The 110,629-nt window shown below is 63.5% G+C and carries 116 protein-coding genes, 1 tRNA gene and 6 pseudogenes (2 of these 123 running past the window's edge); 53 read left to right on the top strand and 70 right to left on the bottom strand.

The features are described from left to right. Positions 1-552, bottom strand: the 5' portion of a protein-coding gene (locus NKL06_RS17080; protein WP_023692902.1) for a LacI family DNA-binding transcriptional regulator. The gene continues 450 nt to the left of window position 1, outside the view; 552 of the gene's 1,002 nt are visible here — the first part of the coding sequence; the start codon lies at positions 550-552; its stop codon lies off the left edge, out of view. 90 nt (positions 553-642) lie between these two features. Next, positions 643-828, bottom strand: a pseudogene (locus tag NKL06_RS32765) (ABC transporter permease); the annotation flags it as partial. A 59-nt stretch (positions 829-887) separates the two neighbouring features. Here NKL06_RS32765 and NKL06_RS17070 point away from each other — a divergent pair. Together NKL06_RS17070 and NKL06_RS17065 are read left to right on the top strand one after the other, a co-directional pair. Next, positions 888-1,643 (top strand): COG4280 domain-containing protein, encoded by a 756-nt coding sequence (locus NKL06_RS17070; protein WP_023692903.1) that lies wholly within the window; start codon positions 888-890, stop codon positions 1,641-1,643. Then, positions 1,640-1,855 carry a hypothetical protein gene (locus NKL06_RS17065; RefSeq protein WP_023672157.1) on the top strand — a complete coding sequence of 72 codons (216 nt, stop codon included), beginning with the start codon at positions 1,640-1,642 and terminating at the stop codon, positions 1,853-1,855. The genes NKL06_RS17070 and NKL06_RS17065 overlap by 4 nt, the downstream gene beginning before the upstream one ends. Here the strand turns inward: NKL06_RS17065 and NKL06_RS17060 are convergent. Beyond that, positions 1,849-2,481 carry a methyltransferase family protein gene (locus NKL06_RS17060; RefSeq protein ID WP_023687613.1) on the bottom strand — a complete coding sequence of 211 codons (633 nt, stop codon included), beginning with the start codon at positions 2,479-2,481 and terminating at the stop codon, positions 1,849-1,851. The two genes, NKL06_RS17065 and NKL06_RS17060, sit on opposite strands and share 7 nt — an antisense overlap. 58 nt (positions 2,482-2,539) lie before the next feature. Here NKL06_RS17060 and NKL06_RS17055 point away from each other — a divergent pair. The 3 genes and pseudogenes from NKL06_RS17055 to NKL06_RS17045 form a co-directional block, all read left to right on the top strand. Continuing rightward, a pseudogene (locus NKL06_RS17055) lies at positions 2,540-2,909 on the top strand (hypothetical protein); the annotation flags it as partial. Between the two features lie 120 nt (positions 2,910-3,029). Continuing rightward, positions 3,030-3,701 carry a winged helix-turn-helix domain-containing protein gene (locus tag NKL06_RS17050; RefSeq protein WP_023672160.1) on the top strand — a complete coding sequence of 224 codons (672 nt, stop codon included), beginning with the start codon at positions 3,030-3,032 and terminating at the stop codon, positions 3,699-3,701. A gap of 56 nt (positions 3,702-3,757) precedes the next feature. After that, entirely contained in the window at positions 3,758-5,146 is a 1,389-nt protein-coding gene (locus NKL06_RS17045; protein WP_023692904.1) for a HAMP domain-containing sensor histidine kinase, read from the top strand. Between the two features lie 192 nt (positions 5,147-5,338). Here the strand turns inward: NKL06_RS17045 and NKL06_RS17040 are convergent, their stop codons facing one another. Continuing rightward, positions 5,339-6,208, bottom strand: coding sequence for a helix-turn-helix domain-containing protein (locus NKL06_RS17040; RefSeq protein ID WP_023672161.1), 870 nt, complete (start codon positions 6,206-6,208; stop codon positions 5,339-5,341). A 106-nt stretch (positions 6,209-6,314) separates the two neighbouring features. On the opposite strand from NKL06_RS17040, the gene NKL06_RS17035 reads away from it, so the two are divergent. From NKL06_RS17035 to NKL06_RS17015, 5 genes are all read left to right on the top strand, one after another. Next, entirely contained in the window at positions 6,315-7,586 is a 1,272-nt protein-coding gene (locus NKL06_RS17035) for an ABC transporter substrate-binding protein (protein WP_023692905.1), read from the top strand. A gap of 180 nt (positions 7,587-7,766) precedes the next feature. Continuing rightward, a complete protein-coding gene (locus NKL06_RS17030) occupies positions 7,767-8,627 on the top strand; it encodes a carbohydrate ABC transporter permease (RefSeq protein ID WP_023692906.1) in 861 nt (286 codons plus the stop codon). Positions 8,628-8,640: 13 nt separating this feature from the next. Continuing rightward, positions 8,641-9,477 (top strand): carbohydrate ABC transporter permease, encoded by an 837-nt coding sequence (locus NKL06_RS17025; protein WP_023692907.1) that lies wholly within the window; start codon positions 8,641-8,643, stop codon positions 9,475-9,477. Positions 9,478-9,490: 13 nt separating this feature from the next. Further along, a complete protein-coding gene (locus NKL06_RS17020) occupies positions 9,491-10,570 on the top strand; it encodes an ABC transporter ATP-binding protein (protein ID WP_023685054.1) in 1,080 nt (359 codons plus the stop codon). Between the two features lie 27 nt (positions 10,571-10,597). Further along, on the top strand, positions 10,598-12,631 hold the full coding sequence (locus NKL06_RS17015; protein ID WP_023685053.1) for an aldo/keto reductase: 2,034 nt from the start codon (positions 10,598-10,600) through the stop codon (positions 12,629-12,631). A 178-nt stretch (positions 12,632-12,809) separates the two neighbouring features. Here the strand turns inward: NKL06_RS17015 and NKL06_RS17010 are convergent, their stop codons facing one another. Then, positions 12,810-13,238 (bottom strand): Lrp/AsnC family transcriptional regulator, encoded by a 429-nt coding sequence (locus NKL06_RS17010; protein ID WP_023685052.1) that lies wholly within the window; start codon positions 13,236-13,238, stop codon positions 12,810-12,812. A gap of 149 nt (positions 13,239-13,387) precedes the next feature. Between NKL06_RS17010 and NKL06_RS17005 the strand changes: the two genes are divergently transcribed. Continuing rightward, complete coding sequence (locus tag NKL06_RS17005; RefSeq protein WP_023685051.1) at positions 13,388-14,491, top strand: saccharopine dehydrogenase family protein; 1,104 nt, start codon at positions 13,388-13,390, stop codon at positions 14,489-14,491. 160 nt (positions 14,492-14,651) lie between these two features. Here NKL06_RS17005 and NKL06_RS17000 read toward each other — a convergent pair whose 3' ends face one another. From NKL06_RS17000 to NKL06_RS16980, 5 genes and pseudogenes are all read right to left on the bottom strand, one after another. Next, positions 14,652-15,518 (bottom strand): glycosyltransferase, encoded by an 867-nt coding sequence (locus NKL06_RS17000; RefSeq protein WP_023692908.1) that lies wholly within the window; start codon positions 15,516-15,518, stop codon positions 14,652-14,654. Between the two features lie 206 nt (positions 15,519-15,724). Beyond that, positions 15,725-17,113 carry a dihydrolipoyl dehydrogenase gene (gene lpdA, locus NKL06_RS16995; RefSeq protein ID WP_023692909.1) on the bottom strand — a complete coding sequence of 463 codons (1,389 nt, stop codon included), beginning with the start codon at positions 17,111-17,113 and terminating at the stop codon, positions 15,725-15,727. Between the two features lie 234 nt (positions 17,114-17,347). After that, positions 17,348-18,748, bottom strand: coding sequence for a dihydrolipoamide acetyltransferase family protein (locus tag NKL06_RS16990; RefSeq protein WP_352580630.1), 1,401 nt, complete (start codon positions 18,746-18,748; stop codon positions 17,348-17,350). Positions 18,749-18,750: 2 nt separating this feature from the next. Further along, positions 18,751-19,763 (bottom strand): annotated as a pseudogene (locus NKL06_RS16985) (alpha-ketoacid dehydrogenase subunit beta). A gap of 2 nt (positions 19,764-19,765) precedes the next feature. Then, complete coding sequence (locus NKL06_RS16980) at positions 19,766-20,998, bottom strand: 3-methyl-2-oxobutanoate dehydrogenase (2-methylpropanoyl-transferring) subunit alpha (RefSeq protein WP_023687602.1); 1,233 nt, start codon at positions 20,996-20,998, stop codon at positions 19,766-19,768. Between the two features lie 504 nt (positions 20,999-21,502). On the opposite strand from NKL06_RS16980, the gene holA reads away from it, so the two are divergent. Further along, entirely contained in the window at positions 21,503-22,546 is a 1,044-nt protein-coding gene (gene holA / locus NKL06_RS16975) for a DNA polymerase III subunit delta (RefSeq protein ID WP_023692911.1), read from the top strand. A 272-nt stretch (positions 22,547-22,818) separates the two neighbouring features. Here holA and NKL06_RS16970 read toward each other — a convergent pair whose 3' ends face one another. From NKL06_RS16970 to hemE, 10 genes and pseudogenes are all read right to left on the bottom strand, one after another. After that, positions 22,819-23,709 carry a ParB/RepB/Spo0J family partition protein gene (locus NKL06_RS16970; RefSeq protein ID WP_023692912.1) on the bottom strand — a complete coding sequence of 297 codons (891 nt, stop codon included), beginning with the start codon at positions 23,707-23,709 and terminating at the stop codon, positions 22,819-22,821. Positions 23,710-23,771: 62 nt separating this feature from the next. Further along, positions 23,772-24,569 carry a ParA family protein gene (locus NKL06_RS16965; RefSeq protein ID WP_023692913.1) on the bottom strand — a complete coding sequence of 266 codons (798 nt, stop codon included), beginning with the start codon at positions 24,567-24,569 and terminating at the stop codon, positions 23,772-23,774. Positions 24,570-24,634: 65 nt separating this feature from the next. Further along, on the bottom strand, positions 24,635-25,267 hold the full coding sequence (rsmG, locus tag NKL06_RS16960) for a 16S rRNA (guanine(527)-N(7))-methyltransferase RsmG (RefSeq protein ID WP_023692914.1): 633 nt from the start codon (positions 25,265-25,267) through the stop codon (positions 24,635-24,637). After that, entirely contained in the window at positions 25,264-27,138 is a 1,875-nt protein-coding gene (gene mnmG / locus NKL06_RS16955) for a tRNA uridine-5-carboxymethylaminomethyl(34) synthesis enzyme MnmG (RefSeq protein ID WP_023692915.1), read from the bottom strand. Before mnmG ends, rsmG begins: the two co-directional genes overlap by 4 nt. Positions 27,139-27,470: 332 nt before the next feature. Continuing rightward, positions 27,471-28,793 (bottom strand): tRNA uridine-5-carboxymethylaminomethyl(34) synthesis GTPase MnmE, encoded by a 1,323-nt coding sequence (gene mnmE / locus NKL06_RS16950; protein ID WP_023692916.1) that lies wholly within the window; start codon positions 28,791-28,793, stop codon positions 27,471-27,473. Between the two features lie 474 nt (positions 28,794-29,267). Further along, positions 29,268-29,792, bottom strand: a complete 525-nt coding sequence (locus tag NKL06_RS32760) for an EamA family transporter (RefSeq protein WP_502903755.1) — start codon at positions 29,790-29,792, stop codon at positions 29,268-29,270. Then, the gene (locus NKL06_RS32755) at positions 29,789-30,127 is read right to left on the bottom strand and encodes a hypothetical protein (RefSeq protein WP_502903754.1); all 339 of its coding nucleotides are present in this window, start codon (positions 30,125-30,127) and stop codon (positions 29,789-29,791) included. Before NKL06_RS32755 ends, NKL06_RS32760 begins: the two co-directional genes overlap by 4 nt. Positions 30,128-30,294: 167 nt before the next feature. Further along, positions 30,295-31,560 (bottom strand): transcription termination factor Rho, encoded by a 1,266-nt coding sequence (rho, locus tag NKL06_RS16940; RefSeq protein ID WP_023672113.1) that lies wholly within the window; start codon positions 31,558-31,560, stop codon positions 30,295-30,297. A gap of 163 nt (positions 31,561-31,723) precedes the next feature. Next, positions 31,724-32,266, bottom strand: a complete 543-nt coding sequence (gene hemJ, locus NKL06_RS16935) for a protoporphyrinogen oxidase HemJ (RefSeq protein ID WP_023692917.1) — start codon at positions 32,264-32,266, stop codon at positions 31,724-31,726. Then, positions 32,266-33,296: pseudogene (gene hemE / locus NKL06_RS16930) on the bottom strand (uroporphyrinogen decarboxylase). Before hemE ends, hemJ begins: the two are co-directional and overlap by 1 nt. A 283-nt stretch (positions 33,297-33,579) precedes the next feature. Between hemE and NKL06_RS16925 the strand changes: the two are divergent. The 5 genes from NKL06_RS16925 (at position 33,580) to dnaQ (ending at position 37,438) form a co-directional block, all read left to right on the top strand. Next, entirely contained in the window at positions 33,580-34,518 is a 939-nt protein-coding gene (locus NKL06_RS16925; protein ID WP_502896583.1) for a pyruvate, water dikinase regulatory protein, read from the top strand. A gap of 58 nt (positions 34,519-34,576) precedes the next feature. After that, the gene (locus NKL06_RS16920; RefSeq protein WP_023685039.1) at positions 34,577-35,176 is read left to right on the top strand and encodes a Maf-like protein; all 600 of its coding nucleotides are present in this window, start codon (positions 34,577-34,579) and stop codon (positions 35,174-35,176) included. Continuing rightward, positions 35,169-35,996 (top strand): shikimate dehydrogenase, encoded by an 828-nt coding sequence (locus NKL06_RS16915; protein ID WP_023692919.1) that lies wholly within the window; start codon positions 35,169-35,171, stop codon positions 35,994-35,996. The genes NKL06_RS16920 and NKL06_RS16915 overlap by 8 nt, the downstream gene beginning before the upstream one ends. Before the next feature lie 27 nt (positions 35,997-36,023). After that, on the top strand, positions 36,024-36,608 hold the full coding sequence (gene coaE / locus NKL06_RS16910) for a dephospho-CoA kinase (RefSeq protein WP_023692920.1): 585 nt from the start codon (positions 36,024-36,026) through the stop codon (positions 36,606-36,608). Positions 36,609-36,733: 125 nt separating this feature from the next. After that, positions 36,734-37,438: a DNA polymerase III subunit epsilon gene (gene dnaQ, locus NKL06_RS16905; protein WP_023672106.1), complete on the top strand. Its 705-nt coding sequence runs from the start codon at positions 36,734-36,736 to the stop codon at positions 37,436-37,438. Between the two features lie 261 nt (positions 37,439-37,699). On the opposite strand, the gene secB is transcribed toward dnaQ, so the two are convergent. Both secB and NKL06_RS16895 read right to left on the bottom strand, forming a co-directional pair. Continuing rightward, positions 37,700-38,200: a protein-export chaperone SecB gene (gene secB / locus NKL06_RS16900; RefSeq protein ID WP_023672105.1), complete on the bottom strand. Its 501-nt coding sequence runs from the start codon at positions 38,198-38,200 to the stop codon at positions 37,700-37,702. 142 nt (positions 38,201-38,342) lie between these two features. Then, positions 38,343-38,843 carry an FxsA family protein gene (locus tag NKL06_RS16895; protein ID WP_023692921.1) on the bottom strand — a complete coding sequence of 167 codons (501 nt, stop codon included), beginning with the start codon at positions 38,841-38,843 and terminating at the stop codon, positions 38,343-38,345. Positions 38,844-39,039: 196 nt separating this feature from the next. Between NKL06_RS16895 and NKL06_RS16890 the strand changes: the two genes are divergently transcribed. From NKL06_RS16890 to NKL06_RS16875, 4 genes are all read left to right on the top strand, one after another. Beyond that, positions 39,040-39,744 carry a Tim44/TimA family putative adaptor protein gene (locus NKL06_RS16890; RefSeq protein ID WP_023672103.1) on the top strand — a complete coding sequence of 235 codons (705 nt, stop codon included), beginning with the start codon at positions 39,040-39,042 and terminating at the stop codon, positions 39,742-39,744. A 79-nt stretch (positions 39,745-39,823) separates the two neighbouring features. Further along, on the top strand, positions 39,824-40,924 hold the full coding sequence (gene mltA / locus NKL06_RS16885) for a murein transglycosylase A (protein ID WP_023692922.1): 1,101 nt from the start codon (positions 39,824-39,826) through the stop codon (positions 40,922-40,924). Then, positions 40,921-41,439 carry a Smr/MutS family protein gene (locus NKL06_RS16880; protein ID WP_023692923.1) on the top strand — a complete coding sequence of 173 codons (519 nt, stop codon included), beginning with the start codon at positions 40,921-40,923 and terminating at the stop codon, positions 41,437-41,439. Before mltA ends, NKL06_RS16880 begins: the two co-directional genes overlap by 4 nt. After that, positions 41,439-41,807 carry a helix-turn-helix domain-containing protein gene (locus NKL06_RS16875; RefSeq protein ID WP_023672100.1) on the top strand — a complete coding sequence of 123 codons (369 nt, stop codon included), beginning with the start codon at positions 41,439-41,441 and terminating at the stop codon, positions 41,805-41,807. The genes NKL06_RS16880 and NKL06_RS16875 overlap by 1 nt, the downstream gene beginning before the upstream one ends. A gap of 95 nt (positions 41,808-41,902) precedes the next feature. On the opposite strand, the gene NKL06_RS16870 is transcribed toward NKL06_RS16875, so the two are convergent. The 4 genes from NKL06_RS16870 to NKL06_RS16855 all read right to left on the bottom strand — a co-directional run bounded on the left by NKL06_RS16870 (position 41,903) and on the right by NKL06_RS16855 (position 45,094). Further along, positions 41,903-42,109, bottom strand: a complete 207-nt coding sequence (locus NKL06_RS16870) for a hypothetical protein (RefSeq protein WP_023672099.1) — start codon at positions 42,107-42,109, stop codon at positions 41,903-41,905. A 284-nt stretch (positions 42,110-42,393) separates the two neighbouring features. Further along, entirely contained in the window at positions 42,394-43,011 is a 618-nt protein-coding gene (locus NKL06_RS16865; protein ID WP_023692924.1) for a transglutaminase-like cysteine peptidase, read from the bottom strand. A gap of 192 nt (positions 43,012-43,203) precedes the next feature. Then, positions 43,204-44,481, bottom strand: coding sequence for a polyhydroxyalkanoate depolymerase (locus NKL06_RS16860; RefSeq protein WP_023692925.1), 1,278 nt, complete (start codon positions 44,479-44,481; stop codon positions 43,204-43,206). Positions 44,482-44,734: 253 nt separating this feature from the next. Then, positions 44,735-45,094 carry a septal ring lytic transglycosylase RlpA family protein gene (locus NKL06_RS16855; RefSeq protein WP_023672096.1) on the bottom strand — a complete coding sequence of 120 codons (360 nt, stop codon included), beginning with the start codon at positions 45,092-45,094 and terminating at the stop codon, positions 44,735-44,737. A gap of 310 nt (positions 45,095-45,404) precedes the next feature. Between NKL06_RS16855 and NKL06_RS16850 the strand changes: the two genes are divergently transcribed. Continuing rightward, the gene (locus NKL06_RS16850) at positions 45,405-45,590 is read left to right on the top strand and encodes a hypothetical protein (RefSeq protein WP_023672095.1); all 186 of its coding nucleotides are present in this window, start codon (positions 45,405-45,407) and stop codon (positions 45,588-45,590) included. Between the two features lie 320 nt (positions 45,591-45,910). Here the strand turns inward: NKL06_RS16850 and NKL06_RS16845 are convergent, their stop codons facing one another. The 4 genes and pseudogenes from NKL06_RS16845 to NKL06_RS16830 form a co-directional block, all read right to left on the bottom strand. Next, positions 45,911-46,714, bottom strand: coding sequence for an ATP-binding cassette domain-containing protein (locus NKL06_RS16845; protein ID WP_023687585.1), 804 nt, complete (start codon positions 46,712-46,714; stop codon positions 45,911-45,913). A 7-nt stretch (positions 46,715-46,721) separates the two neighbouring features. Beyond that, positions 46,722-47,401, bottom strand: a pseudogene (locus NKL06_RS16840) (ABC transporter permease subunit). Between the two features lie 92 nt (positions 47,402-47,493). Continuing rightward, positions 47,494-48,663, bottom strand: coding sequence for an FMNH2-dependent alkanesulfonate monooxygenase (gene ssuD / locus NKL06_RS16835; RefSeq protein ID WP_023687583.1), 1,170 nt, complete (start codon positions 48,661-48,663; stop codon positions 47,494-47,496). Between the two features lie 69 nt (positions 48,664-48,732). Continuing rightward, a complete protein-coding gene (locus NKL06_RS16830; RefSeq protein WP_023692927.1) occupies positions 48,733-49,686 on the bottom strand; it encodes a sulfonate ABC transporter substrate-binding protein in 954 nt (317 codons plus the stop codon). 282 nt (positions 49,687-49,968) lie between these two features. On the opposite strand from NKL06_RS16830, the gene NKL06_RS16825 reads away from it, so the two are divergent. After that, positions 49,969-50,256, top strand: coding sequence for a GIY-YIG nuclease family protein (locus NKL06_RS16825; RefSeq protein ID WP_023692928.1), 288 nt, complete (start codon positions 49,969-49,971; stop codon positions 50,254-50,256). Between the two features lie 136 nt (positions 50,257-50,392). Here the strand turns inward: NKL06_RS16825 and NKL06_RS16820 are convergent, their stop codons facing one another. The 4 genes from NKL06_RS16820 to tauA all read right to left on the bottom strand — a co-directional run bounded on the left by NKL06_RS16820 (position 50,393) and on the right by tauA (position 53,471). Further along, positions 50,393-50,575 carry a hypothetical protein gene (locus NKL06_RS16820; RefSeq protein ID WP_023692929.1) on the bottom strand — a complete coding sequence of 61 codons (183 nt, stop codon included), beginning with the start codon at positions 50,573-50,575 and terminating at the stop codon, positions 50,393-50,395. Between the two features lie 80 nt (positions 50,576-50,655). After that, the gene (locus NKL06_RS16815; RefSeq protein ID WP_023692930.1) at positions 50,656-51,516 is read right to left on the bottom strand and encodes an ABC transporter permease subunit; all 861 of its coding nucleotides are present in this window, start codon (positions 51,514-51,516) and stop codon (positions 50,656-50,658) included. Beyond that, the gene (locus NKL06_RS16810; RefSeq protein WP_023692931.1) at positions 51,513-52,304 is read right to left on the bottom strand and encodes a taurine ABC transporter ATP-binding protein; all 792 of its coding nucleotides are present in this window, start codon (positions 52,302-52,304) and stop codon (positions 51,513-51,515) included. Before NKL06_RS16810 ends, NKL06_RS16815 begins: the two co-directional genes overlap by 4 nt. 153 nt (positions 52,305-52,457) lie before the next feature. Then, positions 52,458-53,471, bottom strand: a complete 1,014-nt coding sequence (tauA, locus tag NKL06_RS16805) for a taurine ABC transporter substrate-binding protein (RefSeq protein ID WP_023692932.1) — start codon at positions 53,469-53,471, stop codon at positions 52,458-52,460. 468 nt (positions 53,472-53,939) lie between these two features. Here tauA and NKL06_RS16800 point away from each other — a divergent pair, with 468 nt between their 5' ends. From NKL06_RS16800 to NKL06_RS16775, 6 genes are all read left to right on the top strand, one after another. Then, the gene (locus tag NKL06_RS16800; RefSeq protein WP_023692933.1) at positions 53,940-54,542 is read left to right on the top strand and encodes a histidine phosphatase family protein; all 603 of its coding nucleotides are present in this window, start codon (positions 53,940-53,942) and stop codon (positions 54,540-54,542) included. 415 nt (positions 54,543-54,957) lie between these two features. Next, a complete protein-coding gene (locus NKL06_RS16795) occupies positions 54,958-55,434 on the top strand; it encodes an RrF2 family transcriptional regulator (RefSeq protein ID WP_023692934.1) in 477 nt (158 codons plus the stop codon). Between the two features lie 16 nt (positions 55,435-55,450). Then, on the top strand, positions 55,451-56,818 hold the full coding sequence (locus NKL06_RS16790; protein WP_023692935.1) for an FAD/NAD(P)-binding protein: 1,368 nt from the start codon (positions 55,451-55,453) through the stop codon (positions 56,816-56,818). 223 nt (positions 56,819-57,041) lie between these two features. Continuing rightward, on the top strand, positions 57,042-58,475 hold the full coding sequence (locus NKL06_RS16785) for a pyridoxal-phosphate dependent enzyme (protein WP_023692936.1): 1,434 nt from the start codon (positions 57,042-57,044) through the stop codon (positions 58,473-58,475). After that, positions 58,472-59,653: a trans-sulfuration enzyme family protein gene (locus NKL06_RS16780; protein ID WP_023681210.1), complete on the top strand. Its 1,182-nt coding sequence runs from the start codon at positions 58,472-58,474 to the stop codon at positions 59,651-59,653. Before NKL06_RS16785 ends, NKL06_RS16780 begins: the two co-directional genes overlap by 4 nt. A 149-nt stretch (positions 59,654-59,802) precedes the next feature. Then, entirely contained in the window at positions 59,803-59,946 is a 144-nt protein-coding gene (locus NKL06_RS16775; protein WP_352580616.1) for a hypothetical protein, read from the top strand. A gap of 58 nt (positions 59,947-60,004) precedes the next feature. Here NKL06_RS16775 and NKL06_RS16770 read toward each other — a convergent pair whose 3' ends face one another. The 3 genes from NKL06_RS16770 to NKL06_RS16760 all read right to left on the bottom strand — a co-directional run bounded on the left by NKL06_RS16770 (position 60,005) and on the right by NKL06_RS16760 (position 65,355). Then, positions 60,005-60,310: a UBP-type zinc finger domain-containing protein gene (locus NKL06_RS16770; protein ID WP_023672079.1), complete on the bottom strand. Its 306-nt coding sequence runs from the start codon at positions 60,308-60,310 to the stop codon at positions 60,005-60,007. Beyond that, entirely contained in the window at positions 60,310-61,977 is a 1,668-nt protein-coding gene (locus tag NKL06_RS16765) for an FAD-dependent oxidoreductase (protein WP_023692937.1), read from the bottom strand. The genes NKL06_RS16770 and NKL06_RS16765 overlap by 1 nt, the downstream gene beginning before the upstream one ends. A 234-nt stretch (positions 61,978-62,211) precedes the next feature. Beyond that, positions 62,212-65,355: an amino acid permease gene (locus NKL06_RS16760; protein WP_352580613.1), complete on the bottom strand. Its 3,144-nt coding sequence runs from the start codon at positions 65,353-65,355 to the stop codon at positions 62,212-62,214. A gap of 495 nt (positions 65,356-65,850) precedes the next feature. Here NKL06_RS16760 and NKL06_RS16755 point away from each other — a divergent pair, with 495 nt between their 5' ends. Further along, the gene (locus tag NKL06_RS16755; protein WP_196814102.1) at positions 65,851-66,516 is read left to right on the top strand and encodes a hypothetical protein; all 666 of its coding nucleotides are present in this window, start codon (positions 65,851-65,853) and stop codon (positions 66,514-66,516) included. Between the two features lie 47 nt (positions 66,517-66,563). Here the strand turns inward: NKL06_RS16755 and NKL06_RS16750 are convergent, their stop codons facing one another. Further along, positions 66,564-66,863, bottom strand: coding sequence for a DUF1236 domain-containing protein (locus NKL06_RS16750; RefSeq protein WP_023687568.1), 300 nt, complete (start codon positions 66,861-66,863; stop codon positions 66,564-66,566). Between the two features lie 206 nt (positions 66,864-67,069). On the opposite strand from NKL06_RS16750, the gene NKL06_RS16745 reads away from it, so the two are divergent. The 3 genes from NKL06_RS16745 (at position 67,070) to NKL06_RS16735 (ending at position 68,202) form a co-directional block, all read left to right on the top strand. Further along, positions 67,070-67,300: a hypothetical protein gene (locus NKL06_RS16745; protein WP_084567711.1), complete on the top strand. Its 231-nt coding sequence runs from the start codon at positions 67,070-67,072 to the stop codon at positions 67,298-67,300. A 48-nt stretch (positions 67,301-67,348) separates the two neighbouring features. After that, positions 67,349-67,657, top strand: a complete 309-nt coding sequence (locus NKL06_RS16740; protein WP_023672071.1) for a DUF1236 domain-containing protein — start codon at positions 67,349-67,351, stop codon at positions 67,655-67,657. Between the two features lie 200 nt (positions 67,658-67,857). Further along, positions 67,858-68,202, top strand: a complete 345-nt coding sequence (locus tag NKL06_RS16735; protein WP_023672069.1) for a low affinity iron permease family protein — start codon at positions 67,858-67,860, stop codon at positions 68,200-68,202. A gap of 102 nt (positions 68,203-68,304) precedes the next feature. Here NKL06_RS16735 and NKL06_RS16730 read toward each other — a convergent pair. From NKL06_RS16730 to NKL06_RS16690, 9 genes are all read right to left on the bottom strand, one after another. Beyond that, positions 68,305-68,389, bottom strand: a tRNA-Leu gene (locus NKL06_RS16730). 299 nt (positions 68,390-68,688) lie between these two features. Beyond that, positions 68,689-69,309, bottom strand: coding sequence for a 2,3-bisphosphoglycerate-dependent phosphoglycerate mutase (locus tag NKL06_RS16725; protein ID WP_023692940.1), 621 nt, complete (start codon positions 69,307-69,309; stop codon positions 68,689-68,691). Positions 69,310-69,336: 27 nt separating this feature from the next. Further along, positions 69,337-70,158 carry a 4-hydroxy-tetrahydrodipicolinate reductase gene (dapB, locus tag NKL06_RS16720; RefSeq protein ID WP_023687567.1) on the bottom strand — a complete coding sequence of 274 codons (822 nt, stop codon included), beginning with the start codon at positions 70,156-70,158 and terminating at the stop codon, positions 69,337-69,339. Beyond that, positions 70,155-72,014, bottom strand: coding sequence for an ABC transporter ATP-binding protein (locus tag NKL06_RS16715; protein WP_023687566.1), 1,860 nt, complete (start codon positions 72,012-72,014; stop codon positions 70,155-70,157). Before NKL06_RS16715 ends, dapB begins: the two co-directional genes overlap by 4 nt. A 278-nt stretch (positions 72,015-72,292) precedes the next feature. Next, positions 72,293-73,312 (bottom strand): glucokinase, encoded by a 1,020-nt coding sequence (locus tag NKL06_RS16710; RefSeq protein ID WP_023687565.1) that lies wholly within the window; start codon positions 73,310-73,312, stop codon positions 72,293-72,295. Between the two features lie 137 nt (positions 73,313-73,449). Beyond that, the gene (gene mepA, locus NKL06_RS16705) at positions 73,450-74,532 is read right to left on the bottom strand and encodes a penicillin-insensitive murein endopeptidase (RefSeq protein ID WP_373420153.1); all 1,083 of its coding nucleotides are present in this window, start codon (positions 74,530-74,532) and stop codon (positions 73,450-73,452) included. Positions 74,533-74,578: 46 nt separating this feature from the next. Then, complete coding sequence (locus tag NKL06_RS16700) at positions 74,579-75,508, bottom strand: SDR family oxidoreductase (protein WP_023692941.1); 930 nt, start codon at positions 75,506-75,508, stop codon at positions 74,579-74,581. Continuing rightward, positions 75,505-76,659, bottom strand: coding sequence for a tRNA epoxyqueuosine(34) reductase QueG (queG, locus tag NKL06_RS16695; protein ID WP_023692942.1), 1,155 nt, complete (start codon positions 76,657-76,659; stop codon positions 75,505-75,507). The genes NKL06_RS16700 and queG overlap by 4 nt, the downstream gene beginning before the upstream one ends. Then, positions 76,640-77,332, bottom strand: coding sequence for a glutathione S-transferase family protein (locus NKL06_RS16690; RefSeq protein ID WP_023672063.1), 693 nt, complete (start codon positions 77,330-77,332; stop codon positions 76,640-76,642). The genes queG and NKL06_RS16690 overlap by 20 nt, the downstream gene beginning before the upstream one ends. A gap of 169 nt (positions 77,333-77,501) precedes the next feature. Here NKL06_RS16690 and NKL06_RS16685 point away from each other — a divergent pair, with 169 nt between their 5' ends. Then, positions 77,502-78,308 carry an undecaprenyl-diphosphate phosphatase gene (locus NKL06_RS16685; protein WP_023692943.1) on the top strand — a complete coding sequence of 269 codons (807 nt, stop codon included), beginning with the start codon at positions 77,502-77,504 and terminating at the stop codon, positions 78,306-78,308. A 143-nt stretch (positions 78,309-78,451) separates the two neighbouring features. On the opposite strand, the gene NKL06_RS16680 is transcribed toward NKL06_RS16685, so the two are convergent. After that, positions 78,452-78,829 (bottom strand): YraN family protein, encoded by a 378-nt coding sequence (locus tag NKL06_RS16680; RefSeq protein WP_023692944.1) that lies wholly within the window; start codon positions 78,827-78,829, stop codon positions 78,452-78,454. Further along, the gene (gene rsmI / locus NKL06_RS16675; protein WP_023692945.1) at positions 78,822-79,730 is read right to left on the bottom strand and encodes a 16S rRNA (cytidine(1402)-2'-O)-methyltransferase; all 909 of its coding nucleotides are present in this window, start codon (positions 79,728-79,730) and stop codon (positions 78,822-78,824) included. Before rsmI ends, NKL06_RS16680 begins: the two co-directional genes overlap by 8 nt. A gap of 173 nt (positions 79,731-79,903) precedes the next feature. On the opposite strand from rsmI, the gene NKL06_RS16670 reads away from it, so the two are divergent. Then, positions 79,904-80,089, top strand: coding sequence for a hypothetical protein (locus NKL06_RS16670; protein ID WP_023687558.1), 186 nt, complete (start codon positions 79,904-79,906; stop codon positions 80,087-80,089). Between the two features lie 7 nt (positions 80,090-80,096). After that, positions 80,097-80,285 carry a hypothetical protein gene (locus tag NKL06_RS16665; protein WP_023672058.1) on the top strand — a complete coding sequence of 63 codons (189 nt, stop codon included), beginning with the start codon at positions 80,097-80,099 and terminating at the stop codon, positions 80,283-80,285. A 113-nt stretch (positions 80,286-80,398) separates the two neighbouring features. Here the strand turns inward: NKL06_RS16665 and NKL06_RS16660 are convergent. The 6 genes and pseudogenes from NKL06_RS16660 to rph all read right to left on the bottom strand — a co-directional run bounded on the left by NKL06_RS16660 (position 80,399) and on the right by rph (position 84,286). Continuing rightward, positions 80,399-80,721: pseudogene (locus NKL06_RS16660) on the bottom strand (low molecular weight protein tyrosine phosphatase family protein). 3 nt (positions 80,722-80,724) lie between these two features. Further along, positions 80,725-81,093, bottom strand: coding sequence for a hypothetical protein (locus tag NKL06_RS16655; protein ID WP_155923877.1), 369 nt, complete (start codon positions 81,091-81,093; stop codon positions 80,725-80,727). Positions 81,094-81,164: 71 nt separating this feature from the next. Further along, a complete protein-coding gene (gene hemW / locus NKL06_RS16650; RefSeq protein WP_023681230.1) occupies positions 81,165-82,322 on the bottom strand; it encodes a radical SAM family heme chaperone HemW in 1,158 nt (385 codons plus the stop codon). Beyond that, positions 82,322-82,969: an RdgB/HAM1 family non-canonical purine NTP pyrophosphatase gene (gene rdgB, locus NKL06_RS16645; protein ID WP_023692946.1), complete on the bottom strand. Its 648-nt coding sequence runs from the start codon at positions 82,967-82,969 to the stop codon at positions 82,322-82,324. Before rdgB ends, hemW begins: the two co-directional genes overlap by 1 nt. Continuing rightward, positions 82,969-83,379 carry a VOC family protein gene (locus tag NKL06_RS16640; protein ID WP_023692947.1) on the bottom strand — a complete coding sequence of 137 codons (411 nt, stop codon included), beginning with the start codon at positions 83,377-83,379 and terminating at the stop codon, positions 82,969-82,971. Before NKL06_RS16640 ends, rdgB begins: the two co-directional genes overlap by 1 nt. Before the next feature lie 190 nt (positions 83,380-83,569). Continuing rightward, positions 83,570-84,286 (bottom strand): ribonuclease PH, encoded by a 717-nt coding sequence (rph, locus tag NKL06_RS16635; RefSeq protein WP_023672052.1) that lies wholly within the window; start codon positions 84,284-84,286, stop codon positions 83,570-83,572. A 148-nt stretch (positions 84,287-84,434) separates the two neighbouring features. Between rph and hrcA the strand changes: the two genes are divergently transcribed. The 3 genes from hrcA (at position 84,435) to NKL06_RS16620 (ending at position 87,212) form a co-directional block, all read left to right on the top strand. Next, complete coding sequence (hrcA, locus tag NKL06_RS16630; protein ID WP_023681233.1) at positions 84,435-85,520, top strand: heat-inducible transcriptional repressor HrcA; 1,086 nt, start codon at positions 84,435-84,437, stop codon at positions 85,518-85,520. Positions 85,521-85,556: 36 nt separating this feature from the next. Then, on the top strand, positions 85,557-85,757 hold the full coding sequence (locus NKL06_RS16625; protein ID WP_023692948.1) for a hypothetical protein: 201 nt from the start codon (positions 85,557-85,559) through the stop codon (positions 85,755-85,757). 105 nt (positions 85,758-85,862) lie between these two features. After that, positions 85,863-87,212: a PQQ-dependent sugar dehydrogenase gene (locus NKL06_RS16620; RefSeq protein WP_023692949.1), complete on the top strand. Its 1,350-nt coding sequence runs from the start codon at positions 85,863-85,865 to the stop codon at positions 87,210-87,212. 24 nt (positions 87,213-87,236) lie between these two features. On the opposite strand, the gene NKL06_RS16615 is transcribed toward NKL06_RS16620, so the two are convergent. After that, positions 87,237-88,142, bottom strand: coding sequence for a hypothetical protein (locus NKL06_RS16615; protein WP_155927230.1), 906 nt, complete (start codon positions 88,140-88,142; stop codon positions 87,237-87,239). Positions 88,143-88,321: 179 nt separating this feature from the next. Here NKL06_RS16615 and NKL06_RS16610 point away from each other — a divergent pair, with 179 nt between their 5' ends. From NKL06_RS16610 to NKL06_RS16600, 3 genes are all read left to right on the top strand, one after another. Beyond that, positions 88,322-88,939 carry a LysE family translocator gene (locus tag NKL06_RS16610; RefSeq protein WP_023692951.1) on the top strand — a complete coding sequence of 206 codons (618 nt, stop codon included), beginning with the start codon at positions 88,322-88,324 and terminating at the stop codon, positions 88,937-88,939. A gap of 177 nt (positions 88,940-89,116) precedes the next feature. Further along, the gene (gene cysK / locus NKL06_RS16605; protein WP_023692952.1) at positions 89,117-90,091 is read left to right on the top strand and encodes a cysteine synthase A; all 975 of its coding nucleotides are present in this window, start codon (positions 89,117-89,119) and stop codon (positions 90,089-90,091) included. Positions 90,092-90,274: 183 nt separating this feature from the next. After that, positions 90,275-90,901 carry a glutathione S-transferase family protein gene (locus NKL06_RS16600; protein WP_023692953.1) on the top strand — a complete coding sequence of 209 codons (627 nt, stop codon included), beginning with the start codon at positions 90,275-90,277 and terminating at the stop codon, positions 90,899-90,901. Between the two features lie 9 nt (positions 90,902-90,910). On the opposite strand, the gene NKL06_RS16595 is transcribed toward NKL06_RS16600, so the two are convergent. Together NKL06_RS16595 and NKL06_RS16590 are read right to left on the bottom strand one after the other, a co-directional pair. Continuing rightward, positions 90,911-92,155: an RNA polymerase sigma factor gene (locus NKL06_RS16595; RefSeq protein ID WP_023692954.1), complete on the bottom strand. Its 1,245-nt coding sequence runs from the start codon at positions 92,153-92,155 to the stop codon at positions 90,911-90,913. Between the two features lie 7 nt (positions 92,156-92,162). Then, complete coding sequence (locus NKL06_RS16590) at positions 92,163-92,531, bottom strand: YciI family protein (RefSeq protein ID WP_023681239.1); 369 nt, start codon at positions 92,529-92,531, stop codon at positions 92,163-92,165. Positions 92,532-92,580: 49 nt separating this feature from the next. Here NKL06_RS16590 and NKL06_RS16585 point away from each other — a divergent pair, with 49 nt between their 5' ends. Continuing rightward, positions 92,581-93,156: a hypothetical protein gene (locus NKL06_RS16585; protein ID WP_245267127.1), complete on the top strand. Its 576-nt coding sequence runs from the start codon at positions 92,581-92,583 to the stop codon at positions 93,154-93,156. 33 nt (positions 93,157-93,189) lie between these two features. On the opposite strand, the gene NKL06_RS16580 is transcribed toward NKL06_RS16585, so the two are convergent. The 4 genes from NKL06_RS16580 to NKL06_RS16570 form a co-directional block, all read right to left on the bottom strand. After that, positions 93,190-93,504, bottom strand: coding sequence for a hypothetical protein (locus tag NKL06_RS16580; protein ID WP_023692955.1), 315 nt, complete (start codon positions 93,502-93,504; stop codon positions 93,190-93,192). A gap of 4 nt (positions 93,505-93,508) precedes the next feature. Beyond that, positions 93,509-93,736: a thiol-disulfide oxidoreductase DCC family protein gene (locus NKL06_RS16575; protein ID WP_280940135.1), complete on the bottom strand. Its 228-nt coding sequence runs from the start codon at positions 93,734-93,736 to the stop codon at positions 93,509-93,511. Beyond that, positions 93,682-93,846 carry a hypothetical protein gene (locus NKL06_RS32750; protein ID WP_280790545.1) on the bottom strand — a complete coding sequence of 55 codons (165 nt, stop codon included), beginning with the start codon at positions 93,844-93,846 and terminating at the stop codon, positions 93,682-93,684. The genes NKL06_RS16575 and NKL06_RS32750 overlap by 55 nt, the downstream gene beginning before the upstream one ends. A gap of 269 nt (positions 93,847-94,115) precedes the next feature. Further along, positions 94,116-94,265 (bottom strand): hypothetical protein, encoded by a 150-nt coding sequence (locus NKL06_RS16570; RefSeq protein ID WP_196813601.1) that lies wholly within the window; start codon positions 94,263-94,265, stop codon positions 94,116-94,118. Positions 94,266-94,610: 345 nt separating this feature from the next. Here NKL06_RS16570 and ku point away from each other — a divergent pair, with 345 nt between their 5' ends. Together ku and ligD are read left to right on the top strand one after the other, a co-directional pair. Beyond that, entirely contained in the window at positions 94,611-95,477 is an 867-nt protein-coding gene (gene ku / locus NKL06_RS16565) for a non-homologous end joining protein Ku (protein WP_023672038.1), read from the top strand. Positions 95,478-95,488: 11 nt separating this feature from the next. Next, a complete protein-coding gene (gene ligD / locus NKL06_RS16560) occupies positions 95,489-97,999 on the top strand; it encodes a DNA ligase D (protein WP_023692956.1) in 2,511 nt (836 codons plus the stop codon). Between the two features lie 217 nt (positions 98,000-98,216). Here ligD and NKL06_RS16555 read toward each other — a convergent pair whose 3' ends face one another. Further along, on the bottom strand, positions 98,217-98,921 hold the full coding sequence (locus tag NKL06_RS16555) for an ArsR/SmtB family transcription factor (protein ID WP_023692957.1): 705 nt from the start codon (positions 98,919-98,921) through the stop codon (positions 98,217-98,219). Between the two features lie 69 nt (positions 98,922-98,990). Between NKL06_RS16555 and NKL06_RS16550 the strand changes: the two genes are divergently transcribed. The 3 genes from NKL06_RS16550 to NKL06_RS16540 all read left to right on the top strand — a co-directional run bounded on the left by NKL06_RS16550 (position 98,991) and on the right by NKL06_RS16540 (position 99,976). Next, positions 98,991-99,194: a DUF1127 domain-containing protein gene (locus NKL06_RS16550; RefSeq protein WP_023692958.1), complete on the top strand. Its 204-nt coding sequence runs from the start codon at positions 98,991-98,993 to the stop codon at positions 99,192-99,194. Positions 99,195-99,278: 84 nt separating this feature from the next. Beyond that, positions 99,279-99,635, top strand: coding sequence for an NIPSNAP family protein (locus tag NKL06_RS16545; protein ID WP_023692959.1), 357 nt, complete (start codon positions 99,279-99,281; stop codon positions 99,633-99,635). Further along, positions 99,632-99,976 carry an antibiotic biosynthesis monooxygenase family protein gene (locus NKL06_RS16540; protein ID WP_023692960.1) on the top strand — a complete coding sequence of 115 codons (345 nt, stop codon included), beginning with the start codon at positions 99,632-99,634 and terminating at the stop codon, positions 99,974-99,976. Before NKL06_RS16545 ends, NKL06_RS16540 begins: the two co-directional genes overlap by 4 nt. A gap of 160 nt (positions 99,977-100,136) precedes the next feature. On the opposite strand, the gene mbfA is transcribed toward NKL06_RS16540, so the two are convergent. After that, the gene (mbfA, locus tag NKL06_RS16535; protein ID WP_023681248.1) at positions 100,137-101,120 is read right to left on the bottom strand and encodes an iron exporter MbfA; all 984 of its coding nucleotides are present in this window, start codon (positions 101,118-101,120) and stop codon (positions 100,137-100,139) included. Between the two features lie 164 nt (positions 101,121-101,284). Here mbfA and NKL06_RS16530 point away from each other — a divergent pair, with 164 nt between their 5' ends. Continuing rightward, positions 101,285-101,605, top strand: a complete 321-nt coding sequence (locus NKL06_RS16530) for a hypothetical protein (protein ID WP_023692961.1) — start codon at positions 101,285-101,287, stop codon at positions 101,603-101,605. Between the two features lie 194 nt (positions 101,606-101,799). Here the strand turns inward: NKL06_RS16530 and NKL06_RS16525 are convergent, their stop codons facing one another. The 3 genes from NKL06_RS16525 to NKL06_RS16515 form a co-directional block, all read right to left on the bottom strand. Further along, positions 101,800-102,171, bottom strand: coding sequence for a hypothetical protein (locus NKL06_RS16525; RefSeq protein ID WP_023692962.1), 372 nt, complete (start codon positions 102,169-102,171; stop codon positions 101,800-101,802). A gap of 315 nt (positions 102,172-102,486) precedes the next feature. Further along, positions 102,487-102,834: a hypothetical protein gene (locus NKL06_RS16520; RefSeq protein WP_031208472.1), complete on the bottom strand. Its 348-nt coding sequence runs from the start codon at positions 102,832-102,834 to the stop codon at positions 102,487-102,489. Between the two features lie 247 nt (positions 102,835-103,081). Further along, entirely contained in the window at positions 103,082-103,633 is a 552-nt protein-coding gene (locus tag NKL06_RS16515) for a hypothetical protein (RefSeq protein WP_245267128.1), read from the bottom strand. A 221-nt stretch (positions 103,634-103,854) separates the two neighbouring features. Between NKL06_RS16515 and NKL06_RS16510 the strand changes: the two genes are divergently transcribed. Beyond that, entirely contained in the window at positions 103,855-105,417 is a 1,563-nt protein-coding gene (locus NKL06_RS16510; RefSeq protein ID WP_155927228.1) for a DUF8370 family protein, read from the top strand. 156 nt (positions 105,418-105,573) lie between these two features. Here the strand turns inward: NKL06_RS16510 and lepA are convergent, their stop codons facing one another. Together lepA and NKL06_RS16500 are read right to left on the bottom strand one after the other, a co-directional pair. Beyond that, positions 105,574-107,379, bottom strand: coding sequence for a translation elongation factor 4 (gene lepA / locus NKL06_RS16505; RefSeq protein WP_023687530.1), 1,806 nt, complete (start codon positions 107,377-107,379; stop codon positions 105,574-105,576). 141 nt (positions 107,380-107,520) lie between these two features. Beyond that, the gene (locus tag NKL06_RS16500) at positions 107,521-107,892 is read right to left on the bottom strand and encodes an endonuclease domain-containing protein (RefSeq protein ID WP_023681256.1); all 372 of its coding nucleotides are present in this window, start codon (positions 107,890-107,892) and stop codon (positions 107,521-107,523) included. Between the two features lie 193 nt (positions 107,893-108,085). Between NKL06_RS16500 and NKL06_RS16495 the strand changes: the two genes are divergently transcribed. From NKL06_RS16495 to msrA, 3 genes are all read left to right on the top strand, one after another. Beyond that, entirely contained in the window at positions 108,086-108,787 is a 702-nt protein-coding gene (locus NKL06_RS16495) for a DUF1223 domain-containing protein (RefSeq protein ID WP_023692966.1), read from the top strand. Positions 108,788-108,866: 79 nt separating this feature from the next. Beyond that, entirely contained in the window at positions 108,867-109,151 is a 285-nt protein-coding gene (locus NKL06_RS16490) for a hypothetical protein (protein WP_023692967.1), read from the top strand. Between the two features lie 111 nt (positions 109,152-109,262). Further along, the gene (gene msrA, locus NKL06_RS16485) at positions 109,263-109,988 is read left to right on the top strand and encodes a peptide-methionine (S)-S-oxide reductase MsrA (RefSeq protein ID WP_023692968.1); all 726 of its coding nucleotides are present in this window, start codon (positions 109,263-109,265) and stop codon (positions 109,986-109,988) included. Positions 109,989-110,154: 166 nt separating this feature from the next. On the opposite strand, the gene NKL06_RS16480 is transcribed toward msrA, so the two are convergent. Further along, positions 110,155-110,629, bottom strand: partial view of a cytochrome d ubiquinol oxidase subunit II gene (locus NKL06_RS16480; protein WP_023681260.1) — the 3' end only. It continues 530 nt past the right edge of the window; only the last 475 of its 1,005 coding nucleotides appear in the window; its start codon lies beyond the right edge, outside the window — the gene reads right to left on this strand; the stop codon is at positions 110,155-110,157.

Below are 110,629 nucleotides of genomic sequence, written 5' to 3'. Positions count from 1 at the left end.
CGGGCCGCCGATGACGCCGATCTTCTCGTGACCGAGCCCGGCCAGATAGCGGCCGGCGAGATAGCCGCCATAATCGTGATCGACCAGCACGGAATCGACATTGACCGAATGGATCTCGCGGTCGATCAGCACCGCCGGGACGCCGGGCAGAAGGCTGGAGAACACCCGCGCATGATCGGACGAGCCGGCAAAGATCAGCCCGTCGATCTGCTTGGCCATCAGCACCTGGAGGTAGCGCTCCTCCTTCTCGGCGCTGCCGTCGGAGTTGCACAGGATCACCGTATAGCCGGCAAGGAAGCCGGCATCCTCGATCTGGCGTGCCACGCCGGCGAAGAACGGATTGGAATTGTCCGGCAGCAGCAGGCCGATGGTCTTGGTCTCGCCGCGCCTCAGGCTGCGCGCCAGCGTGTTCGGACTGTAGCGCAAGGCGGCGATGGCCGAATGCACGCGCTCGGCCGTCTCCGGCTCGACATGGCGCGTGCGGTTCATCACATGCGAGACGGTTGCGACCGACACTCCGGCATGGCGCGCGACATCGGCAATCGTCGTCATTTCTTGTCCCCTAGTGCATGTCGCCCGGAGTGTCCGGCGGATCTGGGAAAATGACATCCATAAAACAAAAACCAAAAAGCGCGACGCGCTTTATCGGATCACCCTCAACAGCTTTTCCCGATAGGCATCCAGAATGACGGCGAGCACAATGACAAGGCCTAGCACGATCGGCTTGAAATTGTCGCCGACGCCGAGCAGCTCGTAGCGACGCCGGCGACCGGGCCACCGATGTTGACGCAACAGATAGACCATGGCGACGATGCCGGCGCGTTCTCCCTTCCGCCGGAGCGCTGTATCCTTCTCAGGCTAGTGATTCCCGCAGACAGGAAACCTTCATGAACGGCCTGACGCCCATACTTTCCACCGTGACCGCCTCGTTCCTTGCCTCCTTCGTCGAAGTGGTCGAGGCCTTCACCATCGTGCTGGCGGTAGGCGTCACCCGCAGCTGGCGGCCAGCGCTGACAGGCGCGGCGCTGGCGCTGGCGGTGCTGGCGGCTCTGGTGCTGGCCTTCGGACCGCTGCTGGCGCTGATTCCCATTGCGGTGCTGCAGTTCGTCGTCGGCGTGCTCCTAGTCCTGTTTGGCATGCGCTGGTTGAGAAAGGCCATTTTGCGCAGTGTCGGCGTCATCGCCCTGCATGACGAGGACGCGGCCTTTTCAAAGGAAACCGCCGCTTTGCAGCAGCAGGCCAATGACCGCCGCGCCGATTATCTGGCCGGGCTCGCGGCCTTCAAGGCGGTGCTGCTCGAAGGTGTCGAGGTGGTGTTCATCGTCATTGCCGTCGGCGCCGCGCATGCACAGACCTTCTATGCCAGCCTTGGCGCGTTGGCAGCCTTCGTCCTGGTAACGATCATCGGCCTTGCGGTGCACAGGCCGCTGGCGCGGGTGCCGGAAAACGCGCTCAAATTCGCCGTCGGCCTGATGTTGACAAGCTTCGGCATTTTCTGGACCGGCGAAGGCCTGGGCACCGACTGGCCGGGCGCCGATCTGGCGCTGCTGGCCATCTTCGCAATCATCGCCGTCGCGTGCTTCGCCATGGTGCGCTGGTTGCGCGCCAGCTACCCCAAGGCTGCACAAGGAGTTGCTCGATGAACGTCGTCCGCCTCATTCTAAAGGAGCTCGTCGGCATGTTCATCGACGACGGCAGCCTTGCGACGCTGGCGCTGCTGTTGATCGTAGCGATTGCCGCGGCAGTGAAGCTGCTGGCGTTGCCGCCGCTTGCCGGCGGCGTCCTGCTTCTGCCCGGCTGCCTCGTCATCCTGCTCTACAGCGTGCGCCGCGCGGCACGGCGCTCCGGTCAGTAGAGGGTGAAAAACACCGGCAGCATGCCGCTGATCCGCAACTGCTCAATCGTCTCGATGGCCGGGAACAGCGCCAGGAAATAGAGCCCGTCCGTGAATGTCCGCCGCAACGCCTTTGTCGAGAACCGGCGTTCGGCTTGATCGTGAAACAGCAGCGGGTTCGGCCAGAAAGGCGGCGTGCGTTCGGCATAGACGCTGTAGGCGGGGCCGAACTTTCCAAACAGGAACTCGGCTTCCTTGCGCACCGTCACCCGGAACACCAGGTAGCTCACCAGAGCCAGCGCCGCCGCCACCAGCACCGAGCCGTACATCAACCCGACGCCCGCCGCGCCGACCGTGGAAAAGAAGTAGAGCGGGTTCCGGCTCATCGAGAACGGGCCGATGGTGACCAGCTCGTCGTTCTTCCTTCCGCCGACATAGAGAATGCTCCACAGACGGCCAAGGAAGCAGACCAGCACGAAGCCGATGCCCAGCGCCTCAATGTATCCGTGCCCGTCCGAGCCTTCGACGAGAAAGGGCTTGGTGAACAGCAACAGCATGACGGCGAGGGCTGCCGCCACTTGTATGACGAGCAGGCGCTTGTGCTGGTCGAACGCCTTCGCTGCCGGCTTGGGGGGAGCGTAGCTCATCATAGTTCCTGCACCCCGGCAGGGCTCTCATAGCGCCGGTGTCTCGCCACCCACTAGCGAGACGGCGGCCGACTATCCGGCCGTCAATCTTGGCTTCGGACTGACCGTCACCTCGCTGATCATGACCGGCATCCTTGTCGTCGCGCTGGCGCTGCAATTCGCGCAGAAGCGTTATGTGCCATGCCTATTGGCTGGCGGTGGTGCTGATCAGCGTCGTCGGCACCTTGATCACCGACAATCTGGTCGACAATTTGGGCGTCCGTCTGCAAACCACCACGATTGCCTTGGGCGATGTCCATACTTGGGCAAAGCCGGTATTCATCGTTCTGATCTGCATTCATGCCGGTGCGGCACTCTTCCATCATTTTATTCTGAAAGACGCCGTGCTGCGCAGGATGCTTGTCCCTGCGCGCGATCCGGTCGGATGACACTTATGGACATGTGCAACGACCACGAGCGACCAGGCGCCGGCGGATATTCTAGGAACGGACCGCCGCCGGTGCTAGCATGCCGCTCTGGCAAAGCCTCGGCAACAGACCGGAACAGAGATGCGACTTCTCCTTGTTGAGGATGACCCCAGGACCGCAGACTATGTCGTCAAGGGCCTGAGCGAAGCCGGGCATGTCTGCGATCTGCTGCGTGACGGGCATGACGCGCTGTTTGCCGCGACACGCGACGCCTATGACGTGATCGTCGTCGACCGCATGCTGCCCGGCCTCGACGGCCTGTCGATGATCAAGGCGGTGCGGGCGGCGGGCGTGCGCACGCCGGCGATCTTTCTGACCTCGGTCGGCGGCGTCGACGACAGGGTTGAAGGGCTCGAGGCCGGCGGCGACGACTATCTCGTCAAGCCATTCGCCTTTTCCGAACTGCTCGCCCGCATCAACGCGCTCGGCCGTCGCCCTGCGGTGCAGGAGCTGAAGACGACGCTGCGCATCGCAGACCTCGAAATGGACCTGATCCAGCGCCGCGTCACCAGGCAGGGCCAGGCGATCGACCTGCAGCCGCGCGAATTCAGCCTGCTCGAAGTGCTGATGCGCGGCGAGGGCCGCGTCATCACCCGCACCATGCTTCTGGAACGGGTCTGGGATTTTCACTTCGACCCCAAGACCAGCGTCGTCGAAACCCATATCAGCCGGCTGCGCGCCAAGATCGACAGGCCGTTCGAAACCGCGTTGATCCACACCGTGCGCAACACTGGCTACAGTGTTCACGACTGAGGCGCGGCATGACAGAAACTTGCCATGACTGAAGCTTGCCATGACTGAAACGCACTATGACTGAGACAGGCTCTCGCCTGCTGCGCAGCACGCCGTTTCGGCTGGCCCTGACCTTCGCCTTGCTGTTCGTGCTCGCCTTCATCCTGTCAGGCGCCATCGTCTACCAGCTGATGAGCGCGGATCTTGCCGAGCAGCTCGACCAGTCGGTCAAGGAGACCTATTCGGTCGTGGCGGTGACCTATGCCGGAAACGACCGGGAGGATCTGGTTTCGGCAGTCGACAGCCACGCCGCGCTCAGCCCGAGCAAGGAACAGCTGTTCTCGCTCACCGATCCCGCCGGCAATCGCCTGGCCGGGAATTTCACCGCCGCCGACCTTCCCGATGGCTTTTCGGATTTTGCCGCTTCCCTGCCAGGCGTTGCGCCGGACACTATGTACCGCGCCTGGACCGGTTCGGTCGGGCCCAACAGCCTGACAATCGCCTTCTCGCTCTCCGAAACCGAGGAGCTGGAACGCATCGTTTTGATGAGCTTCGGCTGGGCCACCCTGATCATTTCAGGGCTGGCGGTGGCTGGCGGCGCCTTGCTGGCGTCGCGTGTGCAGCGTCGCCTCGACGGCATTGCCACCACCATGGACGATGTCTCCAACGGCCGGCTCGACGCCCGCATTCCACTGCTCGGCAATGGCGACGACATTGACGGCGTCTCGCGCCAGGTCAACGCCGCGCTGGAGCGGCTGGCGGCGCTGGTGGACGGCATGCGCCAGGTCAGCGCCGACATCGCGCATGATCTGAAGACGCCGCTCAACCGGCTGCAGATGATTTTGGAAGCTGCGGCCGACAGGACCGCGCGGGGTGAGGCCGTTGCCGATGAGCTGGCGGAGGCACGTGGGGAAAGCCTGCAGATCAACGATACTTTCGATGCGCTGTTGCGTATTGCCCAGATCGAGGCCGGCGCCCGCAAGTCGCGCTTTGTCGATCTCGACCTCACCGGCGTCATCGATGCCATTGCCGAAATCTACGCCGGTGTCGCCGAGGATGACGGCAAGTCGCTGTCGGCCACGATCGTCCACGGCACCCCATGCCTGGTCCACGGCGACCGCGACCTGCTGACGCAATTGTTTGCCAATCTGGTTGAGAACGCGCTGCGGCATTGCCCCGATGGCACGGCAATCCTTCTATCGGTGCGGCGGCAAGGCGACCGCATTCTGGCTGAGGTCGCCGACAATGGCCCCGGCATCCCGGCGCAGGAGCGCGAAAAAGTGTTCCAGCGGCTCTACCGGCTGGACTCCAGCCGCACCACGCCCGGCAGCGGCCTGGGCCTCAGCCTTGTGCGGGCCATCGCCGACCTGCATGGTGCAACGATTGCGCTGGAGGATCGCCGGCCTGGGCTGGCGGTAATTGTCGGGTTTCCTCGGGCGGAGGGCACCGGTCCCGGCTTGAAATGACAACGCCAGAGCCAGGTCGACCCCACTCCGTCGAGCGAAGCAGCGACGGAGTGGGGGAAGGCGCTCATGAAACGCCAAGTCGCTGACAACTTTCTCCAAGTTGATGATCGCATCCGACAAAGGCGGTCGCGATTAGCCTTGCACATGTTTCCACCCGGAACGGCTGCGGGTTGATCAAGATGATCGTTGAACCTATCGGCCCACCGCACCCCGGCGAAAATCCGAGGGCGACATCCCTGCCAGCTTGCGGAAGGATTTGTTGAAGGCGCTGAGCGAGCCGAAGCCTGAATCCATGGCGACGCGCAGCACATTGGCGTCTTCATGCATCAGCAGCGCCTGCGCGTAGCTCAGCCGCAGCAGATTCATATATTCGTTGAGCGTCATGCCGGTCGATTTCTTGAAAATGCTCATGGCGTATTTGGGATGGATGTCGGCCGCCGCCGCGATGTCGACGCAGTCTATGTCGTAGAGGAAATTCTCGGCGATGAAGTCGCACATGCGACCGACATTGCGCAGCGATTGCTGGTCGAACGGGCCGCCGGGTTCCTGGCCGATGGCGGTTTCCGGCACCAGCCGGTAGGGCTCGAAGCGCACCCGCTCCAACCGCAGCAGCAGCTCGTTCACGGCGTGCTCGGTTATCGCCGCATCGCCCGAGCGGAAATAGCGGTTCCAGCGCTCGAAATTGTGATGGTCGGCCTGGTCGGTCGCCGATGTCACCAGCGTGGCGCCGGTCATCAGCCTGTGGCGGACATCCGTCGGCAGATGCAGGCGGAAGAAATGCACCAGCGGCAGATGCGCGCCGGCATAGATGGCGTCGTCGGAGAGATCGTCCATCTGGTGCGGCAGCCCGCCCCAGAACAGGCACATGTCGCCGGCCGACAGCGAGATCTCGTGCTCGTTCATGCGGTAATGCACGCTGCCGCGGACGATGAAATTGACCTCGACCTGGGCATGCCAGTGCGGCTTCAGCATCACCAGCGGATGGTTGTGAAACATCTGCAAAGCCATCGGCAGGCCTTCGACGCTGCTGGCGCCAGGCTGGTAAAACGGCCGTTCCGGCATCTTACTTTCCGCCCATCTTTTATTCCCGTTGTCAGGGACAAGCCTTCCGCGCCGCCTAGTCTAGCCATGCTCGCGAAGAGAGAGCAAATGAAATGGGAGGATTTCAATGCGCACGACACTGATCTGTGCCGCGCTGGCGCTTGGCCTGGGCTCAGGCCCGGCTTTGGCGCAGTCCGGCGAAATCACGATCTGGAGCTGGAATATCGCCGCTTCGTCGCTGAAGGCGACGGTGGCCGGCTTCAACAAGCAGTATCCCGACGTCAAGGTCACCGTTCAGGATCTCGGCAACCAGCCGACCTATGACAAGTCGATCGCCGGCTGTGCGGCCGGCGGCGTCGGCCTGCCCGATATCGTCTCGATCGAAAACGGCGAGGCCGAGAACTACTGGAGCCAGTTCCCCGATTGCTTCGTCGATTTGCACACGCTGGGCTACACCGCCGACGACCAGAAGAAATTCCCGGATTTCAAGCGCACCGAATTGGAGGTCGGCGACAAGGCCTATGCCATGCCGTGGGATTCCGGCCCAGTCGCCGCCTTCTACCGCCGCGACTTCTACGAGAAGGCCGGGGTCGATCCGGCCTCGATCAAGACCTGGGACGATTTCATCGCCGCCGGCAAGAAGGTCCAGGCCGCCAATCCCGGCGTCACCATGACCAATGCCGATTTCAACGGCGACACCGAATTCTTCCGCATGATTTCCAACGAACAGGGCTGCGGCTATTTCGCCGCCGATGGGCAGTCGATCACCGTCAACCAGCCGAAATGCGTCGACACGCTGGCCAAGATCAAGGACATGAAGGACGCCGGCATCATCTCGTCGGCCGACTGGGGCACCAAGATCACCAACAACACCGCCGGCACCGTCGCCACCCAGGTCTATGGCGGCTGGTATGAGGGCACCATCCGCACCGAATCCGCCGGCGAAAACGGCAAATGGGGTGTCTATCTGATGCCGAGCCTGACCGCCGACGGCCCGCGCGCCGCCAATCTCGGAGGCTCGTCGCTCGCCATCACCTCAGCCTCGAAGAACAAGGAGGCCGCCTACGCCTATCTGAAATACACACTGGGAACCAACGAAGGCCAGATCACCATGCTGAAGGATTTCGGCCTGGTGCCGTCGCTGATCTCGGCGCTCGACGATCCCTATGTCTCGCAAGGCCTGCCCTATTGGGGCGGCCAGGCGGTGTGGAAGGACATCCTCGCCACGCTGCCCAAGGTGGTGCCGAGCCGCGGCACGCCGTTCCAGAGCGATGCCGAAATCATCATGCGCGCGGTGCAGACCAAATATCTCGGCGGCGGGTATCCCGATGCCAAGGCCGCACTCGACGACGCCGCCAGCCAGATCGCCTCGGCGACCGGATTGCCGGTGAAGGAGTAAGCTCCACTTCCCCTTCTCCCCTTGTGGGAGAAGGTGGATCGGCGCGATAGCGCCGAGACGGATGAGGGGTGTTCCAGCGGAGTGAGGCGTTGGTGTTCCCTGGAACACCCCTCATCCGTCGCCTGCGGCGACACCTTCTCCCACAAGGGGAGAAGGGAAAACAAAAAGAAAGGAGGAACCATGCGCCACCAGAACGCCACCGCGTATCGTTTCCTCACGCCCTATTTGCTGATCTTCGCCATCTTCTGGGTGTGGCCGATCATTTCCTCGTTCATGATCTCCTTCCAGGCGACGCGCACCGTGCCGTGGCGCTTTGCGCCCACCTTCAACTGGGGCCGCCTCATCGGCGACCCCGCTTTCTTCAATGCGCTGAAGAACACGCTGCTCATCCTCGTCATCCAGGTGCCGGTGATGATCTCGCTGGCGATCGTCATGGCGGTGCTGCTGAACTCGCCGCTGCTGAAAGCACGTGGCCTCTACCGCTTCGCCTTCTTCGCTCCGGTGGTGGTCGGCGAGGTCGCCTATTCCGCCGTGTTCCGGCTGATGTTCAATCTCGATTTCGGCATCATCAACAAGCTGCTCGCCGGCGTCGGCCTGTCCAAGATCGACTGGTTCTCCAACGTCACACCGGCCATGGCGCTGATCATGATCGCGGTAACCTGGCGCTGGGCCGGCTACAACGCCATCATCCTGCTCGCCGGCCTGCAGTCGATCCCCGAGGATGTCTATGAAGCAGCGACGCTCGACCGCGTCAGCAAGCTCAAGCAGTTCTTCTACATAACGCTGCCGCTGCTCAAGCCGGTCATCGTGTTTTGCGCCGTGCTGTCGATCATCGGCACCATGCAGCTGTTCACCGAGCCGTTCCTGATCACCGAGCGCGGCGGCCCCGGCGGCGGCACCGAGACGCTTGGCCTGCTGCTCTACCGCCAGGGTTTTCGCTCGCTCAATTTCGGCTACGCCTCGGCCGTCGCCTACACCATGGCGGGGCTGGCAATCGCCATCACGCTGGTGCAACTGTGGCTGACACGAGAGCCCAAATGAGAGGGGAGGCGAAATGAGTTCGCTCTCGCAACGACGGCTCGGCCGCAGCGTCCTGCTGCATCTGGTCCTGACGCCGCTGGCGGTGATCTGGCTGTTTCCGCTGTGGATGATGGTGGTGTTTTCGACCATGCCCGACAACGGCATTTTCAGCCCCGGCATCGAGCTTCTGCCGCACGGCAATTTCGTCGACAATTTCAACAACCTGCAGCGCGACACCAATTTCGTCGGCGCTATCGGTATTTCGGTGGCGGTGGCGGTGACCTACACCTTCTTCTCGGTGCTGCTGACCTCGATGGCCGGCTGGGCGCTCGCCCGCTATCAGTTCTTCGGCAAGGGCGCGGTGGTGGCGATCATCCTCGGCACCATCACGCTGCCCTATGCGGTGGTGCTGATCCCGCAATTCATCATGGTGGCGCGCGACCTCCAGCTCGCCAACACCTGGATTGCGCTGATCGTGCCACCCTTGTTCAATTCGCTGGGCGTGCTGTTCATGCGCCAGGCTTTCTCGATGATGCCGGCCGACCTTTTCGACGCGGCACGTGTCGAGGGCGTCAAGGAATGGCGTATCTTCCTGTTCGTCGCTTTGCCGCTGGCGCGGCCGATGCTGGCGGCGCTCGCCATCATCCTGTTCCTCGCCTCGTGGAACAATTATCTCTGGCCGCTTTTGATCAACAGCCAGCCCGGCGCGATGACGGCCCCTGTGGCGCTCGGCACGCTGATCGGCCTGACCAAGGTCTCATGGGGCGGCATCATGGCCGGCGCCGTCATGCTGACCGTACCGATGCTGGTCGTCTTCGTGCTGCTGCAGCGCCATTTCATCGCCGGCATCGCCGCCGGTGCCGTCAAGTAGGGACAACAGCGATATGGCGGCAGTCACCCTCACCAATGTCGTAAAACGCTTCGGCGTCTATGAGATCATCCATGGCGCCAACATCGATATCGCCGATGGCGAGTTCGTCGTCTTTGTCGGCCCGTCGGGTTGTGGAAAATCGACGCTGCTCAGGATGATCGCCGGGCTGGAGGATATCAGCGGCGGCGAGATCGCCATTGGCGGCAAGGTGATGAACGATGTCGAGCCGGCCGAGCGCGGCATCGCCATGGTATTCCAGTCCTACGCGCTCTACCCGCACATGAGCGTGGAGCAGAATCTGAGCTTTGGTCTCAGGATGACCGGCAACCCCAAGGAGGACACCGAGCGGCGGGTGAAGCGGGCCTCCGAAATCCTGCGCATCACAGAGTTGATGGCGCGGCGGCCGAGGCAATTGTCCGGCGGCCAGCGCCAACGCGTCGCCATTGGCCGCGCCATCGTGCGCGAACCGCAAGTCTTCCTGTTCGACGAGCCGTTGAGCAATCTCGACGCCGAGCTGCGCGTCCAGATGCGGGTCGAGATCTCGCGCCTGCACAAGGAACTCGGCACAACGATGATCTATGTCACCCACGACCAGACCGAGGCGATGACGCTGGCCGACCGGATCGTCGTGCTGCGCGGTGGCCATGTCGAGCAGATCGGCAGGCCGCTCGATCTCTACGACAATCCCGACAACCAGTTCGTCGCCGGCTTTGTAGGCTCGCCGAAGATGAATTTCATCAAGGGCCGCGTCGTCGGGCGCAACATGAGCAGCGTCACCGTCGAGCTGGTGGGCGAGGAAATGACCCGCATTATGCAACCGTTGACCGGCGCCGTGCCGCAAACAGGAGCCAAGGTCATTGTCGGCGTGCGGCCCGAACATTTCGGCAATGGCGGCGAAGGCGACGCCGACCTCACCGTCGGCATCGACGTGGTCGAGCATCTCGGCGGCACCAGCTTCATCTATGCCAGGACCGCCCATGGCGAAGACCTGGTGATCCAGCGCGACGCGGCAAAGGTCCCCGACACCCAGGCGATCACCGTGTCCATCCGCAAATCCTATCTGTTCGATGAAAACGGCCAGCGGCTGCGCTGACCTTCCAGCTATGCAAGGAGAATGACCATGACTGCAACCGCGCCCATCCGCTGGGGGGTACTCGGGCCCGGCGACATCGCCAAAGCGTTCGCCCGCGGCGTGGCAGGCTCGCGCACCGGCACGATCGTGGCGCTCGGCGCCCGCAATCCCGGCAAGGCAGGCCTGGCCGAGACGTTTCCCGGCGCCCGCATCCTCGACGGTTACGACGCGCTGCTCGCTGACCCCGAGGTCGACGCCGTCTATATCGCCATCCCGCATCCCGGCCACGCCGAATGGGCAATCAAGGCGGCGGAAGCCGGCAAGCATGTGCTGTGCGAAAAGCCGCTGGCGCTGACCGCCTTCGAGGCCGACGCCATGATCCATGCTGCGCGCAAGGCCGGCACCTTCCTCGGCGAAGCGTTCATGTACCGGCTGCACCCGCAGACGGCGAAGCTGGTGGAACTCATCAAGTCGGGCGTCATCGGCGATGTCAGGCTGATGAAGTCGAGCTTCGGCTTCGCCATGCCGGGCTTCATGCCCGAGCACCGGCTCTACGCCAACGATCTCGCCGGCGGCGGCATCCTCGATGTCGGCGGCTATCCCGTCTCGATGGTGCGGCTGATTGCCGGGGCTGCGACTGGAAAACCCTTCGCCGAGCCGGACAAGGTTGTCGGCACCGCCCATCTCGGCAAGTCCGGCGTCGACGAATGGGCCTCGGCGCTGCTGCATTTCCCCGGTGGCGTCGTCGCCGAGGTGTCCTGCAGCATCTCGCTGAAACAGGACAATGTCCTGCGCATCCTCGGCACCAAGGGCCGCATCGAGGTGCCGGATTTCTGGTTCGCCGGCGGCGGCAACCGCGATGGCGGCCCTGGCCGGATCGATGTAATTCTCGCCGACGACACGCGCGATACCATCAGCGTCAACGAAACCCGCCATCTCTATTCCTTCGAGGTCGACGCCGCCGGCGAGGCGATCCTGGCCGGCAAACAGGAGTTCGCCTGGCCGGGCATGAGCTGGGCCGACAGCCTCAGCACGCTGCGCGTCCTCGACAGATGGCGCGCCGCCGTCGGGCTCGAATATGAGATCGAAAAGCCGGCTAAGCGAACCAACACCATTTCGGGCCGGCCGCTGCGCACCGGCGGCACGGCCATTGGCAAGCGCAAGATTCCGGGCCTGTCGAAGCCGGCCTCCGTGGTGGCGCTCGGCTTCGAGGATTTCCGCACCTTCTCGTCGGGCGCAATCCTGCTCGACGCCTTCTTCGAGACCGGCGGCAATCTGTTCGATACCGGCTATGTCTACGGCGCCGGCTACACCGAAACGCTGCTTGGCCAGTGGCTCAGGAATCGCGGCGTGCGCGAGCAGTCGGTGATCATCGCCAAGGGCGCCCACTCGCCGCTCTGCTATCCCGATGTCATCGGCAAGCAGCTCGCCCAGTCGTTGGACCGGCTGCAGACCGACCATGTCGACCTCTATTTCATGCACCGCGACAACCCGGATGTGCCGGTCGGCGAATTCGTCGATGCGATGGACGCCGAGGTCAAGGCCGGCCGCATCCGTGGCCCGTTCGGCGGCTCGAACTGGACGATGGCGCGCATGGACGAGGCGATTGCCTATGCCGAGCGCACCGGCAAGCAGAAGCCCGGCGTGCTCTCCAACAATTTCTCGCTGGCCGAGATGCTGGAACCGATCTGGGCCGGCTGCATCACCTCGTCCACCGACGACTGGAAATCCTGGTTGACGAAAAGGCAGATGCCCAACTTCGCCTGGTCGAGCCAGGGCCGCGGCTTCTTCACCGACCGCGCCGGCCGCGACAAGCAGGACAATGAGGAGCTGGTGCGGGTCTGGTATTCCGAGAAAAATTTCGGCCGCCGCGACCGCGCCATCGAGCTGGCGCAGCGCCTGGGCAAAAGTCCGATCCACATCGCGCTCGCCTATGTGCTGGCGCAGCCTTTTCCGTCGGTGCCGTTGATCGGCCCGCGCACGCTGGACGAGTTGGAGGACAGCTTGAAGGCGCTGGATATCAAGCTGTCGGCGGAGGATGTGGCGTGGCTGGATAGCGGGCCGGAAAGGCGGCGGGCTTAGCAGCTAATCTCCCCCCTTGAGGGGGAGATGTCGCCGAAGGCGACAGAGGGGGTCGCCTCGCGTGGAGCGCTAACCTCCTTCTGCAGCGGCAGGTAGGCCGAGCCCAGTCGAACTGACCCCCTCTGGCCTGCCGGCCATCTCCCCCGCACGGGGGAGATTAGCGGCTCATGCGTTCCACCTACCGATCGATCCGTGTCGACAAAATAATCGACGACGACGTCCGCTCGACCCCGTCCATCGCCCCGATCTCGTCCAGCAACGCATCCAGATCCCTGATCGACGGCGCGTCGACGATGACGATCATGTCGAAATTGCCGCTCACCGAGTGCAGCGTCCGTACCGGCGGCAGCGCCTGCAGCGCCCGCACCACCTTGTCGGCGAGCTTGGGCGTGACGGTGAGCAGCACATGCGCCCGCACCAGCCCCTGCTCGTAGTCCGGCGCCATCCGCACGCCATAGCCGGTGATGATGCCGCGCTGTTCCAGCCGCTCGATCCGGCTCTGCACCGTCGTGCGCGAAACGCCGAGCTGGCGCGCCAGCTCAGTGGTCGATGCGCGGGCATTGGCGCGCAGCAAGGAAAGCAGTTTTTGTTCGGCGTCAGTGAGCATTTCGACGAACTTTATCGGCGTATTGATCAATTGTGGGGTTCGTTTCGAACAGTTTCACGCTTCCTTTCGGCAGGCAAGCTGCGATTCTTGAAGGCATCGCGTCCACCGCGCGCGGTCTGGGCCAAAGAGTTTTCACGAGGGGCAAGGTCATGAAGAAAATCATCGTCGTCGGCGCCGGCAAGATCGGCTCGACCATTGCAGGCATGCTCGCCGACAGCGGCGACTACCACGTCACCGTTGTCGACCGCGCGGCGGCGCAGCTTGCCGCGGCCGAACTTCCCGCCGGCGTCGAGGGGCTGGAGCTCGATATCGCAGCGCCGGGCGCACTCGAGGCCGCCCTTGCCGGCGCCTTCGCCGTGCTGAGCGCCGCGCCCTTCCATTTGACCACACGCATCGCCGAAGCGGCCGCCGCAACCGGCGTCCACTATCTCGATTTGACCGAGGACGTCATCTCCACCCGCCGCGTCAAGGAACTGGCGCGTTCGGGCAAGAGCGCGTTCATTCCGCAATGCGGCCTTGCGCCGGGCTTCATCTCGATCGTCGCCAATGATCTCGCCAGCCGCTTCGACACGCTGGAAAGCGTTCGCATGCGCGTCGGCGCGCTGCCGCAATACCCGTCCAATGCGCTGAACTACAATCTGACATGGAGCACCGACGGCGTCATCAACGAATATTGCGAACCCTGCGAGGCGATCGTCGAGGGCGAGCTGATCGAGGTGCCGCCGCTGGAGGAGCGCGAAGAGTTCTCGCTCGACGGCGTCACCTATGAGGCCTTCAACACCTCCGGCGGTCTCGGCACGCTGGCCGAGACGCTGAAGGGCAAGGTGCGCACGCTGAACTACCGCACCATCCGCTATCCCGGCCACGCGGCGATCATGAAGGCGCTGCTCAACGATCTCGGCCTGCGCCACCGCCGCGACGTGCTGAAGGATATCTTCGAGAGCGCCCTGCCGGCAACGCTGCAGGATGTGGTCATCGTCTTCGTCACCGTCTCGGGCCGCCGCAATGGCCGCCTGCTGCAGGAAACCTACGCCAACAAGATCTATTCGCAGCGCATCGGCAACCAGGTGCGCAGCGCAATCCAGATCACCACCGCCTCCGGCATCTGCGCCGTGCTCGACATGCTGGCCGACGGCACCTTGCCGGCGACCGGCTTCGTCAAGCAGGAAAACATCGCGCTGGATGCGTTTCTCGCCAATCGTTTTGGGCGCGCTTATGCGCAGCACGAGATGGTAAGCCGGCTGGCAAGCTGAGCTACTTCACCCTCCCCCTTGTGGGGAGGGTCGGCTCGCGGTCGGAGCGAAGCGGAGATGGCGAGACGGGGTGGGGGTGAGCGCCGACAGTTGGCGAGGACCCCCACCCCGCTCCGCTACGCGGATCGACCCTCCCCACAAGGGGGAGGGTAAGCGCCCGCTACTTCCGCAGAGCCATCGGTCGTCCGAGCAGAAACCGGATGAAGTTGCCCGCGGTCCGCGGCGCAATGCGGGGCTGCGTCGCCTGTCGTGGCGCGCTTTGCCTTCGCGCTGGCACCTTGGGTTCGACAGCCGGTCGGCCCACCGTGAAGGAGGGCCCCGAGACCGGCTTGCCCCTCAACACGTTGGCGACGTTGTTGTCATGGATGACGATGCACCATTGCGCGCCCTTCGATGCCGCCACGACGGTGTTGAAGCGCGTCGCCATTTTTGCGTGGTGCTCGCTGTAGACGCCGCTCATCGCCGGCGATCTCCTTTCGACCAGCGTGCCGAACGCCGACGTGACATAGTAGTGGTGCGTGTAGCGTCCGCTTGCCGTGTCGAAATTCTGGCCGTCCGGAAAGGCAATGTAGAGCGGCTGCAGGTCCACCACACGCTTTTCGATCTCCCGGCGCGCGTAGTGCTCGACGCGCTCCATGAAGGTCGGCGCCAGCGCGTCGTCGCTGTCGAGCCGCGTGAGCGAAACATAGTCGGCATCGGTATCGGCCTGGACGAAGGCATTGAAGCGATCATTGTAATCCTCGCCCGCCTCGACAAGGATCGGCCTGACGTCGACACCGGCCACGCAGCTGCACACGGTGCGAATATAGTTCTCGTGCGTATCGGCATCGAACGCCAGAAGGACGGAAAAATCCTTCAGCGACTGGCCTTCGAGCGACGACGCGCAATAGGTGTCGAACAACGCCAGGCGCTCGACCAGCCAGACCGGGTCGAGATTGGCGCGGCCCTTTCCGTCCCACTGGCTTGGCTTGAAGCCAGCGGCGATGTTGTAGCGTATGGCGATGTATTTCTTCAGGCCGGTGTCCATGGACCGACACTTAGTACATTCCGCTGATCTGCGACAACCAACGGCTGAGCGGCCACCCTCCCCCTTGTGGGGAGGGTCGGCTCGCGGTCGGAGCGAAGCGGAGATGGCGAGACGGGGTGGGGGTGAGCGCTGACGGTCGGCGAGGACCCCCACCCCGCTCCGCTACGCGGATCGACCCTCCCCACAAGGGGGAGGGTAAGCGCACTTCAAATATGCAGCGCGTGGCCCAGCGCCTTCAGCGCCGCTTCCTGGAAGCCTTCGCCTTGCGTCGGATGCGCATGGATGGTCCCGGCGATATCCTCCAGCCGCGCGCCCATTTCCAGCGCCAGGCCGAACGCCGCCGCCAGTTCCGACACGCCTTGCCCGACCGCCTGGATGCCCAGCACCAGATGGTTGTCCGCGCGGGCGGCAACACGAACAAACCCGTCCTCGCCGAGTTTCGTCATCGCCCGGCCGTTGGCGGCGAAGGGGAACTGGCCGATCTTGATTTCGCCTGAAGCCTTCGCCTCCTCCGGCGTTAGCCCTGCCGTCACCAGCTCCGGATCGGTGAAGCAGACGGCCGGGATCGAGCGCTTGTCCCAGCTGCGCTTGTGGCCGGCGACGATCTCGGCCACCATTTCGCCTTGCGCCATCGCCCGGTGCGCCAGCATCGGCTCGCCGGTGACGTCGCCAATGGCATAGATGCCGCGCATCGAGGTGCGGCACTGGTCGTCGATCTTGATGAACTTGCCGGCCATGTCGAGATCGATCTGATCGAGGCCCCAGCCCTCCGTCACCGGCTTGCGGCCGACCGTGACCAGGATCTTGTCTGCCGCGATTTTGGTGCTCTTGCCGTCCGCGGTCTCGACCAGCAGCGCGTCGCCCTTGACCCCCTTGGCCTTGGCGCCAAGCATCACCTCGACGCCGAGCTGGGCCAGCCGTTTCACCACCGGCCGGGTCAGTTCCGCATCATACTGCGCCAGCACGCGCGGCAGCGCCTCGACCACGGTCACCGCGGCGCCCATTTTGGCGAACGCCATGCCGAGTTCCAGCCCGATATAGCCGCCGCCGACCACGGCGAGCTTTTTCGGCACCTCGCCGAGAGCCAGCGCTTCTGTGGATGAAATCACCGGGCCGCCGAACGGCAGGAACGGCAGTTCCACCGTCGCCGAGCCGGTGGCGATCACAACCGTTTCGGCGCGGATGATCTGGGTGCCGGTCTCGGTCTCGACCGCGACGGTCTTGCCGTCGCGGAACGTCGCCCAGCCATAGACGGTCTTGACCTTGGCCTTCTTCAGTAGCCCGGCAACGCCCCCGGTCAGCCGGCTAACAATGCCGTCCTTCCACGCAACCGTCTTGCCGAGATCGAGCACGGGCGCTGCTACCGAGATGCCGAGCGGACTGCTGCCGCCGGCCATATGCGCGACCTTCTCGAACTCTTCCGCCGCATGGATCATCGCCTTGGACGGGATGCAGCCGACATTGAGACAGGTGCCGCCCGGTTTGCCGGCTTCAACGATCACCGTATCGATGCCGAGCTGGCCGGCACGGATAGCGCAGACGTAGCCGCCGGGCCCGGCGCCGATGACCAGCAGCTTGCAGGAGATTTCTTTCATGGCATGACCCTTTGATGCGAGGGAATGTTCCGTCGCGATCCTTCGCGCCCCCCTCTGTCCTGCCGGACATCTCCCCCACGAGGAGGGAGATCAGCAGCTTCGTCGCTTCGCTCATTCCTGCAACGGTGAAGATTGGCGAAACCCTGCGTGACGTCCAATCTCCCCCCTTGTGGGGAGATGCCTGGTAAGGCAGAGGGGGGCGCTGTCCCGCCGTCATCTCGCTTGTTCCGCCCCTCAATCCACAAATATCAGCGCTGGCGTCTCAATCAGCGCCTTGATCCGCTGCACAAACACCGCCGCATCCCAGCCGTCGACCACCCGGTGATCGAAGCTCGATGACAGGTTCATCATCTTGCGCGGGATGAACTGGGTGCCGTCCCAGACCGGCCGCACCATCATCTTGTTGACGCCGACGATCGCCACCTCAGGATGATTGATGACCGGCGTCGTCGCCACGCCGCCCATGGCGCCGAGCGAGGTGATGGTGATGGTCGATCCCGACAGCTCGTCGCGGCTGGCCGTGCCGGACTTCGCCGCTTCGGCCAGGCGGTTGAGCTCGGCCGCGCAATCCCAGAGGTCGCGCGCCTCGGCGTGCTTGACCACCGGCACCACCAGGCCCGACGGCGTCTGCGCGGCAATGCCGATATGGACGCCGCCATGCTGATGGATGATGCCGGCCTCGTCGTCGAACAGCGCGTTGATGTTGGGCTGGTCGGCAATCGCCTTGACCATCGCCCGCATCAGGAACGGCAGCAGCGTCAGCTTCGGCCTCTCCACACCCTTGCGCTTTTCCTTGTTGAGCGCCGCGCGCAACTCCTCAAGTGCTGTGACGTCGATCTCCTCGACATAGGTGATGTGCGGGATGCGTGACTTCGCCAGCGACATTTTTTCGGCGATCTTGCGCCGCAGTCCGATGACCTTGATATCCTCGACGCTGTCATTACGCGCCAGACCCGACGCCTTCGCTACCTGCGGTCCGCGTGCCAGGAATGCCTCGATATCTTCGTGGCTGATGCGGCCGGCAGGGCCGGTACCCGACACCTGGCGCAGATCGATCCCCGCCTCCTTCGCCCTGAGCCGGATGGCGGGCGACGCCAGGGGCTTTTCGCCCTCCGGGCGCGGCGCGCCGGAGGGTGCCGCACCTTTAGATGTCGGCGCAGCACCCCACCCCTGGCCCCTCCCCACAAGGGGAGGGGGATTCAGTCTCAGCTGCCCGTGGGCTTTTGGCTGCTGGTGCAGGTGCTGGCGACTTGGCGTAGGATTTCGTGGCCGAAACGCCTCCCTCTTGTGGGGGTCCGGAGGACGGGCGAGACCCGTGGCTCGCCCCGGCAGGGGTGGGGGTCGGTGCCGCCGTGACCTCTGACGATTTCGAGCCTTCCGCGACATTGCCCTCCCCGCCACCTTCAGCCGCACGATGGGCGAGCCGATCGCCACCGTGTCGCCGATCTCGGCGCCCAGCCACAGGATCTCGCCATCGACCGGCGAAGGTATTTCCACCGTCGCCTTGTCGGTCATGACGGCGGCAAGCACCGAGTCCTCGCGCACGAGGTCGCCGACCTTGACGTGCCACTCCACAAGTTCGGCCTCGGCGACGCCTTCACCGACATCCGGCAGCTTGATGATGTGTTCGCCCATCCCTAGGCTCCCATGGTTTCGAGAAGCGCGCGGCCGACACGGGCCGGCCCCGGGAAATAATCCCATTCCTGCGCATGCGGGTAAGGCGTGTCCCAACCGGTGACGCGCGCCACCGGCGCTTCCAGATGGTAGAAACAATTTTCCTGCACCAGCGCCGACAGCTCGGCGCCGAAGCCGGAGGTCAGTGTCGCCTCGTGCACGACGACGCAGCGTCCGGTCTTCTTCACCGAAGCGACTATCGCGTCGAGATCGAGCGGCAGCAGGGTCCGCAAATCGATGATCTCGGCATCGATGCCGGTTTCTTCCACAGCCGCCTGCGCGACATAGACCATGGTGCCGTAGGCGAGCACGGTGACGGCCGAGCCCGCCCGGCGGATCGCCGCCTTGCCGAGCGGCACCGTGTAATGGCCGTCGGCGACCTCGCCCAGTTCATGCTTCGACCATGGCGTCACCGGTCGGTCGTGATGGCCATCGAACGGTCCGTTATAGAGCCGCTTCGGCTCCAGAAAAATCACCGGATCGGGATCCTCGATCGCCGCGATCAGCAGTCCTTGGCGTCGTGCGGATTGGACGGCACCACCGTCTTTAGTCCCGACACATGGGTGAACAGCGCTTCCGGGCTCTGGCTGTGCGTCTGGCCGCCAAAGATGCCGCCGCCGGTCGGCATGCGGACAACGATCGGGCAGGTGAAATCGCCGTTCGAGCGGTAGCGCAGGCGTGCTGCTTCCTGCGTCAGCTGGTCGTAAGCCGGGTACATGTAGTCGGCAAACTGAATTTCCACGCATGGCTTCAGCCCATAGGCGGCCATGCCGATGGCGGAGCCGACAATGCCGGATTCGTTGATCGGCGCATCGAAGCAGCGGCTCTTGCCGTACTTCGCTTGCAGGCCTGCCGTGCAGCGGAAGACACCCCCGAAGAAGCCGACATCCTCGCCATAGACGATGACGCGTTCGTCGCGCGCCATCGACACGTCCATGGCGTCGCGGATCGCCTCGATCATGGTCCGTCTCGGCATGGTCAGACTCCCGCCTGCTGGCGCTGGCGCCTGAGATGCGGCGGCATCTCGGCAAACACGCCCTCGAACATCTCGCGCGTCGACGGCTTGCCGCCGGCATGCAGCGTGCCGTGGCCTTCAGCTTCCTTCTGCGCCGCGATCACCGTCTCGAGGATTTCCGCTTCGGCCTGGGCGTGACGCTCGTCCGACCAGACGCCGCGTTGGATCAGATGGTTCTTCAGCCGCATCACCGGATCGCCGAGCGGCCAGGCGTCGGATTCCGTCTTCGGCCGATAGGCCGACGGATCGTCCGAGCTCGAATGCGCGCCGGCACGGTAGGTGACATATTCGATCAGCGTCGGCCCGAGATTCTGCCGCGCCCGTTCCGCCGCCCATTTGGCCACGGCATGCACGGCGAGATAATCATTGCCGTCGACGCGCAGCGCCGGAATGCCGAAGCCGAGGCCGCGCGCGGCAAAGGTGCCGGAGCCGCCACGCGCAATGCCTTGAAACGTCGAGATCGCCCACTGGTTGTTGACGACGTTGAGGATGACCGGCGCCTTGTACGTCGAGGCGAACACCAGTGCGGAATGGAAATCGGATTCGGCCGTCGAGCCGTCGCCGATCCACGCCGCCGCGATTTTCGAATCGTTGCTGATAGCGGAAGCCATCGCCCAGCCGACCGCCTGGATGTATTGCGTCGCCAGATTGCCGGAGATCGAGAAGAAGCCATGCTCCTTCGACGAATACATGATCGGCAGCTGCCGCCCTTTGAGCGGATCGGCCTCGTTGGAATAGATCTGGTTCATCATCGTGACCATCGGATAGCCGTCGGCGATGAGCAGGCCGGCTTGCCGATAGGTCGGGAAATTCATGTCGCCTGGCGCCAGCGCCTTGCGGAAAGCGCAGCTCACCGCCTCTTCGCCCAGATGCTGCATGTAGAACGAGGTCTTGCCCTGGCGCTGCGCCATCTGCATGCGCGCATCGAAGCTGCGCAGCGTCATCATGTGGCGCAACCCCTCGAGCAGCTCCTCGTCGGTGAGCAGCCCGGCCCACGGCCCGACCGCCTCACCGGTGCGGTTGAGCACGCGGATGATCGAAAACGCCATGTCGCGGATGGTGCGCGGATCGACATCGATGTCCGGTCGCGGCACCGAGCCCGCCTTGGGGATAGGCACGTTGGAGAAGTCGGGCGTTCCGCCCGGCCGCACTTCCGGCTCCGGCACATGAAACCGCAACATCCCAGCATCGGTCATGACCATGGTCCTCCCATTTGCTGCGGTGATATTTGCACATCCGCGCGCCCGGCACAGCGCCAATTCATGGGGCGCCGCAACCCATCCGGCGTCACGGCCGGCAGGCGACCGCAAGATGCAGATATGTCGGCGAAATTTCTTGTCGATGTTGGGGAGCGGCGCGCAATTAGGCGCAAAGTTTTGCAGGATTTCCGGCAGATAGTCACTTCACGGCCTCCGGGAGAGATGAAGGCACCAAGGTCGGCGAACTCGCGCTTTCCTCTCCCCCGTCGATCGAGGGAGAGGTGTCGAGCGAATCTCGACGGAGTGGGGGTCGACCCTTGGGCGCTAGGCAATGCTTGAGTGCCCTTCCTTTGTTCGTTCGCGGCGATTGCCAGGTGGTTCCCCCACTCCGTCTCGGCTTCGCCGAGCCACCTCTCCCCTCCGGAGGCGAGGAAGGGCGCCAAGGTCTCGAACTCTCTGGAGAACGTTCACTCAGCGACCGCATCATGCTAACCACCCAGCATGGCGCAGAAAAAAGGATATGAGGTCGATTCGTGGCTGGCGAAGCCTGACGCGCGCATATCGATCGTCCTGCTTTACGGACCCGACCGCGGCCTCGTCGCCGAGCGGGCCAAAGCCTTTGCCGCGAAAACCGGCCTGCCGCTCGACGACCCCTTCTCGGTGGTCCGGCTCGACGGCGCGGAGGTCGATCGCGACCAGGGCCGGCTGCTCGATGAAGCCCGCACCGTGCCGATGTTCTCCGACCGGCGGCTTCTATGGGTGCGCAACGCCAGCGGTCAGAAGGCGCTGGCCGACGACGTCAAGGCACTGACGGCCGAGCCCGCGCGCGACGCCATCATTCTCATCGAGGCCGGCGACCTGAAAAAGGGCATCGGACTGCGCGCCGTGGTCGAGGCGGCCGACAACGCCATGGCGCTGCCTTGCTATGCCGATGAAGCCCGCGACATCGACAGCGTCATCGACGACGAGCTGCGCAAGGCCGGCATGTCGATGGCGCTCGATGCGCGCCAGGCGCTGCGCCGCAATCTCGGCGGCGACCGGCTGGCCTCGCGCGGTGAAATCGAAAAGCTGGTGCTTTACGCCCACGGCCAGAAGGACATTGGCCTCGATGACGTCAGGGCGATGTCCGGCGACGTTTCCGGCGCCTCCTTCGACGACGCGGTCGATGCTGTGCTGGAGGGCAGGATCGGTGACTTCGACACCGCCTTCACCCGCCACTGCCTGTCCGGCGGCCATCCTTTCCTGGTGCTGTCCTCGGCGATGCGGCAGCTGCAGCAGCTTCAGGTCATGCGCGGCCAGATGGACACCGCCGGCCGCAACGCCGCCTCGGCCATGGCCGCCGCCCGTCCGCCGGTGTTTTTCTCGCGGCGCAAGCTGGTGGAGAAGGCGCTGGAGCGCTGGAACGTCGAGGCGCTCAGCCGCGCGCTGAACCGGCTGCAATCGGCCGTGCTGCAGACCAGGCGCAGGCCGGATTTGTCGGAAGCGCTGGCACGGCAGGCGCTGCTCGGCATTGCGGTGGAGAGCGCGAGGCTGGCGCAGCGGTGATCTCCCCCCTTGAGGGGGAGATGTCGCCAAAGGCGACAGAGGGGGTCGCCGCGCGTGGAGCGCTGGCGCTTTCGCAACGACAAACGAGGTCGGCGCTTGATGCGAGACGACCCCTTCTGGCCTGCCGGCCATCTCCCCCTCAAGGGGGGAGATCAGCAGTTCGATCCCTTCGGCAATCGCCAATAAAAAGAAGGGCCGGCAACCGCCAAGCCCTTTCTTCATCCTAAGCCAGAACTTCATTCGCCGGCTAAATATGGCGCAACCCCAACCCTCTACCGCTCATCCTTCAACCGCCGGCATAGCTCGTCGAGCTGCTCCAGACTGCGGTAGTCCACGCGGATCGCGCCGCCTTTGCCCTTGTGCTCGATGGTCACGATCATGCCGATCGTGTTGGTCATCAGCCTTTCCAGCGCCAGCGTGTCGGCATCCTTGCCCGATGCGCCGTGTGCTGGTTTTGCCTTGGGCGGCGTGCCGCCCGCCGGCATCTGCGCCAGCGCCTCAGCCTGGCGCACCGAAAGCCCTTCTTCGACGATCTGCTTGGCTAGCCCGGCGGGATCCTGCGCCGTCACCAGCGTCCGGGCATGGCCGGCCGACAGCACGCCGTCGACCAGCATGTCGCGGATCACGTCGGGCAGCTTCAACAGCCTGAGCGTGTTGGCGACGTGGCTGCGGCTCTTGCCGATGACATTGCCGAGATCGGCCTGGGTGTAGCCGTGATCGTCGATCAACTGCTGGTAGCCGAGCGCCTCCTCGACCGGATTGAGGTCGGTGCGCTGGACGTTCTCGATGATCGCCAGTTCGAGCGCCGTGCGGTCGTTGACGTCGCGCACGATGATCGGGATCTCGGTCAGCCCGGCGCGCTGCGCCGCCCGCCAGCGGCGCTCGCCGGCGATGATCTCGTAGCGCCCGGCCTGCGTCGGCGAAGGCCGCGCCACTACCGGCTGCACGACGCCATGTTCGCGGATCGATTGCGCGAGATCCGTCAGATCGGCGTCGCCGAAATGCCGGCGCGGGTTTTTCGGGTTCGGGCTCAGAAACTCGATCGGCACCTTGCCGTCGGCATTCAGGCCTGGCTTTTCGGCCGCTGCCACCGGGCGGTCGATCTCCCCGATCAGCGCCGCCAGTCCACGCCCCAGTCTCTTTCTCGAAAGGTCTTCGCTCATCTCAATTCCAGATTCTTGATCGTTTCGGTGCCGGATCGGCTTTGTTTATCGACCCTGCCTAATCATGCAGCGCGCAATTTTCGCTCGCGGCGGATCACTTCGGATGCCAGTTGCAGATAGGCTTGGCTGCCGGAGCATTTCAGGTCATAGAGGATCGCCGGCTTGCCATAGGAGGGCGCCTCGGACACTCGCACATTCCTAGGAATGATCGTCTCGTAGACCTTGTCGCCCATATGTGCCCGCACGTCCTGCACCACCTGGTTGGCGAGGTTGTTGCGGCCGTCATACATGGTCAGCACGATGCCCTGGATGATCAAGTCCGGATTGATCGAACGGCGCACCTGCTCCACCGTTTCCAGGAGTTGGCTTAGCCCTTCGAGAGCGAAGAACTCGCACTGCAGCGGCACAAGAACAGAATCGGCTGCCGCCATTGAATTCAAAGTCAAAAGGTTGAGCGAGGGCGGGCAGTCGATCAGCACATAGCCGAACGGCGCACCGCGCTCGGTGGCGGCGCGCAGCGCGTTGCGCAGCTTAAGCACGCGATCCGGCGCCGAGGCGATTTCCATCTCGATGCCGAGCAGATCGAGCGTCGACGGCACGATCGACAGGCCGGGCACCGCCGTTGGAATGGCCGCCTCTTCCAAGCCCAGTTCGCCGGTCAGCACATCGTAGGACGAGACGGTGCGGTCCTTGCGGTCGATGCCAAGACCGGTCGAGGCATTGCCTTGCGGATCGAGATCGACGATCAGCACCTTTTCGCCGATGGCGGCCAGCGCCGTGGCCAGATTGATGGCGGTCGTGGTCTTGCCGACGCCGCCCTTCTGGTTGGCGACGGTGATGGTGCGAGGTCCGGTTTTCATGGGTCTGTGCCAGGTATTCATGTGGGCCAGGTATTCATTGCGTCGCCAAGGTTGCGAAGGAGAGCTTACGCCGTCCGCAGATCGGTCACTTCGAGGATGACGCCATGGGCGTCGGTCTTGCTCGGATATTCTACCAGATCGAAAGCCCAGCGGTGAGTGCTTTCTTCCACCTCGGAGCGGTAATCCCGGCCTTTGTGGAACAGCGCCCGCGATCCCTTGGTCAGCCACGGCGCCGACAGATCGAGCAGCGCCGGCAGCGCGGCCAGCGCCCGCGCCGTGATGATTTCCGGTTCGGAAACAAGCGCATAGCTGTCGTCAATGCGCCGGGCGACGACCCGTGCCGGCAAACCGAACTGGCCAATGACCGCCTGTAAAAACGATGCTTTCTTGCGGTTGCTCTCGACCAGATAGATCGACGCGCCATCGCGTTCGACCAGCAGGAAGGCCATTACCAGGCCCGGAAAACCGCCGCCCGAACCGAGATCGGCCCAGCGTTTGGCCTGCGGTGCGATTCGCGCCAGCTGCGCGCTATCCAGAATATGGCGGCCCCAGACATCGTCCAGCGTCGACGGCGCGGCCAGATTGATGCTGCGGTTCCATTTCAGGAACAACTGTTCGAACGTCACCAACCGATCGAATGTTTCACGTGAAACCGGTCCCGCGGCCTCTTGCAGGCTCGCCCATGAGGCAGCGCTCACGCAACGGCCCTTTGGGCGGCCGATTCGGCGTTGCGGACGTGCGCGACGATGATGGCCAGCGCCGCCGGGGTCATGCCTTCCATACGCTGCGCGTCAGCGATCGACCGGGGCTGACGCGTTAGCATCTTCTGCTTCAGCTCATTGGACAGGCCAGGAACATCGGCGAAATCCACCGACGCCGGGATCAGCCGGCTTTCCTCGCGGCGGATCTGTCCGACATCCGCCTGCTGGCGATCAAGGTAAACCGAATATTTCGCTTCCGTTTCGAGCCGCTCAGCGGTTTTGACGTCGATTGCGCCAAAGGCCGGCGCAACACGGGCCAGCCAGGCTATATCGACACCGGGATGAGCGAGCAATTCATAAGCGGAGCGGCGCACGCCGTCCCTGTTGATCTCCAGCCCATGCCGCGCCGCTTCGTTGGGCGTCATCGTCGTCGCAACTGCGAGTTCGCGCGCCCTATCAAGATCCTGTGTGACTTGATTGAACCGCTGTGTCCGCTCCGGCGACACGATACCAAGCCGATTTGCGAGAGGCGTAAGCCTTTCATCGGCATTGTCGGCGCGCAGCGATAGGCGAAACTCCGCCCGCGAAGTGAACATGCGGTAGGGCTCGGCAATGCCGCGGCTGGTGAGGTCGTCGACCATCACACCGATATAGGCTTCGGTGCGGCTGAGCACGATTTGGTCGTCGGCCGCCGCCTTGCGCGCGGCGTTGAGCCCGGCGAGCAGGCCCTGCGCTCCGGCTTCTTCATAACCGGTGGTGCCGTTGATCTGACCGGCTAGGAAAAGCCCCGCAATACGTTTGGCCTCAAGCGTCGGCTCCAACTCGCGCGGATCGACATGGTCGTATTCGATGGCGTAGCCGGGCTGCAGCATGGTCGCCCGCTCTAGCCCGGGTATAGTTTTGAGAATGTCGAGTTGCACATCCTCGGGCAGGGAGGTCGAAATGCCATTGGGGTAGACCGTGTCGTCGTCCAGCCCTTCCGGCTCGAGGAATATCTGATGACCTTCTCGATCGCCGAACTTGACGATCTTGTCTTCGATCGACGGGCAATAGCGTGGTCCGACCCCCTCTATCGAGCCGGAATACATGGCGGAGCGGCCGAGATTGGCGCGGATCAGCTCGTGCGTCGCCGGTGTCGTACGCGTGATGCCGCAATGGATTTGCGGATTCTTGATTGTGTCGGTGAGCAGCGAGAACGGCACTGGATGTTCGTCGGCCGCCTGGCTTTCCAGCGACGGCCAGTCGATGGTGCGGCCATCGAGCCGCGGCGGCGTGCCGGTCTTCAGCCGTCCAAGCGCGAAACCGGCGCGGCTCATCGTCGCCGACAGGCCAAGGCTCGCTTGCTCGTTCATCCGCCCGGCGACAATCTTCCTGTCGCCAATGTGGATGAGGCCGCGAAGGAAGGTGCCGGTGGTCAGCACCACGGCGCCGCACGCCAACCGGCGCCCGTCGGCCAGGAGCACAGCGGCGATGCGTCCATCCACGATGTCGAAGTCCAGAACCTCGCCTTCGACGACGTCGAGACCGTTCTGCTGCCGAATCGCTTCCTGCATGGCCAGCCGATACAGCTTGCGGTCGGCCTGCGTGCGCGGCCCGCGCACGGCAGGGCCTTTGCGGCGATTGAGCAGGCGGAATTGGATGCCGGCAGCATCGGCGATGCGGCCCATCAGCCCGTCCATGGCGTCGATCTCACGCACCAGATGGCCCTTCCCGAGGCCGCCGATCGCCGGATTGCAGGACATGACACCGATCGTGTCGAAGCGCAGCGTGACCAGCGCGGTCCTGGCGCCGGCGCGCGCGGCAGCGCACGCAGCCTCGCACCCGGCATGGCCACCGCCCACCACAACCACATCATAGCGATCGATCATTGTCCCTTCCAGATTCAGAGATTTCCCGACACATGTCCCCACGAGAGGACGCTGTCAAGGATTGCAGGTTGATTCGTTCACGTGGACCGGAGTGCTGAAAGTCGCAGAGGTGTTTCACGTGAGTCATAGGAGCAGCGAAGCCTCGTTTGGCGCTGCCCTTCATCTACCTTCCGGCATCTTCTCCCCATGAACGGGGACAATGAGGGGCGGTGCAGGCTTTCGGCCACTTGCCCTTTTGCCAACCGTCTCATTTCACGTGAAACACGCACTTGGGCGGCCCCCTGTGTTTCACGTGAGTCACTCACACAGCGCGCCCCCCTGTTTCACGTGAGTCACTTCCCAATGCAAAACTGCGAAAAGATCACGTCCAGCAGGTCCTCGACATCCACCGCGCCGACAATCCGGCCGAGCCGGTCCGCCGCAAGACGCAGCTCCTCCGCCCGCAGCTCCTGGCCGCGCTCTTGCCCCGACAAAGCCGAGATCAGAAAGCGCCTGGTCTCATTGAGCAGCTCCACATGCCGCAACCGCGACGGCAGGATGTCACCGGCATCGCCGATAGCAGCCGCGGCGCGCCTGCCGATCTCGGCCAGGAGTTCAGCCAACCCAGTGCCGTCCACCGTCGAGATCAACGCATCATACGCCTCCAATCGCGGCGAACCTTTCAAGAGATCGACCTTGGTGCCGATTCTCAAAGCCGGGGCCTCGACAGGCATGTTGCCGATCGCACTCGGGTCCGCCAGATCTTCCAGCAACAGCACCAGGTCAGCCGTGTGCGCCTTGGCCCGCGCCTTTTCGATACCGATCGCTTCGATCTTGCCGGGCGCCTCGCGCAGGCCCGCGGTGTCGGTTACCCTGACCCGCACTCCGTGGACATCCAGCACCACTTCGAGCAAGTCCCGCGTCGTGCCGGGCTCGTCGGTAACAATCGCCGCCTCACGCCTGGCCAGCGCGTTGAACAGGCTGGATTTTCCGGCGTTCGGTGCACCGAGGATGACAACCTCAAACCCGTCACGGATGATCTCGGCGGCATGGAAGCCATCGACATGCCGGCCGATCTCGCCCACCATTGCGCGCACATCGGACCAAACCGTGTCCGAAACGGAACCGGGCACGTCGTCTTCGTCGGCGAAGTCGATTTCCGCCTCGATCATGGCCCGTGCATGGATCAGGCGATGGCGCCAGCCAAGATAGAGTTCGCTTTGCACTCCTTCGGCATTCTGCACGGCAAAGCGCCGCTGCGCTTCGGTTTCGGCGTTGACCAGATCGGCCAACGCCTCCGTCTCGACCAGATCCAGCTTGCCGTTGAGAAGAGCCCGGCACGTAAATTCACCAGGTTCCGCATGACGCACGCCGTCAAACCCGGCAATGATCTCCAGCATCTTGCCGGCGACGGCGCGGCCGCCATGGACTTGGAACTCGGCGACATCCTCGCCGGTAAAACTGTTCGGCCCCGGAAAAAACAGCACCAGGCCGTTGTCGATAAGCGACCCGTCCACCGTTCGGAGCTTGCGCAGGGTTGCAACCCGGTCCTTGACCTTACCACCGGCAACCGTTTCGACGACGAATCGAGTCTTCGGTCCGGAAATGCGGATGACAGCGATGCCGGCGGGCAGGCGCCCGCTGGAAAGCGCAACGATCGAATCGCCTGAAATCATTTGCCCTTCTCACCGGTCGCCTAGCTGTCCGGTCGACAATCCCACAGTGCCGCGGCCGTCATGAACCGGCTGTTCGTCAATATCAAGGTCGATCGCGGGAGCGGCCGGACATTACCAAATCTGTATAGCCGCCTTGTCATCCATGTGCGAGCAGTCGGGTCCTAATCCCGACGCCAAGCAGTTCTGGGCGGGCCAGCAAGCCCTACGGCAGGCCGGCATCGTTAATGCCTGTTCCTGGCCCGGAACCGTGAAGCTGGAGCCCAGCTCCCCATGAGGCAAGCCTCGTTCCGGTTGCGAATCGGAAATCCCGACCCGCGTCACGCCGATCGTCTCCGCGATCGGAACGGATGCGAATCGACTTAACATTGGCCAGTGGCATCCGGCCGCAGACCGGCAGACCGGAGCTATGTACCGGCTATCCTGCCCGTGGGGCCGGATCCGTAGGAACCGAGCCGCTGCTGCGACGCCGGTAGCTCAACCCGTGTTTCCGTCCAAGGCCGAAGGAAGCCGCGTCACATCAATGGTTAGCGGCCGCGGCGCGAACAGCAAATCCTTGGCCGCGACCACCGCTCCGACCGTGATCAGGATGCAAGCAACAGCCACCGACCAGTGAAACACACCAAAGCCTGCCAGCAGAAGCACGATGACCGAGAAGAGGGGCGCCGCGTAGGAGAGGGCGCCGAGGATCATGATGTCGCCGTGCTTGCAGCCATAGTCCCAGGCGTAAAAGCCGGCGCCTAGCGGTATTACGCCCAAGATGACGATGGCGCTCCACCGCGTCGCCGTCTGTGGCCAGACGGTGGTCTCAAGGGTGAGGTGCAGCACCAAGGCGACCGCAGCCGTGATGAAGCAGTAACCGGCGACCACATCGGTCGGCACCTTGCCAAAGCGGCGCGATAAAACCGAATAGCCGGCCCAGATGAAAGCGCAGAACAGCGCGATGACATGCCCCTTCATCACACCATTGGCCAGTCCGATCGTGCCGCCCTTGGTGATCACCACAATGGCGCCGGCAAGGCCAAGGCGGCAAAGACGAGATAGGCGATCAGGCTGACCTCGACCGGCGGCGCCGACTGGATGGCGAAGAAATAGGCGCAGTGGTAGATGCACAGCCCCGCTGTGCCGAGCGCCCAGACCTGCCACGGCTGGCGCAGCGACTTGATCGCCGCCGGACGGACAAGCCAGCTCGACGCGCCGACCAGCCCGCCAAGCAGAAACGTCATCGCCGCCAGCTGAAAGGGCGGAATCGGTCCCGCCGCCGTCGAAAGCAGCGCCAGGAAGGACCATGTCAGGATGGCCGAGAAGCCGATCAGGGTCGGGATTGTTTTCTCCATGCGGCTTCCGATCTTCGAGACGCGATTACTCGCATGACGACAGCTATGGAAATTGCCGCCCAAGGCCACGCCCTGTCGGAAATGCGACCTGTTTGCCCCCGCAATGAAAAACCCCGTCCCAGTTCCCGGAACGGGGCTTCAATGCGAAACGATGGCCGACGAGAAGCTTACGTGTTCATCGAATCGAAGAAATCGGCGTTGGTCTTGGTCTGCTTTAGCTTGTCGATCAGGAACTCGATCGCATCCGTGGTTCCCATCGGCGCCAGGATGCGGCGCAGGACGAAGATCTTCTGCAGATCCTGCTTGGAGACCAGCAGGTCTTCCTTGCGGGTGCCGGACTTCAAAATGTCCATCGCCGGGTAGATGCGCTTGTCGGCGACCTTGCGGTCGAGCTGGATTTCGCAGTTGCCGGTGCCCTTGAACTCTTCGAAGATGACTTCGTCCATGCGGCTGCCGGTGTCGATCAGCGCGGTGGCGATGATCGTCAGCGAGCCGCCTTCCTCGATGTTGCGGGCCGCGCCGAAGAAGCGCTTCGGCCGCTGCAGCGCGTTGGCGTCGACACCGCCGGTCAGCACCTTGCCGGAGGACGGCACAACGGTGTTGTAGGCACGGCCGAGGCGGGTGATCGAATCGAGCAGAATAACGACGTCGCGACCATGCTCGACCAGGCGCTTGGCCTTTTCGATGACCATTTCGGCGACCTGGACGTGGCGCACCGCCGGTTCGTCAAAGGTCGAGGACACGACCTCGCCCTTCACCGAACGCTGCATGTCGGTCACTTCTTCTGGCCGTTCGTCGATCAGAAGTACGATCAGATAGCATTCCGGATGATTGGCCGTGATCGAGTGGGCGATATTCTGCATCAGCACCGTTTTACCGGTACGCGGCTGCGCGTTGATGAGCGCGCGCTGTCCCTTGCCGATCGGCGCCACCAGGTCGATCACCCGCGACGAGATGTCCTTGCCGGTCGGATTGTCGATCTCCATCTTCAGCCGCTTGGTCGGATAGAGCGGCGTCAGATTGTCGAAATGGATCTTGTGACGGATCTTTTCGGGATCGTCGAAATTGATCGTGTTGACCTTGAGAAGGGCGAAATAGCGCTCGCCCTCTTTTGGGCTGCGGATCGGCCCTTCGACGGTATCGCCGGTCTTCAAGGAGAAGCGGCGGATCTGCGAGGGCGAGATGTAGATATCGTCGGGACCCGGCAGATAATTGGCGTTGGCTGAGCGCAGGAAGCCGAAACCGTCCTGCAGCAACTCGACCACACCATCGCCGATGATCTCGACGTCCTGGGCGGCCAGTTTCTTCAGGATGGCAAACATCAGTTCCTGCTTGCGCATGACGCTGGCGTTTTCCACTTCGAGCGATTCGGCATAGGCGATCAGCTCTGGCGGCTTCTTGTTCTTGAACTCTGCGAGTTTCATTTCTTGCATAGACGGACTCTGAATCTGCTTTGGGGAAAATATATCGGCTGGATGCGATAAATGCCGGGCGCGGCCGAAAGCAATCAAGGGCGGCGCATGACGGGAAGGAAGACCCGTCTTTTATCGTCGGTCGGGGGAAAGAGCAAGCTGCGTTTTGTCGACCGAAATGGGCCTAGAACGGCTTGACGACAACCAGGATGACGATGGCGATCATCAGCAATGTGGGGATCTCGTTGACGATTCGCCAGTGCCGCGCCGGTTTTTCATTGCGGTCCTCGGCGAATTTCCTGACAGCACCGGCCAGATAGCCATGCACGCCCGACAGCAACAGCACCAAGCCCATCTTGGCGTGCAGCCAGCCGCCGTGAAAGCCAAACACTTTCCAGGCAAGCCAAAGCCCGAACACCCAGGTGACGATCATCGCCGGATTGATGATGCCGCGCAGCAGACGCCGCTCCATCACCTTGAAGGTCTCCGATTGGACGGACCCCTTCTCTGCGTCGGCGTGGTAGACCAGCAATCGCGGCAGATAGAGCATGCCGGCCATCCAGGAGATGACGGCCAGGATATGGATTGCCTTCGCCCAGGGATAGAAACCCTCAGGCGCAAAGAAAAACAAAAGTGCGGTGAGAACAACCAGCACTCCGATGCCGATGGTCATGCGCATCATCGCCCCACGAGTGCTGTTGCCGCCCGTATTATCCGATTGAGCCATCAGCGTGTCGCGCTCCGCACCTGCTTCACCATCGCCTCGACATGCGCCACCGGCGTCTCCGGCGTAATGCCATGGCCGAGATTGAAGATCAGCGGTCCGTCGCCCAGCGCCTTGAGGATCGCATCGACGCCGTCCGACAGGGCTTTGCCGCCAGCCACGAGCCGCAAGGGATCGAGATTGCCCTGGACCGCCCTGAATGCTGCAGTTCGTTCGCAGCCGACAGGGGCACGGTCCAGTCGATCCCCAGCCCCGTGACCCCGGTCTTCTCACGATAGGTCTCGTAGCGGGCGCCGGCGCCCTTGGGAAAGCCTATGATCGGAACATCGCGATGAACCGCACGAACTTGCCTGACGATCTCCGCCACCGGTTGCACGCAGAACTGCTCGAAAGACGCATCATCAAGCACGCCGGACCAGGAATCGAAAATCTGCACCACGTCGGCACCGGATTCGATCTGGCGGATCAAATAGGCCGCGGAGTGATCGGCGAGCACTTTCAGGAGATGCTTGAAGGCCGTCGGTTCGCGATAGGCAAACAGCCGCGCCGGCGCTTGGTCGGGTGTGCCGTGGCCAGCGATCATGTAGGTCGCCACCGTCCACGGCGCGCCGCAGAAGCCGATCAGCGTGGTCTCGTCAGGCAATCTTGCCCGCAGCCGGCGAACCGTTTCGTAGACCGGTTCGAGATTCACGTGAAACGTTTCACTGTTGAGAGCCGAAATCTCAGCTGCAGTGATTGGCGTCAGCAGCGGCCCGCGGCCCTCCTCGAAGCGGACATCGCGTCCCAGCGCATGCGGCACGACCAGAATGTCAGAGAACAGGATCGAGGCATCGAAGCCGAAGCGCTCGATCGGCTGCAGCGTCACTTCGACAGCCAGATCAGGATTGTAGCAAAGATCGAGAAAGGACCCGGCGCGCTTTCTGGTCTCGCGGTACTCCGGCAAATAGCGCCCGGCCTGGCGCATCATCCAGAGCGGCGGCGGAAACACTGCCTCGCCTCTCAGCACGTCCAGCACGATGCGGTTCTCGGGCATTGAGCGCTCTCTTCCCTGCCTTCTCTATAATTAAATAGTCTATTTCTAGAATTTTCTGATTCTAAGAGTCTGTTGGTATCGGTGGTTGTCACCTGTCCCGCTTTGCCTTGGAAAAGGCCAGCCAGCATTTTGTCGCGTGTTTCTTCCGCGGGATTGGCAATGAGTGTGGATGACCAGGATTCCATCACTGGAGTCAATGGTTTGGCGTAGCCGCTGAAAAACCGCCTCTGTGGATGAAGCGCTGGCAAAAACGCCCGTCCCCAGATTTGTCCCCAGCCGCACGGTGAAGCTGACAGCGCATCGAATTGTGGACAACTGGCCTTCTGATACAGTCGCCTCCAGCCGGTCGCCTTTGCGGTCCCTATTTATCCACACAAGCCCACAGCCTGAGGCGCCCCCTGTGAACAAACCCCAGAGCTTCTTTCACCTGCACCTGATCTCCGACGCCACCGGCGAGACGCTGCTGGCGGCCGGCCGCGCCGCCTCGGCGCAATACAAGGATGCGCGCGCCATCGAGCATATCTATCCGCTCATCCGCACCGAAAAGCAGGTGGCGAAAGTCTTCGAGGACATAGAGGAGGAACCGGGCATCATCCTCTACACCGTCGTCGACCAGAAGCTGGCGCGCGGCATTGACGAGCGCTGCGCCACCATGGGGCTACCCTGTGTTTCGGTGCTGGAGCCGGTCCTCACCGTCTTCCAGTCCTATCTCGGCACGCCGGCCGGCCGCCGCGTCGGCGCCCAGCATGTGCTCGACGCCGATTATTTCCACCGTATCGACGCACTCAATTTCACCATGGAGCATGATGACGGCCAGCTGCCGCTCAATATGGACGACGCGGATGTGGTGCTGATCGGCATTTCCAGGACATCGAAGACGCCGACCAGCATCTATCTCGCCAACCGCGGCATCAAGACCGCCAACATCCCGATCGTGCTCGGCGTGCCGGTGCCCGAAAGCCTGGTCGCTGCCACCAAGCCGCTGATCGTCGGGCTGATCGCCACCGCCGAACGCATCTCGCATGTCCGGCAGAACCGCGTGCTCGGCAACAGCAGCACCTACGAAGCGACCGATTATGTCGACCGTGCCTCGATCGCCGAAGAGCTCGCCTATGCCCGCCAGATCTGCACCCGCCACAATTGGCCGATGATAGACGTCAGCCGCCGCTCGATCGAAGAGACCGCGGCAGCCATTGTTGCCCTGCGGGGGAAGAACAGATGATGGGATGGCAACGCGACCTCCTGCCCCAATCAACCACTATCGACCAGGCCCAGAACCCATGACCGAAAAAATCATCCTTGCCTCCGGCAGCCCGTTCCGCAAAGCAATGCTCATCAATGCCGGGCTCGGCATCGAAGCGGTGCCTGCCGATGTCGACGAGCGTGCGCTCGAGGCGCCGTTGCAGGACAGCGGTGTGTCGCCGGAAGATGTCGCCCTGATACTCGCCGAAGCCAAGGCCACCGAGGTCAGCGAACGCAGACCGGGCGCCCTGGTGCTCGGCTGCGACCAGACTTTGTCACTGGGAGATGAAGTGTTCCACAAGCCGGCCGACATGGAAGGCGCCCGCCGCCATCTGCTGGCGCTGTCAGGCAAGACGCATCAGCTGAACAGCGCCGCCGTGCTCTGCCGCAACGGCAAGGTGCTGTGGCGCCATGTCGGCATCGCCAGCCTTACCATGCGCAAGCTCGATCCGGCCTTCGTCGGCCGGCACCTGGCCCGCGTCGGCGCCAAGGCGTTGTCGAGCGTCGGCGCCTACCAGATCGAGGGCGAAGGCATCCAGCTGTTCGAAAAGATCGAAGGCGATTATTTCACCATTGTCGGCCTGCCGCTGTTACCGGTGCTGGCGGAATTGCGTGCGCTCGGAGCCATCGATGGTTGAGAAAAAAGCTTTCGTCACCGGCCATCCGATCGCGCATTCGCGCTCGCCGAAGATCCACGGCTATTGGCTGAACACATACGGCATCGACGGCAGCTATCATGCGATCGATGTCGCGCCGGCCGATTTTCCCGAGTTCCTCTCTTCCCTCCAGGCCAATGGCTATCAGGGCGGCAACGTCACCATTCCACACAAGGAAGTCGCCTTCGCCCGGGTCGAGCGCCGCGACGAGGCGGCGGAGATGATCGGCGCGGTCAACATGCTGTGGCTGGACCACGGCGTGCTGTGGGGCGGCAATTCGGACTGGATCGGCTTTGCCGGCAATCTCGACGAGCATGCCCGGGGCTGGGAGAGAAACGCTCCGGCCGTGGTGCTCGGCGCCGGTGGCGCGTCGCGCGCGGTCATCCACGCGCTTAAATCGCGCGGCATCAAAGATATCCGCATCGTCAACCGCACATTGGCGCGGGCGCAAGAACTCGCCGACCGCTTCGGGGCCGGCGTCTCGGCGCATGGCGCGGTCGGCGACTTGCTTGGCGATGCCGGCTTGCTGATCAACACGACGGCACTTGGCATGCATGGCGATGCGACGCTGGCCGCCGATCCGGCCGGCCTGCCAGCTCACGCCATTGTCGCAGACATCGTCTATGTGCCGCTGGAAACACCGCTGCTTGCCGCTGCCCGCGCGAGAAATTTGAAGACGGTCGACGGGCTCGGCATGCTTTTGCACCAGGCTGTGCCCGGTTTCGAACGCTGGTTCGGCAAGAAGCCGCAGGTCACGCCTGAGTTGCGACAGATGATCGTCGCCGACATCGTCGCCAAATGATGGGTCGCAAATGATGGGCGCAAAATGATGATCGTGCTTGGCCTCACCGGGTCGATCGGCATGGGCAAGTCGACGACGGCGAAAATGTTCGTCGACGCCGGCGTGCCGGTGCATGACTCCGACGAGACCGTGCATCGCCTCTATGCCGGCAAGGCAGCACCTCTCGTCGAGGCGGCCTTTCCCGGCACGACCGTGTCCGGCGTGGTCGACCGCACAAAACTGGCGCGCCGCGTGCTCAGCAACGCTGCTGCGCTGAAGTCATTGGAGGCGATCGTTCATCCGCTGGTGCGGGCCGATGCCGATGCCTTTCTGGCAAGGCACCGCGCCGCCGCCGCGCCGCTCGTCGTGCTCGACATTCCGCTGCTGTTCGAAACCGGCGGCCGTAACCGTGTCGACAAGGTCGTCGTCGTCACCGCGCCGGCCAATATCCAGCGCGCCCGCGTGCTGGCGCGTCCTGATATGAGCGAGGAAAAGCTGGCGGCCATCCTGGCCAAGCAGGTGCCCGATGCCGAAAAACGCCGGCAGGCCGATTTCGTCATCGACACCGGTGAAGGCATGGACGCCGCCCGCAGCGCGGTCGGCGCGATCATTGCCGAGCTCTCAGGGCGCTGAGCTCGCCTGCTAACTCCTGGGGGATAAGTCGCGCCCATAAGGCTCCTGACGGCAGGCTGTCGGCATTGCCCATTGCCATTTTGTTGCGCTCCATGATTCTACTCCTCCAGGAGTGAGTTGATTCTATGCGTGAGATCATTTTCGATACCGAAACCACCGGACTCGACATGCGCGACGACCGCATCATCGAGCTTGGCGGCGTCGAGCTGGTCAACCGCTTCCCGACCGGCCGCACCTTCCACAAATTCATCAATCCGCAGGGGCGCGCCGTCCATGTCGAGGCGCAAGCCGTGCACGGCATCAGCGCCGCCGACCTCGTCGGCAAGCCGACCTTTGCCGAAATCGCCGAGGAATGGCTCGCCTTCACCGACGGCGCCAAGCTCGTCGCCCACAACGCCAATTTCGACATCGGCTTCCTCAACACGGAATTCGGGCGGCTCGGCCAGCCGGCCATAGACACCGGGCGCGTCGTCGACACGCTGGCGCTGGCGCGGCGCAAGCATCCGATGGGTCCCAATTCGCTCGACGCGCTCTGCCGCCGCTACGGCATCGACAACGGCCACCGCACCAAGCACGGCGCGCTGCTCGATTCCGAGCTCCTGGCCGAGGTCTACATCGAACTCATCGGCGGCAAGCAGGCCGCACTTGTCCTCGACGCGGTCGTGGTGCAGCTCAACAGCAATGGCGACGTTGCCGACATCGACATCTCGATCGCCGCCAGGCCAATCGCCCTGCCGCCGCGCCTGACTGAGGGCGAGCGAGCGGCGCATGCGGGGCTGGTGGCGACGCTGGGTGAAAAGGCGCTGTGGCTGAAGGTGGCGGCGGGGTGAACGGATCGCGGAGGTAGCGTTCCGTCACACCCCTCTCTGGCCTGCCGGCCATCTCCCCCTCAAGGGGGGAGATCAGCAGCTTCGCCGCTCCAGCCCATTCCTGCAACGTCTAAAGTTGGCGAAGGTCGCGATGACGGCCAATCTCCCCTTGAGGGGGAGATGCCTGGCAAGGCAGAGGGGGGTGCTGTCCCGCCAGCATCTCAGTATACTAAAAGCCCGGCACGAAGCCGGGCTTTCAACTCATGCGCGTGACGCTTGCCTTCAGCTCACCTTGACCTTCGATGCCGCCTGGTCCTCGGCCAGCTTCTGCTGGAACATCTGTGCAAAATCGATCGGGTCGAGCATCAACGGCGGGAAGCCGCCATTGCGGGTGGCTTCGGCGATGATCTGGCGGGCGAACGGGAACAAAAGCCGCGGGCATTCGATGAACAGGATGGGCAGCATGTGCTCCTGCGGGAAGCCGGCGATGGCGAAGACGCCGCCATAGACCAGTTCGACATTGAACAGCACTTCCTGGTCGAAGGACGCCTTGGCGTTCAAGGTCAGATTGACGTCGAACTGCTTGTCGGAGAGCGGGTTGGCATTGACATTGACGTTGATCGCGATGCCGGGGGCCTTGTCGCGGCCGCGCAGCGAGTTCGGCGCGCCGGGGCTTTCGAAGGACAGGTCCTTCACATACTGGGCAAGCACGTTGAGCGACGGCTGCGCCGTTTCGCCGTTGCCGTTGGCGGCGCCGACCGGCGCGTCATCTTTGCTGGCCATGAGCCTTGTTCCTTTTGCCTGGACAGCAGCGCTGACCGAATTGAAATCGGGCGTTGGCTAGCATGGTCGGCATGACAAGACAAGGTTTGCCGCCTTCAGGCCGAAGGGGTCGATGTAGCCTCAGTCGTCCTCAAGGCGACGGTCAGTCGTCCTTCAGGCGGCGCCACGGCGAGTTATGGTCGGGACCGCGCTTGAAATCGTCCTCGCGCGAATAGTCGCCGTCGTCGAGGTCGATGACCTTGTCGCGCGACCTGCCGCGAAAACCGCCGGCGGTGAAATCGGTCGCGACGACGATGCGGCCCTTGAGCCTGCGCCAGGCAAGGTCGCGCACCGGCGGCAGGAACAGCAGCAGGCCGATAATATCGGTAATGAAGCCGGGGATGATCAACAGGATGGCGGCGACCACGATCATGGCGCCATGCGCGAGCTGGCGGCTGGGGTCGCCGCCGCCGGCCATCTCGGCGCGGACCCGCGCCATGACACCAAAACCCTGGTGCCGGAGCAGAAGCACGCCGGCAATGCTTGAAGCCAGCACCAGACCGACCGTCGCCAGCGCCCCGACCTCGCGGCCGACAATGACGAAACCGACGATTTCCAGCAGCGGCAGCGCAAGCAGGAACAGAGGAAGGAAGGAAATGCGCAAATCTTGACCGATCGTTTCCATGTTTGCCGGGCGGCGCATAATCACCGCTGGCACTGAGGCCGTTAGATAGGTATGCCTGCCTTTGATTTGAATGATTGCGCCATGCGTTCTATATGCTTTGCATGTTTAACGCCATGCGACCGCCGCCCGATTGGCTGGCGGTCCCGGCCAGGTCAGGGATTGATTGGCGAAAGATATGGGATTCTTCGACTTCGGCACCATTTTCTTTCTGATTGCGGCGGTGGTGATCTTTTTCCAGCTGCGCAACGTGCTTGGCCGCCGCACGGGCAGCGAGCGCCCGCCCTTCGATCCGTACACGGCCAGCCGCACCGAGAAGGACGCGACCCAGAAGCCCGAAAATGTGGTTTCGCTACCACGCAAGCGCATGCCGGGCGAGACGGCTGCCGAGACCTACGCGGCCATCGATGCCTTCGCCAAGCCCGACACCGACCTCAACAAGGGCCTGCGCGCGATCAAGGACAATGATCCCTCCTTCGACCCCAAAGTCTTCGTCGACGGCGCCAAGATGGCTTATGAGATGATCGTCATGGCCTATGCCGATGGCGACCGCAAAACGCTGAAGAACCTGTTGTCGCGCGAGGTTTTTGACGGCTTCGTTGCCGCGATTGGCGACCGCGAGGCGAAAGCCGAAAAGATCCAGTCCTCCTTCGTCGGCATCGACAAGGCCGACATCGTCTCGGCCGAGATGAAGGGCGGCGAGGCCCACATCACGCTGCGCATCGTGAGCGAACTGATTTCGGCGACCCGCGACAAGGCGGGTGCCGTCATCGATGGCGATCCCGAGACGGTGGCCGAGGTCAAGGATGTCTGGACCTTCGCCCGCGACACACGCTCGCGCGATCCGAACTGGAAGCTGGTCGCCACCGAGGAAGAAGACTGAGCCTATGCATGTCGCCCGGTGCGGGCAGCTTTTTTGGGATAGCGACATGCAGGCAAACATCGGCAGTGGCGAGGCTGAGGTGTCGCTCTCGCCGCTTTTCGTGGAAAAGTCCTTCGATGATCTTCCCGGTTGGAATTCCGATGACCATCTGCCCGCTTTCGAAGCCTTCCGCCGTTCGGCCTTTCATGTCCTGAACAAGCCCTACCGCACCGGTTCGTTGGGCGTCCGGTTCAACGCGTTTGCCGGCGCCTATGACGAGGCGCGCACCGTTGCGCCGGCGAATCGGTCGGCGGCCAAGGCTTTTTTCGAGCGCCATTTCGCCCCGGTCCAGATTCGATCCGAAAACCTCGGCCTGGTCACCGGCTTCTACGAGCCCGAGGCCGAGGCCTCACCAGTGCGCACGGATGAATTCACGGTGCCGCTGCTGGCGCGGCCTTCCGATCTCGTCGACATCGATGATGCCAACCGTCCTCGAGGGATGGACGACTATCTCGCCTTCGCCCGCGATACGCCGCAGGGCCTGGTGGAGTATTTCGACCGCAGTGAGATCGAGAGAGGCGCGCTGGCCGGCCAAGGCCTGGAAATCGCCTGGCTTGCCGACAAGGTCGACGTCTTCTTCATCCATGTGCAAGGTGCGGCCAGGCTGAAGATGACCGACGGCCGGCTTTGCCGCGTCACCTACGCCGCCAAATCCGGCCAACGTTTCAGCGGTCCGGGGAAGATTCTCGCCGAACTCGGCGAAATCCGACTGGAAAAAGTGACGATGCAGTCTATCCGCGCCTGGTTCAGGGCGCATCCGGATCGCGTCGACGAGATCCTCTGGCAGAACCGCTCCTATATCTTCTTTCGCGAAGCCGATGTCGACGATGCCGCACTCGGTCCTATCGCCGCCGCCAAGGTGCCGTTGACGCCCGGCCGCTCGCTCGCCGTCGACCGGCTGCTGCATACGTTCGGCACGCCCTTCTACATCGACGCTCCGTCGCTGACCGCCTTCGATGGAAAACCGTTCCGGCGGCTGATGATTGCGCAGGACACCGGCTCGGCCATCACCGGGCCGGCGCGGGGCGATCTGTTCGCCGGCTCCGGCGATGCGGCCGGCGAGATCGCCGGCGTCGTTCGCAATGCGGCCGATTTCTATGCCTTGGTTCCACGCGCTCTCGTTTCGGAATCGAATCGATGAACAAGCGCCCCGATAAACTCAATGAAGACGACCGGGTGCTGTGGAACCTGGTGGCGCGCACCGCCCGACCGTTGAAGGGCCGGACTGCGGTCGAGATTCCCGACATTGTCGTCGACCCCAAGCCGGCACAGACGCCGGTCGCTGTCGGTCCGGTCCTCGCCGCCAAGCCGAAGGCGCAGCATGTATCGCACGCGCTGGACGAGCCGACATTGGACAAGCTGAAGAAGGGCCGGCTGCCGATCGAAGGCCGCGTCGATCTGCATGGCATGACCCAGGACGAGGCCTATTCGCTGCTGTTTTCGTTCCTGCACCGGGCCCATGCCGGCGGGGTCCGCTATGTCCTCGTCATTACGGGAAAAGGGTCGTCGTCGGGCGGCGACGGCGTCTTGCGGCGCGCCGTGCCTGCCTGGTTGTCGACGCCTGCCTTCCGGCCGCTGGTCTCCAGCCACGATCACGCCGCCCGCAACCACGGCGGTTCGGGCGCGCTCTACGTTCGGCTCAGGCGAACCCGCTGATGACGCCGTTCGGCGAAAAACTGCGGGCGCTTCGAGCCGAGCGCGGCTTGCGCCAGAAGGACATGGCGCAGGCGATCGGAGTCAGCGCCGCCTATCTGTCGGCGCTGGAACATGGCCGCCGCGGCGCGCCGACCTGGACGCTGATCCAGAAGATCATCGGCTATTTCAACGTCATCTGGGACGATGCCGAAGAGCTGGCGCGTCTGGCCGAGGCCTCACATCCGCGGGTGAGACTCGATACGTCCGGCCTCAGTCCTGCCGCCACCGAGTTGGCCAATCTGTTGGCCGAAAACATCGAGAAGCTGGACGAAGCCGAGCTTGCCCGCATCACCGGCTCGATCCGGGCGGCACTGGAGCGGCGTAAGTAGGGCGGCGCCAAGGCCACGAATGCTCATCAATAGCGCCGGCATTTCATCCTGAAGGCGATGCCCGCCGGCCGTTAGCCAGCGGGCATATAGCGAGATTACTTCGCGCCGGCCTGGCCGCCACGGCCGCCAGTGCTGTCATGATCGCCGCCGCGACCGCCACCCAGGCAGTCCGAGGTGAGATCGCAACAGCGATTGCCCCACTGGTTGTTCTTGGCGCAGCCGGTCTGGTCGGCCATAGCGGATCCGGCCAGGGACGATACCGCGATGGCGGCGAGGAAAGCATTACGCAGGAAAGCAGTCATTTGAAGTCTCCATGGTTGGGTTTCTGTTTACGGCTGTGTGTCGCCGCTGGAGACGGTTTGGTTCACGCAGGTAGCGAAATTTTTTGAGGAGGCGTTTCGAGAGATAAGATTTCGAGGGCAGCGCTGCCCTCATCCGCCTGCCGGCACCTTCTCCCCGTAGTGACGGGGGAAGGGAGATAGCCGCTGCGCCGGCACCTATTCCGCAGCGTTGATGAGGGCAGCGCTGACTCATCCTGAAGATGGCGCGCGGGCCGATATCCCGCTCGTTCGAAAGCGTCGTGTCCTTACTGAACCGCGCCGACCAGTACCTGCTGGCCGCCGCGGATCGAGACCCAGCGGCCGGTGTTGTCGATGGCCTGCCGCTTGAGGAAGCGATAGCCGGTGGCGTCCCAGATCTTCACCTTGTCGGTCAGATTGTCGAGGACGTAGTCGCCCCTGTCGGTGCGCACGGTCAGCACGGCATGGCCTTCGCCGTCCGGCTTGCGCACGACGGTGATCAAGAGATCGGCCAGCGACACGCCAGAGCGCGAGAGCAGGCGGCGCTTTTCCAGCACATAGTCTTCGCAATCGCCGACGCCCTTGTCGGGATAGGCCCAGACCTCGTCCTTGCCATAGATGTCGTAGTCGCTCATCGGCTTGACGGCGGCGTTGACCCTTGACGTCACGTCGATCAGCTTGCGCATGAAGGCGTCGGTCATCGCGGCGGGGTTGAGGTTGCTCGGCCGGATCGAGCATTCGCCGGGCTGGGTTTTACAGAAATCATAGTGGCCGATTGGCTGCGAGGTCATGCCGCCCGTCGCCATGGCGCCGCCTGCAAGTGCCGGCACTGCCCAGCACGCAGAGATCGCCAGCCCTGCTGCCGCCCACAAGCGCAGCGTCCGTGCCATCGGTGAGGAAGTCATTGTCCCCGTTCGCCCTTGTTCTTAACGAAAGGTTAAAGGGGATTTACACTCCGTGTCAATTATCGGGGGAGCCAGATTCTTCGGCATGGTTACCCGCGCCCGCCCAACAGCGTCTATTGTGCAACAGAACGCCTGTGGCGCGCAAAATCGCCCCGCTTTTGCGGGCAATGCACGCTGCAGCCGGATCGAGCCTCAGCCTTTGGCGGAGCGGACCAGCTTGGGTTTCACCGCTACGCGTGTTTGGCGGCCGTAGCTTGTGATGAAATCGACGATGCGCGGCACGATTTCCGAGCGGAATCGCGACCCGTTGAAGACGCCGTAATGGCCGACGGCCGGCTGCATGTAATGCGCATGCCGGTCAGCCGGGATGTTGGGGCAGAGATCGTGGGCGGCCTGGGTCTGGCCGAGACCGGAAATGTCGTCGTTCTCGCCTTCGACCGTGAACAGCGCGACATTGCGGATCGCCTTGGTGTCGACAACCTCGCCGCGATGCGTCATCTCGCCCTTGGGCAGCGCATGGCGCACGAACACCGTGTCGACGGTCTGCAGATAGAATTCCGCCGTCAGGTCCATCACCGCCAGATATTCGTCGTAGAAATCGCGGTGCTTCTCGGCATTGTCGCCGTCATGCTTGACCAGGTGCATGAAGAAGTCCTTGTGGGCGGTGATGTGCCGGTCGAGGTTCATGCTCATGAAGCCCGACAACTGCAGGAAGCCCGGATAGACTTCGCGGCCGAAGCCCGGCACCGGCCAGGGCGCGTGCATGATGACGTTGTCGCGGAACCAGTCGATGCCCTTTTCCTTGGCCAGAAGATTGACCGCGGTCGGATTGCGGCGGGTGTCGATCGGCCCGCCCATCAACGTCATGGTCGAGGGCACGAAGGGATTGCCGCGCTTTTCCATCAGCGCCACCGCCGCCAGCACCGGCACCGAAGGCTGGCACACCGCCATCACATGGGTGTCCGGCCCCAGCGCATGCAGCATGTCGATGATGTAGTCGATATAATCGTCGAGGTCGAAATGGCCGTCGGTCACCGGCACCATGCGGGCATCGACCCAGTCGGTGATGTGCACGTCGGCATAGGGCAGCATCGCCTCGACCGTGCCGCGCAGCAGCGTCGCATAATGGCCCGACATCGGCGCCACGATGAGAAGCTTGGGGTCGGCCTTGCGCCCGGCGGGCACCGACCGCTCGAAGCGGGTGAGATTGCAGAACGGCCGCGACCACACGGTCTTTTCGCTGACCTCGACGCTCTTCCAGTCGACCACGGTCTTGCTCAGGCCGAAATGCGGCTTGCTGTAGCGGCGCGTTGTGCGCTCGAACAGTTCGGCGGTGGCAGCGACCGAGCGGCCCCACGGCGTATGCGAAAACGGATTGAGCGGGTTGGTGTAGAACAGCCGCACTGCATCGGCATAAAGCCGCGCGGGCTGCAGGGCGGCATGGTTCATTTCGTAGAGCTGGTAGAACATCAGGTACTCCGCAGCTGCCGGTGACCGAAGGGACGACGGACAGCGCCGAGCCTTGAATGTCTCGCGCGGAGGTTAACAAGATATTGCTGCGATGCAATACGTCACGTGGCGTGACATATGCCAATCTTTCGTCCAAGGCCTTGAGAAACCGCGTTGGGCGGGTGCAGCCGGCTCAATGTGCACTGCAAAATGCAAGGCTGTTGGACGACGGGGCAGGATGTGTCCGGCCCGATCGGGCCGGACTTGGACAGATCTAGACGCGCGCCATGCACACCGAGGTATGGCCGGAGCCGATGAAGCCGAGTTGGCCGGCGGCGCCCTTGGACAGATCGAGCACGCGCCCTTTGATGAACGGGCCGCGGTCGTTGATGCGCACGATGACGCTGCGGCCATTATTCTGGTTGGTCACTTTCAACTTGGTGCCGAAAGGCAGGCTGCGGTGCGCGGCGGTCAGCGCCGACGGGTTCATGCGTTCGCCATTGGCGGTCCTGGAATGCAGTGCGTACCAGGAGGCGCGGCCGCACTGGCCAGCGGCGGAGGAGGCGGATGCACCGACCATTAGGCCAGCCGCGATCGTTACCGCGACAAGCGCGGTCTGGTTTGTTTTCTTCATGTTGGGGGGATTGGCTCCGTTTTCGACAGACCCCAGCCGTTAAGTGCCGAATAAGGCGGGAAATGCGGCAAGCATCGGGCAGTTCCGTGGCACCGGCACACGTTTGGAGTCGCTGGGAAACAGTTTGTCAGGCATCTTTCGTGTGGCGCGGCCGTATCGCCGGCGATATTGCGAGCTGTTTCACAGATTCCGTGAGCAAGGCAGGACGTTATATTACAAGTAGAAGAGAGCGCGATTGGGCGCCGTCCTTTCGCTCTGTCATCACGGTCATGGCGCAGTTGACCATCGACTTTGAAAAGGGATTCCAACGATGAGACTGCTCAAATATCTGCTGGCTCTGATCGTACTGGCCATCGGCGCGCTGTGGTCGCTGCAAGGCATTGGCGTGGTCGGCGGCAGCTTTATGACCGGCCAGTCGCAATGGCTCTATATCGGCATCGTGACCATGCTGGTCGGTTTCGCCGGGCTGGTATGGGCGAGCCGTTCGCCGGGGTGAGTTGCGACGAAAGTCGACCGCCACAGATCGACCCCCACTCCGTCGAGCTTCGCTCGACACCTCTCCCCCGATCGACGGGGGAGAGGAAAGGCGCGAGCCTTGCAGGGGCGCGAACTTATGCGGCCTGGCTCCCTTCCTCTCCCTCCGGAGGGGGGAGAGGTGGCGCCGCGAAGCGGTGACGGAGTGGGGGAAGGCGCTGGTCAAACCCGCAGTCGCAAACAGGGCCAACCCGGCGAGCAAGAAAACAGCCACCCCATATTGCCGGTCCATTCTGTTACCTATCTATCCGGTTCGGATAGAATGCCCTGCCCGCGACAGCACTACCCGAACAGCTGATCCAGAATCCTGCCCTCCAGCCTGGCAAGCTCGACCGAACCGCGCCGGCGCGGCCGCGCCACCGACACGTCGAGATCGAGCGCGATGCGGCCCTCGTCGATCACCACCACCCGGTCGGCGAGCGCAACCGCCTCGGCGACGTCATGCGTGACCAGCACGGCGGTGAATTTTTGCTCCAGCCAGATGCGTCCCAGAAGCTGCTGCATTTCGATGCGGGTCAGCGCATCGAGTGCGCCGAGCGGCTCGTCGAGCGCCAGAATCTTTGGCTGTCCGATCAGTGCACGCGCCAGCGCCACGCGCTGCTTCTGGCCGCCCGACAGCACCGAGGGCCATTCGTCGGCGCGGTCGGCGAGGCCGACTTCACCCAGGATGGCGAGCGCGCGCCGCCTGGCTTCCGCACCGGTGGCAAGCCCGGTCAGCCCGACCTCGACGTTTTTCACCACGCTGGCCCAGGGCAACAGCCGCGGCTCCTGGAACATGAAGCGGCTCTCTTCGCCGGCGCCGGCCTTCGCCTCCGGCCCGAATGTAAGGGATCCAGCGGTTGGCCGATCGAGCCCGGCCAGCAGCCGCAACAGCGTACTCTTGCCGCAGCCGCTCTTGCCGATGACGGCCACAAACTGTCCGACGGGCACATCGAGATCGATGCCGTCGAGCACGACCTTGTCGCCAAAGCGCTTTTCCACGCCCTTGAAGGCAAAGGCGCGCTGCCTTTCGACGGCCTCCTCCGGCCGTGACGGTTCCGGCGCGGCGACGAAGGAACGGATGGCGGTCAGGCTGGCGGTTGGCATCGAACCCTCAGGCGTTCTGGAAGGCGGGATGCCAGCCGAGCGACAGCCGCTCGAGCAGGCGGGCGAAGCTGTCGGCAAGCTTGCCGAGCAGCGCATAGATCAGGATCGACAGCACGACCACATCGATCAGCAGGAATTCGCGTGCCTGCATGGCCATGTAGCCGAGGCCGGAACTGGCCGAGATGGTTTCGGCAACGATCAGCGTCAGCCACATGATGCCCAGCGCATAGCGCAGGCCGACGAAGATCGCCGGCAGCGCGCCGGGCAGGATCACCTGAAAAACAACGCGCGGCGGTCCATGCCGTAGACCCTGCCCATCTCGACCAGCTGCGGGTCGACGCTCTGGATGCCGAGCAGCGTGTTGACGTAGATCGGGAAGAACACGCCGAGCGCCACCAGGAACAGTTTTGCTTCCTCGTCGATGCCGAACCACAGGATGACCAGCGGGATCAGCGCCAGATGCGGGATGTTGCGGATCATCTGCAGCGTCGTGTCGGTCAGGCCGCGGCTGAGCGCCGACAGCCCGTTGGCAAGGCCGAGTGCAAAGCCGATCGAGCCGCCGATGGCAAAGCCGGCCAGCGCGCGCAGCGTGCTGACGCCGATGTTCTGTATCAGCTCGCCCGATAGCGTCAGCCGCCAGAAGGCCTCGGCCACCGCGCTCGGCGCCGGCAGCACATTGGCCGGCATCACGCCGGCGCGGCTGGCGGCTTCCCAGCCAATTATGACCAACGCCGGCAGCAGCCAGCCGATGCCGTTCTGTTTGGCCCGTTGAGCCAGGCTCATGACGACGCCTGAAGGCGGTTGGCGCCGTGGAAGCCGACGGCGAATTCATTGGCGATGTTCTCATGCGCCCGTGCCCGCCTGGTGCCCAGGCCGAGACGCGGGAACAGAAGCTCGGCGACGCGGTAGGCTTCCTCGAGATGCGGGTAGCCAGAGCCGATGATGGTGTCGATGCCGATCGCCTGATATTCGCGGATGCGCTCGACGATCTGCTCCGGCGAGCCGACCAGCGCGGTGCCGGCGCCGCCGCGCACCAGGCCGACGCCGGCCCACAGATTGGGCGAAACCACCAGCCTGTCGCGGCGGCCGCCATGCAGTTCGGCCATGCGCCGTTGTCCCACAGAGTCCATCTCCTTGGTGAAGCGGGCCTGGGCATTTTCGATCTGGGCATCGGTGACGTGGCTGATCAGCCGGTCGGCGGCGCGCCAGGCCTCTTCCTCGGTCTCGCGCACGATGAAATGAAGCCTGATGCCGAAACGCAGTTTGCGGCCGCGCCGTTCAGCCTTTTTGCGCGCCGCGCTGAGTTTTTCCGCCACCTGCGCCGGCGGCTCGCCCCAGGTCAGGTACATATCGACGAGATCGGCGGCGAGCTCCTGGCCGGCATCGGACGAGCCGCCGAAATAGAGCGGCGGCCGCTCCTGTTGCGGCAGAAGGTCAAGGCGGCCATTGTCGACGCGGTAATATTTGCCGTTGAAGTTGACGCTCTCGCCCGACACCAGCGCGCGCCAGATGGTCAGGAACTCTTGCGCCTGCGCATAGCGCTCATCATGCGGCAGGAACACGCCATCGCCGGCAAGCTCGGTCGGGTTGCCGCCGACCACGACATTGAGCAGCAGGCGGCCATTGCTCAGCCGGTCGAGCGCCGCCGTCTGGCGCGCCGCGAAGGTGGGCAACGTCACGCCGGGCCGTAGCGCCACCAGGAATTTGAGCTTTTCCGTCAGCGCTGCAAGGCCGGAGGCGGTGATCCAGGAATCCTCGCAATTCTGCCCGGTCGGCAAAAGCACGCCGGGAAAGCCGAGCCGGTCGACGGCCTGTGCGATCTCCTTGAAGTAAGCGAACTCCGGCGGCCGCTGCTGCTGTTCGGAGCCGAGATAGGAGCCGTCGCCATGCGTCGGGATGAACCAGAAGAAATCGAGCGGGCCGGCTTGCGGGCTTGATGAAGCGGTCATGGCGAAATCCCTGAAGCTTGAAACGGCAAAGGCGCCGGGCGTTTTCCGCCCGGCGCCACACAAGAAAGTTCAATTGCCCGGTGCGGTCCACACGGCGTCGGAGATGCGCACCGCGTTCGGGATCAGCTTGAGCTTGTAGAAGCGATCGGCTGTCGCCTGCTGGCCGGCGATGATCTCGTCGGTGATCGGGAAGATGCCGAATTTGGTGCGGTTGGCCGCGATCGTCTGTGCATCGAGCGGCACGCCGGTCACCTCATGCAGCGCCGCGGCAACCTTGTCGCGGTTCGCGTCCGCCCATTTCGCCGCCACGCCGAGCGCCGATATCGTCGTGGCGATCGTCTCCGGATGCGCCTTGGCGAAATCCTTGTTGGCGAGGAAATAGGTGTTCACCTTCAGCACCTCGCTGGAGCGCGCCAGCACGCGCGGCTGGTAGCGTGTCTCGGCGATGGCGTAGAACGGATCCCAGACCGCCCAGGCATCGATCTGGTCGCTGGCGAAAGCCGCCGCAGCATCGGCCGGGCTGAGATAGACCGGGGTGATCTGGTCGAAGGGGATGTTTGCTTTTTCGAGTGCCGCGACCAGCAGATTGTGCGCGCTGGTGCCTTTGCCGATGCCGATGCGCTTTCCCTTGAGGTCGGCGAGCGACTGGATCGGCGATGCCGGCTTGACGAAGATCGCTTCGCCGTCGCCATTGGCCGGCAGTGCCGCCGCATAGACGATGTTGGCGCCGGCCGACTGGCCGAAGATTGGCGGTGCGTCGCCGGTCCAGCCGACATCGATGGCGCCGACATTGAGCGCCTCGACCAGCGGCGGGCCGGCGGTGAATTCGACCCATTTCACCGCGACACCCTTGTCGCTCAGCGCCTTCTCGATCACCTGCTGCTGCCGGGCGATGACCGGCAGGCCGGTCTTCTGATAGCCGATGTTGAGCTGCTTCAACTCCTGCGCCGAGGCACTGAGCGAGGCAGCAATGCCCGCCGCCAAAAGGCCAAGGCCGAAAACGCGTCTGGTCAGGCTGAACATGATCCCTCTTCCTTCGCTGCGAACCGGCGCCGGGAAGGGCTCCCTGCCGTGGATGAGAGACAAGGCTAGGTAGGTCTATAAATTTAGTAGAGAAACGATTTTGCGAGTTGGCTGCTTGACGTGGAAATATTTCTTCAGAACCCAGCGCTCGTCATCCTAGGGCGAAGCAAGGAGCGAAGCGACGCGGCGCAGACCCTAGGATCCATGCCGTGACGTTTGCCGTAGAGTGGAACGGATCAGAATGTCGCTTGTGCGCGAACCGAGGCTCGATACCCTGAAACCATGACCGGCTACGTCTACATGACTGCAAGCCAAAAACGCGGCACGATCTACATCGGCGTCACCAACGATCTCGCCCGCCGCATGCCTGAACACAAATCCGGCTTGGGCGCAGGCTTCACCAGCCGCTACGGTGTTCAACGGCTGGTCTGGTATGAGGAATTCTTCGACATCACCGATGCCATTCAACGCGAGAAGTCGCTGAAGCGATGGCCGAGACAGTGGAAGATCGAACTGATAGAGAAGGCCAATCCGGAGTGGTTTGAGCTGTTTCGCGGAACCGGGTGGTAGGCGCCCGGTTTGTTGCTCCCCTGGAGCGTAGCATCAGCGTCTCGGCATGGATCCTAGGGTCTGCGCCGCGTCGCTTCGCTCCTTGCTTCGCCCTAGGATGACGAAATCGCGAAGGCTGGCGCTAATCACCATCACCTCACTGCGACCAATACTGCCAGGCCCAGTAAAATCCCTCGTCGCGTGGCGGCAGGCGGTCGCGTTCGGCGTCGAGTTGCACCGGGGCCGGCGATTTCGGCTGCGGCTGCCACGACGAGTTCTCCCGCCAGGCGAGCAGCCAGTTGCCGAGATGGGCGAACAGCACCGCGGTGGACTGGGTCATGACATCACTCCTTCTGTTCCGGATCGGCGGTCGCCGTGCTGCGAAGGGAAGCAGCCGGTCAAACCGGCAGAAACTTGTTGTCATTCCTTTCCCGCCCACGGAACCAGCTGACGCTCGATCCGGCGGATGATGAATTCCAGCACGAAGGCTATTGTCGCGATCACCACTATTCCCATCACCACGACATCGGTGACCAGGAACTGGGCGGCCGACTGGATCATGAAGCCGAGGCCGCGCGTTGCCGCCACCAGCTCGGCTGCAACCAGCGTCGACCAGCCGGCGCCGAGCGCGATGCGCAGGCCGGTGAGGATCGACGGCAGCGCGCTGGGCAGGATGACATGGCGCACCACTTGGCGCTGCGTCGCACCAAGCGAACGGGCCGCATCGATGCGCTCCTTTGAGACACCGCGCACGCCCGAGGCCGTCGACAGCGCCACCGGCGCCAGCATGGCAATGGCGATCACCAGGATCTTTGACGGTTCGCCGATACCGAACCAGATGATGACCAGCGGCAGATAGGCGAGCGGCGGGATCGGCCGCAAAAATTCGAGCAAGGGATCGAAGATGCCGCGCCCGACCGTCGAAATGCCGATAGCCAGCCCAACCGGAACGCCGATGACGATGGCCGCGAGCAGCGCCGCGAACACGCGGCCGAGGCTGGCGACGATATGCTGGAGCAAAGTCGCGTCGACGAAGCCGTCCTTGATCACCACGATGAACTTGGTCCACACGGCGGCGGGCGACGGCAAGAACACCGGCGACACCAGTTGCAGGCGCGCAGACAGCGCCCATGCCGCCAGCACGACCAGGATGGTGACGGCGCTGATCGCCCGCGAGGAAACCCTGCGCCGCTTCCGCACCGGCCGCGACCACGGCACCGAAAGGGCATCGGCCTCGCCGGTCGCGGCGGCCGGCCGCTCGCTGTAGGAGGTGACGCTCATGCCACCTCTCCTTCGAAGATCGCGTCGGTCAGTTCGCCGCGCGCCGCGGCAAAGGCCGGATCGGCCTTGATGGCGCGGATCGGCTCGCCTGCGGCATAGCGCCGGCTGAAACCGGTCTTGAATGTCCGCACCACATGGCCAGGTCCCGGCGCCAGCACGACGATGCTTGTGGCCAGCACCAGCGCCTCCTCGATGCCGTGCGTGACCATCAGCACGCCAACCCGGCTTGCGGTCCACAGGTCGAGCAGCGTCGTCTGCATGCGCTCGCGCGTCAGCGCATCGAGCGCGCCGAGCGGTTCGTCGAGCAGCAGGAATTCCGGTTCGGCGGCGAGTGCACGGGCGAGGCCGACGCGCTGGCGCATGCCGCCGGACAATTCCCATATGCGCTTGTCGCCGACGCCGTCGAGCTTGACCAGTACCAGCAATTCGTCGGCGCGGCGCGCCCGCTCCGCTTGCGGCACGCCGCGCAGCCTGAGCGCAAAGGCGACGTTTTCCCGCGCCGTCAGCCAGGGAAACAGCGCATCGTTCTGGAACACGACCGCCCGGTCGGAGCCCGGCCCGGTGATCGGCCGGCCGCCGATCGTGGCGACACCGCGCGCGGGCTCGACCAGGCCGGCGGCGACATTGAGCAGCGAGGTCTTGCCGCAGCCGGAGCGGCCGACCAGCACGACGAAATCACCCTTGGCGACATCGATGGAAACTCGGTCGACCGCCGGCGTTGCCTGGCCGTCATAGTGAACCGAGACCTTGTCGAGTACGAGATGCGGGTCGAGTACGAGATGCGGCATGAAAAGGGGCTCCGGAAGAAAATCAGCCTGCCCCGGCCCTCGTTAAGCGGATCCGGGACAGGCAGCACGCGGCGTCAGGGAAGAAGAACCGCGCGTGTCACTAAAGCGCCGCGTGCCGCTGGGGCACGAAAAGGACGCCCTAAAACTCAGCTGTCAGTTCGAGGCCAGAGCCTCGGTCACGTATTTCGACGACACGTATTTCGAATAGTCGGGCAGCACGGCGTCGATCTTGCCCTGCTCCTTGAGGAAGGCCGAAGCTGCCTCGATCGCCTTGACCGTGCCGCCGCCGAGGAATTTGTCGGAAGCCTGCTCCTCCAATGTCGGGAAGACGTAACCCTTGAGGAGCTGCGGCACCTCTTCCAGTTTGGCGCCGGTGATCTTGGCGATCTTGGCCGCTTCCGGCGACGAAACCGACCATGCCTCGGGCTTGGCCAGGAACTGGGCATAGGATTCGCCGGTCACCTTGACGAAATCGCGCACGGCGTCCGGGTTCTTTTCGGCGAAGTCGGTGCGCACGATCCAGGCGTCGAAGGTCGGCGCGCCCCAGGCGGCAACCTGCGAGGAATCCAGCACCACCTTGCCTGTCGTCTTGATCTGGCCGAGCGCCGGATCCCAGACATAGGCCGCGTCTATGTCGCCGCGGGCGAAGGCGGCGGCTATTTCCGGTGGCCTGAGATTAAGGATTTCGACCGACTTCGGGTCGACGTTGTCGTGCTTCAGCGCCGCAAGCAGGCTGTAATGCGTGGTCGACACGAACGGCACCGCCACCTTCTTGCCGGCGAGGTCGGCGATCTTCTCGATGCCGGATCCGTTGCGGGCGACCAGCGCTTCGGACTGGCCGATCAGGCCGACGACAAAGATGGTCTGTATCGGCAGTTCGCGGCTGGCGGCCGCGGCCAGCGGACTCGAGCCGACATAGCCGATATCGACCGAACCGGATGCGACGGCGGCGATGACATCGGCGCCGGAATCGAATTTGCGCCAGTCGATCGTGGCCTTGGTCGCCTTTTCATAGGCGCCGTCGGCCTGCGCTACTTTGGAAGGTTCGACCACCGTCTGGTAGCCGATGGTGATGTTGAGGTCCTGCGCCTGGGCCGGGCCGAGGAAGGCCGCACCCGCCAAAGCTGCCGACGACAGGAGGACAATGCGTCGCGAAATGCTGGACATGAAAGGCTCCATGAAAAATGAGAAAAAGCGGATGCCTGTTCATAGTCAGCTAATTCTATCATTTTGGTAGAGTTAAATCCTTCCAAGCAAGAAGCACTTGTTAGAAAAAAACCACCGGCTGATGCGGGCGCGGTGACCGGCCCGTGTCGATCCATGCGCAAACGCAAACGGCGCCCGAAAGGTGCTGAAGAGTTGGTGGTCCTGCCAACCCCTGGCTGCGGGAGAAGGCCTGGACTTTCGGCAGATGCCGGTCACAGTGGCGCGAGCGTGCCGATTTACACCGGCTTTCAATCCGGCATCGTTGGCCGGCATCGTTGGGCCCGTATCGTTGGGCCCGTATCGTTGGCAAGCTATTTTGCCGGCCGAAACCGTCACGAACCGTGATCCTCTACACGCGATCGCCTTGTAGGGGCGGCGCAACCAAGAAGTCGCCGGCCTCAGCGGCTCGGAAAGAGGCAGTCTTTTCTCATGCTTGTACGCCTGACCATGATCTGCAGTGGCGCCACGCCTGCCACGCGCAAGGGGTCGTTCCACCTGGATGAGGCGTTGGAGCCGCGATCCCTGGCGCTTGCCGAAACGATGGGCCTGCGCCGCGCCGACCGGGTCTGGGTGAGCCCGGCGCTGCGCGCCCGCCAGACCGCCGAAGCCATGGCGCTCAAACCGTCGGTCGAGCCGCTGCTGGCGGAGCAGGACTTCGGCAGCTGGGCGGGCCGGAGCTTTGAGGACGTCCAGGCGCTTGAGCCGGATGGCATCGCCGCCTGGCTCGGCGATGCCGAGGCCGCGCCGCATGGCGGCGAGTCGCTGGCCGATGTCGCGCGCCGCGCCGCGCGCCTCATGGACGGAATGATGCAGACGAGCGGCCACACCATCGCGGTGACCCATGCCGGCGTCATCCGAGCGGCGATCGTCCATGTGCTCGGCGCGCCGCTTGCGGCCTGCCGCAGCATCGATGTCGAGCCGTTGAGCCTCACCGACTTCCGCAGCGACGGCCACCGCTGGATGCTGCGGTCAAGCGGCGTGCCGGTGGCCGCTAAGGCCGCCCGGTCTCAGAGCGGCAAGGCGGCGTCCTGATATCGGGCGCAGGGCGGCGCCCGAGTTGTCGGGAGTCATGTTTCGCCGATCCGCAGGCTGCGACCCAAAATTCCCGGCAAAGCCCCAAATGGCGCAAATCCATGCTGTAAAAGACGGTCGATTTGAAAACACGTTTCGCGTGTTCGAGGGTAAGTATAGTAATCTTATCGACATTGGGAGCAGGAGCCGCCGCTCATCGCCGCAATCGCTCGCGGCTGGCTGTGACCTTAACGGCACAAAGCTTGCCAAAGTGGCCCCTGCGGCGTGAAAACGAAGCAAAATCAAGGTTTCTCGGCTTGTATATCATTTCAGTAGAATTTATGTGTCGAAGCAGCTTGCACGCGGCGGGGAGGCACGTCAGGCGTTTCGCAACCGATGGTTTTGGGCCATCGCCTGACAGAGAAACATTCGGTCTATGCTCACCAAAAAAGGCAAGTACGGCCTCAAGGCGCTGGTCCATCTGGCGCAACTGCCGACGGGACAGCTCGCCTTTGTCGGCGACATCGCCAGCGGCAACAACATTCCGAAGAAATTCCTCGATGCCATTCTGGGCGAATTGCGCAATGCCGGTTTCGTCCAGAGCCGCAAGGGTAAGGATGGCGGCTATCGCCTGGCCCGCCCCGCCGACGAGATCAAGGTCGGCCATGTCGTGCGCGTCCTCGACGGACCGCTGGCGCCCATCCCCTGCGCCAGCCGCACCCAGTATCAGCGCTGTGAAGACTGCAATGAGGCGACATGCCAAGTCCGACATCTGATGCTCGAGGTCCGGCAGGCGATCGCCGAGGTGCTCGACCAGCGCACGCTGGCCGAGATGCGCGACATCGTCCTCGACGACCTTCCGGTCGCGAGGGACATCGACGAGCTTGCGCCGGCGCAAAAGGTCCCCGCCTGATCCTGAGCGTGCTCGCATGAGCGTCGCGCGCGCCAATTCGATCATCCCCAGCTCGATCATCATCGTCGGCGGCGGCGCCAGCGGCGTCGTGCTTGCCGCGCATCTGCTGAAGTCGCCCAACCCGGACCTTCGCGTCACGCTGATCGAAAAGCGTCCGCATTTCGGCCAGGGCATCGCCTATTCGACGCTCTTATCGGCGCACGTGCTGAATGTCAGCGCCGCGGGGATGAGCGCCTATGCCGACGATCCCCTGAATTTCTGGCGCTGGTTGCAGGGGCGCGGCCTGATAAGCCAGGAACAGACGCCGCAGACACCCTTCTATGCGCCGCGCAGCGTCTATGCCCGCTACCTCAAGGAAGTGCTCGACGAGCTCGAAGCGCGCGAAAAGGAAACCGGCCGTCTCAGGCTGATTCGCGAGGAAAGCCTGTCGATCTCGCCGACATCGTCCGGTGTCGAAGTGGTGCTGGCCAACGGCACCAGCGTCGTCGCGCATCTGGCGGTGCTTGCCACCGGCCATGACGAGCAGCCCGGCGCCGGCCAGGGCCACGCCATCCGTATGGGCACCGAGGCCGACACCGCGCTCGATCCTGAAGCCCGCGTGCTGGTGCTGGGCACCGGGCTCAGTATGGTCGATGCCTTTCTGTCGCTCGAGCAGCGCGGCCATCGCGGCGAGATCGTCGCCGTGTCGCGGCGCGGCCTGCTGCCGTCGCCGCACCGCAAGGGCAACCCGATCAAGCTCGACGTCGCCGACATTCCGCTCGGCACGCAGCTCTCCTATTTCGTCGGCTGGTTTCGCGACCTGATCCGCGAAAACCAGAAGGCCGGCATCGACTGGCGCGACGTCGTCGATGGGCTGCGACCCTTCAATCAGAAGATCTGGCAGAACTGGCCGTCCTCTGCCAAGCGCCGCTTCGTTGAGCACACCAAGGCTTGGTGGGACATCCATCGCCATCGGCTGGCGCCCGAGGTGCATGCCCGCGTCACCGAAGCGGTGCGCACCGGCCGCATCCGCCCGGTCGCCGGCCGTGTCGTCGGCATCGAGGCCGGCGATGGATTCACCGTCGGCATCCAGTCCCGCCACACAAAGGCGCTGGAAACGCTGCAGGTCGCGCGCATCTATGATTGCACCGGCATCGCCCGCGACATCTCGACCACGTCGAACAGCGTCGTGCGCTCGCTGGTCGACCGCGGCCTGGCGCGGCCCGACCCGCTGCGGCTTGGCCTCGATGTAACGGCCAAGTGCGAAATCATCGCCGGCGACGGCACCGCATCGGCCAAGATCCTCGCCGTCGGGCCGCTGACCCGCGGCACCTTCTTCGAGATCGACGCCATCCCCGACATCCGCGTGCAATGCGCTAGGCTGAGCAAGCAGCTGCTGGGGTAAAGCTGTTGACGTCGGCGGGATAGCACGCCCCTCAGAGGGGAGTGGGAAGGATCGCTACGGAGGGTGGCTTGAGTCCAAAGCCGGCCTCAAACTGGAATTCCATTCCCCCTCTCGCCGGTTGATTGGCACGATCTACCTTCTTTCCGACTGCAAACGGCCGGAAAAGAAGCTACGCTGCCGCTCTGCCCCCGAGGCGGTCGCTTGTTCAAGGGAGCACATCGATATGAGCGAGCACGGAAAAGCTGCGCCAGGCAGTTCGGACGGCGCGTTATCCCGCCTGCGTCCGCCCTACGCCTCGGTGCTCGACCTCATCGGCCAGACGCCGGTGGTCGAACTGACCAAATTCGACACCGGCAAGTGCCGGCTGTTCATCAAGCTCGAAAGCCAGAATCCCGGCGGTTCGATCAAGGACCGCATTGCGCTGTCGATGATTGCCGCGGCCGAGAAGGAAGGCAAGCTGAAGCGCGGCGGCACCATCGTCGAGGCGACCGCCGGGAATACCGGCCTCGGCCTCGCCCAGGTCGGCATCCCCAAGGGCTACCGCATCATCCTCGTCGTGCCCGACAAGATGTCGCGCGAAAAGATCCAGCATCTGCGCGCGCTCGGCGCCGAAGTGCGCATGACCCGCTCCGATGTCGGCAAGGGCCATGCCGAATATTACCAGGACATGGCCGAGAAGATCGCATCGGAAACGCCCGGCGCCTTCTACGCCAACCAGTTCGCCAACCCGGCCAACCCTGAGGCGCATGAGACCACCACCGGACCGGAAATCCTTGCCCAGCTCGATGGCGACCTCGACGCCGTGGTCGTCGGCGTTGGCTCCGGCGGCACGCTGACCGGGCTTGGCCGCTACTTCGCCAGAACGTCGCCGAAGACCGAAATGGTGCTGGCCGATCCCGTCGGATCGGTGCTGGCGCCGCTGATCAAGACCGGCAAGATGGAAGAGGCCGGCAGCTGGACAGTCGAAGGCATCGGCGAGGATTTCGTGCCGCCCAATGCCGATCTGTCGCTGGTCAGGAAAGCCTATTCCATCCCAGACAAGCAGAGCATGCTGGCCGTGCGGGACCTGCTTTCGAAGGAAGGCATTCTCGCCGGCTCGTCTTCCGGCACGCTGCTGTCGGCCGCGCTGCGCTATTGCCGCGAGCAGACGACAGCAAAACGCGTCGTCACCTTCGTCTGCGACAGCGGCAACAAGTACCTGTCGAAGGTGTTCGACGATTTCTGGCTGGCCGAGCAGGGGCTGGCCGAACAGGAACAGCATGGCGATCTGCGCGACCTCGTCATGCGCTCGCACCGCACCGGCGACACCGTCTATGTCGGCCCCGACGAAAGCCTGCTCAACGCCTATGGCCGCATGCGCCGCTCCGATGTCTCGCAGCTGCCTGTGCTGGACAACGGCAAGCTGGTCGGCATTATCGATGAGGGCGATATATTGGCCAAGGTCGACGGCCCCTATGACGGCCGCTGGGACCGCTTCAACGCCCCGGTGCGCACCGCCATGACCTCCAATCTGCACACGCTGCAGGCCAGCCAGACGCTGGATGCGCTGCTGCCGGTGTTCGACCGCAACGAGGTCGCCATCATCTTCGATGGCGACGAGTTCGTCGGCCTGATAACCCGTATCGACCTGATCAACCATTTGAGGCGCGCACGATGACTGCTGAAACATCCCCATCGGGCAAGAACCGCCTGGCTTTTTCCACGCGCACCATCCATGGCGGCCAGAGCCATGACCCGCTGACCGGCGCGGTGATGGTGCCGATCTACGCGACCTCGACCTATGGCCAGCAGTCGCCCGGCGTGCACAAGGGGTTTGAGTACGCCCGCAGCCAAAACCCGACCCGCTTTGCCTTCGAGCGCGGGGTGGCCGATCTCGAAAGCGGCTCGGCCGCCTTTGCCTTTGCTTCCGGCCTGGCGGCGATCTCGACGGTGCTGGAATTGCTCGACAGCGGCGCCCATATCGTTGCAACCGACGACATCTATGGCGGCTCGTTCCGGCTGATGGAGCGGGTGCGCAAGCGCTCGGCCAATCTGCAGGTGAGTTTTGTGGACTTCACCGATCTGGCGGCGGTGGAAGCAGCGATTCGCCCGGAGACAAAACTGCTCTGGGTCGAAACTCCGACCAATCCGCTGCTGCGTATCGTCGACCTCGAAGGCGTTGCGGCACTCGCCAGGCGCAAAGGGGTTTTGACGGTCGCCGACAACACGTTCTGCAGCCCCTACATCCAGCGGCCGCTTGAACTCGGCATCGACATCGTCGTCCACTCGACGACGAAATATCTCAATGGCCATTCCGACATGGTCGGCGGCGTCGCCATCGTCGGCGACAACAAGGATTTGGCGGCCCAGCTGAAATTCCTGCAGAACGCCATCGGCGCCATCTCCGGTCCCTTCGACAGTTTTCTCGCGCTGCGCGGCATCAAGACACTGGCGCTCAGGATGGAGCGGCATTCCACGAACGGCCTGAAGATTGCGCAGTGGCTGGAGGCGCGAAAAGATGTGCGCCGCGTCGTCTATCCCGGCCTGGCCAGCCATCCGCAGCACGCCATCGCCGTCCAGCAGATGCATGCCTTCGGCGGCATGATCTCGGTCGACCTCGACCGCGACCTCGCCGGCACCAAACGCTTCCTCGAACGGACGCAACTGTTCACGCTGGCTGAAAGCCTCGGCGGCGTCGAAAGCCTGATCGAACACCCGGCGCTGATGACGCACGGCTCGATCCCGGCGGAAAAGCGCGCGGAAATCGGCATTTCGGATTCGCTGGTGCGGTTGTCGGCGGGGATAGAGGATGGCGATGATCTGATCGCCGACCTGGACCAGGCGCTGCGGGGGTAGGCGTACCGGATGCGTACCGATGACAATGAGGGGCGGCGCTGACCGTCGAGATTAAATCCCAATCCGCCGCGCGTTAACACATTCAGCAGCCTTTGCTTAACCCTTCGCCGCTATGTCCCGCCTGGGGAGGCATGGCGAGAGTGAGTGTGATGGACAACAACCCGGAAAAGCGCAGCGAATGGCGCGCCATTTTTTATGTGCAGGCCCGCGTGGCCATCCTGTTCGTCCCGGTCGTCGCCAGTCTTCTGATCATTGCCGCACTTGCCGGAACGACCACAATCCCAATGCCATAGACCGCACGGTTACTGGCTCGGTGAAATAGGCGCAGCGGTCGGCCGACAGTCGGCCGCCTCAGAAAAACTTCGGGATCGGGCCGTTCTGAGGCGTCACGTCGCCTTCCAGGTCGATGAACGCCTCGTCGACAAAGCACCATGCCCAGCCTTCCGGCGGGTCGTAGCCTTCGATGATCGGGTGCTTTGTGGCGTGGAAATGCTTGGTGGCGTGGCGGTTGGGCGAGTCGTCGCAGCAGCCGACATGGCCGCAGGTGCGGCACAGCCTGAGATGCACCCACATGGAGCCGCTCTTCAGGCACTCCTCGCAGCCGAGCGCGCTCGGCGTCACCGTCTTGATGTCGCGCGTGTGTTTGCATTCATCCATTATGCTCTCCTGGCCAGTTCGGGCGCTGCTGCGTTGGGTCGCGCGAGATACGCGTGCAAGGCAGCCACCACCTGGGCGCCTTCGCCGACGGCGGCGGCGACCCGCTTGACCGAGCCGGAGCGCACGTCGCCGATGGCGAACACGCCGCTGCGGCTGGTCTCCATCTGGCCCGCCCCTATGTCGGCGCCGGTGCGCACGAAGCCCCTGGCGTCGAGCGCGATATCGCACCCAGCCAGCCAATCGGTGTTGGGGTCGGCGCCGATGAACAGGAAGAGATGCTGGATCGGCCGCGTCTCGACGCCGCCGGGGTTGCGCCAACGCAACCGGGTGAGATTGCCGCCTTCGCCTTCCAGCGCCTCGATCTCGGTCTCGCCAAGCACCTCGATGTTGGGTTGCGCCTCGATACGCTCGACCAGATAGCGCGACATGGTTTCCCTGAGGCCGCCGCGGCGCGCCAGCATCGTCACCTTGCGCACCTGGCTGGCGAGATAGACCGCCGCCTGCCCCGCCGAATTGCCGGCGCCGACCAGCGCCACTTCTTGCCCTGTGCATAGCCGCGCTTCGATCGGCGAGGCCCAGTAATGCACCGACGTGCCCTCGAACTCGGCCAGCTTGGCGACGTCGAGGCGGCGGTAGCGGGCGCCGCTGGCGATCACCACCGTGCGCGCGCGCAGGCTTTCACCGTCGCCGACGGCGAGCGTGTAGCCCTCGCCTGCTGCACCGAGCAGCTTGGCCTCGTCGGGGATGAGTATTTCGACGCCGAATTTCTGCGCCTGGTTGTAGGCGCGCGCCATCAGCGCCAGGCCGGAAATGCCGGTGGGGAAACCCAGATAGTTCTCGATGCGCGCGGAGGCGCCGGCCTGGCCGCCGAAGGCGCGGCAATCGAGCACGATGGTCGACAGCCCTTCGGATGCCGCATAGACCGCGGCCGCCAGCCCCGCCGGCCCGGCGCCGACAATGGCGATGTCATAGACCATGTCGGGATCGATCGGCCGCAGCAGGCCGATGCAGCGGGCAAGTTCGGTTTCGCCGGGATTGTGCATCAGCTTGCCGTTGGGGCAGAGCACGATCGGCAGATGGTGCGGGTCAACATGAAAATGCTCAATCAGCGTCTTGGCGCACGGGTCGCTGTCGGAATCGAGCGCGCGGTGCGGCTGGCCGCTGCGGCGCAGAAATCCCTGCAGCCGCAGCGTGTCGCCATTGCCGGCCGGGCCTACGACGATCGGTCCGCTGCTGCCGCTTTCCAGGAGCCCGACGCGGCGCAGGATCAGCGCCCGCATGATCCGCTCGCCAAGGCTTGCCTCCTGCACCATCAGGTCGCGCAGCCGCTGCGAGGGGATGACGAAGGCCTCGACCGGCTCGGCCGCCTCCGCATTGACCAGCGACGGCCGGCTGGAAAGCTGCGCCAGCTCGCCGATGAAATTGCCGGGACCATGAGTGACGATGGTCTCGCGCCGGCCGGGCCTGACATCCTGGGTGATATCGACCGTGCCCGACAGGATGACGATCAGCCCCGGCGCCACGGTGCCGGCGGTGACGATATGCTCGCCGGCGGCATAGGAACTCGCCTCGCCGAACCGGCGCATGCGCTCGATATCGGCGTCGCCCAGGATAGGAAACATCTGGTCGCGGCGGGTGACGGTGATCGGCTGGGTGGGTGGGGCCATAGATAGAACGTAGCGCCGAGACGGCCGGGTTTGAAGTGGTTTGTTGGAGGACTGGCCGGAAGGGGAGGTGGCTCCCGCGCCATCTGGTTCGGATGCTTCGCATGGCCCCGCGCTGCAAGGCAAACAGCGCGCCGACCAGTGGGACCTTTATAAGGGCGAGCCCGAGCAGTACCGTCGGCAGTCCTCGCTCACCGGTGTGTTGCAGGAGCAGCGCGCCGACGAACGGCGCCGCGGCTATCGCGTTACGCCAAGCGCCTGGGGTGCGGTGGTATCCTCGGGCTCCCCGAAGGCAGATCCCGGCGAAAGCCCATTCGTCACATCTTTGTAGAGCGCTATCGGATGCGGGCGCCCCACCAGATATCCTTGGATTTCGGGACATCCTTCCCTCATCAGGAAGGCACGCTCGTCCTCTGTTTCGACACCCTCCGCGATGACAGGCAAGGCCAGCGCATTCCCCAGGCTGAGTATCGTGCGCACGATGGCGGCCGATTGGACATTCGAACCGACACCCGAAACAAAACTGCGATCGATCTTGATCTTGTCGAATGGAAACGCCTGCAGCGAGGACAGCGAGGCATACCCGGTGCCAAAATCATCCATCGAGACCCTGACGCCCAACGCCTTCAACCTCCGCAAAACCGACAAGGCAGTTGCCCGGTCGCGGATGAGAACCCCTTCCGTGATTTCCAGTTCCAGCCGCCCCGGAGCAAGGCCGGTCTCGTAGAGGATAGAATGAACGAGACCTACCAGGTCCCCGAAACGGAACTGCACGGGAGAGAGGTTGACGGCGATCTGCAGCGGTGAGGGCCAGGAGGCCGCGTCTCTGCACGCCTGCCTGAGCGTCCATTCACCTATCTCAACGATCGTGCCATCCTGTTCGGCAAGCGAGACAAACGCGTTTGGGGAGATGAGCCCATGTTTTGGATGGTTCCATCGGGCGAGTGCCTCGAAACCGAAGATTTCGCCGTCCATCCTGGCTTGCGGCTGATAATGAAGCACAAGTTCGCCATGGCCGACCGCAGAGCGCAAATCTCGCTGCAAGGCGTAGCGCTCTCTTAGCCGCTTATCCATCTCAGGATCGAAGAATTGCACCATCCGACGACCGTCCGCCTTGGCCCGGTAGAGCGCTGCGTCGGCATTTGCCATCAGCGCCGCTGCATTCTCTCCGTCTTTCGGATAGATCGCCGCCCCGATGCTCACCCCGATCGAAATGTGCTGGCCCCGGATTTCGAATTTGCCTGCCGCCGATTCGAACAGACGGTCCGCAACGTCCTTGGCACTCGCGGACCGGTCATCCATGGCCAGGACAACCGTGAATTCGTCGCCGCCCATGCGCGCGATAAAGGCCTCAGGCGCCGCGGTTTGGAGACGCCGGGAAATGGTGCAAAGCAGATCGTCGCCGGCGGCGTGCCCGAAAACGTCGTTCGCCTCTTTAAAATGGTCAAGGTCGATGCTGAAGACGGCAAAGCTGGCGTGCGTTGCTTTTGCGCGCTCGAGCGTCGTGGCCAGGTGTGCTGCAAGCGCGGCTCGGTTCGCCAGGCCGGTAAGCGGATCGTGGTGCGCGAGATGCGCGATTTCCTCGTGCCGTGCCATCAGTTCGGTGCGCGCTACGTTCATGTTCTCGCGCGCGTCGTCCAGGCCGTGGGCGGCTTCCCTCACCTTGTCCTGGAGCAGGTTGAAGCTTTCGGCCATCTCTCCAAGTTCGTCACGAGAGTTTACCGTAACCGGCATGATATTCACGGAGGCATGCGCCGCAGCGAGGTCTCCCCGCCCCAGGGCGACCATGGCGAGAGAGAAATCCTTCAGCGTTCCGGATGTCAGACGCTTTGCCGCGTTGCTCACCTCGGTCGCCGAATGGGTGATCATTCCCGGCAAGATCAGGCCAACGCTGATGGTCAGCAGCGCGACAACGACAAAAATGTCCTCCAGCGCGGCGACCAATGAAGTGTCGCCTTGGGGAACGCTGCCGATCGCCAGGAAATAGCCGGCACCGTCAAGCACGAGCACAAAAAGCATGGCTCCGGTAAGCTTCAGGTGAAGCGTATGTGGCAGCAAGGGTAGACCGAGTGCGTATCGATCCTCCATCGTGCGCCAGGCGTAGAGCGCAGCACCCGAATATGCCAAAGCCAGACCGAACAGGACGGTAGGAAGGCCAAATTGCTGAAATCCTAGTATGGCGGTCAACAGCCATATTGCAGCCGCGCCTACGCCAAGGATGATCGTTCCCCTGGGAGCCCGGAAGGGTCGCTCGGCTTCGGGACTGTCACGGCGCAAGAGCCAGACTGCGATGTTTGGCATGCAGATGCTGATCAGGTACGTAAAATTGGCCGCGGCGATCATCCAGAGCGGATACCCGCACAGCATGAAGCCGATTGCCGCGGCAGCTGTGAGCAGCGTTGCCGCCCAGGGACAATCTGTTGAGGTGCGCCTGGCCAGGAAGCTCGGCAGCAGGCCGTCTTCGCTCAGCTGCGCAAGGGTCCGCGCGGCGCCTGCCAATGGCTGCAACGTTCCATGGAACATGTTCAGCATGATGAGCCAGATGGCGGCCGCCTTGCCGAAACTCCCCAACAAGGGCGCAAAGGTGGGCCCGAGAGCTATGGCGAGGTCGGTGCCGAGCGGCTCCGGTCCGAGCACACCCAGCCAGACAACCGGCAGGACCAGGAAATAGACGCCCGCCATTGCGGCGCTGGCCCACATCGCCAGAGGAATGTTGCGGTTGGGATCGATGGTTTCGCCAACATGGCAGGCTGCAGCCTCAAATGCCGGTGCGGCAAACCCGATCAGATACAGTCCCGCCATCACCGACGTGATGTCGCCGAACAGGCCGGTAAACGGGCTGGTCAGGGCAAAATCCGTCGCCTGCCGCCAGTCGACCGAGCCACTGATGACCGGTACGAGGGATGAGAGAAACGCAAGCGTCGCGGAGGCCGTGGCGATCGGGATCGCCAGTTGGACCACCCACTTGATTCCACACAGGTTCACCGTCGTAAAGAATGCGATAAGCCCGCAGGCGACCGCCTCCACGGGGAGGCCCGGCAGGTACCATTGCTGGATTGCAGACGCTGAAAGAACCGCTGTCAGTCCGCAGGTCGGCACCCAACCCCACCAATAGCAGGTGCCCGTCAGAGCCGAGAGAACGGGACTGTAAGGTCGGAAGGCTTCGGCGCACGCTGCAGAGATACCGCCGACGCGGTTTGGCCACATGAGAACCAATTCGGTCCACGCAGGCGCGGCGGCCCAGCTTAGAAGCAGACCAACAACGAGCAAAGGAACCGCAGCGCTTCCTTGACCGGGAATATTCCCCTGGCCGACAAAAAGGGCGGCAATCAGAAACAGGCTTTGATTGCTGCCACCCATGGCGAGCGCTGTCGTGCCCATCCATCCCAAGGTTCTCGGGTGCGGTCGTGAAGGCGTGAGGCCCGGCATTCAGAGACATCCATTCGAGTGCGGAGCGCTGTCTGACTGGGAAATGTAACCTGCGGAGATATGTCTGTCGAACGTCACGCTCCCAAGTCAAAGTTGGACCATAGGCGAGACATATTAAGACTTCCTACCAAACCAGATCCGCCTGATGATCACTGTCAACTTGCGGTGGCTGCGGTTCAATCATGCTGATGCCGGCCCGAATGGATCGATCTCTCCGATCTGGGATATCATATCAATTTTATCTAATCGCCCACTATGAGGGATAGTCGCGAATACAGCCTAATATCGATTATTATCGACAAATCTCGTGATTGCGGCGCTATCATCCGAAGGCGGCTGAAATCGACTGTAGATCGCTAATCACATTGACCGCTTTTGACTTCGTACCTCGCCATCGTGGGGGCAAGCACCGAGACTTCACGCCGTGCCTCAAGTTGGAGCTAACTTGTGCGAGCACGCCGCATAGCCCCGCGTTGCAGGGCAAACAGCGCGCCGACCACGCTGGGCGCGGCGGTCGGCCTTGGCGCGCTGGTGGGTCCTTCCCAGGCCGGCGCCCGTACGGTCGATATGGCGATCGCTCGCTACCATCATCCGATCTGCACCAAACTGGCCTCGGTGACATTTCTGACCACAGGCGTGGCGACGCTCTGGACCGGCCTGCCCGGTTCTGCCGACCGCGGTGATTTTCTATGGCGCCCGCATCGGCTAGCATGGCCGAGTATCGTCACATGCGGCGACATGGTGTTCTGGACGATGCTTGAGCGCGACGCGACCTCGCCAGCGGGCACGCCTTCGACGCCGGCCCGTAGCAGGAATGTGTTCAGCACCAGAACACTTGGGATCAGCGTTGCGGGCGCCTGCACACGTGAGTACTCCGCCTCACAAGCCTTCCGGCTGGTCCTCGAGGACGAACGACGCTGCAATCAGGTCATCGCCGCTGATGCGGCCACTGCCGCCAACCATGATGGATGCGACTTTCTGAAAGGTCTTCATGTCGGCCTCTGTTATGCGCGCATCGCGCATTCTCGCCCTGAGAGAACCCAGGCGGGTATCAAGGGCTGGCGATGTCTCGACGTCATCGATCATCTTCGATCATCCTGGAGCGCAATGTGAAATCCGCTGCCCGCCGCCATGGCCGGCGGCGGGCGGCAGCTATTCGATCAGTCGTAGACCTTCACAATTTTCCGGGTGCCGGGGTCGACCAGGACGGTGCGGTTGTCGACCACGACATAGCGGTATTTGACGTTGGGAACTTCGTGCAGCTCGACCGTATCAGGCAAGGCACTGCCGACGTTCAGCTCCACGCCCGGGATCTTCACCGAAGCCAGCGGCTGCTTTTTCACGTATTCGCGGACGACCGTATCCTGCTCCGGTGTGATGACGACATCCTGAGCTGCGGCGCTGCCGACGCCAGCCAAAAGCAACAAGCCTGCAGCGGCACTTGCAAAGTGGATTTTCATGGTTTTCTCCTCGCGTAATCCGGCGACGGCACCACGCCTGTTCGCCGAGGGACCGAACTTGAGATCAGCCAGATTGTTCCTGTGACTTCAGTCCGCGGCGAACCAGACCAAAGTCGGATATCAGCTAAGACCCAAGTCCCGAGGCGGAACGTTCAAGCGGGGCAGGCGTTTCCCAAATGCAACTAAATAAAACAGGAGAGGAACACATGGCCGACGGCCCAACTGTTGTTAATTCTGGGGGTGGCGGCGGCACTGCGATTGCTGTTGTTCTTGCACTTATTGCGGTCGTAGTGTTGCTTATTTTTACCGGCGTGATCAATATCCGCGGCGACGGCGGCAAGGATATCAACGTCAAGGTTGAAGCGCCAAAGGTGGAAGCTCCGGCTGCACCTGCAAAGCCTGCGGCACCTGCCCCAGCCCCTACGAGTGGCGGCTGATCTGCTCGTATCCACGCCTTCAAACTGACCTATGAAAAGGAAATTCCCATGACCAGGTATTTCGTCAGCGCCGCCGGCGCCCTCGTCCTTATGGCGGGCATCGGCACCTCGTTTGCCGAGGATGTTATTGTTCTCAAGCCCGAACAACAGACGGTCGTTCGCGAATATATCCATAAGCAGAAGCTGGCCTCAGTCAGTTTGCTCGGCGTCGAACTCAACGTCGGCACGGCACTTCCCGACACTGTCGAGCTCCACGCAATCGACGTTCCGGATGTCCGCTACAAGTATACGGTTGTCGGAGATCATGCGGTTCTCGTCGATCCCGACACGCGCAAGGTCGTGCAGATCATCGAGTAACGCGCGAGCCCGCCGCTCCGATCAGGAGCGGCGGGCTTTGGCTGCGCTGTGAAGGCTCTACGGGCAGCCGTTTTCTGAACGGGAGGATGTCTGATGTTTAGCGACAAGGAAACTTGGGTCCTGGAAGCTGCCTTACTCGCAGCAATTCCAATTTGCGTAGCCGTCACCGCACTCGTGGCATTTTTGACCGCGGCCTGGATATGAACCGCTTCCTCTTTGTGATGGGCGACTTTCTATCCCGGCCACCGGGCTTCTATGTCCTTCTTGTAGCCATGCTGCTCTGTACTGCGTTGGTGCCATTCGGCCTGACGAATGTGGTCACCTACGCATTGTCGGTAGCGGCCATCGTGATCACCGGCGTTGTGCTGATCCAGGGTTACCGCGACACGGCCGCCATTCACGCCAAGCTTGATGAGATTATCGTTTCGCTGAATGAGACCAGAAACGATGTCGTCGGCTTGGAGCATGCCGAGCCGGAGGAGATTCGGGAGAAGCTCCAGACACTCGAAGAAGAAGCAATGAAAGCGGTTCGCCCGCCGCATTGACCCTCGGCTGGACAATCTGTCATCCATCAGCAAAAAAGCCCGGGAACCGGGCTTTTTTGCTTCGCGTCTAAATCATTTCGGACTTATCCCGAAACGGGAATTTGGTGCCCAGAAGAGGACTCGAACCTCCACTCCTTGCGGAACACGGACCTGAACCGTGCGCGTCTACCAATTCCGCCATCTGGGCTGGTGCGGGCTCATGTAAGCGGGCAAACGATATGTGTCAACGCGCTTTTTCGAGGGCCGCTGCCTGCCGGCTTAGTTTCCCGGGGGTCAGCGCCGCCCCTCACCTGCCTGCCGGCATCCTCTCCCCGTACAGTGACGGGGAGAGGGGCGCTCTCATCGATGATTTTCGCCGGTCACCTGCGTCACAAGAAGAGCGCCGAGGCTGCGGCCAGCCCTTTCTCCCCGTCACTATACGGGGAGAAATGCCCGGCAGGGCAATGAGGGGCAGCGCCGACTTGGCGAATGCGTTGGCCGAAAACCTCACCCCGCCAGCACGTCCTTCGACGCCACGGTGGAATCGGCGTTGAGCTTGTAGATCACCGGCACGCCGGTGCCGAGCTCAAGCTTGACGATCTCCTCGCCGCTCTTGCCGTCCAGCGCCATGATCAGTGCGCGCAGCGAATTGCCATGCGCGGCGACCAGCACGGTGCCGCCTTTCAGAACATGCGACTGCATGTCGTGCAGGTAATAGGGCCAGACGCGGGCGCCGGTGTCCTTCAGGCTTTCGCCGCCGGGCGGCGGCACGTCGTAGGAGCGGCGCCAGATATGCACCTGCTCCTCGCCCCACTTCTGGCGCGCGTCGTCCTTGTTGAGGCCGGAGAGGTCGCCATAGTCGCGCTCGTTCAGCGCCTGATCGCGGATCGTCTTCAAATCGCTCTGGCCGACGGCGTCTAGAATGTGCTGGCAGGTCTTCTGCGCCCGGATCAGCGCCGAGGTGAAGGCGATGTCGAACTTCAAGCCGCGCGCCTTGAGCTTCTGGCCGGCTTCCTTGGCCTCCTTGTGGCCCTGCTCAGTCAGGTCGACATCGCGCCAGCCGGTGAACAGGTTCTTCAGGTTCCATTCGCTCTGGCCGTGGCGCACGAGCACGAGAGTTCCCGACATGTTTGCTCCTTCAAAATTATGGATGGTTTAGCTCAAGCCGAGCACGTCCCGCATGGAATAAAGTCCGGGCTTCTTGCCGCGCGCCCAGAGCGCGGCCTTGACCGCGCCGCGGGCAAAGATGGCGCGGTCCTCGGCATGGTGCGACAGCGTGATGCGCTCGCCGGTTCCGGCCAGGATGACGCTGTGGTCGCCGACCACCGAGCCGCCGCGCAAGCTGGCAAAGCCGATCGTTCCTGGCTTGCGCACGCCGGTATGGCCGTCGCGTGACCGCACATCGTTGCCGGCAAGGGAAATGCCGCGTCCCGCCGCCGCCGCTTCGCCGAGCAGCAAGGCGGTGCCCGACGGCGCGTCGACCTTGTGCTTGTGATGCATTTCGAGGATCTCGATGTCGAAATCCTCTGGACCGAGCGCGCGCGCGGCCTGCTCGACCAGCACCGCCAGAAGATTGACGCCGAGGCTCATATTGCCGGATTTGACGATCGTCGCGTGGCGCGCCGCGGCCTCGATCCTGGCGTCGTCTTCCGCCGAGCAGCCGGTGGTGCCGATGACATGGGCAATGCGTGCCTGCGCGGCATAGCCTGCGAATTCGACGGTGGCTGCCGGCATGGTGAAATCGAGCACGCCGTCGGCCTTGGCGAACACCGGCAGCGGATCGTCGCCGATCGTCACATTGATGATGCCGATGCCGGCAAGCTCGCCCGCATCCCTGCCGAGATAGGGCGATCCGGTTCGTTCGACCGCGCCGACGACGCGGGCGCCGGGGATCGAATGGATGGCGCGGATCAGCGTCTGGCCCATGCGGCCGGCCGCCCCCACCACCACCAGGCCCATTTCGCCGGATTCGCTCATGCTGTTCTCCCCACCGCCTTCTTGGCGCGGCTGCGCAGGACCGGAGTTTGGACGGGCTTCGAGTCGTCGACAAGCCCCAGTCCGTTCTTGCCTTGAATGCGGTGGAAGCGGGCGTAGACACTGTTTGGATCGGCCATCAGTGCGGCATGGGTGCCTTCCTCGACCAGGCGCCCCTCTTCAAGCACGATAATGTGGTCGGCGTTGACGACCGTCGACAGGCGATGCGCTATCACGATGGTGGTGCGCCCTTCCATCACATGGGTCAGCGCCTCCTGGACGCGCGCCTCGGCCTCATTGTCGAGCGCCGAGGTCGCTTCGTCGAGCAAAAGGATCGGCGCGTTGCGCACGATCGCCCGCGCAATCGAGACGCGCTGGCGCTGGCCGCCGGAAAGTGTCGAGCCGCCCTCGCCGACGGGCGTGTCGTAGCCCTGCGGCTGCTGACGGATGAACTCGTCGGCCGCCGCCAGCACCGCCGCCCGCTCGATCTCGGCGTCGGTCGCCGAAAGTCGGCCAAAACGGATGTTGTCGCGTATGCTGCCTTCGAACAGATAGGGCGCCTGCGAGACATAGGCGATCGAGCCGCGCAGCGAGTGCTTGGTGACTTTGGAAATGTCCTGGCCATCGATCTCGATCGAACCCTTGTCGACATCGTAGAAGCGCTGCAGCAGCGCCACGAGCGTCGTCTTGCCGGCACCCGAGGCCCCGACCACCGCCGTAACCTTGCCGGCCGCGGCGGTGAAACTCAGGTTCCTGATCACCGGCATGTCGGCGCTGTAGCCGAACGTCACATTGTCGAAGCGAACCTCGCCGGTGGTGATCCTGGCTTCGACCGCGTCGGGCGCATCGCCCTGTTTAGGCTCCAGGTCGAGCAGCTCGTAAATCATCCGGGCGTTGACCAGGGCACGTTCCATACCGACCTGCGTACGAGCCAGGCGCCGTGCCGGATCGTAGGCCATGATCAGCGCGGTGATGAAGGAAAACACAGCGCCTGGTGGTTGTCCGAGCACCAGCGCCCGGTAGCCGGAATAGGCAAGGACGGAGGTAATGGCGAGACCGCCCAAAATCTCGGAAATCGGCGACAGCCGCTCCGCGACCCGGGCGATCTTGTTGTTACGCTGCTCGGCCGTATCGGCCATGATGCCGATCCGGCGCGCCAGCTCGGCTTCCAGGGTGAAGGCCTTGACGATGGCGATGCCTTGCGTGGCCTCCTGTACGGACCCGTTCAGCCGCGAGTTGATCAGCACCGATTCACGGTTGATGCGCCGCAATCGGCGGGTGATGTAGACGACGGCCCAGATCAGCGGCGGCCCGATCAGCAGCGAGCTGAGCGACAACACCGGATCCTGGTAGATCATGACGCCAACGAGGGCGATCAGCGAGACCGCGTCGCGGCTGATGGAGGTCAGCGTCAGCGACAGCAGATCGCGAACGCCGCCGACATTCTCGTTGACCTGTGCCGCCAGCCGACCGGAACGCGTATCGTTGAAGAAGTCGACGCCGAGCTTCATCAGATGGTCGAAGCTGCGCTTCTGGTAGCGGGCGACCAGATTGTTGCCGATCTTGGCCAACGCGACCGCCTGGCCGTAACCGGCGAAGCCGCGCAGCACGGAGGCGGCCATGAACCCGGCGCAGATCCAGACGATCATGTCGCCGCGTCGTTCGTAGAAGATCTCGTTGATCATCGGGGCCATGATCCACGCCGTGAAGGCGGTGGTGGCGGAAACAATCAGCAGGCAGCCGATGGCAACGACATAGGTCCAGCGATATTCACTACCGTTTTCGGCCAGGATGCGGCGCAGCACCGCAGTGACCTCAGCTGGCTGGACTTTCAGTTTGAGTGGACTTTGAGCGGTCAAATCGCGGGCGCTTCGTGGTTTGCTAGAGCATGATGCCGAAAAGTGTGAAGCGGTTTTCGGACGACATCATGCTCTATCTCTTTGATTTAGAGCCGGATGATTTCAGGTCGATTCGATCTGAAATCAACCGGCATCTATTGATGCCAGGCTGGAATTCGGCCCCCTCTTAGCGCCCCGGCTACGGCTTGCCTATGGCGAAACTTCGTCGCGGCTCGAGGTCAGGGTCACGAAAGCGGCAGCCATTTCCAGGAACAGACCCATGTTCGGGACGAAATGGATTACGTGCGCCAGCGCCGCCCCGCGGTCTGGACGCCGAACAGCGACGGGTTGCGGGCATAGGCGGCAAGGCCCAGAAGCGCTGCCAGCGGGTGGATGATGACATAGACCGGCATCGAGGCCATCAGCGCGCTGTGCGGCGCTTTGTCCTCGAAGGCGGCACGGAAACTGCCTTCCTTCAGTGCCGGAACGATCTTTTGCGCGATGCCGCCGGTCAAAAACACGCCGCCGCGGCTCATGAACACCAGCGCGAGGTCGCCGGCGGTGCGGCCGAGGCAGGTGACGAACAGCGCCAGCGCTTCCTCGGCAACCGGGTCGGTCTTGGCCAGCGCCGCCCCGGTGATTTCGGCCGGCGTGGTGAACGGCGCCGGCTTGCCGTCGGCCTTGGCGACCGCCCGGTAGACATTGACCAGACCGCGCCCGCACAGGATCTGCTCGCCCGAAATGCGGCCGTCCAGCTTTTCGATATGCGGGAACACCTCGAAATCGCGCGGCGTCCGCGGACCGATATCCATATGGCCGCCTTCGCCAGGCACCGGGATCCAGTGGTGGAGGGCATGAACCAACCCGGCGACGCCGAGGCCGGTGCCGGGGCCGAGCACGACGCGTCCGGCATTCTCCTCCGGCGTGCCGCCGCCGATCTTTTCCATATGCTCTTCGCCGAGCGCCACGACGGCCAGCGCCTGCGCCTCGAAATCGTTGAGCACGACGATGTCGCCCAGGCCCAGATTGGCAAACATCTGCTTCGGCTTCACCACCCAGGGACAGTTGGTAAGCGGGATCTCGTCGCCATCGACTGGTCCGGCGATCGCCAGCACTGCCGAATTCGGCCGGATGGACGATCGGTCGAGCACCGCCGCCTGGATCGCCTCGTCTATGGTGGCGAAATTGGCGGTTTGCACGATATGCGGCTCACCGGCTTCCGAATTTGCGTCGAGCACGATCGAAAAGCGCGCATTGGTGCCGCCGATGTCGCCGATCAGCACTGGAAACCGCAACGCGGTGTCGTCGTCGCCTGACATGCTCTTGCTCGTCCCCTTTGCGGCGCCGTTGCGACCGTTTCAATCGCCCGGTTTTTCAATCGCCCGGTGTTCAATCGCCCGGTGTTCAATCGATTGACTAGCGCATGGCCCCGGAAAGGGAAAGCGTCAGTTCGCCATCACTGTCCGACGTTTGCCGGCGGCCGTCGCCTTGGCAGGGGAATGCCGATCTCCGGCGTGGCGGTGAAGGCGTTGGCTGCGTTTGGCAAGCCGCCCGCATTGCCCGCAATAGGCGGAGGCGCGTCGGGTTCCGGCGCCCTGGCGGCGATCGGCACGCCGCCGCCGCGATAGGTGACGGCTTCCGCCGAGTCCGCGTCGGGCTGGTCGAGCACGAACTGGCATTGTTTCGGCAGGTTCGCCATCGTCATCAGGTCGCGCGCCTTGGGCGCGTCCGGGTTCTTGTTGGGGCGCCACGGCTCCTCGGTAAACCACCAGGCCAGCGGCTTGCCGCAGCCGTCATCGTCGGGCGTCGCTTCCTGTCCCTTGCAGTTGGGCGAACCCGGCTGGCAGCCGATGCGGATGTGGAAATGATAGTCATGGCCCCAGAACGGCCGGATTTTTCTCAGCCAGGTACGGTCGCCGGTGACGGTGTCGCACAGCTTCTTCTTGATGCCTGGATTGACCAGGATGCGCTCGACTTCCGGATAGCTCGCGGCGCGCTTCAACAGCTTGGTATGTATCGGCTTCCACAGCCTGTCCTTCACCAGATGCGTCTTGTCGTCGACCATCAGCGTGGCGCTGATGTTTTCGCGCTCCTGGGTCGTAAGCTTGCGGTCGGGCATCGGCGTCAGCCAGATGTCGGCGTCGAGGCCGATCTGGTGCGAGGCGTGCCCGGTCAGCATCGGGCCGCCGCGCGGCTGCGAAATGTCGCCGATCAGAAGCCCCGGCCAGCCGTCGGCGGCGGCATCGCGCGACAGCTTCTCGATCAGCGCAATCATCGTTGGATGACCCCAGCGCCGGTTGCGCGAGGGACGCATCACCTCCCAGTTCTGGCCGTCCATCGGAATGGCGACGCCGCCAGTGAAGCAGCCCTTTGAATAGAAGCCGAAGGATTGCGCCGCAGCCACCGCCGGCAGCTTCTTGGCGCCGAACAGGTCTTTTGCCCGTGGCTCGGCCGTGATTGCGCCCGCCACCAGCCCGGCCAGCGCCACGATCGCCAGCGCCGCCGTCAGGAACGGCCGTCTGCCGGTCAAGGATCGCATCGAAATCGTCATGAACCCCACTGCAAAAGTCCGCAACACAATCGAATCATATCACCCTCGGGCTCGCGTTTCGATTATCTACCTTCATCGGGCTGCGCGGCTCGCCGTCGCGCCAGCTGCCGTCGGCCCACATCCGATCGAACGCCTGGCGGTAGTCCGGATAGCGGAACCGGTAGCCCGCTGCCTTGATCGCGGCGTTGGCGACGCGCTTGTTCTCGCCATAGAAGGACCGCGCCATGGGCGAAAGTTGGGCGGTCTCGAAAGGAATCTCCGGCGGCGGCTCGACGCCCATCAGCGAAGCGGCATAGGTGACGACATCCTGCGGCGGCGCCGGCTCGTCATCGGTGATGTTGAAAATGCCGCCTCTATTGCCACCGATGAGGTGCCAGAGCGCGCCGGCGATGTCGTCGCAATGGATGCGGTTGAACACCTGGTCGGGCTTGACCAGCCGCCTGGCCGTGCCGTTTTCCAGATTGACCAGCGCGTTGCGACCCGGCCCGTAAATGCCGGAAAGCCGCAGGATGGCCACCGGCTTGCCGGTCTCGAGTCCAAGCTGCAGCCAGCCCCGCTCGGCCGCCACTCGCATCGACGAGCGTTTCGACACCGGCCGGCATTCGGCCGTTTCATCGACCCAGGCACCGTCATAATTGCCATAGACGCCGACGGTCGAGAGATAGCCGATCCAGCGAAGCGCCGGCATCGCCTCGATCGCCTTGCGCGCGGCGAGAAGCACAGGGTCGCCGGCCTCCTCCGGGGCTACGGAGATGACAAGATGGGTGGTGGTCTCCAGCGTTTCGCCGATTTCAGGTGTCAGGGCGCCGTGAAACAGCAGCGGCGCGATGCCGGCCTGACGCAATGCCTCGAATTTCTCGGCCGAGCGCGTGGTGCCGAAGATCGTAATCGCCTCCGCATTGGCCCGTGCAAAGGCTTTGCCCGAATAGCCGGCGCCGAAGATAAAAATCTGCTTTTCGCTCATGCGTGCGCCTCAATTGGCAATGCGGACAGCCATTCGCCCCGCACTGTCGTGTCGGTTTCAGTGTTCGAGTAGATCGCCGCCTGCCTGTTGAATTCGGCGGCCGGCACCAGCCGCGACAGCGCCCAGATCGCCGCGCCGCGCACCAGCGGCGAGGCATCGCCAAGCAGATCGCGCACCGGGCCGGCCAGCGAAACATCGCCGGAATTGCCGGCGGCGGTCAGCACATTGCGGACAAAGCGGTCGCGGCCGATGCGCTTGATCGGCGAGCCGGAGAAAAAGGTCCGGAACGCCGTGTCGTCCAGCTGCAATAGCTCGCCCAGCGGCGGCTCGCGCAGTTCGTCGCGGGCAGCAAGCTTGGCTTCCGAAGCGGCGCGGGCAAACTTGTTCCACGGGCAGGCGGCGAGACAATCGTCGCAGCCATAGATGCGGTTGCCGATCTTTTCGCGGAATTCTTGCGGGATGGGCCCCTTGTTCTCGATGGTCAGGTAGGAGATGCAGCGCCTGGCATCGAGCCGGTAGGGCGCCGGAAAGGCGTCGGTCGGGCAGGCGTCGAGACAGGCGCGGCAGGAACCGCAATGGTCTACCTCGGTCGCATCTGGCGTGAGCTCCGCCGTGGTGAAGATAGTTCCGAGAAACAGCCAGGAGCCGTGCTCGCGGCTGACCAGATTGGTGTGCTTGCCTTGCCAGCCGAGCCCGGCGGCCTCAGCCAGCGGCTTTTCCATAACCGGCGCCGTATCGACGAAAACCTTCACGTCGCCGCCGGCCCGCGCGACGATCTTGCCGGCGATCTCCTTCAGCCGGCCCTTCATCACCTCGTGATAGTCGCGGTTTTGCGCATAGACCGAGATCGCGCCGAGATCGCGCCTTGCCTGCAGCGCACGCGGATCGTGGTCGGGGCCGTAATTCATTGCCAGCACGATGATCGAGCGCACCTCGGGCCACAGCGTCGAAGGCTCGCTGCGGCGTTGGAGCGTCTCCGCAATCCACGCCATCGAACCGTGAAAACCATCGGCGACGAATTCTGCCAATCTGGCCGGCGCCAGCGGGATCGCATCGGGCGTGGTGACGGCAACCGCATCGAAGCCGGCGCGCCGCGCCTCGGCGTCGACCAGCGCGCGCAGGGTTTGGCTTCTAGAAGTCGAGGTCCGCATAATGCGAAACCGGCGACAGGCCGCGAACCCGGTCGGAGAGCAGCGGCCGGAACGACGGCCGCGATTTCACCCGCGTGTACCATTCGCGCGCCGCGGCATGCTCGCGCCAGTCGATCTCGCCGAGATAATCCAGCACCGACAGCGTCGCCGCTGCCGCCAGGTCGGCATAGGTGACCTTGCTGCCGGCCAGCCAATGACGGGTGCCGGCCAGCCAGTTGGTGTACTTCATGTGCTGGCGAATGTTGGCGCGCGCCGCGCGGATCGCCGCCGAATCGGGGGAACCGCCGCCCGCCGTTTCCGGCATCACCGGCTTCAGCACGCGCTCGCGCACCAGATGCCGGGTCACTTCGCTCTCGGCCTTGTTGAGATACCAGTCGGTCAGGCGGCGGATTTCGGCGCGCTGCATCGGGTCTTCCGCAAACAGGCGCTTGTCGCGCTTCAGGACACCACGTGTTTCGTCGAGATATTCAGCGATCACCATGGCGCCGACGATCGGCACGTCGCCTTCGGCCAGCAGGATAGGCAAGGTGCCGGCGGGGTTCAGCGCCAAAAACTCCTTGCGCCGCGTCCACGGTTTTTCCTCGATCAGCGCCAGCTCCTCGCCATATTCGCCGAAGGCGAGGCGCACGAAGCGGCAGGTGGCGAACATCGGGTGATGGAAAAGCGTCAGCATGATTCCGCGATATTAAGGCGCACTGGCGAATCGCCGTCCGCACCGGTAAGTGTTGGCGGCCCGTCATGCGGCCGTCACGGTGCTGCGACCTATAGGGGGACTTCCGCGCCGTGACAAGCAAGCCCTTTTGCCAGCCGTTTCCTTCCGTCCCTTGAATGCCGAGGTTGCCATGGATAGCCACACCATCGTCGAAGCCCTGCTGCTCGGCCTGCTGGAGGGGCTGACCGAGTTCATCCCGGTCTCCTCGACCGGCCATATCCTGCTCGCCGGCCATTTCCTCGGCTTCCATTCCACCGGCAAGGCCTTCGAGATCCTGATACAGCTCGGCGCCATCCTGGCGATCCTCAGCGTCTATTTCCGCCGCCTGTGGCAGATGCTGCTCGACCTGCCGCATGACCGGCTGACGCGGCATTTCGTCATCGGCATCCTGATCGCCTTCCTGCCGGCGGCCATCATCGGCGCGCTGGCGCATGATTTCATCAAGACGGTGCTGTTCGAATCGCCAAGGCTGATCTGCATCATGCTGATCGTCGGCGGCGTCGTGCTCTTGGTCGTCGACCGCATGAAGCTGCAGCCGGTCTACCGCGATGTCGAGCGCTTCCCGACAAGGCTTTACCTGCAGATCGGCCTGTTCCAGTGCCTGTCGCTGATCCCCGGGACGTCGCGCTCCGGTTCGACCATCGTCGGCGCGCTGCTGCTGGGCGTCGACAAGCGCGCGGCGGCGGAATTCTCCTTCTTCCTCGCCATCCCGACCATGGTCGGCGCCTTCGCCTTCGATCTGTTCAAGAACCGCAACGTGCTGAGCAGCGCCGACCTGCCGATCATCGCCATCGGCTTCATCGCCGCCTTTGTTACCGCGCTGATCGTCGTGCGCTTCCTGCTCGATTACGTCTCGCGCAACGGCTATTCGCTGTTCGGCTGGTGGCGCCTGGTGGTGGGAGCGGTTGGGTTGGTGGCGCTTTTCATTTGGGGGTGAGCTTTACCCTCCCCCTTGTGGTGGGGAGGGTCGATCCGCAAAGCGGATCGGGGTGGGGGCGCCACACCCCCGCCCCGTTTCGCCATCGACGAGTCGCGTTGCTTGCTCACCGACCCTCCCCACAAGGGGGAGGGTAAAGGCCGCTAACTCCTCCCATAAAACGCGTTCTCGACATGCACCGGCCAGCGCCAGGGCAGCACCGCGATCATGTCGAAGCGCATTGACAATCTGCCGTAGTCCGGCTGCCGCGACAGCCAGATGTCGGCGGCGCCTTCGATGCGGCGCTCCGATTGGTGGCCGATCGCCTCCATCGCTTCCATCAGCGTGCGCCGCGCCTTGACTTCGACGAACAGCACCAGGTCGCCGCGCCTGGCGATCAGGTCGATCTCGCCGAAGCGGGTGCGATGCCGGCGGGCGAGGATGCGATAACCTTTCAGCATCAGCGCCGCTGCCGCCAGCCACTCGCCGCGATGGCCGCGCCGATAGGCTTTTTGGCGGCTGGCGGCCGGGCGCTCAGCCACCTTCGCCTTCTCCAACCGCATCCCTGAGTTCCAGCAGCCGCCGGTAAAGCGCCTGCTTCTGCCCGCCAGTCATCTTCGCCGCCTCCGCCGCCGCCTTGGACGCCGGCATTTCGGCGGCCAGCGACAGCAGCAGCCTGTCGATGTCGGCGGGTTGGTCGGGCTTGATCTCGGCGGGCCCGACGCAGATGACGATCTCGCCCTTCGGCGTGTCAGCCGCCGCATAGTGGTCGGCCAGCGCCTGCAGCGTTCCCGTCCGCATCTCTTCAAAAGTCTTGGTCAGCTCGCGGCCGACGGCGGCCTTGCGCGCGCCGCCCAACGCCTCGACCATGGCGACCAGCGTTTCGGCCAGCCGACGCGGCGACTCGAAGAAGATCAGCGTTGCCGGCACCGCCCTGAACGTTTCGAGCTTTGTCAGCCGCTGCCCAGATTTCACCGGCAGAAACCCGGCAAACAGGAAGGCGTCGGACGGCAGGCCCGACGCCGTCAGCGCCGCCAGCGGCGCCGATGGGCCGGGGATCGGCACCACGCGCAGGCCGCGCTCCAGCGCTTCGCCGACCAGCCGGTAGCCTGGGTCGGAGATCAGCGGCGTGCCGGCATCCGAAATCAGCGCCACGCTCTGCCCGGCCTCGAGTGCCGCGATCAGCTTCGGTCCGGCCTCGCCGGCATTGTGTTCATGATAGGCCGTGGTGCGGCGGCGGATGCCGTAGCGGTCGAGCAGCACGCGCGAGACGCGGGTGTCCTCGCAGGCGACGACGTCGGCGGCCGCCAGCGTCTCCAGCGCGCGCAGCGTGATGTCGGAGAGGTTGCCGATCGGCGTCGCCACCAGATACAGCGCCGGCGCCAGCGACCGGACCGCGATCTCGGTCTGCCCGATCACATAGCTGCGCTTCTCGCCGGTCACCGGGGTCTCTCCATTTCGCCCTGTTTGGCACGGCGCGCGCCGGGTTGCAAAACTCCCGAACATCGAGCCAAACCTGACGCCGATGTAACCCGGCGGCCATGTCTTTGCCACAGTGGGGAACGAAAGCGTGGCTGGCGGATTGAATACCTGAGTCTCTTGAGGAGGAGGACAGGATGGACAGCCTGGAATTGCAGGACGTTTTCGAGCCCTATTATGCCGAGCGCAAGCGCTTCACTGCGCGAAAGGGCAAGCGTGCGCTCGCCGAAAGCGACACCGGCCTGGCCAGTCGGGCGGCCACCGCCTTGCCGACGAATGTCAGGCTTTCGGACAACAAACCGGACAGCACGACGGAGCACTGACCGTACGATGCCCAATCGTTTCGATATCTTCATCACCCGTCTTGAAACGAAGAGCGCCCGCGAAGGCGCGCCGCCGCATCCGATGAACGACCAGAACAGCGTCCGCCGGGACAAGAGCGACGCCAAGCCGGCCCGGACCGGAGAGGCGCATGCCGAGAAACACCGCGGCAAGCGCCGCTTCAAGCACGACGCTTGACCTTCGCGATTGGCGAGGACCACCCTCACTTCGTCATCACGGGCGAGCAAGGAGCGAAGCGACGCGGCGCAGACTCGAGGATGACGAACGCGTGGTTACGAAGCCCCCATAGTTCAATCGAGATATCGCGAAGCCCGTGCCTTCAGAAGGTCGATCAACTCCGGATCCATGGATCCGTAGTCATCCGGGATGTCGAGGCAGATGACGCGGGCCTTCTTCAGGCTCTCCTTGAATTCTTCTGCAGCTTGGTGCGGTGCGCTTTTTCCATCACGAAGACGATGTCGGCCCAGGCGACCAGTTCATGCGTCAGCGGCGTGTCTGCATCGTGATTGGTGCCGGCCGACTCGACCTCGATATCCCTACGTTTGGAGAACACCTGCTCGGCGGTCGGGCTGCGCAAGCGGTTCTGGCTGCAGACGAACAGGACGTTCTTCACCGACTACTCATCCCAGATCTTACGCAGATTTTTGCTGAGAGGGATGTACTGATCAAATGTGAGTCCATTCAGATCAAACTCGAGCAACTCATCCTTGGCGATTCCGCGAAGCTTATTTCCAATATATGTTATGAAACTGAGGACAACGCTGAATTCGCTCAAGTGGGTCAATTTTAGTTTCGATGTGACCGTTGCGTTCCTGATGAAAATCGCCTGAGCCTCAAAGAGGTCGTCTTGCTCTGGAGATCTCAAGATTTCGGTCAATCCAAACTCGAACACATCATCCGTGTTCAATGTCATCAAGGTCTCGTGGATCAGGAACGTCATCGCAGGAGTCACCTCGGATGCGGCGCTGGCACGCCAGCGGTTCAACAAGTCGACTTTCTAACATCCTTGCTCAAGCCGATAAATCGTCCAACAGCCCGGCCATTTGCCCTGTGGGCTCACCGCGCCAAATCCGCCACCACGGCATCGAGCACGATCATGCCGGCTGGCGTGGCGCGTAGCCTGGCATTGCCGATCGGCGCCACCAGCCCCTCATCCTGCAGCACGGTCAGCCGGGCGCTCGACAGGCCGCGCCCGGAAAACGCCTCGTAGCGGGAAAGGTCGATGCCTTCGGCCAACCTCAGCCCCATCAGCAGGAACTCGTCGGCCTCTTCGGAGCGCGTCAGGATCTCGCCGCCGGTGACGCCATGGCCCCTGGCCTCCACCAGATTGGCCCAGGTCTCCGGCATCCGCTCGGCGATCGTCACGGTGCGGTGGCCGTTCTCGATAAAGCGGCCATGCGCGCCCGGTCCGACGCCGACATATTCGCCATAGCGCCAATAGGTCAGATTGTGCCGGCTCTCGGCGCCCGGCCTGGCGTGGTTGGAAATCTCATAGGCCGGCAGGCCATGCGCTGCGGTGATCTCCTGCGTCAGCGCATAGAGATCGGCGGCCCGGTCATTATCGGGGATGATGAATTTGTTCGCCGCATGAAGGGCATGGAACGGCGTGCCTTCCTCGATGGTCAGCTGGTAGAGCGACAGATGGTCGGCGGCATGGCCGATCGCCTGTTCGAGCTCCGCCTGCCAGTCATCCAGCGTCTGGCCGGGGCGGGCGTAGATCAGGTCGAAGGAAAGTCTTGGGAATATGTCCCGTGCCAGGCCAATTGCATGCAGCGCCTCGTCGACATTGTGCAGCCGGCCGAGGAAGCGCAGATCCTTGTCGTTCAGCGCCTGCACGCCGAGCGACACACGGTTGACGCCGGCGGCGCGGTAGCCGCGAAATCGCTCGGCCTCGACCGAGGACGGATTGGCTTCCAGCGTCACCTCGATGCCGTCGGGCACCGTCCAGTTCTTCGCCACGGCGTCCAGCACCGCCGCCACCGTCTGCGGCTGCATCAGCGACGGTGTGCCGCCGCCGAGAAAGATACTGGTCACTTCGCGCGGCCCGGTCCGCTCGCTCATGGTCTTCAGCTCGTTCTCGAAGGCGCGGGCAAAGCGCTCCTGGTCGACCGGCTGGTGACGGACATGGCTGTTGAAGTCGCAATACGGGCATTTGGCGGCGCAGAACGGCCAATGGATGTAGACCCCGAAGCCCGGGCTGCGGTCCAGCGACATTAAGCTGAGCCTAACCTGGCGCGGGCGAATTTCTGGAAGGCGCGGGCGCGGTGCGACAGCGCCGTCGGCTGACCGGGCTTCCAGCCGTGTTTTTCCTCAGCGCTCATCTCGCCGAACGTCTTGTCGAAACCGTCGGGCAAAAACACCGGGTCGTAGCCGAAGCCCAGTTCGCCGCGCGGCGGCCACACCAGCGTTCCCTCAGCTTCGCCGCGATAATATTCAGCCTCGCCATTGGGGAAGGCCAGGCAGATGACGGCGACGAACCGCCCCTTGCGCTGCGCTGGCTTGGCGGCGCCGACCTCCTGCAAGGCCACTTCGGTGCGCTGCATGGCCATCCCGAAGTCGCGGCTGCCATCGGGAGCTTCGGCCCAATTGGCGGTGTAGACGCCGGGGGCGCCGTCGAGCGCGTCGACGCACAGGCCCGAATCGTCCGACAGCGCCGGCAGGCCGGTCGCCTTAGCCGCGGCGAAGGCCTTGATGTAGGCGTTTTCCTCGAAGGTGGTGCCGGTCTCCTCCGGTTCCGGCAGGCCGTAGTCCTTGGCCGACTTCGCCTCGAAGCCGAACGGACCCATCAAATCGGCGAATTCGCGCAGCTTGCCTTCATTGTGGCTGGCAACGACGATCTTCTTTCCATCGAGAGAATGCATCAAAGGCCCCAGATCCTTGGCTCGGCGAATTCGATCGAATTGCCCGAGGGGTCGCGTATGTAGATCGAGCGCCCGCCCTGCGGCCATTCGAATTCGCTTTCGATGGCGATGTTTTTCGCCTCAAGTTGCGCCTTCCACTGTGCGAGTTCATCCTCACTTGCGGCAAAGCAGAGATGGCCCTCGCCGACCGTGCCATGCGGCGGCACTTTCAGCCGCGCATCGGGCGCCGGCGGGATTTTGGTGGCTTCGGCGTTGAAGATGAGCAGCACGCCCGGGCCGCAGCGGAAGAAGAGATGGCGGCCGTCGACCTTGCCGAGGAGAGGGAGGCCGAGGACGTTGGAGTAGAAGGCTTCGGCAGCGGCGAGATCCGTGACGTAAAGCGCTGACTCAAGAATAGCGGAGGGTTGCATCAGGCACCCCCCTCTGCCCTGCCGGGCATCCCCCCCGCAAGGGGGGAGATTGGCAGTTCCGCTGGCGGCGTCTCAACGTTGATGGTTGGCGAAAACGGTAGCGACCTCTGATCTCCCCCCTTGCGGGGGAGATGGCCGGCAGGCCAGAGGGGGGTGTGAAGGATCGCCGACGTCATCACGTTAAATTCAATCAAGCCACAGCCATCTGCTGCAAGCTCACCAGCCGCTGAATGCCCTTCTTGGCAAGGCCCATCAGCTCCGCGAACTGCCCTTCCGAGAAAGGCTCGCCCTCGGCGGTGCCCTGGATCTCGACGATGCCGCCCTTGCCGGTCATGACGAAATTGGCGTCGGTGCCGGCAGATGAATCCTCGATGTAGTCGAGGTCGATGACCGGCTGGCCGTCATGGATGCCGCAGGAAATTGCCGCGACATGGTCCTTCAGCACCTTGGCAACACTGGCCATCTGCCGCGCTTCCATCCAGCGCAGGCAATCGTAGAGCGCCACCCAGCCGCCGGTGATCGAGGCCGTGCGGGTGCCGCCATCGGCCTGGATGACGTCGCAGTCGACGGTGATCTGCTGTTCGCCCAGTGCCTGCAGGTCGACAACGGCGCGCAAGGAGCGGCCGATCAGCCGCTGGATTTCCAGCGTGCGGCCGCCTTGCTTGCCGGCCGAGGCTTCACGGCGCATGCGCTCGCCGGTCGAACGCGGCAGCATGCCGTATTCCGCCGTCACCCAGCCCTTGCCGGAATTGCGCATCCAGCCCGGCACCTTTTCCTCCAGGCTCGCCGTGCACAACACATGCGTGTCGCCGAATTTCACCAGGCACGAGCCTTCCGCGTGTTTGGAGACGCCGCGCTCGAAGGAGATGGCGCGCATTTCGTCGGCTTGGCGTTTGGAAGGGCGCATCGAGGCCTCTTTCTGTTCTTTTTACGGTTGCGTCGGCGGCTTGTAGACGCATGCAGCCCATGGCGCAAAGGAAAAGGCCCCATATAGACGCCGGGTTGCGCGGGAGCGATGGAAGTCTATATCCTTGGGCCGGAGGTTTTTGGCTCGAATGACCAAGGCAGTCACCGAACCCAGTCTGCTGGCGCCCGCGCTGCAATCGCTCGACATGCGTTCGCGCGACATTTTTAGGCGCATCGTCGAATCCTATTTGAAGGACGGTGAGCCTGTGGGATCGCGCAGCCTGTCGCGCATCCTGCCGTCGTCGCTGTCGCCGGCCACCATCCGCAACGTGATGAGCGACCTCGAGCATCTCGGCCTGATCTATGCCCCGCACATCTCGGCCGGGCGCCTGCCGACCCAGACCGGCCTGCGCTTCTTCGTCGATGCCTTCATGGAGCTTGGCGATCTCTCCGACGAGGAACGCCGGGTCATCGAGGCGCAGGTGCGCGCCTCCGGCTCGGGCGCGACGCTGGAACACATGCTGACCGAGGCCAGCCAGATGCTGTCGGGCATGTCGCGCGGCGCCGGCCTGGTGCTCGCCACCAAGAACGAGGTGGCGCTGAAGCACATCGAGTTCATCCAGCTCGAGCCGACCAAGGCGCTGGCGGTGATGGTGTCGCAGAATGGCGATGTCGAGAACCGCGTCGTCGACCTGCCGGCCGGCATCACCGTCTCGCAGCTGCACGAGGCCTCCAACTTCCTCAACGCCCATATCAGGGGCCGCACGCTCGCCGAGGCGCGCATCGAGATCGCCCGCATCAAGGACGAGACCAGGGCAGCGCTGGACACGTTGTCGCAGGACCTGGTCGAGAAAGGCCTGGCGGTGTGGGCCGGCGCCGACAGCGGCCTGCCGGCGCGCCTTATCGTGCGCGGCCGCGCCAATTTACTCGAAAACGTCACCGCCCAGGCCGATATCGAATTGCTGCGCCACCTGTTCGAGGATCTGGAGACGCAGGACGGGCTGATCCAGCTGCTCGACCTCGCCGAGGACGGCCCCGGCGTGCGGATCTTCATCGGCTCGGAAAACAAGCTGTTCTCGCTCTCCGGCTCGTCGCTGGTCGTGGCACCTTACCGCGACAAGGACGCCCGCGTCGTCGGCGCGCTCGGCGTCATCGGCCCGACCAGGCTGAATTATGCCCGCATCGTGCCGATGGTCGACTACACGGCCCAATTGATTACCCGGATGTTAAGATAATTCCGAAGCCGTGATCACCGTAAAGGAGGGCGCAGAATGGCGCTTGAATCGTTCAAGGCCCAGATCAGCATGCTGCTCGAAGAAATGGTCAACCAGCCGGAGGACGAGCACGAAATCCAGGAGCAGCTGCGCGAAAAACTGCGCGAAATGCGCGCCATGGGATTGCCGCTGCCGGAAGATCTTGTCGAATTGGAAAAGCGTCTCGACGACGATCTGGACGTCGAAGAGGAAAGTTGAGCGGTTCTCTCGTCGAATCTGCGCGCGCACGCTTCTCTTTTGCGGCGGCCGCACAATATCTCCCTTGTCGTGACGCGCCGACGGCGCGAGTTCGAGGAGAACAGCATGATCCGGATTGCCGGCTTCGCAGGCCTTGCCCTGCTTCTGGCCACCAGCGCCTTCGCCCAGCAGGCTGATCAACTGCTGCTGACCGGCAAGGACGCTTTCGGCGACTGGAAGGCCGACAAGCCAGGTGTGCGCCGGCTGATTAGGCCGGATGATCTGAAAAGACCCAACATCACCGGATCCGCCTCCAACAGCGCCGGCCTCGGCGATCGGCCCGAGGGCGCGAAGCCCGTCCTGCCGCCTGGGTTTTCGGCCGAACTGGTTGCTTCCGGCATTTCCAATCCGCGGGTCGTGCGCGTGGCGCCGAACGGCGACCTGTTCGTCGCCGACAGTGACGCCAACCAGATCCGCGTCTATCGGCTGGCCAAGGGTAGCGCGAAGCCGGCCGAAGAGGGCATTTTTGCCGACAATCTCAACCAGCCCTATGGCATCGCCTTCTACCCGCCTGGCGACAAGCCGCAATGGGTCTACGTCGCCAACAACGACAGCGTGGTCCGCTACGCCTACCGCGACGGCGACCTTAAAGCCTCCGGCGAACCGGAGACGATTGTCTCCGACATCCCTACCGGCGGCCACTGGACCCGCGATATCGCCTTCTCGCCGGACGGGAAGACGCTGTATCTCTCGGTCGGCTCCGGATCGAACGTCGCGGAGGGCATGCAGAAGGCACCGAAGGGCGGCCTTGACGCCTGGGCAAAATCACAGCCACTCGGCGCCACCTGGGGTTCCGAGGATGGCCGTGCCGACGTGCTGGCCTTCGGCCCCGACGGCAAGAATGGCCGCATCCTCGCTACCGGCCTGCGCAATTGCTCGGGCATGACCGTGCAGCCGGCCACCGGCGCGCTGTGGTGTGTCGTCAACGAGCGCGACGGTCTCGGCGACGATGTGCCGTTCGAATATGCCACCTCAGTCAAGGACGGCGCCTTCTATGGCTGGCCCTGGTATTATATCGGCGCCAACGAGGACCCGCGTCACGAGGGCGCGCGCCCAGACCTCGCCGGCTCGGTCACCGTGCCCGACGTGCTGATGCAGGCGCATTCGGCGCCGCTCAACATCGCCTTCTATGACGGCGGCAATTTCCCGGCAGAGTACAAGGGTGACGCCTTCGTCGCCCTGCACGGCTCCTGGAACCGTGGTATGAGGACCGGCTACAAGGTGGTGCGGCTGAGATTCAGCGACGGCAAGCCGACCGGCGAGTACCAGGATTTCATCACCGGCTTCGTCCTCTCCGACGACGCCGTCTGGGGCCGGCCGGTCGGCGTCGCGGTGGCCAAGGACGGCGCGCTTATCGTAACCGAGGATGGCAACGGCACCATCTGGCGCATCACCCATGTCGATGGCCCATCCTGAGCCGGCGAACAGCGCAATCCGGCCCTAATGCACGTCCCGATGGATCACCTTGGGATAGGTATGGATCACCTCGGCCGATGAGACGCGGTCATCAAAACCGGTATCCCTGAGATTGAAGAGGCCGACCGAGCCGAAGGACTTCTTCGCCCCTTGCGCGAAGCGGCCGTCGCTGAAATCGTGTTCGTAAAGCGTCACCGTGACGTGGCCGGCATTGAGCTTCGGCACGTAAACACTGCTGATGGTGTCGTTGGCGACGCCAAGCTGGTTGACGTTGAAGCGATAGAGGTCCTGCACCATGCGCCGGGCCGCATTGCCATTGATCATCCAGTATTCGCGGCGCGATGCGCGGTTCGGGTCGATGAGTTTGAGCGGCGCCTTGCGGCCAAGCCCGAGCCAGTGCTCGAACACCATCACATTGGCGCCCCACGGATAGGGATAGTTGGACTTGTCGATGATGCGTGGCGGGCCATCCTCGGCAATCTCGGCGGTATCGACATAGTCCAGCCATTGCAGCTGGAACGACGCTTCCACGTTGAGGTCGGTACTGCGCGGATCGGCAGGGATGATGCGCCAGTCGGAGACCGGCGGATATTTGGTGTCGAGGTCGATGTAGAATTCGCCTTTGGCGGTGTCGTCGGGGTCTATCTTTTGCGGTCCGTCACGCTCCATCGCCACCAGTCGCACCTTGAACCGGTTGTTGACTACCAGCGGATAGATCATCGGACGAATGGGGTGAGCGCCAGGGTCCCGGCTGTCGGTAAAATATCCAGTCTGCGGAACGACATCGCTATCGCCCTTGTCGAACAGGCTGAAAGCCTGACGCCCCTCGAACCACAGATACCATTCCAGCTCGTGGACGTGACCGCGTGCTTCGGAATAGTTGTTGGGCATCCACTTCATAAGCTGGATGTGAAGTCTTTTGGCTAACATGGGTGCTCCTGCCGTTCGGAGCCATGCGAGATAGCCGACCGCCTTCGAGGCGTAAGTGAACCATCTCTCGCTTTCAGGCGATGATGACCGGCTTTCATGTCCTGCTTGGCGCAATCGAATCCGTTTTGCCGTTGCAGGCTTTTCATGGCATCAGAGTCGTTTCACGAGGTGCGACCGTCATGACCCTCACCGGCTTCCTTGCCTATAGTGCTGCGCTGGGCATCGCCGCCGCCATTCCCGGCCCCGGCGTCACCGCGCTTGTGGCGCGGGCGCTCGGATCCGGCTTCCGCTCGTCGCTGGCGATGTCGTTCGGCCTGATGCTCGGCGACCTCATTTATCTCACCGCGGTGGTGCTCGGCCTTGCCTTTGTCGCGCAAAGCTTCGGCATGGTGTTTCTCGTCATCAAATGGCTGGGCGTCGCCTATCTCGCCTTCCTCGGCTGGCGTTTCTGGACGGCCGGGATCACGCCCGAGACTGTCGAGGCCAGGAAAGGCAAGGGCGGCCTGGTATCGAGCTTCCTTGCCGGCCTCACCGTCACGCTGGGCAACCCGAAGACGATGATCTTCTACCTCGCCATCACGCCGACCATCGTCGACCTGAAGACCATCACGCTCGCCGACTACGGCATCCTGGTCGCGCTCACCGTTATCGTGCTCTTCGTGGTGCTTGTGCCCTATCTGGCGCTGGCCGCCAAGGCGCGCTGGTTCCTGAAATCGCCGCGCGCGCTGAAGGCGCTGAACCGCACCGCCGCTGGCTTCATGGTGGGCGCGGCCGCAGCCATTGCCGCACGTCAGTAGATCGGTTCAGGCAATTCATTCCGCCGATCGGTCCATCCGGAAATGCGGCTTCGGAAGGCAAGCGTTTTCAGCAAGCGGCCCACTCGATATTTTCGGCCGGCAGCCTATCTTGCGCGGGCGAAAGCCTTATTCTGTCCGCCGACGCCAATTGCCTGATCTGATTTGGGAGCGAAACCAATGAACAAGCCTTCCGCGCGCGTGCCCGGCCGCGGCCGTGTCTACAACTCGATCACCGAGACGATCGGCGACACGCCGCTGGTGCGGCTCGACAAGTTCGCCAAGGAGAAGGGCGTCGTTGCCAACCTTCTTGCCAAGCTCGAATTCTTCAATCCGATCGCCTCGGTCAAGGACCGCATCGGCGTTTCGATGATCGAGGCGCTGGAAGCGTCGGGCCGGATCAAACCCGGCAAGACGACGCTGATCGAGCCGACCTCCGGGAATACCGGTATCGCGCTCGCCTTCGCCGCTGCCGCCAAGGGCTACAAGCTGATCCTGACCATGCCCGAAACCATGTCGGTGGAGCGCCGCAAGATGCTGGCGCTGCTCGGCGCCGAACTGGTGCTGACGGAAGGGCCGAAAGGCATGAAGGGCGCCATCGCCAAGGCGGACGAGCTGGCCGCCACCTTGCCCGACGCCGTCATCCCGCAGCAGTTCGAAAACCCGGCCAACCCGGAGATCCACCGCCGCACCACCGCTGAGGAGATCTGGAACGACACCGATGGCGGGGTCGACATCTTCGTCGCCGGCATCGGTACCGGCGGCACGATCACCGGCGTCGGCCAGGTGCTGAAGCAACGCAAGCCCTCGGTGCATGTCGTCGCCGTCGAGCCGGAGGCCTCGCCGGTGCTGTCGGGCGGCCAGCCCGGCCCGCACAAGATCCAGGGCATCGGCGCCGGCTTTGCGCCCAAGATCCTCGACACCTCGATCTATGACGAGATCGTCAAGGTCTCCAACGAGGATTCGGTCGCCAATGCCCGCCTCGTCGCCCGCCTCGAAGGCGTGCCGGTCGGCATCTCGTCGGGCGCCGCCCTGCAAGCGGCGATCGTCGTCGGCTCACGGCCGGAGAACAAGGGCAAGAACCTTGTGGTGATCATCCCGTCCTTCGCCGAGCGCTATCTGTCGACGATCCTGTTCGACGGGCTGGGCGCTTAGTTTTCGCGGAGCGGGAAGGACGGATAGGTAGCGATCCGTACCTCCTTCTGTCCCGCCGACACCTCCAGCACTTGCTCCGTCTGGACCGCACAAAATACCGCGTGGCACCGGGCCGACCCGCTTGAGCGCGGCGCTCTGCCGGTGCAAATCTCCAACGGCCCGCGTGGGCCGGGGAGGACATTCATGTACAGACTTTACACGCGCCCAGGCAGTGGCGGTTTCGTCGTCGAGGCCGCATTGGCGCTGGCAAACGCGCAATTCGACCAGATCGATGTGCCCAAGAAGGATCCGCCGGACCCGGCTTTCCTCGACATCAGCCCGTTGAACCAGGTTCCGGTGCTGACCTTGCCCAACGGTCAATCGATAACCGAATCGGCGGCGATCTGCATCCTGCTTGCCGAGCGCCATCCGGAGGCGGGTTTGGCGCCGGCCGCCGGATCGCCGGATCGCGCCGGTTTCCTGCGCTGGATGGCGTTCATGTCGTCGGTGCTCTACCCCGCCATCCTGCGCCTCTACTATGCCCATCGCTACACCACCGATGCCGACGGCAAGAAAGCCGTCAAGCAGGCAGCCATTGCCGAGATGGACCGCGGCTTCGCCATTGTCGATGCAGCCCTCGAGGGGCGCGGCTGGCTGGTCGGCGACGCGATGTCGCTGGCCGACATCTACCTCGTCATGCTGGTGGCCTGGCACCCCGATATGGACAAGGCGCGAGCCGACTGGCCGAACATCGAACGCTTATGGTCGGCGCTGCGCGCGCATCCGCTGATGAAACGGCTCAACACCACGCATGAGATGTGGCCGGCCTGAACGGACGCTTCAATTTCGCAGGATCGCCCGTTTCGCCTGCAGGAAGCGGCGCACGGCGGGGTCGCGTTCAAGGCCGATCGCCCGGTCATAGGCTTCGACCGCTTGCGCCGCATTGCCGAGCCTGGCCAGCAGGCCGGCGCGAGCGGCCCAATAGGGCTGATAGTCGTTGAGCCGCTTGTCGTCGCCCAGCACGTAGAGCGCCGCCAGTCCTGCCGCCGCCCCTTCGGCCTCGGCAATCGCCACGGCGCGGTTGATCGAAATCACCGGCGAGCCTGATATCGCCGACAGCGCATCGTAGAAGTTACGGATCGCCGCCCAATCGGTTTGGCCGGTCCGTCGCCGCGTCGCATGCACCGATTGTACCGCCGCTTCGAGCTGATAGCGGCCGATGACGCCCATGGTGGCGGCGCGGCCCAGCAGCGCCTCGGCTTCGTCGATCAGCGCGTGATCCCAAAGACGGCAATCCTGGTCGGCGAGCGGCACATAATCTCCAGCCGCATCGCGCCGCGCCGAGCGCCGCGCCTCGGCAAACAGCATCAGCGCCAGCAGGCCGAGCGCTTCCGGTTCGTCCGGCATCAGGGATGCCACCAGCCGCCCGAGCCAGATGCCTTCGGTCGCCAGATTGCGCGCTCTCGTCTCGGTCCCTGCCGGGTCGGTCCAGCCTTCGGCGAAAGCCGCGTAGATCGCTTCCAGCACCGTTTCCAGCCGCTCGCCGAGTTCGGCGCGATCCGGCACGCGGAACGGAATGCCGATCTCGCGGATGCGGCTCTTGGCGCGCACCAGACGCTGGCCCATCGTCGCCGGCGAAACCAGGAAGGCCGAGGCGATCGTCGCCGCGTCGAAACCCAGAACCGTTTGCAGGATCAGCGGCGCCCGCACGCTGGCTTCGATTGCCGGATGCGCACAGGCAAACATCAGCCTGAGACGTTCGTCGGGCAGGTCTTCGTCTTCCATGCTCGCCTCCATCTCCTCGGCCATCAGCTTGAGATGGTCGCGGCTCGCCTCGCTGGTCAGCCGACGGCGCACCGCATCGACACCACGGCGGCGCGCGACGGCCAGCAGCCATGCCTCAGGCTTCTCAGGCACGCCGGTCTGTGGCCAGCGCTCCAGCGCCGCGGCAAAGGCCTCGGCCAGCGCGTCCTCGGCGCCGGCCACGTCGCGGGTGCGCGCCGCTAGCCAGGCGACCAGCTTGCCGTAACTCTGCCGGGCGGCCGCTTCGGCCGCCGCCCGCGCGATCTCCGGGCGACTGTCCATCACATTGTCATTTCTTGGGCATGTAGTCGGCCATTTCCCAGATCGGCCGCAACTCGACCGTGCCGGCGCTCGCCGCCGGACAGCGCGCCGCCCAGTCGATGGCGGTATCGATATCGGCCGCCTCGATCATGTAGAAGCCGGCAAGCTGCTCCTTGGTGTCGGCATAGGGGCCGTCGATCACGTTGGTCTTGCCGTCTGTGATCCGCACCGAGGTGGTCGCCTGGGTCGGGCGCAACCGTTCGCCGGCGAGCCATGCGCCGGATTTCTTCAACGCTTCGGTATAGGCGGCATATGCTGCGCTCATCTGCTGAGCCTTTTCGATTGGCGTGTTCGCCTGCGCGGCTTCGTCGCTGTTGATCAAAAGCATGTATCGCATGGGTCTTCTCCCGTGGTTTCGAAGGCCGCGTCCTAGCGGGGCCAGACGTATGTCGCGCGGCGGCGGCCGATTTCGACAGGCTTCAGAAAAAACTTTCGCCTCCGCCAGGAGATTTCGCAAGGACCAGATGTTCCTCCGTCTGCTGGCGGATGACCGGCAGCGGACTGGCCGTGGCTCCGCACAGCACTATCCTCTGTCGTTGGCGGGCACGTCACACGAGGCATGGGAGAAGAGAATGGAACTCGTGACCCACAAGAAATTCAAGAACGGCCGGTTGATGCCATGGGGCAAAGGCACGGTCGTCAGCGGTGCGAAAGGCACCGTCTATCTCTGCGGCAACACCGCGACATCGGCTGACTACGATCCGGCCGCCAAGAAGGGTGGCGGCTTCGCCGGCGATGCCGCGGCGCAGTGGCGGGAAGTTCTCGGCAACATCAAATCGGATCTGGAAGAACTTGGCAGCGGGCTCGACCATCTCATCAGGCGACCTTTTTCGTCAAAGGGCCATTTCCCGACGGCGGCGTCCTCAGCTCGCCTAATTTTCGTCTCGACGTGCTGGACGCGTTTTTCGCCGAGCATTGTCCGAAGCATTGTAGCGACAACAATCCGCCGCCTTCGGAGGTAATCGGCGTCGCAGCGCTTGCCCAGGCAGACATCGTCATCGAGATCGTCGCCGTCGCGGCGCTGCCGGACTGAGGCGCGAATGAACAGGCCGGCCTTGCGCGAGGTCGCCATTGCGACCGAAGCGCGCCGGCACGAGTTGCGCCGCCGCGCCGGTGCGGATGTTGCACCAGGCCTCGGCTTTGGCCAGTGAGCGCCCGGCAACGAGCAGGATCAGGCGGGGCTCGCTCTCCAGCAATTGCACGATGCGGCCGCCGAAATTGCCATAGCCGCCAACGACCAGAAGCCTCATGGCGCCGCTCTTTTTGCGTATGTCGTTTTCCCAGAACTGGAGGTCACTTTTGGGTGACATGCGATTAGCCGATCACGCGCGCACGTATCGCGGCGGACCGGATCTCGCAACTGTCCTTGCGGCCGAACGTGGCATAGCGGTTTTTGGCGATGCGTTCGTAGAGCCAGTCACGCAAGGGGCGCGGGATGAGCAGCAGGGCCTTCGCCGCCCGCCACGGCCAGCCGAGTTCGGCGGCCATCACCGCGATGAAACTGTCCAGCCGCATGAAGGGAGCGCCGCCGACAAGGACCAGATTGGTCTCGTAGCTGTCGGTGCGCAGCCCGTATCTCTGGAACAGCCCTCGCCGAAGGGCGACTGCGCCGTGGCGAAGCGGAAGCGGTTTTTGCGGTCGAGCCCGACCACCGTGCGTACGAAGCCCGAGCACAGCACGCAGACGCCGTCGAAAACGATCAATGGCTGGTTGGCATCGAAGGGTTCAGGAGAAGAAGTCACGGGACATCCGGCAACTTGTGTCTTCAGACACTAAGCCCGCCGGCAGCGGGATCAAAGCCGCGGCCTTGTCGCACGGCTTCTCGCGGCCAGCGCGGGGCGCTCGGCGCGATAGGTGGTTGCGCGGGGATCGGCCTCCGGTCTGCAGATCCGGCTGTCGTGACGCGTTTCGAACGTCATGATCAGTGCGCGCCGAGCGAGCTGCCGCGACGGGCGCAGGCCGGACCCGGGCCGCGCATGTAGTAGCGCTCCGGCCGATAGGTCGGCGCGATGAACTCGCGGATGGCGGCGGCATAGCCGGCGATGTGGCCCCAGAATTTCATTTTACTCAAGTCCCTGTCCCGATTTTCGGATGTCCCGTCCGATTGCGGGGATCATAGTGTCGAGGCGTGAATAGTCGGTGAACACGATGTTAATCTTTGGTCGAAAACCCCATGCTTCGTGGCCGGAATGCGGCTGTTTGGGGGTCTTTCGGTGTAGTTCGTCGCCATTTCCGGCATTGTGACTTTTGCATCACATATGTTTCGTCTGGATGTCGCTTGGGCGCGGTTCTGTTTCAGATTTGGCGAGCCTCTCGAAATTTCCATGCTCGCTGCCGAAATGCCCCTGGTTGCGCGCCCGGAACCGGAACGGGCCTTGCCCGTTCTCGCTTGAACCGCATCGCGCAGGAGTTCGCCATGGCACCTCGCCCCGCCTGGAAGGGCTATCTGAAACTGTCGCTGGTCACCTGCGCTGTCGAACTGACCAACGTCGTCACCCACGCCGAAAAAGTTTCGTTCCGGGTGCTCAACCGCAAGACCGGCAACACGGTCAAGCGCATCTATGTCGATTCTGAAACCGGCAAGCCGCTGGGCGATGGCGACGAGATCAGGGGCTATGAGGTGAGCCCCGGTGAGTTCGTCTATGTCGAGGACGAAGAGATCGAAGCGGTGCAGATCGAGTCCTCGCACACGATGGCGCTGGACGGCTTCGTCGACAAAGCCTCGATAGAGCAGATCTATCTCGACACGCCCTATTATGTCACGCCCGCCGACAAGGTGTCGGAGGAGGCCTTTGCCGTCATTCGCGATGCCATGGCGGACAAGAAGATGGCCGGGCTGGCGCGCGTCGTGCTCTATAGCCGCGAGCGGCCCGTGGTCATCGAGCCGCGCGGCAAAGGCATGGTGCTGACCACCTTGCGCTACGGCAACACGGTGCGGGAGCCGGAGAGCATCTTCGGCGACATCAAGGCGGTGAAGACCGACCAGGAGATGACCGATATGGCCGAACGCATCATCGACAAGAAGAAGGGGAAGTTCGATCCGTCGACATTCGAGGACAAGTATGAGGACGCGCTGCTCGAACTGATCCGCGCCAAGAAGGCCGGAAAGAAGGCTCCGAAAGCGCAGGCCGCGCCCAAGCCGTCCAATGTCGTCAATCTGTTCGACGCGCTGAAGAAGAGCCTGTCCGATGGCGGCCAGGCGGAAGGCCCGGCGAAGAAGGCCAAGCCGGCGGCAAAAAGCGGCAAGGCGAAAGCTTCTGCGCCCAAGCGCAAGTCGGCTTGAGGGTCGGCGCCGTGGCCAGCCTCGAACAATATCAGTCCAAACGCGATTTCAAGAAGACGGCCGAGCCGGCGGGCAAGGTCGCGCGCGGCAAGCAGCCCGGCGGCATCTTCGTCGTCCAGAAGCACGACGCGACCAGGCTGCACTATGATTTCCGCCTCGAGCATGAGGGCGTGTTGTGGAGCTGGGCGGTGACGCGGGGCCCGAGCCTCGACCCGCACGAGAAGCGGCTGGCCGTGCATGTCGAGGACCACCCGATCGACTATGCCGGCTTCGAGGGCACCATTCCCAAGGGCGAGTATGGCGGCGGCACCGTCATCGTCTGGGACGAAGGCACATGGACGCCGGAGATCGACCCGGCCAAGGCGATGAAGAAGGGCCATATCGACTTCGAACTCAACGGCCAGAAGCTGAATGGGCGGTGGCATCTGGTCAGGTTAAGACCCCGCCCGGGCGAAAAGCGCGACAACTGGCTGCTGATCAAATCCGACGATGCCGCCGCCCGCCCCGGCGAGGATATCCTGAAGGACGCACCGAAATCGGTGAAGTCCGGCCTGACCATCGAAGAGGTCGCGGAAGGCAAGACCGCCGACGGCAAGAAGCCGAAGGTCTGGCACTCCAACAAGCCCGCGGCATCCAGCAAGGCGAAAGCCGGCAAGCGCCTCGACTTCGTCGAGCCGCAGCTGGCGACGCTGGAGCGCGAGGCGCCACCCGGCGAGGACTGGCTGCATGAGGTGAAGTTCGACGGGTACCGCATGCAGGCGCAGATCGCCGGCACGGAGGTGCGGCTGCTGACCCGCACCGGCCTCGACTGGACGGGGAAATTCGGCCCCGAGATCGTCGCGGAACTCGCCCAGCTGAAATGCAGCGACGCCATCATCGATGGCGAGATCGTCGTGCTCGCCGACAGCGGCGTTTCGTCCTTCTCGCTGCTGCAGCAGGATCTCTCCGCCAATCGAACCGACCGCTTCACCTACTATGTGTTCGACCTGATGCGGCTTGAGGGCAAGGATTTGCGCCGCGAGCCGCTGGTCGAGCGCAAGCAGGCGCTGCAGGAGTTGCTCGGCGAGACGGCCGAAAATGCCGCCGTCCGCTTCAGCGACCATTTCGCTGAGCCCGGCAAGATCATGCTGCAGCACGCCTGCCGCATGGGCCTCGAAGGCATCGTCTCCAAGCGCGCCGATGCGCCCTACCGCAGCGGCCGTGGCCCAAGCTGGGTGAAGTCGAAATGCACGGCCCGCCAGGAATTCGTCATCGGCGGGTATCTGCCCTCGGACAAGACCGGCCGCGGCCTGCGTTCGCTGCTGGTCGGCTACCACGAGGGCGGCAAGCTCCACTATGCCGGCCGCGTCGGCACGGGCTTCACAGCCAGGAGCGCCACCGATTTGAAGAAAAAACTCGATGCGCTGAAGGCAGACGCCTCGCCGTTTGCCGCCGCGGTGCCAAAGGGCAAGGGTTTGGTCTGGGTCAGGCCCGAACTTGTCGGCGAAGTGGAGTTCCGCAGCTGGACCTCGGACCGTATAATACGCCACGCGTCGTTCCAGGGACTGCGCGAGGACAAGCCGGCGGAGGAAGTCGTGCAGGAAAAGCCATCGAAGGCGGCAAACAAGGCAAAGCCGGCGGCAGGCGGCGCCGGCAAGGCCGCCGGGGCTAAGGCGCCCGCGACGATCACGACCAGCGTAAAACTATCCCATCCCGACAAGCTGCTGTGGCCCGAGGAAAAAATATCCAAGCAGGACTTGCTCGAACACTACGCGCTGGTCTGGCCGCGCATGGAGCAGTTCATCGTCAACCGGCCGCTCAGCCTGGTCAGGGCGCCGGATGGCATCGGCGGTCCGCGCTTCTTCCAGAAACATGCTTCGGCCGGCATGAGCGACAAGATTGCCCGCATGAAGGACCCGACCGATGGCGAGGAAATCCTGTTCATCCGCGATTTCGACGGCCTTGCCGCTCTGGTCCAGTACGGCGTGGTCGAGGTCCACATCTGGGGCTGCAAGATCGATGAGCTGGAAAAGCCGGATCAGATCATCTTCGATCTCGATCCCGACGAAGGCGTCGACGTCAAGGCGGTGCGCGAGGCCGCGCTCGACATCAGAGGCAAGCTCGACGATCTGTCGCTGCCGAATTTCGTCAAGCCGTCAGGCGGCAAGGGCTATCACGTGCTGGTGCCGCTGAAGCCGTCGGCGGATTGGAAGGCGGTCAAAACCTTCTCGCATGATTTCGCCAAGGCGCTGGAGCAGGCCGCGCCCGACCGCTACACGGCGACGCTGTCGAAAAAGGCGCGCACCGGAAAAATCTTCGTCGACTATCTGCGCAATGGCAGGGGCTCGACCACCGTCGCGCCCTACTCTTCCCGCGCCAAGAAGGGCGCGACGGTCTCGGTACCGGTGACGTGGGCGGAGGTTGAGAAGGGGCTAGCGCCGAATTCCTTCCCGATCGGCGACAAGACGACGCTGAAGGAATTGGAGAAGGCCGATCCGTGGGCGGATTTCTTCGAGCAGGCGAAGGTGCTGAAGCGGGGGTGAGCGTCGCGCGCCTCACCTGCTACGCAAGCGTTCCGTCACACCCCCCTCTGTCCTCAAGGGGGGAGATTGGCAGCTTCGAGGCGCAGCTCACCTTTACGATGTTCGAGATTGGCGAAAGCTGTTGAGCGCGTAATCTCCCCCCTTGAGGGGGAGATGGCCGGCAGGCCAGAGGGGGGTGCTGTCCCGCCAGCGTCGCCCAATTAGCGCTGCCGAACCTCTACGCCAAAAACACCCGCTCGAACGCCTGCTTCCCCGGCGGTGAAAACACCACCGCGCGGCTGTCCTTCTCCCGCCTTGCCCATTTCTCCGCCAGGATCTTGTCCAGAATAGCCGCGCCCAGCGTTCCCGCAAGGTGCGAGCGGCGCACGCTCCAGTCCAGGCAGGCGCGGCAGACCGGCCGGCGCGGCTTGGCGCCGACGTCGATGCCGATGGCCGAAAAATGCGAGGCTGCTGCTGGCCCCAGCCGGATCTCCCCCGGCCTGGTCTCCCCGAGCCTGATCTCATTGTCGTCGCGCAACAGGATGCCGCGCGCGACGAACCGGTCCAGCATCGCCACCGCCTGCTCGCCGGCGAGGTGGTCGTAGCAGACGCGGGCGACGCGCATGGCGCCGTCGCGCGGGCCGGGCCGCACCCGCTTGGGGCCGACCGCTTCGGCCACCCCGGTGATCGCCTCGATCATGCCGGCAACCTGCGGCCCGGCGAGGCCGTAATAGCGATGCCGTCCCTGGCTGGCCAAAGTTAAAAGCCCGCCCTCCATCAGTTTCGACAGATGCGAGGACGCCGTCGGCAGCGAGACGCCGGCCTCCAGCGCCAGTTCGCTCGCCGTCAAAGCCGTGCCGCCCATCAGCGCATTCAGCATGTTTGCCCGCGCCGGATCGCCGACCAGGCTGGCGATGCGGGCAATGTCGGGTCCTTCACGCATAGTTAGGCCTCCATCGAAGCATTCTCGTCAGATAAGCATTATTGTCGGGCGGGATCAAGGAGAACGCCGATGCCAACCGCTTCCGCCTCACTCGCCAGCCGCCGGCCGTTCCCGTTCGTCACCTGGCTGCAACGGCGGCTTCTCGCCCGCTGGCACGACCGCCATCTGCAGCGGCTAGACCTCGCGGAGGTCAACGACCATCTGCTGCGCGATCTCGGCCTGACCCGTGAGGATGTGCGCCGCGAATGCGCAAAATCCTTCTGGCAGGCCTGACCGCCAGCGCTTTTGCTTAGCAGACCCTGCGGCACAACGTTTCGACGCCGCTCGAACTATCGATGCGAACCCAAGGAGATCACGATGACCATCACCTGCTTCATCCGCTATGAGATCGACCCGTTCGGCAAGCCGGCCTTCGAGCAATATGCCAAGGCCTGGGGCCAGGCGATCCCGCGCTGCGGCGCCGATCTGATCGGCTACTACGCCCCGCATGAGGGCTCGGCCACCACCGCCTACGCCGCCTACAGCATCGACAGCCTCGCCGCCTACGAAGCATATCGCGCCCGTCTCGCCGCGGATCCGGCGGGCAAGGCCAATTACGAATTCGCCCGCCGCGAAAAGTTCATCTTGAAAGAGGACCGCATCTTCCTGAAGCTGGTGTCGGGGCCGCATGGACCGCGGCAGCTGTTCCAGACCGCGGTCAAGGAGGAGATATGATCGCTGTCATCTTCGAGGTGCAACCGGCTGAGGGAAAGCGCGATGCCTATCTCGGCATCGCTGCCGAACTGCGGCCGCTGCTCGACGGCATAGACGGTTTCATCTCGATCGAGCGCTTCCAGAGCCTGGGCGATCCCAACCGGGTCCTGTCACTGTCCTTCTGGCGCGACGAGGAAGCGGTGAAAGCCTGGCGCAACACGGAAGAGCACCGGCAGGCGCAGCATGCGGGCCGCGGCGGAATATTTGCCGGCTACCGGCTGCGGATTGCGCATGTGGTGCGGGATTACGGGCTGACGGAGAGGGACGAGGCGCCAGAGGATAGCAGGGCGGTGAATGGGTGACTAGGTATCGGCGTCGCTCCAGGCCCCCTCATCCGGCCGCTTCGCGGCCACCTTCTCCCCGCTGGGGAGAAGAGACTGGCGCAGGCTTCGAAAATCTCCTCTCCCCTCGGGGAGAGGTCAGCCGAGCGAAGCGGAGGCTGGGTGAGGGGGCGCTTGGCGCTCACGCATTCCCGATCAGCACCCCGGCCGCAAACACCAGCGCCCCGCCCAGCACCACCTGAAACGCCGCGCGCAGGAACGGGGTTTGCATGTAGCGGTTCTGCACGAAGGCGATCGCCCACAATTCGAAGAACACCACCACGGCCGCCACCGCCGTCGCCGTCCAGAAATGCGGGATGATGTAAGGCAGCGCGTGGCCCAGTCCACCCAGCGTCGTCATGATGCCGACCGTCAGTCCGCGCTTGATCGGCGAGCCACGCCCTGACAATTTGCCGTCGTCGGAAGCGACTTCGGTAAAGCCCATCGAGATGCCGGCGCCGATCGAGGCGGCGAGGCCGACCAGCAGCGTCTGCCAGGTGTCGTGCGTGGCAAACGCCGCGGCAAAGATCGGCGCCAGCGTCGACACCGAGCCATCCATCAGCCCGGCCAGTCCCGGCTGCACATAGGTCAGGATGAATTGGCGCTGCTCGGCGCTGGCTTCCTCGTCCTTCACCTCGCCCGGCACAAGTTTCTGCTCCAGCCGATGCGCCGAATTCTCGTGGCTTTGCTCGGCCGCGGCCAGGTCGCCGAGCAGTTTCCGCGTCGAGGCATCGCCGGTGCGCTTGGCCGCCTCGACATAGAAGCGATAGGCCTGCCGCTCCATCTCTTCGGCTTGGCGCCGCACATGCTCGATGCCGAGCGGCCGCACCAGCCAATCGGGCTTGCGCTCGTAATAGCCTTTCACGTGCTCGCGGCGCAGCAACGGAATGCGCTCGCCGAAACGCTTGCGGTAGAGCTCGATCAGGGAATCGCGATGGCCGTCCTCCTCCTCCGCCATCGCCTCGAACACTTTCGCCGATTGCGGAAAACTGTCCGCCAGCCCGTCGGCATAGGCGCGGTAGATGCGCCCGTCATCCTCTTCGGATGAAATTGCCAGGGCCAGGATCTCCTGTTCCGACAGCGTTTCGAAAGGACGGCGGCCGAAACCGAAGACACGGGAAAGCATGAGAAATTCACCCCAGTTTAGAACAATTCTAAACTAGGCGCTGCAATCTCCGCGGTCAATCACCGGTCAAGAAATGTTGAAGCGCCGGATTGCAACGCGCCCTTCATTATCGGCAAATGTTCACCTATATTGTCGCGACACGCAAAGCGAAAGGTATCCAAGAGATGACGGCAAAGCCGCACGACCACTTCGATCCGAAACCCGTCCTCGATCTGATCGCCAGCATCGAGGCCGATTTGCAGCGGCTGAAAGGCCTGGTCGAACAGCAGGTCGAAAAATTCGACCCCGCCAATCCGCACAACAAGGCGCCCGACGGCAAGCTGACCGAGGAGGGCGTCGAGTGCTGCTACCGCCTGTTCGACGAAGGCAAGTCGCGCTATTCGGTCGCCCAGCAGATGAAGATCTCGTTTGCCGCCGCCACGCACCGGTTCAATTCCTGGCGCAAGGCGGGCGGGCCGAAGCGGCAGAGGGCGTTGATGGGATAATTGGCGAAAGCCGAAGCGACATCTGATCTCCCCCCTTGAGGGGGAGATGCCTGGCAAGGCAGAGGGGGTCGGTCCGACCGGGCTCGACGTCCTGCGCGGCAGATGGAGGGCTAGCGCTTCACGCGCGGCGACCCCCTCTGTCGCCTTCGGCGACATCTCCCCCTCGAGGGGGGAGATTAGCAGCTTCGCCCGCCCTACGGCGTCAGTTCAATCTCTTCCGTCTCGCCGCCTTCGCAGGTGTAGCAGCAGTCGTCGCATTTTTCCTTGTTGTTGGGGCCGACGCCCCAATAGGTGCCCTCGTCGCCGTCGACCCAGGCGCCGTAGCAGATGGACTCGCCTTCGTCGCACGAGACCGGGATCTGCTTGGTCTCGCCATCGTCGAGATAGAAATCCTTGTCATTGCCCGGCCAGACATAGTCGCGGTCCTGGCTGTAGAGCTCGAGGCGCATGGCGTTGGGATGGCTGTTCTTGACGGCGAAGGTGATGTCGGCGGCATGAGCGGCCGGCGCAAACAGCGCGGCAAGCGAGAGCGCGACGACGACGCGGCGCAGACAAGTGAAAGACATTGAAACCCCCGAGGCAAATCGGCCCCCCGGCCGAGGGAATCAGCATCGCATGATGGCGGCTGACATTGAAGGGGAGCGGCTGACTGATTTTGGGGTGATTGGCGAAGGCGGCGGAGCGCTAATCTCCCCCCTCGTGGGGGAGATGCCTGGCAAGGCAGAGGGGGGCGCTGTCCCGCCGACCTCTCATTCCTGCAGCCGCGTCATTTCAATTTTAGGCTTGCTGATCCATACGCTGGCGATCCTTCGCGCCCCCCTCTGTCCTGCCGGACATCTCCCCCACGAGGGGGGAGATCAGCAGCTTCGGCGCCCCGCCCCTCACTCCACCAGATCGATCGTCTCGGTCGTTTTCTCCACGCAGATGAAACAGCACGTATCGCAAGGCTGGTCATTATCCGGCCCGACCCCAGCCGAAATCGCATCATTGCCATTCACCCAGGCGCCATAGCAGATATTCTCGCCCGGATTACACGAGATCGGCACCGATTTCTGCGAGCTCGGATCGATCAGAAACACCTGGTCGCCGCCCGGCCACGACATCTTGCGGTCACGGCTGAACAGCTCCACCGCCACCGCCTGGCTGCGCAGGTTCTTGACGAAGAACGCCATATCGGCGGCGTGGGTTGGGGTGGCGAGGAGCAGGGCGGCAAGGGTGAGGCGGAGCATGATGGGGTTTCCGAATCGGAGATGCGAGGGTCGCACGCCGCGAGGGCCGGGCCTAGAGCCACGGCTAGGCAAGTCCCCCTCACCCGGATTGCCAGCCGAATTGCGAAAGGCAATTCGGGGCAATCCGACCTCTCCCCGAGGGGAGAGGAGCTCGCTCGGCGCTGGTGCTCGCCTCTTCTCCCCAGCGGGGAGAAGGTGGCCGCGAAGCGGCCGGATGAGGGGGCGGCCTCGTGATACCCTACGCCCCCTACTGCCCCCACTTCACATGCGGCGCCAGCCGTCGGATCGCGTCAATCACCTCGGCGACTTCAGCAACGTCCATATCAAGCCGGCGAAAGTCAGCACCAGGAACGGATAGCCGGCGGCGGGCAGTGGCGCCGAAATCGGCAGCAAGGGCGCGCCCCACAGCACCATGGCCACCGTCACGACAAACAGGATGGCACGCCGGTGAGCCGCATCCACAGCGCAAAGTGTTCGCCGCGCCGATCAGGAAGAGCGCCGCCGCCCAAAGCGAGATGCCGCCGACATAGGAGGGAACGCTGGCCTCCAGCCCCGCCGCATTGCCTGATATGATCAAGCTCTCGCCGACGAGGAAGGTGAGGAACCCGGCGGCTACGCACTCGTTGCCCAGCCGCTGGTATTTCATGGTCAGCAGCGCGGTTGCCACCACAAGCGCCACGCCCTCGATCGCCCACAGCGTTTCGCGCAGCGGCGCGCTGGCGACGAAGGTGCCGGCCAGGCCAAAGACGCCGCCGATCGCGAGGCCTATCGCGGCGATGGTGTCGGATGTAGTGCGCATGCGATGTCTCCCGGAGCCTGGGAGAGAATATCTCAGGAAGGGCCGTTCTCCAATGGCGACGCGGTGCCTCTCTCTGCACGAAGAAGCCGAAGAACGCCATGATCAGGAGTGGTCCGATGGCGGGAAAGAGAGCATTCCGGACGCGTTGTTGCAGATTTCAAGCAACACGGACATCGGTGGGAATGGGCAGACCAGCTTAAGGTATCGAGAAGTGGCTGCTCTTGCCGCCTGCTCTCGGCCGGCCATCCAACACTCTTGCGACTCACGGAAAAGCTGGTTGCGATCCGATTGGAAAATATTTCTTCAGTATAGAGTTGCCTTCTCTTTCTATCTACCATAGAAAATATGGGGGGATTTTTATGCCACGATTTTCTGAATATTTTCAGCTCAACAAAAGTCAGTCGGAGCTTGATTTCGTCGATGTCAGTAACGATTATGACACGCCGGTCTACGTCGACCCTTATGCAATAGAAATTAGAGATGACATATGGGCAGCACGCGCCTCCGAATCCATTCGGTCATTCTTTCTCGAGGTTATGGCCGCGCTTAAGGCGAAAGATCGGTTTCGTGCAACGAACCTTATGTCTCATCTTCATGAACCTCGCGAAACATTTCTAGGGGTATCCAGCGGAACGCCACAGGGACTTGGAGTGGGCGCCGGTCAAGCCGGTCAACTAATAAATGCGATCCTAGGAAGTGCCGCATACAAATCTGGGCTTCTTACTGATCTTTCTGAGGTCGCGCTCTACGTCCCCGGCATAGATAGAGATAAGATTTCGGATCTTACTACGAACATAATTCGACATTTACTTCAAGAGTATACGGAAGAGCAATGTGATCTATTTGGTATACCCGTCAAACCATTTTCGGGGCCGCCTGGATGGGATGTCAATAAAAAGAACTGGGTCAGCAGATATGCTAACCTTCCAGATATAGACGGAGAGCCCGTAATTCTCATTCCTAAGTACATTGTTAGGAGAAATTTGTCTCTTAACTCTCAAGAGTTCTACAATAAACAGATAACAGATTTCCTCGTAGCGGAGAATTTGAAGGCAAACAGTTCTCTTGTTCAAACTATCAAGGGTGTCAGTGTCGTATATAAAAAGGATGTTCGGGAGGCCAACCCGCCATCAAAGAATTTTACCGCCGAGATCGTGCTGGCCAACCCGGAACTGCTAAAGCTTTATAAGGAGCTAGCAAAGCGCCACAGCTCTCTAGCCGTGTTCAACGATGAGGACCCGTCGGTCACCGCGATCTGCGGACGACTGGTCCCACTTTTTAACCAGATACCAACCGGGGCAAAGGCTGCAAGTGACTACCACAACCTGATCACGGGTGCTCTCACGGCTCTGTTTTACCCGGACCTTATTCAGCCCCACAAAGAGTGGGAGATACATGATGGCCGAAAGCGCATCGACATTGTATTCACGAATGCCGCCGACGATGGTTTTTTTGCGCAACGCCGGGATGATCGCGCCACTCGCGCCAACACTGTGGTCGTGGAGTGCAAAAATTACACGAGCGACATCCACAACCAAGAGATAGATCAGCTTTTGGGCAGATTTGACAAGAATCGCGGATATTTCGGCATCATAACATGCCGAAATATCGAAGATAAGGTCACGTTAGAGAAACGGCTTCGAGATGCTGCGACACGCCACCAAGGCTATATTGTTGCTTTAACCGACAAAGACATTATTGAAATGCTCGATTGGAAAGCGTCCTTAAACGATGACGCGATACGGGCCAAACTCTTTGGGATGTACCGTGCGTTACTTGCGTAGTTAGGCACAAACCGATCGGCGGCCAATCTCCGCCGTGCAGCTTCAGCGTCGCGCTGGCGGGGACCCCGCTGCCTCCGGCAGCTCCCCCCGCTTTCGAAGCCTGACATCGATCCACTGGATCGATGTCTTGGCGCGCAGAGCGCGCCAACCGGCTTCTCAATCCCCCATCTTCAGCGCCTGGATAAACGCCTCCTGCGGGATATCGACCTTCCCAAACTGGCGCATCCGCTTCTTGCCTTCTTTCTGTTTGTCCAGCAGCTTGCGTTTGCGCGATACGTCGCCGCCGTAGCACTTCGCCGTGACATCCTTGCGCAGCGCCGAGATGGTTTCGCGGGCGATCACCTTGCCGCCGATCGCGGCCTGGATCGGGATCTTGAAGAGGTGGTTCGGAATCAGCTCCTTCAGCTTCTCGCACATCTGGCGGCCGCGCTTTTCCGCCGCCGTGCGGTGAACCAGCATCGACAGCGCGTCGACCGGCTCCTCATTGACCAGGATCGACATCTTGACCAGGTCGCCTTCCTTGTAGTCGGTCAAATGATAGTCGAACGAGGCGTAGCCCTTGGAGATCGACTTCAGCCGGTCGTAGAAGTCGAACACGACTTCGTTGAGCGGCAGGTCGTAGATCAGCATGGCGCGCTTGCCGACATAGGACAGGTCGGCCTGGATGCCGCGCCGGTCCTGGCAGAGCTTCAGGATGCCGCCGAGATAGTCGTCGGGGGTCAGGATGGTGGCGCGGATCCACGGCTCCTCGATGGCCGAGATTTTCACCACGTCGGGCATGTCGGCCGGGTTGTGCAGCTCTTTCATCGAGCCGTCGGTGAGCAGCAGCCGGTAGACGACGCTGGGTGCCGTGGCGATGAGGTCGAGGTTGAACTCGCGCTCCAGCCGCTCCTGGATGATTTCGAGATGCAGCAGGCCAAGGAAGCCGCAGCGATAGCCGAAGCCAAGTGCTGCGCTGGTTTCCATTTCGTAAGAGAAGCTGGCGTCGTTGAGGCGCAGTTTGCCGACGGCGGCGCGCAGGTCCTCGAAATCGGCGGCGTCGACCGGGAACAGGCCGCAGAACACCACCGGCTGGGCCGGCTTGAAGCCGGGCAGCGCATGCGCCGTCTGGCGCTTGTCCTCGGTGATGGTGTCGCCGACGCGTGTGTCGGCCACTTCCTTGATCGAGCCGGTGAAGAAGCCGAACTCGCCGGGGCCGAGCTCGTCGACATTAATGCGGGCGGGCGTGAACACGCCGGTGCGCTCGACCAGATGTTTTGCGCCGGTGCCCATCATGCGGATGGTCGCGCCCTTTTTCAGCACGCCGTCGATGATGCGCACCAGAACGATGACGCCGAGATAGGCGTCGTACCAGCTGTCGACCAGCATGGCCTTCAGCGGTGCTGACGCATCGCCTTCGCGCGGCGGCGGCAATTGGTGGACGATTGCCTCCAGCACGTCGGGAATGCCAAGGCCGGTCTTGGCCGAGATCAGCACGGCGTTGGAAGCGTCGATGCCGATCACCTCCTCGACCTGCTCGCGGATGCGCTCGGGCTCGGCGGCCGGCAGGTCGACCTTGTTCAGCACCACGACGATCTCGTGGTTGTTGTCGATGGCCTGGTAGACATTGGCCAGCGTCTGCGCTTCGACGCCCTGGGAAGCATCGACGACCAGCAGCGAGCCCTCGCAGGCGGCGAGCGAGCGCGACACTTCATAGGCGAAGTCGACATGGCCGGGCGTGTCGATCAGGTTGAGGATATAGTCCTCGCCATTGTTGGCGCGGTATTTCAGCCGCACCGTCTGCGCCTTGATGGTGATGCCGCGCTCGCGCTCGATGTCCATCGAGTCCAGCACCTGCTCCTTCATGTCGCGCAGCTCCAGCCCGCCGGTGGACTGGATCAGCCGGTCGGCAAGCGTGGATTTGCCATGGTCGATATGGGCGACGATGGAGAAATTGCGGATGTGGTCGAGAGGCGTGCTCATGGCGCGCGCTTTAGCAGGGGCGGGTTGCAGGGGCAAGCGGGGGTAGTGGTGCCCTTGCCTTCTCCCCTTGTGGGAGAAGGTGGATCGGCGCGCAGCGCCGAGACGGATGAGGGGTGTTCCAGCTTGACGCCGGCGGTTCTTTCACCGCCATGGCTGCAAACTGACATCCCTTACATAAGCGATTATCGTGGTGCAGACGCTGTCCATGTCTTTCAGGACATCGTCATTCCAAAAGCGCAACACACGAAAGCCTCTCGCCTCCAGTTCCGTTCTACGGGCCTGGTCCGACTCTGAGTCCGCATGCTGACTCCCATCGATCTCGATGATGAGGAGTGATTCAAGACAAGCGAAATCGGCGACGTATTTTCCAACAGGAACTTGGCGCCGAAATTTGATCCGATCGAGCCTGCGGTCACGTAGTTCGTGCCACAGCTTGTCTTCCGCCTCCGTCATTTCACGTCGGAGCGAACGGGCAAAGTTTCGTTTGGCGGGAGCGACGGGCTGATGTGGCATGACGTTAGATTAGCCAAGGTCTCACTCCGCTGGAACACCCCTCATCCGTTCGGCGCTTCGCGCCGATCCACCTTCTCCCACAAGGGGAGAAGGCAACGACGCGTCCGCCCCCAATCACGAAGCGGTGAACCATGTAACGAAGCCTCGGGCAGCGACGAAGTGTGGGATGAACCCGCCGCAACGGAGACCCCCGATGACTGGACTTAACCCAAAACGCGCCGGCATGCTGGCTGCCGCAGGTGCGGCGCTGATGATGTTTGGCGGCACCGCCTTCGCCCAGCCGCTCACCGTGGTCGAATTGTTCACCAGCCAGGGCTGTTCGTCTTGCCCGCCGGCCAATGCCAACCTGATCAAGGTCAAGGACCAGCCGGGCGTTCTGGCGCTGTCGTTCAACGTCACCTACTGGGACTATCTCGGCTGGAAAGACATTTTCGGCCGCGAGGAATTTACCCAGCGCCAGGTGCGCTATGAGCCGTCGCTCGGCCGCTCCGGCCCGTTCACGCCGCAGGTCGTGGTCAATGGCGGTGCCGATGCGGTGGGCGCGGCATCAGGCGAGATCGAGCAGCTGATTTCCGCGAGCGGTCACACGAAGGGGCCGATGCTGTCGCTCGACGGTGGCAAGATCAGCATCGGCGCCGGTTCCGCGCCGGCCGGCCGCGCCGATGTCTGGCTGGTCCGCTACAACAAGGGCGTCATCGAAGTGCCGGTGGCGCGCGGCGAGAATACCGGGCGCACGCTGCCGCATGCCAATGTCGTGCACTCGCTGGAGAAACTCGGCAGCTGGAGCGGCGACGCCACCACACTGCCGCTGCCGGCGGCAAGCGGCGGGCTGAGCACCGCGGTGCTGGTGCAGTCGCCGGGTGGTGGGCCGATCCTGGCTGCAGCCGCCGACTGATTCTTTTTCTACGCAACGCTGCTAGCGCGGCATAACCGGGCCCGCATCCGCGCGCCCTCTTCAAGGAGGAAATACCATCATGAGCAAGACCCTGACCGCGCTCGCTTTTGCGCTATCGATGACCGGCTTCGCCGCCGGCGCCCGTGCCGACGAAGCGACCAACGCGATGAAGCCCGCGATGGCAACCGATGCGATGAAGCCCGTGACCGATGCCATGGCGCCGGCGACCGATGCCATGAAGCCAGCCGACCCGATGGCGACGAATGCAATGAAACCCGCCACCGACGCCATGAAGCCGGCCGATGCCATGAAACCCGCAACGGATGCGATGAAGCCGGCGGACGCCATGGCGCCCGCGCAATAAGGCTGGGTCCCATGGCCCGGCCGCACAGTGGCCGGGCCGGCGCACGGCAATTTGAGAAACCTGGCGGGACGTTCTGTCGTATAGTCTTCGCCACCATCAAGGAGATCAGACATGACCGGCATTGCAAAAAAAAGAACGCCGATCTTCAAGAGCGCGCTTGCCGCGCTCATCGTCGCCGCCGCGGCGGCTGCCTTCTGGCAGAGCCCGGCGCGCTCGGCCGAGGACGCGGTGGTGATCCCGCCGCCGGCAGTGGACGAGAAGGCCGCCAGCGGCAGCGAGAAGGCTATCTTCGCCGGCGGCTGCTTCTGGGGCGTGCAGGGCGTGTTCCAGCACGTCAAGGGCGTGACCAAGGCCGTCTCCGGCTACACCGGCGGCGCCAAGGATGACGCCGTCTACGAAACGGTGGGCAGCGGCCGCACCGGCCACGCCGAATCGGTCGAGATCACCTACGATCCGTCCAAGGTGACCTATGGCCAGCTGCTGCAGGTCTATTTCTCGGTCGCCCACAACCCGACGCAGTTGAACTTCCAGGGCCCGGACTCGGGCACCCAGTACCGCTCGACGATCTTTGCCGAGAATGGCGAGCAGCAGAAGATCGCCCAGAGCTACATCGCCCAGCTCGACCAGGCCAAGGTGTTTGCCAAGCCCATCGTTACCACGCTGGAGACGGGCAAAACCTTCTATCCGGCCGAGGAATATCACCAGGACTTTCTGACGCTGAACCCGACCTACCCCTACATCGTCTACAACGACCTGCCCAAGGTGGCGAATTTGAAGGCGCTGTTCCCGGGGTTGTATAGCGAGAAGCCGGTGCTGGTGCTGGCGGGGAAGAGCTGAGCACCTAATCTCCCCCCTCGAGGGGGAGATGTCGCCGGAGGCGACAGAGGGGGTCGGTCCGACCGGACGCGACCTCCTGCGGCAGAAGAAGGTTAGCGCTCCACGCGCGGCGACCCCCTCTGGCCTGCCGGCCATCTCCCCCTCAAGGGGGGAGATCAGCTCCCCTTCAATCATACGTCAGATCCGTCGCCTTCCCGCCGAACACCCGATACGCATAGAACGAATAGAAGATGATCACCGGCAGCACGACCACCGTGCCGGCGAGGATGATGGCCAGGCTTTCCGTCGCCGACGCCGCCTGCCAGATGGTCAGCCTGTCGGGCACCACGAAAGGATAGAACGACCAGGCAAGCCCGGCAAAGCCGAGCGCGAAGATGGCGGCGAGCGTCAGGAACGGCCGCAGCGCGTGGCGGTCGTCGGGCTTGGGCAGGTGGAAGGTCTGCCGCCACAGCCACAGGAACAGCAGCGCCGACAGGATCGGCAGCGGCGACAGATAGAGCATTTCGGGCCAGACGAACCATTTGGCGAAGATGCGCGGGCTGGCGAATGGGGTCGCCAGCGACACCGCCGCCATGCCGAGCGCGGTCAGCACCAGGGCTGTCCGCAGCCAGGCCACCGCCTTCCTCTGCAATTCGCCCTCG

The sequence above is a fragment of the Mesorhizobium sp. C268A genome, assembly GCF_040324475.1.
Taxonomy (GTDB): domain Bacteria; phylum Pseudomonadota; class Alphaproteobacteria; order Rhizobiales; family Rhizobiaceae; genus Mesorhizobium.
Note: the sequence above shows the minus strand (reverse complement) of the source record. Positions and strands in the feature narration are given on the sequence as shown.

Coding starts and splice junctions, on each gene's coding strand:
- secB (WP_023672105.1), bottom strand. CDS start 38,200: ATGGCCAGCAAAGATGACGCGCCGGTCGGCGCCGCCAACGGCAACGGC.
- NKL06_RS16855 (WP_023672096.1), bottom strand. CDS start 45,094: ATGAAGAAAACAAACCAGACCGCGCTTGTCGCGGTAACGATCGCGGCT.
- NKL06_RS17050 (WP_023672160.1), top strand. CDS start 3,030: ATGCGACTTCTCCTTGTTGAGGATGACCCCAGGACCGCAGACTATGTC.
- NKL06_RS16600 (WP_023692953.1), top strand. CDS start 90,275: ATGTACAGACTTTACACGCGCCCAGGCAGTGGCGGTTTCGTCGTCGAG.
- NKL06_RS17025 (WP_023692907.1), top strand. CDS start 8,641: ATGAGTTCGCTCTCGCAACGACGGCTCGGCCGCAGCGTCCTGCTGCAT.
- NKL06_RS16880 (WP_023692923.1), top strand. CDS start 40,921: ATGAACAAGCGCCCCGATAAACTCAATGAAGACGACCGGGTGCTGTGG.
- NKL06_RS16920 (WP_023685039.1), top strand. CDS start 34,577: ATGACCGAAAAAATCATCCTTGCCTCCGGCAGCCCGTTCCGCAAAGCA.
- NKL06_RS16970 (WP_023692912.1), bottom strand. CDS start 23,709: ATGAGCGAAGACCTTTCGAGAAAGAGACTGGGGCGTGGACTGGCGGCG.
- NKL06_RS17020 (WP_023685054.1), top strand. CDS start 9,491: ATGGCGGCAGTCACCCTCACCAATGTCGTAAAACGCTTCGGCGTCTAT.
- NKL06_RS17000 (WP_023692908.1), bottom strand. CDS start 15,518: ATGGACACCGGCCTGAAGAAATACATCGCCATACGCTACAACATCGCC.
- NKL06_RS17005 (WP_023685051.1), top strand. CDS start 13,388: ATGAAGAAAATCATCGTCGTCGGCGCCGGCAAGATCGGCTCGACCATT.
- NKL06_RS16640 (WP_023692947.1), bottom strand. CDS start 83,379: ATGCAACCCTCCGCTATTCTTGAGTCAGCGCTTTACGTCACGGATCTC.
- NKL06_RS16915 (WP_023692919.1), top strand. CDS start 35,169: ATGGTTGAGAAAAAAGCTTTCGTCACCGGCCATCCGATCGCGCATTCG.
- NKL06_RS16750 (WP_023687568.1), bottom strand. CDS start 66,863: ATGAAAATCCACTTTGCAAGTGCCGCTGCAGGCTTGTTGCTTTTGGCT.
- NKL06_RS16615 (WP_155927230.1), bottom strand. CDS start 88,142: ATGTTAGCCAAAAGACTTCACATCCAGCTTATGAAGTGGATGCCCAAC.
- NKL06_RS16980 (WP_023687602.1), bottom strand. CDS start 20,998: ATGACCGATGCTGGGATGTTGCGGTTTCATGTGCCGGAGCCGGAAGTG.
- NKL06_RS16685 (WP_023692943.1), top strand. CDS start 77,502: ATGGATAGCCACACCATCGTCGAAGCCCTGCTGCTCGGCCTGCTGGAG.
- NKL06_RS16760 (WP_352580613.1), bottom strand. CDS start 65,355: ATGGGCACGACAGCGCTCGCCATGGGTGGCAGCAATCAAAGCCTGTTT.
- NKL06_RS16740 (WP_023672071.1), top strand. CDS start 67,349: ATGACCAGGTATTTCGTCAGCGCCGCCGGCGCCCTCGTCCTTATGGCG.
- NKL06_RS16815 (WP_023692930.1), bottom strand. CDS start 51,516: ATGAGCGTCACCTCCTACAGCGAGCGGCCGGCCGCCGCGACCGGCGAG.
- NKL06_RS17035 (WP_023692905.1), top strand. CDS start 6,315: ATGCGCACGACACTGATCTGTGCCGCGCTGGCGCTTGGCCTGGGCTCA.
- NKL06_RS16865 (WP_023692924.1), bottom strand. CDS start 43,011: ATGACTTCCTCACCGATGGCACGGACGCTGCGCTTGTGGGCGGCAGCA.
- NKL06_RS17010 (WP_023685052.1), bottom strand. CDS start 13,238: ATGCTCACTGACGCCGAACAAAAACTGCTTTCCTTGCTGCGCGCCAAT.
- NKL06_RS32755 (WP_502903754.1), bottom strand. CDS start 30,127: ATGGAGAAAACAATCCCGACCCTGATCGGCTTCTCGGCCATCCTGACA.
- NKL06_RS16545 (WP_023692959.1), top strand. CDS start 99,279: ATGACCATCACCTGCTTCATCCGCTATGAGATCGACCCGTTCGGCAAG.
- NKL06_RS17070 (WP_023692903.1), top strand. CDS start 888: ATGAACGGCCTGACGCCCATACTTTCCACCGTGACCGCCTCGTTCCTT.
- NKL06_RS17060 (WP_023687613.1), bottom strand. CDS start 2,481: ATGAGCTACGCTCCCCCCAAGCCGGCAGCGAAGGCGTTCGACCAGCAC.
- NKL06_RS16590 (WP_023681239.1), bottom strand. CDS start 92,531: ATGCGATACATGCTTTTGATCAACAGCGACGAAGCCGCGCAGGCGAAC.
- NKL06_RS16825 (WP_023692928.1), top strand. CDS start 49,969: ATGACCGGCTACGTCTACATGACTGCAAGCCAAAAACGCGGCACGATC.
- NKL06_RS16785 (WP_023692936.1), top strand. CDS start 57,042: ATGAGCGAGCACGGAAAAGCTGCGCCAGGCAGTTCGGACGGCGCGTTA.
- NKL06_RS16690 (WP_023672063.1), bottom strand. CDS start 77,332: ATGCTGACGCTTTTCCATCACCCGATGTTCGCCACCTGCCGCTTCGTG.
- NKL06_RS16495 (WP_023692966.1), top strand. CDS start 108,086: ATGACTGGACTTAACCCAAAACGCGCCGGCATGCTGGCTGCCGCAGGT.
- NKL06_RS16595 (WP_023692954.1), bottom strand. CDS start 92,155: ATGGACAGTCGCCCGGAGATCGCGCGGGCGGCGGCCGAAGCGGCCGCC.
- tauA (WP_023692932.1), bottom strand. CDS start 53,471: ATGTCCAGCATTTCGCGACGCATTGTCCTCCTGTCGTCGGCAGCTTTG.
- NKL06_RS16795 (WP_023692934.1), top strand. CDS start 54,958: ATGCTCACCAAAAAAGGCAAGTACGGCCTCAAGGCGCTGGTCCATCTG.
- mnmE (WP_023692916.1), bottom strand. CDS start 28,793: ATGATTTCAGGCGATTCGATCGTTGCGCTTTCCAGCGGGCGCCTGCCC.
- NKL06_RS16810 (WP_023692931.1), bottom strand. CDS start 52,304: ATGCCGCATCTCGTACTCGACCCGCATCTCGTACTCGACAAGGTCTCG.
- NKL06_RS16520 (WP_031208472.1), bottom strand. CDS start 102,834: ATGCTCCGCCTCACCCTTGCCGCCCTGCTCCTCGCCACCCCAACCCAC.
- lepA (WP_023687530.1), bottom strand. CDS start 107,379: ATGAGCACGCCTCTCGACCACATCCGCAATTTCTCCATCGTCGCCCAT.
- NKL06_RS16700 (WP_023692941.1), bottom strand. CDS start 75,508: ATGAGCGAAAAGCAGATTTTTATCTTCGGCGCCGGCTATTCGGGCAAA.
- NKL06_RS16850 (WP_023672095.1), top strand. CDS start 45,405: ATGAGACTGCTCAAATATCTGCTGGCTCTGATCGTACTGGCCATCGGC.
- hrcA (WP_023681233.1), top strand. CDS start 84,435: ATGACCAAGGCAGTCACCGAACCCAGTCTGCTGGCGCCCGCGCTGCAA.
- NKL06_RS16490 (WP_023692967.1), top strand. CDS start 108,867: ATGAGCAAGACCCTGACCGCGCTCGCTTTTGCGCTATCGATGACCGGC.
- NKL06_RS17065 (WP_023672157.1), top strand. CDS start 1,640: ATGAACGTCGTCCGCCTCATTCTAAAGGAGCTCGTCGGCATGTTCATC.
- NKL06_RS16555 (WP_023692957.1), bottom strand. CDS start 98,921: ATGCGTGAAGGACCCGACATTGCCCGCATCGCCAGCCTGGTCGGCGAT.
- NKL06_RS16990 (WP_352580630.1), bottom strand. CDS start 18,748: ATGGGCGAACACATCATCAAGCTGCCGGATGTCGGTGAAGGCGTCGCC.
- queG (WP_023692942.1), bottom strand. CDS start 76,659: ATGCGGACCTCGACTTCTAGAAGCCAAACCCTGCGCGCGCTGGTCGAC.
- NKL06_RS16775 (WP_352580616.1), top strand. CDS start 59,803: ATGGACAACAACCCGGAAAAGCGCAGCGAATGGCGCGCCATTTTTTAT.
- NKL06_RS16765 (WP_023692937.1), bottom strand. CDS start 61,977: ATGGCCCCACCCACCCAGCCGATCACCGTCACCCGCCGCGACCAGATG.
- holA (WP_023692911.1), top strand. CDS start 21,503: ATGGCGCAGAAAAAAGGATATGAGGTCGATTCGTGGCTGGCGAAGCCT.
- NKL06_RS17045 (WP_023692904.1), top strand. CDS start 3,758: ATGACTGAGACAGGCTCTCGCCTGCTGCGCAGCACGCCGTTTCGGCTG.
- NKL06_RS16540 (WP_023692960.1), top strand. CDS start 99,632: ATGATCGCTGTCATCTTCGAGGTGCAACCGGCTGAGGGAAAGCGCGAT.
- NKL06_RS16965 (WP_023692913.1), bottom strand. CDS start 24,569: ATGAAAACCGGACCTCGCACCATCACCGTCGCCAACCAGAAGGGCGGC.
- NKL06_RS16845 (WP_023687585.1), bottom strand. CDS start 46,714: ATGCCAACCGCCAGCCTGACCGCCATCCGTTCCTTCGTCGCCGCGCCG.
- NKL06_RS16745 (WP_084567711.1), top strand. CDS start 67,070: ATGGCCGACGGCCCAACTGTTGTTAATTCTGGGGGTGGCGGCGGCACT.
- hemJ (WP_023692917.1), bottom strand. CDS start 32,266: ATGGCTCAATCGGATAATACGGGCGGCAACAGCACTCGTGGGGCGATG.
- NKL06_RS16770 (WP_023672079.1), bottom strand. CDS start 60,310: ATGGATGAATGCAAACACACGCGCGACATCAAGACGGTGACGCCGAGC.
- NKL06_RS16620 (WP_023692949.1), top strand. CDS start 85,863: ATGATCCGGATTGCCGGCTTCGCAGGCCTTGCCCTGCTTCTGGCCACC.
- rho (WP_023672113.1), bottom strand. CDS start 31,560: ATGCAAGAAATGAAACTCGCAGAGTTCAAGAACAAGAAGCCGCCAGAG.
- rdgB (WP_023692946.1), bottom strand. CDS start 82,969: ATGCATTCTCTCGATGGAAAGAAGATCGTCGTTGCCAGCCACAATGAA.
- NKL06_RS16725 (WP_023692940.1), bottom strand. CDS start 69,309: ATGTCGGGAACTCTCGTGCTCGTGCGCCACGGCCAGAGCGAATGGAAC.
- coaE (WP_023692920.1), top strand. CDS start 36,024: ATGATCGTGCTTGGCCTCACCGGGTCGATCGGCATGGGCAAGTCGACG.
- NKL06_RS16580 (WP_023692955.1), bottom strand. CDS start 93,504: ATGTCACCCAAAAGTGACCTCCAGTTCTGGGAAAACGACATACGCAAA.
- cysK (WP_023692952.1), top strand. CDS start 89,117: ATGAACAAGCCTTCCGCGCGCGTGCCCGGCCGCGGCCGTGTCTACAAC.
- NKL06_RS16665 (WP_023672058.1), top strand. CDS start 80,097: ATGCCCAATCGTTTCGATATCTTCATCACCCGTCTTGAAACGAAGAGC.
- NKL06_RS16875 (WP_023672100.1), top strand. CDS start 41,439: ATGACGCCGTTCGGCGAAAAACTGCGGGCGCTTCGAGCCGAGCGCGGC.
- rph (WP_023672052.1), bottom strand. CDS start 84,286: ATGCGCCCTTCCAAACGCCAAGCCGACGAAATGCGCGCCATCTCCTTC.
- dnaQ (WP_023672106.1), top strand. CDS start 36,734: ATGCGTGAGATCATTTTCGATACCGAAACCACCGGACTCGACATGCGC.
- NKL06_RS16830 (WP_023692927.1), bottom strand. CDS start 49,686: ATGTTCAGCCTGACCAGACGCGTTTTCGGCCTTGGCCTTTTGGCGGCG.
- NKL06_RS16860 (WP_023692925.1), bottom strand. CDS start 44,481: ATGTTCTACCAGCTCTACGAAATGAACCATGCCGCCCTGCAGCCCGCG.
- NKL06_RS16625 (WP_023692948.1), top strand. CDS start 85,557: ATGGCGCTTGAATCGTTCAAGGCCCAGATCAGCATGCTGCTCGAAGAA.
- NKL06_RS16500 (WP_023681256.1), bottom strand. CDS start 107,892: ATGCCACATCAGCCCGTCGCTCCCGCCAAACGAAACTTTGCCCGTTCG.
- NKL06_RS17040 (WP_023672161.1), bottom strand. CDS start 6,208: ATGCCGGAACGGCCGTTTTACCAGCCTGGCGCCAGCAGCGTCGAAGGC.
- NKL06_RS16800 (WP_023692933.1), top strand. CDS start 53,940: ATGCTTGTACGCCTGACCATGATCTGCAGTGGCGCCACGCCTGCCACG.
- NKL06_RS16610 (WP_023692951.1), top strand. CDS start 88,322: ATGACCCTCACCGGCTTCCTTGCCTATAGTGCTGCGCTGGGCATCGCC.
- mepA (WP_373420153.1), bottom strand. CDS start 74,532: ATGCGATCCTTGACCGGCAGACGGCCGTTCCTGACGGCGGCGCTGGCG.
- hemW (WP_023681230.1), bottom strand. CDS start 82,322: ATGTCGCTGGACCGCAGCCCGGGCTTCGGGGTCTACATCCATTGGCCG.
- NKL06_RS17015 (WP_023685053.1), top strand. CDS start 10,598: ATGACTGCAACCGCGCCCATCCGCTGGGGGGTACTCGGGCCCGGCGAC.
- NKL06_RS17030 (WP_023692906.1), top strand. CDS start 7,767: ATGCGCCACCAGAACGCCACCGCGTATCGTTTCCTCACGCCCTATTTG.
- NKL06_RS16735 (WP_023672069.1), top strand. CDS start 67,858: ATGAACCGCTTCCTCTTTGTGATGGGCGACTTTCTATCCCGGCCACCG.
- dapB (WP_023687567.1), bottom strand. CDS start 70,158: ATGAGCGAATCCGGCGAAATGGGCCTGGTGGTGGTGGGGGCGGCCGGC.
- lpdA (WP_023692909.1), bottom strand. CDS start 17,113: ATGAAAGAAATCTCCTGCAAGCTGCTGGTCATCGGCGCCGGGCCCGGC.
- mnmG (WP_023692915.1), bottom strand. CDS start 27,138: ATGATCGATCGCTATGATGTGGTTGTGGTGGGCGGTGGCCATGCCGGG.
- NKL06_RS16515 (WP_245267128.1), bottom strand. CDS start 103,633: ATGCGCACTACATCCGACACCATCGCCGCGATAGGCCTCGCGATCGGC.
- NKL06_RS16670 (WP_023687558.1), top strand. CDS start 79,904: ATGGACAGCCTGGAATTGCAGGACGTTTTCGAGCCCTATTATGCCGAG.
- NKL06_RS16780 (WP_023681210.1), top strand. CDS start 58,472: ATGACTGCTGAAACATCCCCATCGGGCAAGAACCGCCTGGCTTTTTCC.
- NKL06_RS16890 (WP_023672103.1), top strand. CDS start 39,040: ATGGGATTCTTCGACTTCGGCACCATTTTCTTTCTGATTGCGGCGGTG.
- NKL06_RS16525 (WP_023692962.1), bottom strand. CDS start 102,171: ATGTCTTTCACTTGTCTGCGCCGCGTCGTCGTCGCGCTCTCGCTTGCC.
- ku (WP_023672038.1), top strand. CDS start 94,611: ATGGCACCTCGCCCCGCCTGGAAGGGCTATCTGAAACTGTCGCTGGTC.
- NKL06_RS16870 (WP_023672099.1), bottom strand. CDS start 42,109: ATGACTGCTTTCCTGCGTAATGCTTTCCTCGCCGCCATCGCGGTATCG.
- NKL06_RS16820 (WP_023692929.1), bottom strand. CDS start 50,575: ATGACCCAGTCCACCGCGGTGCTGTTCGCCCATCTCGGCAACTGGCTG.
- NKL06_RS16710 (WP_023687565.1), bottom strand. CDS start 73,312: ATGTCAGGCGACGACGACACCGCGTTGCGGTTTCCAGTGCTGATCGGC.
- ssuD (WP_023687583.1), bottom strand. CDS start 48,663: ATGACCGCTTCATCAAGCCCGCAAGCCGGCCCGCTCGATTTCTTCTGG.
- msrA (WP_023692968.1), top strand. CDS start 109,263: ATGACCGGCATTGCAAAAAAAAGAACGCCGATCTTCAAGAGCGCGCTT.
- mbfA (WP_023681248.1), bottom strand. CDS start 101,120: ATGCTTTCCCGTGTCTTCGGTTTCGGCCGCCGTCCTTTCGAAACGCTG.
- NKL06_RS16585 (WP_245267127.1), top strand. CDS start 92,581: ATGTCGCGCGGCGGCGGCCGATTTCGACAGGCTTCAGAAAAAACTTTC.
- NKL06_RS16530 (WP_023692961.1), top strand. CDS start 101,285: ATGACGGCAAAGCCGCACGACCACTTCGATCCGAAACCCGTCCTCGAT.
- NKL06_RS16550 (WP_023692958.1), top strand. CDS start 98,991: ATGCCAACCGCTTCCGCCTCACTCGCCAGCCGCCGGCCGTTCCCGTTC.
- NKL06_RS16790 (WP_023692935.1), top strand. CDS start 55,451: ATGAGCGTCGCGCGCGCCAATTCGATCATCCCCAGCTCGATCATCATC.